This window comes from Bacteroides sp. CACC 737, from assembly GCF_013874375.1.
In the GTDB taxonomy this organism is placed as follows: domain Bacteria; phylum Bacteroidota; class Bacteroidia; order Bacteroidales; family Bacteroidaceae; genus Bacteroides; species Bacteroides uniformis.
Window position 1 is genome coordinate 3,630,689 of record NZ_CP059408.1, and the last position, 115,343, is coordinate 3,746,031.

At 48.4% G+C, this 115,343-nt stretch carries 90 protein-coding genes, 1 tRNA gene and 2 pseudogenes (2 of these 93 running past the window's edge); 32 read left to right on the plus strand and 61 right to left on the minus strand.

The annotated features are described in order from the left end of the window. The 9 genes from epsC to H1A11_RS15310 all read left to right on the plus strand — a co-directional run. Positions 1-289, plus strand: the 3' portion of a protein-coding gene (gene epsC / locus H1A11_RS15270; RefSeq protein WP_117601067.1) for a serine O-acetyltransferase EpsC. Its footprint begins 611 nt before the window's first position; the window shows 289 of its 900 coding nt (coding positions 612-900); the start codon falls outside the window, past its left edge; the stop codon is at positions 287-289. A 188-nt stretch (positions 290-477) separates the two neighbouring features. Then, positions 478-1,977, plus strand: coding sequence for a THUMP domain-containing protein (locus H1A11_RS15275; protein WP_117601066.1), 1,500 nt, complete (start codon positions 478-480; stop codon positions 1,975-1,977). 20 nt (positions 1,978-1,997) lie between these two features. After that, on the plus strand, positions 1,998-4,223 hold the full coding sequence (locus H1A11_RS15280; protein ID WP_138346102.1) for a DPP IV N-terminal domain-containing protein: 2,226 nt from the start codon (positions 1,998-2,000) through the stop codon (positions 4,221-4,223). Between the two features lie 121 nt (positions 4,224-4,344). After that, on the plus strand, positions 4,345-5,619 hold the full coding sequence (gene purD, locus H1A11_RS15285) for a phosphoribosylamine--glycine ligase (RefSeq protein ID WP_181757395.1): 1,275 nt from the start codon (positions 4,345-4,347) through the stop codon (positions 5,617-5,619). Beyond that, complete coding sequence (locus H1A11_RS15290; RefSeq protein ID WP_181757396.1) at positions 5,620-6,615, plus strand: hypothetical protein; 996 nt, start codon at positions 5,620-5,622, stop codon at positions 6,613-6,615. Continuing rightward, a complete protein-coding gene (locus tag H1A11_RS15295; RefSeq protein WP_181757397.1) occupies positions 6,600-7,079 on the plus strand; it encodes a YqaA family protein in 480 nt (159 codons plus the stop codon). Before H1A11_RS15290 ends, H1A11_RS15295 begins: the two co-directional genes overlap by 16 nt. Before the next feature lie 162 nt (positions 7,080-7,241). Beyond that, positions 7,242-7,928, plus strand: a complete 687-nt coding sequence (mnmD, locus tag H1A11_RS15300; protein WP_181757398.1) for a tRNA (5-methylaminomethyl-2-thiouridine)(34)-methyltransferase MnmD — start codon at positions 7,242-7,244, stop codon at positions 7,926-7,928. A 70-nt stretch (positions 7,929-7,998) separates the two neighbouring features. Continuing rightward, entirely contained in the window at positions 7,999-8,901 is a 903-nt protein-coding gene (locus tag H1A11_RS15305) for a metal ABC transporter solute-binding protein, Zn/Mn family (protein ID WP_117964994.1), read from the plus strand. A gap of 34 nt (positions 8,902-8,935) precedes the next feature. After that, positions 8,936-9,745, plus strand: a complete 810-nt coding sequence (locus H1A11_RS15310; RefSeq protein WP_117964995.1) for a metal ABC transporter ATP-binding protein — start codon at positions 8,936-8,938, stop codon at positions 9,743-9,745. 82 nt (positions 9,746-9,827) lie between these two features. Here the strand turns inward: H1A11_RS15310 and H1A11_RS15315 are convergent, their stop codons facing one another. From H1A11_RS15315 to H1A11_RS15340, 6 genes are all read right to left on the minus strand, one after another. Next, complete coding sequence (locus H1A11_RS15315; protein ID WP_181757399.1) at positions 9,828-11,717, minus strand: hypothetical protein; 1,890 nt, start codon at positions 11,715-11,717, stop codon at positions 9,828-9,830. After that, positions 11,707-14,235, minus strand: a complete 2,529-nt coding sequence (locus tag H1A11_RS15320; RefSeq protein ID WP_181757400.1) for a glycoside hydrolase family 9 protein — start codon at positions 14,233-14,235, stop codon at positions 11,707-11,709. The genes H1A11_RS15315 and H1A11_RS15320 overlap by 11 nt, the downstream gene beginning before the upstream one ends. A 5-nt stretch (positions 14,236-14,240) precedes the next feature. Then, positions 14,241-15,485 (minus strand): AGE family epimerase/isomerase, encoded by a 1,245-nt coding sequence (locus H1A11_RS15325; RefSeq protein ID WP_181757401.1) that lies wholly within the window; start codon positions 15,483-15,485, stop codon positions 14,241-14,243. A 202-nt stretch (positions 15,486-15,687) separates the two neighbouring features. Next, on the minus strand, positions 15,688-17,367 hold the full coding sequence (locus H1A11_RS15330; RefSeq protein ID WP_008662437.1) for a RagB/SusD family nutrient uptake outer membrane protein: 1,680 nt from the start codon (positions 17,365-17,367) through the stop codon (positions 15,688-15,690). 24 nt (positions 17,368-17,391) lie between these two features. Further along, positions 17,392-20,565, minus strand: a complete 3,174-nt coding sequence (locus tag H1A11_RS15335) for a TonB-dependent receptor (protein WP_255461461.1) — start codon at positions 20,563-20,565, stop codon at positions 17,392-17,394. 211 nt (positions 20,566-20,776) lie between these two features. After that, a complete protein-coding gene (locus tag H1A11_RS15340; protein ID WP_181757403.1) occupies positions 20,777-23,152 on the minus strand; it encodes a TIM-barrel domain-containing protein in 2,376 nt (791 codons plus the stop codon). A 256-nt stretch (positions 23,153-23,408) separates the two neighbouring features. On the opposite strand from H1A11_RS15340, the gene H1A11_RS15345 reads away from it, so the two are divergent. After that, entirely contained in the window at positions 23,409-27,320 is a 3,912-nt protein-coding gene (locus H1A11_RS15345) for a two-component regulator propeller domain-containing protein (protein ID WP_181757404.1), read from the plus strand. Positions 27,321-27,325: 5 nt separating this feature from the next. Here the strand turns inward: H1A11_RS15345 and H1A11_RS15350 are convergent, their stop codons facing one another. The 3 genes from H1A11_RS15350 to H1A11_RS15360 are packed head-to-tail and all read right to left on the minus strand — an operon-like array spanning position 27,326 to position 32,251. Continuing rightward, on the minus strand, positions 27,326-29,056 hold the full coding sequence (locus tag H1A11_RS15350) for a glycoside hydrolase family 9 protein (protein ID WP_181757405.1): 1,731 nt from the start codon (positions 29,054-29,056) through the stop codon (positions 27,326-27,328). Between the two features lie 43 nt (positions 29,057-29,099). After that, a complete protein-coding gene (locus H1A11_RS15355; RefSeq protein ID WP_255461462.1) occupies positions 29,100-30,974 on the minus strand; it encodes a hypothetical protein in 1,875 nt (624 codons plus the stop codon). Positions 30,975-30,997: 23 nt separating this feature from the next. Beyond that, positions 30,998-32,251, minus strand: coding sequence for an AGE family epimerase/isomerase (locus tag H1A11_RS15360; RefSeq protein ID WP_181757407.1), 1,254 nt, complete (start codon positions 32,249-32,251; stop codon positions 30,998-31,000). A gap of 371 nt (positions 32,252-32,622) precedes the next feature. Between H1A11_RS15360 and H1A11_RS15365 the strand changes: the two genes are divergently transcribed. Then, complete coding sequence (locus H1A11_RS15365) at positions 32,623-35,157, plus strand: glycoside hydrolase family 9 protein (RefSeq protein ID WP_174646576.1); 2,535 nt, start codon at positions 32,623-32,625, stop codon at positions 35,155-35,157. A 154-nt stretch (positions 35,158-35,311) separates the two neighbouring features. Here H1A11_RS15365 and H1A11_RS15370 read toward each other — a convergent pair whose 3' ends face one another. Further along, entirely contained in the window at positions 35,312-36,733 is a 1,422-nt protein-coding gene (locus H1A11_RS15370) for a sialate O-acetylesterase (RefSeq protein ID WP_181757408.1), read from the minus strand. A gap of 126 nt (positions 36,734-36,859) precedes the next feature. Next, a complete protein-coding gene (locus H1A11_RS15375; RefSeq protein ID WP_117601093.1) occupies positions 36,860-37,180 on the minus strand; it encodes a multidrug efflux SMR transporter in 321 nt (106 codons plus the stop codon). Between the two features lie 146 nt (positions 37,181-37,326). Here H1A11_RS15375 and H1A11_RS15380 point away from each other — a divergent pair, with 146 nt between their 5' ends. Then, entirely contained in the window at positions 37,327-37,902 is a 576-nt protein-coding gene (locus H1A11_RS15380; RefSeq protein WP_117601050.1) for a Crp/Fnr family transcriptional regulator, read from the plus strand. A gap of 372 nt (positions 37,903-38,274) precedes the next feature. Here the strand turns inward: H1A11_RS15380 and H1A11_RS15385 are convergent, their stop codons facing one another. Continuing rightward, the gene (locus H1A11_RS15385; RefSeq protein WP_370528674.1) at positions 38,275-39,495 is read right to left on the minus strand and encodes an IS256 family transposase; all 1,221 of its coding nucleotides are present in this window, start codon (positions 39,493-39,495) and stop codon (positions 38,275-38,277) included. A gap of 89 nt (positions 39,496-39,584) precedes the next feature. On the opposite strand from H1A11_RS15385, the gene H1A11_RS15390 reads away from it, so the two are divergent. Next, entirely contained in the window at positions 39,585-39,998 is a 414-nt protein-coding gene (locus tag H1A11_RS15390; protein WP_226791266.1) for a DUF1349 domain-containing protein, read from the plus strand. A gap of 303 nt (positions 39,999-40,301) precedes the next feature. On the opposite strand, the gene H1A11_RS15395 is transcribed toward H1A11_RS15390, so the two are convergent. After that, positions 40,302-41,579 (minus strand): ATP-binding protein, encoded by a 1,278-nt coding sequence (locus H1A11_RS15395; RefSeq protein ID WP_181757410.1) that lies wholly within the window; start codon positions 41,577-41,579, stop codon positions 40,302-40,304. Positions 41,580-41,998: 419 nt separating this feature from the next. Here H1A11_RS15395 and H1A11_RS15400 point away from each other — a divergent pair, with 419 nt between their 5' ends. Next, entirely contained in the window at positions 41,999-45,343 is a 3,345-nt protein-coding gene (locus H1A11_RS15400; protein ID WP_181757411.1) for a DUF2723 domain-containing protein, read from the plus strand. Between the two features lie 147 nt (positions 45,344-45,490). Beyond that, the gene (locus H1A11_RS15405) at positions 45,491-46,147 is read left to right on the plus strand and encodes a polysaccharide deacetylase family protein (protein WP_178284698.1); all 657 of its coding nucleotides are present in this window, start codon (positions 45,491-45,493) and stop codon (positions 46,145-46,147) included. Between the two features lie 143 nt (positions 46,148-46,290). Here the strand turns inward: H1A11_RS15405 and H1A11_RS15410 are convergent, their stop codons facing one another. Next, on the minus strand, positions 46,291-47,187 hold the full coding sequence (locus H1A11_RS15410; protein WP_181757412.1) for a DUF4595 domain-containing protein: 897 nt from the start codon (positions 47,185-47,187) through the stop codon (positions 46,291-46,293). Between the two features lie 322 nt (positions 47,188-47,509). Here H1A11_RS15410 and H1A11_RS15415 point away from each other — a divergent pair, with 322 nt between their 5' ends. Further along, on the plus strand, positions 47,510-49,399 hold the full coding sequence (locus tag H1A11_RS15415) for an ATP-binding protein (protein WP_117601046.1): 1,890 nt from the start codon (positions 47,510-47,512) through the stop codon (positions 49,397-49,399). Next, a complete protein-coding gene (locus H1A11_RS15420; RefSeq protein WP_098032031.1) occupies positions 49,396-50,028 on the plus strand; it encodes a response regulator transcription factor in 633 nt (210 codons plus the stop codon). The genes H1A11_RS15415 and H1A11_RS15420 overlap by 4 nt, the downstream gene beginning before the upstream one ends. A 78-nt stretch (positions 50,029-50,106) precedes the next feature. Here the strand turns inward: H1A11_RS15420 and H1A11_RS15425 are convergent, their stop codons facing one another. From H1A11_RS15425 to H1A11_RS15480, 12 genes and pseudogenes are all read right to left on the minus strand, one after another. Next, positions 50,107-51,339, minus strand: a complete 1,233-nt coding sequence (locus H1A11_RS15425) for a DUF4861 domain-containing protein (protein WP_181757413.1) — start codon at positions 51,337-51,339, stop codon at positions 50,107-50,109. Between the two features lie 166 nt (positions 51,340-51,505). Continuing rightward, positions 51,506-52,309 (minus strand): gluconate 5-dehydrogenase, encoded by an 804-nt coding sequence (locus H1A11_RS15430; protein WP_117601044.1) that lies wholly within the window; start codon positions 52,307-52,309, stop codon positions 51,506-51,508. Between the two features lie 56 nt (positions 52,310-52,365). After that, positions 52,366-52,500: pseudogene (locus H1A11_RS15435) on the minus strand (5-keto-4-deoxyuronate isomerase); the annotation flags it as partial. 253 nt (positions 52,501-52,753) lie between these two features. Continuing rightward, a tRNA-Gln gene (locus H1A11_RS15440) sits at positions 52,754-52,824 on the minus strand. Positions 52,825-52,948: 124 nt separating this feature from the next. After that, on the minus strand, positions 52,949-54,241 hold the full coding sequence (gene tyrS / locus H1A11_RS15445; protein ID WP_005834072.1) for a tyrosine--tRNA ligase: 1,293 nt from the start codon (positions 54,239-54,241) through the stop codon (positions 52,949-52,951). A gap of 107 nt (positions 54,242-54,348) precedes the next feature. Next, complete coding sequence (locus H1A11_RS15450; protein ID WP_181757414.1) at positions 54,349-55,014, minus strand: TatD family hydrolase; 666 nt, start codon at positions 55,012-55,014, stop codon at positions 54,349-54,351. Further along, the gene (gene yidD / locus H1A11_RS15455; RefSeq protein WP_005831056.1) at positions 55,011-55,232 is read right to left on the minus strand and encodes a membrane protein insertion efficiency factor YidD; all 222 of its coding nucleotides are present in this window, start codon (positions 55,230-55,232) and stop codon (positions 55,011-55,013) included. Before yidD ends, H1A11_RS15450 begins: the two co-directional genes overlap by 4 nt. Beyond that, positions 55,229-55,645, minus strand: coding sequence for a ribonuclease P protein component (gene rnpA, locus H1A11_RS15460; protein ID WP_022400586.1), 417 nt, complete (start codon positions 55,643-55,645; stop codon positions 55,229-55,231). The genes yidD and rnpA overlap by 4 nt, the downstream gene beginning before the upstream one ends. Positions 55,646-55,775: 130 nt before the next feature. Then, positions 55,776-56,528 (minus strand): uroporphyrinogen-III synthase, encoded by a 753-nt coding sequence (locus H1A11_RS15465; RefSeq protein WP_005834069.1) that lies wholly within the window; start codon positions 56,526-56,528, stop codon positions 55,776-55,778. A 4-nt stretch (positions 56,529-56,532) separates the two neighbouring features. Further along, positions 56,533-57,264 (minus strand): DUF4271 domain-containing protein, encoded by a 732-nt coding sequence (locus H1A11_RS15470; protein WP_022400587.1) that lies wholly within the window; start codon positions 57,262-57,264, stop codon positions 56,533-56,535. Then, complete coding sequence (locus H1A11_RS15475; protein ID WP_117601092.1) at positions 57,261-57,848, minus strand: TIGR00730 family Rossman fold protein; 588 nt, start codon at positions 57,846-57,848, stop codon at positions 57,261-57,263. Before H1A11_RS15475 ends, H1A11_RS15470 begins: the two co-directional genes overlap by 4 nt. Positions 57,849-57,921: 73 nt before the next feature. Beyond that, positions 57,922-58,110, minus strand: a complete 189-nt coding sequence (locus H1A11_RS15480; RefSeq protein ID WP_009037546.1) for a hypothetical protein — start codon at positions 58,108-58,110, stop codon at positions 57,922-57,924. A gap of 148 nt (positions 58,111-58,258) precedes the next feature. Between H1A11_RS15480 and H1A11_RS15485 the strand changes: the two genes are divergently transcribed. After that, positions 58,259-58,657 (plus strand): DUF2809 domain-containing protein, encoded by a 399-nt coding sequence (locus H1A11_RS15485; RefSeq protein ID WP_117601091.1) that lies wholly within the window; start codon positions 58,259-58,261, stop codon positions 58,655-58,657. 327 nt (positions 58,658-58,984) lie between these two features. On the opposite strand, the gene H1A11_RS15490 is transcribed toward H1A11_RS15485, so the two are convergent. The 15 genes and pseudogenes from H1A11_RS15490 to H1A11_RS15555 all read right to left on the minus strand — a co-directional run bounded on the left by H1A11_RS15490 (position 58,985) and on the right by H1A11_RS15555 (position 76,274). Continuing rightward, positions 58,985-59,257, minus strand: a complete 273-nt coding sequence (locus H1A11_RS15490; RefSeq protein ID WP_009037544.1) for a hypothetical protein — start codon at positions 59,255-59,257, stop codon at positions 58,985-58,987. Positions 59,258-59,260: 3 nt separating this feature from the next. Next, positions 59,261-59,548, minus strand: a complete 288-nt coding sequence (locus tag H1A11_RS19235; protein ID WP_226791268.1) for a hypothetical protein — start codon at positions 59,546-59,548, stop codon at positions 59,261-59,263. 278 nt (positions 59,549-59,826) lie between these two features. Beyond that, a pseudogene (locus H1A11_RS19240) lies at positions 59,827-61,152 on the minus strand (RHS repeat-associated core domain-containing protein); the annotation flags it as partial. Positions 61,153-61,422: 270 nt separating this feature from the next. Further along, on the minus strand, positions 61,423-61,830 hold the full coding sequence (locus tag H1A11_RS15500; protein WP_051642902.1) for an NTF2 fold immunity protein: 408 nt from the start codon (positions 61,828-61,830) through the stop codon (positions 61,423-61,425). 12 nt (positions 61,831-61,842) lie between these two features. Then, complete coding sequence (locus tag H1A11_RS15505) at positions 61,843-63,708, minus strand: RHS repeat-associated core domain-containing protein (protein ID WP_156737503.1); 1,866 nt, start codon at positions 63,706-63,708, stop codon at positions 61,843-61,845. Positions 63,709-63,796: 88 nt separating this feature from the next. Next, on the minus strand, positions 63,797-64,249 hold the full coding sequence (locus H1A11_RS15510) for a hypothetical protein (RefSeq protein WP_035447390.1): 453 nt from the start codon (positions 64,247-64,249) through the stop codon (positions 63,797-63,799). A 1-nt stretch (position 64,250) separates the two neighbouring features. Next, entirely contained in the window at positions 64,251-66,365 is a 2,115-nt protein-coding gene (locus tag H1A11_RS15515; protein WP_370528675.1) for an RHS repeat domain-containing protein, read from the minus strand. Between the two features lie 251 nt (positions 66,366-66,616). After that, positions 66,617-66,826, minus strand: coding sequence for a hypothetical protein (locus H1A11_RS15520; RefSeq protein WP_035447395.1), 210 nt, complete (start codon positions 66,824-66,826; stop codon positions 66,617-66,619). After that, positions 66,807-73,307: an RHS repeat domain-containing protein gene (locus H1A11_RS19250; RefSeq protein ID WP_255461463.1), complete on the minus strand. Its 6,501-nt coding sequence runs from the start codon at positions 73,305-73,307 to the stop codon at positions 66,807-66,809. The genes H1A11_RS15520 and H1A11_RS19250 overlap by 20 nt, the downstream gene beginning before the upstream one ends. A 91-nt stretch (positions 73,308-73,398) precedes the next feature. Next, positions 73,399-73,500, minus strand: coding sequence for a smalltalk protein (locus tag H1A11_RS15530; protein ID WP_005825315.1), 102 nt, complete (start codon positions 73,498-73,500; stop codon positions 73,399-73,401). A 26-nt stretch (positions 73,501-73,526) separates the two neighbouring features. Further along, entirely contained in the window at positions 73,527-73,967 is a 441-nt protein-coding gene (locus tag H1A11_RS15535) for an N-acetylmuramoyl-L-alanine amidase (protein ID WP_057256718.1), read from the minus strand. A gap of 155 nt (positions 73,968-74,122) precedes the next feature. Continuing rightward, positions 74,123-74,617: an HU family DNA-binding protein gene (locus H1A11_RS15540; RefSeq protein ID WP_117588936.1), complete on the minus strand. Its 495-nt coding sequence runs from the start codon at positions 74,615-74,617 to the stop codon at positions 74,123-74,125. A gap of 186 nt (positions 74,618-74,803) precedes the next feature. Next, on the minus strand, positions 74,804-75,667 hold the full coding sequence (locus tag H1A11_RS15545) for a DUF4373 domain-containing protein (RefSeq protein WP_005834029.1): 864 nt from the start codon (positions 75,665-75,667) through the stop codon (positions 74,804-74,806). Between the two features lie 47 nt (positions 75,668-75,714). Beyond that, complete coding sequence (locus tag H1A11_RS15550; protein ID WP_008662326.1) at positions 75,715-76,029, minus strand: hypothetical protein; 315 nt, start codon at positions 76,027-76,029, stop codon at positions 75,715-75,717. Between the two features lie 101 nt (positions 76,030-76,130). After that, on the minus strand, positions 76,131-76,274 hold the full coding sequence (locus tag H1A11_RS15555; RefSeq protein ID WP_005834025.1) for a hypothetical protein: 144 nt from the start codon (positions 76,272-76,274) through the stop codon (positions 76,131-76,133). 180 nt (positions 76,275-76,454) lie between these two features. On the opposite strand from H1A11_RS15555, the gene H1A11_RS15560 reads away from it, so the two are divergent. Both H1A11_RS15560 and H1A11_RS15565 read left to right on the plus strand, forming a co-directional pair. Beyond that, positions 76,455-77,177: a helix-turn-helix domain-containing protein gene (locus H1A11_RS15560; RefSeq protein WP_005825301.1), complete on the plus strand. Its 723-nt coding sequence runs from the start codon at positions 76,455-76,457 to the stop codon at positions 77,175-77,177. Between the two features lie 159 nt (positions 77,178-77,336). Further along, positions 77,337-79,283, plus strand: a complete 1,947-nt coding sequence (locus H1A11_RS15565; protein ID WP_181757415.1) for an ATP-binding protein — start codon at positions 77,337-77,339, stop codon at positions 79,281-79,283. Between the two features lie 104 nt (positions 79,284-79,387). On the opposite strand, the gene metK is transcribed toward H1A11_RS15565, so the two are convergent. From metK to H1A11_RS15605, 8 genes are all read right to left on the minus strand, one after another. After that, a complete protein-coding gene (metK, locus tag H1A11_RS15570) occupies positions 79,388-80,680 on the minus strand; it encodes a methionine adenosyltransferase (protein ID WP_025834620.1) in 1,293 nt (430 codons plus the stop codon). A 300-nt stretch (positions 80,681-80,980) separates the two neighbouring features. Continuing rightward, on the minus strand, positions 80,981-81,457 hold the full coding sequence (gene folK, locus H1A11_RS15575) for a 2-amino-4-hydroxy-6-hydroxymethyldihydropteridine diphosphokinase (RefSeq protein ID WP_181757416.1): 477 nt from the start codon (positions 81,455-81,457) through the stop codon (positions 80,981-80,983). Positions 81,458-81,459: 2 nt separating this feature from the next. Next, entirely contained in the window at positions 81,460-82,518 is a 1,059-nt protein-coding gene (gene queA / locus H1A11_RS15580; RefSeq protein ID WP_057089643.1) for a tRNA preQ1(34) S-adenosylmethionine ribosyltransferase-isomerase QueA, read from the minus strand. A gap of 116 nt (positions 82,519-82,634) precedes the next feature. After that, positions 82,635-83,342, minus strand: coding sequence for a tRNA pseudouridine(55) synthase TruB (gene truB, locus H1A11_RS15585; RefSeq protein ID WP_005825294.1), 708 nt, complete (start codon positions 83,340-83,342; stop codon positions 82,635-82,637). Between the two features lie 116 nt (positions 83,343-83,458). Then, positions 83,459-84,250 carry an undecaprenyl-diphosphate phosphatase gene (locus H1A11_RS15590; RefSeq protein WP_005825291.1) on the minus strand — a complete coding sequence of 264 codons (792 nt, stop codon included), beginning with the start codon at positions 84,248-84,250 and terminating at the stop codon, positions 83,459-83,461. A 46-nt stretch (positions 84,251-84,296) separates the two neighbouring features. Continuing rightward, positions 84,297-84,539: a DUF3098 domain-containing protein gene (locus H1A11_RS15595; RefSeq protein ID WP_117599949.1), complete on the minus strand. Its 243-nt coding sequence runs from the start codon at positions 84,537-84,539 to the stop codon at positions 84,297-84,299. 84 nt (positions 84,540-84,623) lie between these two features. Further along, positions 84,624-85,499: an ABC transporter permease gene (locus H1A11_RS15600; protein WP_117965045.1), complete on the minus strand. Its 876-nt coding sequence runs from the start codon at positions 85,497-85,499 to the stop codon at positions 84,624-84,626. Positions 85,500-85,581: 82 nt separating this feature from the next. Beyond that, entirely contained in the window at positions 85,582-86,481 is a 900-nt protein-coding gene (locus H1A11_RS15605; RefSeq protein WP_005833996.1) for a bifunctional 2-polyprenyl-6-hydroxyphenol methylase/3-demethylubiquinol 3-O-methyltransferase UbiG, read from the minus strand. A gap of 372 nt (positions 86,482-86,853) precedes the next feature. Here H1A11_RS15605 and H1A11_RS15610 point away from each other — a divergent pair, with 372 nt between their 5' ends. After that, positions 86,854-87,357 carry a DUF3836 domain-containing protein gene (locus tag H1A11_RS15610; RefSeq protein ID WP_016272226.1) on the plus strand — a complete coding sequence of 168 codons (504 nt, stop codon included), beginning with the start codon at positions 86,854-86,856 and terminating at the stop codon, positions 87,355-87,357. A gap of 102 nt (positions 87,358-87,459) precedes the next feature. On the opposite strand, the gene miaB is transcribed toward H1A11_RS15610, so the two are convergent. Continuing rightward, positions 87,460-88,833: a tRNA (N6-isopentenyl adenosine(37)-C2)-methylthiotransferase MiaB gene (gene miaB / locus H1A11_RS15615; protein WP_181757417.1), complete on the minus strand. Its 1,374-nt coding sequence runs from the start codon at positions 88,831-88,833 to the stop codon at positions 87,460-87,462. A 393-nt stretch (positions 88,834-89,226) separates the two neighbouring features. Here miaB and H1A11_RS15620 point away from each other — a divergent pair, with 393 nt between their 5' ends. Then, positions 89,227-89,607 carry a hypothetical protein gene (locus tag H1A11_RS15620; protein WP_174646560.1) on the plus strand — a complete coding sequence of 127 codons (381 nt, stop codon included), beginning with the start codon at positions 89,227-89,229 and terminating at the stop codon, positions 89,605-89,607. Positions 89,608-89,692: 85 nt separating this feature from the next. Then, the gene (locus H1A11_RS15625; protein ID WP_117599946.1) at positions 89,693-91,189 is read left to right on the plus strand and encodes an acetyl-CoA hydrolase/transferase family protein; all 1,497 of its coding nucleotides are present in this window, start codon (positions 89,693-89,695) and stop codon (positions 91,187-91,189) included. A 430-nt stretch (positions 91,190-91,619) separates the two neighbouring features. Here the strand turns inward: H1A11_RS15625 and H1A11_RS15630 are convergent, their stop codons facing one another. The 3 genes from H1A11_RS15630 to H1A11_RS15640 are packed head-to-tail and all read right to left on the minus strand — an operon-like array spanning position 91,620 to position 97,379. Then, positions 91,620-93,026: a TolC family protein gene (locus tag H1A11_RS15630; RefSeq protein ID WP_181757418.1), complete on the minus strand. Its 1,407-nt coding sequence runs from the start codon at positions 93,024-93,026 to the stop codon at positions 91,620-91,622. A 29-nt stretch (positions 93,027-93,055) separates the two neighbouring features. Further along, a complete protein-coding gene (locus H1A11_RS15635; RefSeq protein WP_181757419.1) occupies positions 93,056-96,235 on the minus strand; it encodes an efflux RND transporter permease subunit in 3,180 nt (1,059 codons plus the stop codon). A gap of 37 nt (positions 96,236-96,272) precedes the next feature. Beyond that, positions 96,273-97,379 carry an efflux RND transporter periplasmic adaptor subunit gene (locus H1A11_RS15640; RefSeq protein WP_117599972.1) on the minus strand — a complete coding sequence of 369 codons (1,107 nt, stop codon included), beginning with the start codon at positions 97,377-97,379 and terminating at the stop codon, positions 96,273-96,275. Positions 97,380-97,601: 222 nt separating this feature from the next. Between H1A11_RS15640 and H1A11_RS15645 the strand changes: the two genes are divergently transcribed. After that, a complete protein-coding gene (locus H1A11_RS15645) occupies positions 97,602-98,513 on the plus strand; it encodes an AraC family transcriptional regulator (protein WP_119962191.1) in 912 nt (303 codons plus the stop codon). Between the two features lie 97 nt (positions 98,514-98,610). Here H1A11_RS15645 and dacB read toward each other — a convergent pair whose 3' ends face one another. Beyond that, a complete protein-coding gene (gene dacB / locus H1A11_RS15650; RefSeq protein WP_181757420.1) occupies positions 98,611-100,050 on the minus strand; it encodes a D-alanyl-D-alanine carboxypeptidase/D-alanyl-D-alanine-endopeptidase in 1,440 nt (479 codons plus the stop codon). A gap of 167 nt (positions 100,051-100,217) precedes the next feature. Here dacB and H1A11_RS15655 point away from each other — a divergent pair, with 167 nt between their 5' ends. Beyond that, entirely contained in the window at positions 100,218-101,489 is a 1,272-nt protein-coding gene (locus tag H1A11_RS15655; RefSeq protein ID WP_119962190.1) for a M1 family aminopeptidase, read from the plus strand. Between the two features lie 8 nt (positions 101,490-101,497). Here H1A11_RS15655 and H1A11_RS15660 read toward each other — a convergent pair whose 3' ends face one another. Both H1A11_RS15660 and lpdA read right to left on the minus strand, forming a co-directional pair. Further along, entirely contained in the window at positions 101,498-101,920 is a 423-nt protein-coding gene (locus H1A11_RS15660; protein WP_181757422.1) for a DUF2007 domain-containing protein, read from the minus strand. A gap of 34 nt (positions 101,921-101,954) precedes the next feature. Next, positions 101,955-103,313: a dihydrolipoyl dehydrogenase gene (gene lpdA, locus H1A11_RS15665; RefSeq protein ID WP_181757424.1), complete on the minus strand. Its 1,359-nt coding sequence runs from the start codon at positions 103,311-103,313 to the stop codon at positions 101,955-101,957. A gap of 190 nt (positions 103,314-103,503) precedes the next feature. Between lpdA and H1A11_RS15670 the strand changes: the two genes are divergently transcribed. Next, complete coding sequence (locus H1A11_RS15670) at positions 103,504-104,451, plus strand: hypothetical protein (RefSeq protein WP_117599971.1); 948 nt, start codon at positions 103,504-103,506, stop codon at positions 104,449-104,451. Here the strand turns inward: H1A11_RS15670 and H1A11_RS15675 are convergent. Beyond that, positions 104,448-104,780, minus strand: a complete 333-nt coding sequence (locus H1A11_RS15675) for a DUF4907 domain-containing protein (protein WP_181757426.1) — start codon at positions 104,778-104,780, stop codon at positions 104,448-104,450. The genes H1A11_RS15670 and H1A11_RS15675 overlap by 4 nt on opposite strands. Before the next feature lie 25 nt (positions 104,781-104,805). Continuing rightward, complete coding sequence (locus tag H1A11_RS15680) at positions 104,806-105,885, minus strand: kelch repeat-containing protein (protein WP_181757428.1); 1,080 nt, start codon at positions 105,883-105,885, stop codon at positions 104,806-104,808. Between the two features lie 283 nt (positions 105,886-106,168). On the opposite strand from H1A11_RS15680, the gene H1A11_RS15685 reads away from it, so the two are divergent. Together H1A11_RS15685 and H1A11_RS15690 are read left to right on the plus strand one after the other, a co-directional pair. Next, on the plus strand, positions 106,169-107,485 hold the full coding sequence (locus tag H1A11_RS15685) for a DUF4270 family protein (RefSeq protein WP_181757429.1): 1,317 nt from the start codon (positions 106,169-106,171) through the stop codon (positions 107,483-107,485). Next, complete coding sequence (locus H1A11_RS15690) at positions 107,482-108,693, plus strand: hypothetical protein (RefSeq protein WP_181757430.1); 1,212 nt, start codon at positions 107,482-107,484, stop codon at positions 108,691-108,693. Before H1A11_RS15685 ends, H1A11_RS15690 begins: the two co-directional genes overlap by 4 nt. Positions 108,694-108,846: 153 nt before the next feature. Here the strand turns inward: H1A11_RS15690 and H1A11_RS15695 are convergent, their stop codons facing one another. Continuing rightward, on the minus strand, positions 108,847-109,593 hold the full coding sequence (locus tag H1A11_RS15695) for a LytTR family DNA-binding domain-containing protein (RefSeq protein ID WP_117965065.1): 747 nt from the start codon (positions 109,591-109,593) through the stop codon (positions 108,847-108,849). Positions 109,594-109,797: 204 nt separating this feature from the next. On the opposite strand from H1A11_RS15695, the gene H1A11_RS15700 reads away from it, so the two are divergent. Continuing rightward, entirely contained in the window at positions 109,798-110,406 is a 609-nt protein-coding gene (locus tag H1A11_RS15700; RefSeq protein ID WP_119962198.1) for a hypothetical protein, read from the plus strand. Positions 110,407-110,439: 33 nt separating this feature from the next. On the opposite strand, the gene H1A11_RS15705 is transcribed toward H1A11_RS15700, so the two are convergent. Beyond that, complete coding sequence (locus tag H1A11_RS15705) at positions 110,440-110,832, minus strand: PH domain-containing protein (RefSeq protein ID WP_117599934.1); 393 nt, start codon at positions 110,830-110,832, stop codon at positions 110,440-110,442. A gap of 108 nt (positions 110,833-110,940) precedes the next feature. On the opposite strand from H1A11_RS15705, the gene nadB reads away from it, so the two are divergent. Next, positions 110,941-112,512, plus strand: a complete 1,572-nt coding sequence (nadB, locus tag H1A11_RS15710; RefSeq protein WP_016272212.1) for an L-aspartate oxidase — start codon at positions 110,941-110,943, stop codon at positions 112,510-112,512. 131 nt (positions 112,513-112,643) lie between these two features. Here nadB and rbr read toward each other — a convergent pair whose 3' ends face one another. Beyond that, complete coding sequence (rbr, locus tag H1A11_RS15715; RefSeq protein ID WP_005825226.1) at positions 112,644-113,222, minus strand: rubrerythrin; 579 nt, start codon at positions 113,220-113,222, stop codon at positions 112,644-112,646. 320 nt (positions 113,223-113,542) lie between these two features. On the opposite strand from rbr, the gene H1A11_RS15720 reads away from it, so the two are divergent. Together H1A11_RS15720 and H1A11_RS15725 are read left to right on the plus strand one after the other, a co-directional pair. Next, the gene (locus tag H1A11_RS15720; RefSeq protein WP_117599932.1) at positions 113,543-115,225 is read left to right on the plus strand and encodes a SulP family inorganic anion transporter; all 1,683 of its coding nucleotides are present in this window, start codon (positions 113,543-113,545) and stop codon (positions 115,223-115,225) included. A 7-nt stretch (positions 115,226-115,232) separates the two neighbouring features. After that, on the plus strand, positions 115,233-115,343 hold the start of the coding sequence (locus H1A11_RS15725; RefSeq protein WP_008662282.1) for a DNA/RNA non-specific endonuclease. Its footprint extends 729 nt past the window's final position; only the first 111 of its 840 coding nucleotides appear in the window; the start codon lies at positions 115,233-115,235; its stop codon lies beyond the right edge, outside the window.

Consider the following 115,343-nt stretch of genomic DNA (forward strand, 5'->3'; position numbering starts at 1 on the left):
CCATGGTACGGGTGTGGTAATCGGCGAGACCTGCATCATCGGCAACAACGTAAAGCTGTACCAGGGTGTGACCCTCGGTGCCAAGAGCTTCCCGCTGGACGAAGACGGCAAGCCCATCAAGGGTATTCCCCGCCATCCCATTCTGGAAGACAATGTGATAGTCTATTCCAACGCCACCATATTGGGACGCATCACCATCGGACAAGGAGCCACTGTGGGCGGCAATATCTGGGTGACGGAGGATGTTCCGGCAGGAGCGAGAATTGTACAGACAAAGGCGAAGAAATGAGAAGCCTCAAACCTCGTTTAAAAGGCAATATTGCTGCATTTGTCAGGCACTTGTGTCTGTCACGTCAGACACAAGTGTCCAACACAACAAACACCGGTGTCTGAGCCAACAGACGCCAGTGCCTAACAAACGGGAGGCAAATTACTGATAAACAATAGAATAAAAACAGTAAAATAGTAAATAAATAGATGAGCGAACAATCTTTTGAAATGATTGCCAAAACCTTCCAAGGACTGGAAGAGGTACTGGCACAAGAGCTGACTGCACTGGGCGCCAACGAAATAGAAATAGGCCGCCGCATGGTATCTTTCAGTGGTGATAAGGAAATGATGTACAAAGCCAACTTCTGCCTGCGTACAGCCATCCGGATACTGAAACCCATCAAACACTTCACAGCCAAGGATGCCGACGAGGTTTACGAACAGATTAAAGCCATCCGATGGGAAGACTATCTGGATACGGACAAGACCTTTGCCGTGGACGCGGTTGTATTCAGTGAAGAGTTCCGTCATTCCAAGTTCGTTTCCTACAAGGTGAAGGATGCCATCGTAGACTATTTCCGCGAGAAGACCGGCGAACGTCCCGGCGTGCGTGTCAACAAACCGGACGTGCTGCTGAACATACACATTGCCGAAACCAAATGTACGCTGTCTCTCGACTCCAGCGGCGAATCGCTGCACCGCCGCGGTTATCGCCAGGAAGCAGTAGAGGCCCCGCTGAACGAGGTGCTGGCCGCCGGCATGATATTGATGACTGGCTGGCGTGGCGAATGCGACATGATAGACCCGATGTGTGGTTCGGGAACCATTCCCATCGAAGCGGCGCTGATTGCACGCAACATCGCTCCGGGCGTATTCCGCAAGGAGTTCGCTTTCGAGAAGTGGGTGGATTTTGACCAAGAGCTGTTCGACACGATATACAATGACGACAGTCAGGAACGCGAATTCACACATAAGATTTACGGTTACGACAACAGCCCGAAGGCAAACGAAATTGCCACACACAATATAAAGGCTGCCGGCGTAAGCAAGGATGTAGTATTGAAGCTGCAACCCTTCCAGCAATTCGAGCAACCTGCGGAGAAATCCATCATCATCACCAACCCACCCTACGGGGAGCGTATCTCTACCAACGACCTGCTGGGACTTTACTCCATGATTGGCGAGCGTCTGAAACACGCCTTTACGGGCAACACTGCATGGGTTCTATCTTACCGCGAAGAGTGCTTCGACCAAATCGGGCTAAAAGCCACCTCCAAGATACCTTTATTCAACGGTGCACTGGAATGTGAATTCCGCCAGTACGAAATCTTCGACGGAAAGTACAAGGAATTCCGTGCCGAAGGCGAGGAGTTGAGCAAGGAGCGCAAAGAATTTCGTCCGGCTTCAGGAGAAAGGAAAGAGTTCAAACCCGGAGAAAGACGCGAATTCCGTCCCCGATTCAGTGGAGAGAGACGTGAATTCAGTGGCGAAAGACGCGAATTCAACGGTGAACGCAGAACAAGAGAATTCAAGGACGGCGAAAAGCGAGAATTCCGTCCGCGTGAAAGAAGAGAGTTCAAAGACGGGGAAAAACGGGAATTCAGACCGAGGGAAAGACGCGAATTCGGTGGAGAACGCAGAACAAAGTCGGGTGAGTCTTACCCGGAAAGAAAAAGAAGAGAGGCGGGAAAGAAGGAAGAAGAATAACACGAACAATGACAAGGAGAATGAATGCAAAGAAAATAAGTAAGAGCATTCTTGCACTGCTAATGGCAGTGCCTGCTCTGTTTACAACAAACGTCATGGCACAAGAACTGAAAAAGCCGACCCTGGAAGACCTTATTCCCGGAGGTGAAACCTACCATACTGCCGAAAACAAGTGGTACCAGTGGTGGGGCGATGCCGCTTGTCTGGAACTTGGCATCGACAATATAGAAGGTACATGGGCTGTCAAAGGATTAGGTGCCAAGCCCGGAGAGAAATTCACTGCCATCACATTGGAAGAAGCCAACGCGCTGCTGGAAGAAAAAGGACTTGGAAAACTGCGTCACTTTCATGCTGCAAAGGCTGTCAACGTACCCCGAGGCGTCAATCAGGGTATTCAAGTCCAAATAGACCCACTCCTGCTGCTGAACACCGGCAAGTACCGTGCCCTCGTCGACTGGAAGAAGAAAAAAGTCATCTGGAGCCAGCCTTGCCCCGCCCAAGCCGCAAATGAGGATTGGAACGAGGTAAGCCGCCATTTGGCTTATACTATCGGCAATAATCTCTATGTGATGACCAGTGACGGGCAAACCCTGAAAGTCACCAACGAACCGGAAGGTATCGTCTGCGGACAAAGTGTGCACCGCAATGAATTCGGCATTTCAAAAGGCACTTTCTGGAATCCTGCCGGGGACCTGCTGGCCTTTTATCGAATGAACGAAAGCATGGTCACCCCCTATCCATTGGTTGACATCACGACAAGAATAGCACTGGTGGATAAAATACGCTACCCCATGGCCGGCATGCTCAGCCATCAGGTAAAGGTAGGTATCTACAATCCGGCTACTCAAAAGACCATCTACCTGGACATGGGCGACCCAAAAGACCGCTACTTCACCAACATCACCTGGGCACCGGATGGCAAAAGCCTCTATCTGATAGAGCTAAACCGAGACCAGAACCACTCCAAACTGTGCCAGTACGATGCTGAAAGCGGAAAGCTGCAACAAGTGCTCATCGAAGAGAGACATCCCAAATATGTGGAGCCGCAATCTCCCATTCTATTCCTGCCATGGGACAGCTACAAGTTCATCTATCAAAGCCAGCGTGACGGCTTCAACCATCTGTACCTATACAATACGGAAGGGGAACTGTTGAAGCAACTCACCTCCGGCCCCTGGCTTGTACAAGACATCGTAGGTTTTAACCGGAACACGAAAGAGCTCATCATCAAGAGTACGGAAATCTCTCCTTTGCAGAGCAACCTTTACGCTGTCAACCTGAAGAATGGCAAACGCAGCCTGATAGGAGACCCAACCGGCGTGCACTCGGCACAAATCTCCGGTTTCATGGGAACTTACCTCATCGACAATGCCTCTTCGCCCACTTGCCCCCGTATCATAAAACTGATGTCCACCAACCCGAAGAAACAACGGGAACACACACTGCTGACAGCCAAGAACCCCTACGAAGGCTTTGAAATGCCCAGCATAGAAGTAGGCACCATCAAAGCCGCAGACGGCAAGACAGACTTGTACTACCGCCTGATAAAGCCTGCCGACTTCGACCCGGCAAAGAAGTATCCCGCCATCGTCTACGTATACGGCGGCCCGCACGCCCAGATGATAACGAACGGCTGGATGAACGATGCCCGCGGCTGGGACATCTACATGGCAAACAAAGGCTACATCATTTTCAGCCTCGACAACCGTGGCAGCAGCAACCGTGGACTGGAGTTTGAAAACGCCACCTTCCGCCAGCTGGGCATCGAAGAGGGCAAAGACCAGGTGAAGGGCGTAGAATTCCTGAAAAGCCAGCCTTATGTGGACGGAGAGCGTATCGGCGTGCACGGCTGGAGCTTCGGAGGACACATGACTACGGCGCTGATGCTGCGCTATCCCGAAATTTTCAAGGTAGGTGTTGCCGGCGGACCCGTCATCGACTGGGCATACTATGAGATAATGTACGGTGAACGTTATATGGACACTCCGCAGACGAACCCGGAAGGCTACAAGCAGACGAACCTGAAAAACCTTGCCGGTAACTTGAAAGGACATCTGCTCATCATACACGACGACCACGACGACACCTGCGTGCCGCAGCACACCCTTTCATTCATGAAGGCGTGCGTGGATGCCCGTACCTATCCCGATTTGTTTATCTATCCCACGCACAAGCACAACGTCCTGGGACGCGACCGTGTGCATCTGCACGAGAAGATAACCAGGTACTTTGAAGATTATTTATAGAAAGGATTAGGGATTAAGGATTTGCACATCATGCTATACGACGGGAAACATTAAGAGTTCACTAACCGCCAATCCCTAAGCACTAATCACTTATAACTTATAACTCATAATTTATAACTCCATGAAAATATTATTATTAGGCTCCGGTGGCCGCGAACACGCTCTGGCATGGAAGATTGCCCAAAGCCCGAAAGTAGAGAAACTATATATTGCTCCCGGCAATGCAGGTACAAGCGAAGCAGGCGAGAATGTGAACTTGAAGGCGACAGACTTTCCCGCACTCAAGGCTTTTGCCCTTGAGAAAGAAATCGACATGATTGTTGTGGGCCCCGAAGACCCGCTGGTACAAGGCATCTTCGACAGTTTCAAGGAAGACCCTGCCACCTGCCATATCGACATCATCGGCCCCACCGCCAAAGGTGCCACACTGGAAGGTAGCAAGGAATTTGCCAAAGGTTTCATGATGCGCCACAACATCCCCACTGCCCGCTACAAGAGCATCACCGCCGACAACTTACAAGAAGGACTCGATTTCCTCGCAACCCTCGAAGCGCCTTACGTACTGAAGGCCGATGGACTGTGTGCAGGCAAGGGCGTGCTGATTCTCCCCACACTGGAAGAAGCTCAGAAAGAGCTGAAGGAAATGCTGGGCGGCATGTTCGGCGATGCCAGCGCCACGGTAGTCATTGAAGAGTTCCTCAGCGGCATCGAGTGTTCCGTATTCGTGATGACAGACGGCCGCCACTATAAGGTATTGCCCGTAGCCAAAGATTACAAGCGTATCGGCGAAGGCGACAAAGGCCTCAACACCGGCGGTATGGGCAGTGTTACTCCCGTACCTTTTGCCGACGAAACATTTATGGAAAAAGTACGCACCCGCATCATCGAACCTACCGTAAACGGTCTGCTGGAAGAAGAAATCGGCTATCAAGGCTTCATCTTCCTGGGACTTATCAACGTGAAAGGCGAACCGATGGTCATTGAATACAACGTCCGCATGGGCGACCCCGAAACCGAAAGTGTGATGCTGCGCATCAAGAGCGACCTGGTAGACCTGCTCGAAGGCGTTGCCCAGGGCGACCTCGACCAGCGTACGCTGGAATTCGACCCTCGCACAGCCGCTTGCGTCATGCTGGTGAGCGGAGGATATCCGGAAGTCTACGAAAAGGGCAAGGTGATGACCGGATTCGAGAAGGCTGCCGAAACAGACAGCATCCTCTTCCATGCCGGAACAGCCACCAAAGACGGACAGACCGTAACCGCCGGTGGCCGTGTCATCGCCGTCTGCTCCTATGGTGAAACGAAGGAAGAAGCCTTGCAGAAAAGCTACCGCGTGGCCGACATGATAGACTTCGAGAAGAAATATTTCAGAAGAGATATAGGATTTGATTTATAAATGAGAACGAAGAGATTCCAGAACCGGATAACGGCAGGGCGGTTCACACTACCCGCCGCTATCTTGATTTCAGTATCCTGCTGGATACTGACTGCCGTTCTGTTGCCCGAGACGGAGACACAGCAAAGCGGATATTCCCTTTGGGAAACATTCTGCGACTTCTGCATCCCCACCTGGGCAAACCGTCTCTTCAGCTTTATTCTGTATGCCGTCATCGGGTATTTCCTGATACAGCTCAACAATACGTTCGCCATCATCCGGATGCGGGCATCGGTACAGACTTCTGTCTACTTCCTGCTGATATCCGTCTGTCCCAGCCTGCACATGCTGTATGCGGGAGACTTGGCATCCGCCTCCTTCCTGGTGGCACTGTTTTTCCTCTTCAGGAGCTACCAGCAGGCACGGCCCACAGGCAGTCTCTTCCACGCCTTTGTCTTCATCGGACTGGGCAGCCTGCTTTTTCCGCAGCTCATGCTGTTTGTCCCCATCTTCTGGATAGGTGCCTACAACTTCCAGTCTCTCCAACCCAAAAGTTTCTTCGCTTCCTTGGTAGGATGGAGCGTACCCTACTGGCTGTTGCTGGGACACGCCCTCTACTACGGGCAAATGGAACTCTTCTGCCAACCCTTCCGCGAGCTGGTGACCTTCGCTCCCACCCGGTTCGACTATCAGCCGTGGGAACTCGCCACCCTCGGGTATCTCCTTGTTCTGTTCATCGTCAGCGCGGCACACTGTCTCATTGCCGGCTATGAAGACAAGATACGCACCCGGAGCTATCTACACTTCCTCATCCTGCTGAATTTCTGCATCTTTGTCTATATCGGACTGCAACCGGCATTGAGTGTCCACCTGATGTCCTTCCTGCTCATCGGTGTCAGCATCCTGGCGGGACACTTGTTTGTACTGACAAATAGCCGCAGTTCCAATATATTCTTCATTTGTGCATTTATCGGATTATTCATTCTATTAGGATTCAATATATGGACGCTTTTGTAGATACACTCGTACAGCTGCTGATTGACTGGGGATATGTCGGTCTGTTCATCTCTGCCCTATTGGCAGGAAGCATCATTCCGTTCAGTTCCGAGATAGTGATGGTAGCACTGGTCAAGGTCGGTCTGAGCCCGGCACTGTGCGTACTCTCCGCCACCTTGGGAAATACGCTGGGAGGCATGACGTGCTACTACATGGGACGTCTGGGACGTATAGACTGGATTGAGAAATATTTCAAGGTAAAAAGGGAAAAGATAGAACGGATGCAGCATTTCCTCCAAGGGAAAGGGGCACTGATGGCTTTCTTCGCCTTTCTGCCTTTTGTGGGAGAGGCCATAGCCATTGCACTGGGCTTCATGCGCAGTAATCTGATGCTGACCACCACGTCCATGTTTGCAGGGAAACTGGTGCGCTACATAGCTATGCTGTGGGCACTGCAAGGAACCATTTCGATGATGAATTATTGACATGTAGTGAGTTTGAGCAATAGATGTATAGATACAACGCATTGGATGTATAGATGCAACGTGCTGGATGTATAGATGCAGTACGCTGGATATATAGATGCAACAACACGATGAACTACAGAGAATTAAATCAAATAAAAACATTCAACAAAAGCAGAAGTGATGCAACGAATCATAGAGAAGACGGAAGACGGAAGTGCGACACTGTTTGTACCGGAACTGAATGAACATTATCATTCGGTAAAGGGGGCACGTACAGAGTCACAGCACATCTTTATCGACATGGGAGTGAAAGCATCCGCTACTGCCCGCCCGCATATCCTTGAAATCGGTTTCGGCACCGGACTGAATGCCCTGCTTACACTGGAAACTGCCGAAAAGGAAAAGAGACCTGTGCACTATACCGGTATCGAACTCTATCCGCTTGCATGGCCGGAGGTGGATGCGCTAAAATATAGCGACAATCCTCTGTTCGAGGAACTGCATCGGGCTGCGTGGGAAGAAGAAGTTGCCATAACTCCTTATTTCACACTGAGAAAAGTGCAGGCAGATGTCGAAACAATAAGCATCGACAGTTTGTTAATGATTAATAAATCTCCGTTCGACGTTGTCTACTTCGATGCCTTTGCACCCGAAAAGCAACCGGGAATGTGGGAGGAAAAAGTCTTCCGGAATATCCATGCCGCCATGAGCACCGATGGCGTGCTGACCACCTACTGCGCCAAAGGAGTAGTACGCCGCATGCTGCAAGCCGTAGGATTCAAGGTAGAGCGTCTTCCAGGCCCCCCCGGAGGGAAACGGGAGATACTGAGGGGAAGGAAAGAGGAAGTGATAATGGATAAGGAATAGTTGATAATGGATAGTTGATGCCCCCTGCCACAGCGCAGCCAAATTGTAAATTGTAAATAGTAAATTGTAAATGAAAAAGTTTTGTTTTTTACTCCTCATAGCCACCTTGCTCTTCTCGTGCAAGCAAGGAGGCCAACAGAACAAGAAGAATGACGATAAACCCGTGATTACCGTCACCATCGAGCCGCTGCGGTATTTCACCGAAGCCATTGCCGGCGATGAATTCACCGTCGTCAGCATGGTGCCCAAAGGTTCAAGTCCGGAAACCTACGACCCCACGCCCCAGCAGCTCGTCGACCTCGCGCAAAGTAAGGCCTATTTCCGCATCGGCTACATCGGTTTCGAACAGACATGGACGGAAAAACTGACGGACAATGCTCCCCACCTGCAATTCTTCGACATGTCCGAGAATGTGGAACTTATTCTGGACGAGACCCATGCGCATCACCATAAAGACGGACATGTACACGAAGGCCATACGCACGCCGGTGGTGTGGAACCCCACATCTGGAACTCCACCATCAACGCCCAAATCATTGCCGGGAACATTCTGAATGCACTCTGCACCATAGACAAAGCCAATGAAAACGCCTACATGGAACGTTACAACGCACTCATCCGGCGGATAGAGCATACGGACAGCCTCATCTGCCAGATGCTTTCCAGTCCGAATGCCGACCGTGCCTTCATGATTTATCATCCGGCACTTTCCTACTTTGCCCGCGACTACAACCTGCACCAGATTCCTATCGAAGCCGGTGGAAAGGAACCCTCTCCCACCCATCTGAAGAACCTGATAAACTCCTGCAAGAAGGAGAAGGTACGCATCATCTTTGTACAGCCGGAATTCGACCGCCGCAATGCCGACCTTATCGCCCAGCAGACCGGAACCCGGGTGGTGGCTATCAATCCCCTCTCATACGACTGGGAGGAGGAGATGATGAATACCGCCAGAGCGCTTGTAAAAGAGTAAACGATGATTCTGTCCATTTAACGAAGAAGAAGCTATGCCTGCATCCCCCATTATAGAGATAAAGAACCTCAGCGCCGGATACGATAACCGGACCGTACTGCATGATATAAACCTGATTATCTACGAACGTGATTTTCTGGGCATCATCGGTCCCAACGGTGGTGGAAAGACTACCCTTATCAAATGTATACTGGGACTGCTGAAACCCACCGCCGGGGAAATTCTATATCACTCCTGCCCCCCATCCCCCTCCGAAATTGCCAATTGTCAATCATCAACTGTCAATTGTCAATTATCTATGGGTTACTTGCCCCAGTACAGCAGCATCGACCGGAAATTTCCCATCACCGTAGAGGAGGTCATCCTTTCAGGACTCAGCAGCAAGAAGCCGCTGGCTTCACGCTTCACCGCCCGGCACCGCGAGAAAGCCTCTGCCGTGATAGCCCGCATGGGGCTGGAAGGCATGGAGCAGCGTGCCATCGGCGCTTTGAGCGGCGGACAGTTGCAACGTGCCCTCCTGGGCCGTGCCATCATCTCCGACCCGCAGGTGGTGATTCTCGACGAACCCAGCACATACATCGACAAGCGTTTCGAAGCCCGCCTCTACGAACTGCTGGCAGAGATAAACAAGGATTGCGCCATTATTCTCGTCAGCCACGACATCGGCACGGTGTTGCAGCAAGTCAAGTCCATTGCCTGCGTCAACGAAACCCTGGACTACCATCCCGATACCGGCGTTACGGAAGAATGGCTGGAACGCAACTTCAACTGCCCGATAGAGTTGCTGGGGCACGGGACACTGCCGCACAGGATATTGAAAGAACACAAGCATTCTCACGGATGACTGGAAGCAAAGGAGGCCGGCCCATTGTAGAACCGACCTCCCGTTACCCTTCCGAATAACTATCCGACAATCTTCTTACCCGTCATTTATATTGGAAAGCCTTATACGAATGGGGCAGTAATGACAAACGGAAAGAGTTCTTTGGTGTCACCGGACGCCTGCTCTGTACGGGTTCGGCAGGAAGGGGAGCCAGAATATCCCCATTCTCCAGATTTTCCAACCTCGTCACCTCATCATCGGTAACAATACGCACTTCCACCGGTTCATCATTGAAGTTCTCCACCACCAGTGTTTTATTGTCATACACAAACAATCCGACTTTGGAGGGAGCCTCCAGATAGACATCCATATCCTTACTCATAATGCGGCGAATCTCATTCAAGGCTTTTGCCGGGAAATCATATAAATTTCCCATATCATCGGGAATGGTCAATACATATAGATTGCCGGCGGCATAGGGAGCTCTCAACAAAATAGGATACCCCGATACTCCTCCCGTCAACGGACGGCCCGCACTGACTACTTCCCAAGCATCATTCGTATAATACTGAACCTGCGGTATCAATAAATCGCGTCCGGCTTGTCCGTATCGGCCAAAATCATTGACAAGAGCTTTCAAATCGGTACAACGCAACTCTACTATTTCGGCAATTTTTTCAGGAATGGCTTTCAGCAAGCCGCTTGTAATCACCACATCCCGTCCGCTTTGCAATTGCTTCCTAATGTCGGTCATGAGCTCCGGAGCTTGAGCCGCCTGGGCAGTCAGCAGCACCACTTGTTGGTCTTTCGGAAAAACGGGACGTATATCCATCGGCAAACCTATCATGCCCAGATAATTCTGCAAGAAATCATCACCCGCCACATGAAAAGGCTTGTAGGACTTGATGCCAATGGGGTTACCCAACTTACCTATCAGTTTATCAGTCTGTTTCAATACAACATCCGCAATGCGTGCCATGGTGGTAGGCTCTATGGAAGTTCCGTCCTTCTGCCGGATAGGGGCAGTCATCTCATCATAATTAAAGCTGGTGCCCATGCCCTGCCAAGGGGTACGGAACCTGGGAGACAACTTCACGCCCAGAAGCTGGTTATAGGCAAAGAGAATGATTTCGGGAGCCTTGGCAAGCATGGTCAGATGCAGCTGCTCAGCATAGCGGTCCATGCCTAGATTCAGTCCACCGGAGTCCACCCATCCTCCACCGTTGTAGCCCGGACGCAGATTATCGAAATAGCGGATAATATTATAGCTTAGATAATTCTGCAGATGCTGGTTGCCGGCAGGGTCCCTTGTTTCGGTACCCGTCCAGACACCGTCAAAGAGTTGGGGACCTTCCTCCAGATTAAAGCCCAAACCTTGGAAATGGTCGTACCAGTTGGGATACTTGATGATTACCTTTACACGAGGATTCACCTTCTTGGCAGGTTTCAGCACAAGGTCGCGCCCGGCTTCAGTCATCAGCTTCAAACGGTATTCCGTCCAGCTCTGCGCACCTTTGGCTTTTATCTCTATGTCCGACTTGCAACTGGTGAAGAAAAAGTCATCCAGAATAAACTCGTCAAAGTGCTTTGCCGTATGTTCTGCAATCTTTCGCACCATCTCACGATGCTCGGGATTGGAATAGCAGAACGTCTCGAAACTGTTTGCCTCGTTGATGGTGTAGGTAATTCCTCCGGCAGTCTCTATTCCCCGGTCATGGAAAAATTTCTTAGCTTGCTCCAGGGTGGCGTCATCCACAATCAGTAAATCACGATGTGTTTCCAGATAAATCTTGTCCACTTCCAACTGTTGTGAAATCACATTCCAAGTCGAATCCAGCCAATGGATGTCCTTCATCTTGTCTACCTCGTAGGCACGTACATAGACCGATACCTTAAAATTGTCATAAGCTTTTGCCTGCATGACCATAGTGCAGACCATGCAGAGCAGAAAAGCTACAATTACAAACTTATCTACCTTTATTTTACTGTTCATTACCATTCAATATTTTCTGAGATGCCAATACCATATACATAAACCACGTAGCATGTCCGCCCAAACAGTACTCACCCTCCTGCCATAAGAACGGGAAATGAAGTAATTCGGGCAAGTCAGGACGAATCAGATTTGTACCCGGAGACACTCCACCCGGAATATAAGACCAGTCGGCACGGTTGACACCATAGGCAGCTTTCATCGTTTCGGCACCGACTCCCGTTACAAACGCTGCCTGATTACGTCCCGGATGCATACCGAGCAGGTATTGGACAGCATTGAAAATATAGTCCGGTGCAAACAAGTCAGGATAGGCAGCATGCAGGTAACAGTAATTGTAGCCCAGATGCTGGGGTTCCCATGAACCGGAAGAACGGTTACCTCTGTCATGCGGCACTCCATACGGAGTTTTACTGCTATACTCCTGATACATAGCCTGCAACTCCGGCAGTGCTTTGCGAACAGCCTTGCTGAAACGTGCATTTCCCACAGCCTTGTCGAAACGTCCGATGAACCAACCCGTCTGACGGATATTCTTGCAGATGAAATCCTGCTGCTGCAAAACGAAATCACGGTATTCCACTTCCTTTGTCGCCAGATAAAGTTCTACGGCAGCATGTACCTTGGCTGTCAGCACCCGGTTGTTGTCGCAGCGGGTAATCCTGAACAATTCACGGGCTATCTCCAGACAATCCGCTCCCAATGCATCGTTATGTCCCTTCAAGACACGTGAAATACCTGCCAGCCAGGCAGCCACTTGAAGTTCCCTACCAGGGTTGTCCTCCGTAAACACCCAGCGGTCGTCGGCAGTCCCACTGACATGGTCTGTATGAGCCGACGCATCACCCAAGTGTGCATACTGGCGTACGGTAGGACACAGAATCCCTCTGTAAAGACGCCCCAGAGCCTTCCAACCCGCCACTATCGTCAAAGCACCGTTTTCCACCTGCTGCAACAAGTCATTCTTTCCATCCGGCTGGTGAATCTCGACTATCTTCTTTTCAAAATCTATGGAAGTCTCGTCCCAATAGGCACCAAAGTTCTCACAAGCCATGGCAAGTATATAGGCCTCGCCTGCCTGGGATTCCACACGCAAGTCATAGTCCCCCGCATCGTGCCATCCACCCACATTCAGCCCTGGAACCAAATCACCCGGCTGATACTTACAAAGAGTAGAGGTTCCTTGAGTATATCCGTCTATATGGTTGATATCGGTTTTGGCCATACGTGCATCGTCATGATGACAGAAGTCATGCCATACACGGTATTTTTCGTTCACACGCATGTGGCACATCTGTACCGGCAAGAAGTATTCCACCTCTGCCTGCCAGATACCCTTGTCCCACACATCTTTGGCAATGCGGAACACCGGAGAAGCAGCATCGCCGTACATCACCTGATAGAGCCCTTCTTCCGTCACTTCCGTGAAGTCGAACTGCAGATAGTGGTAACGTTGGAAATCTCCCCAATCCTTGGCAGCCTGCTGCTTTACCAGTTTCCTGCCATCGGCAACAATGCGATAAAGGGCAGGTTGCTTGAAGTCTGTATCCCGTTTGTCCAACTCTATGACAGCTACTTTCTTCTGTCCAGGATGGTAACCTACTTGAGAGGCTTGCACCACCGGTGCATAACGCCAGTCTTTAGTGACTGTCGGACGGATTATCCATTTCACCGCACCTTCCTTTGTCCCTACCGGGAACTCCGAACGGAGCACAAACCAACCGTTGTTATGATTTATCCTTCCATCATACAGCAGCAAGTCTCCTTTCTCACTTTCAATCGTAATCTTTGCCAAATCATCCTGAGGATTGAGTACAAACTTTTTCCCCTCGGCAAAAGGAGCAGAGACGATATCATCGGCAATCATCGGGTTATAAGTCTTTCTATCCAACAGCAACTGGTCCAAATCAGCTTTCCCGCCAGGGTTGAAATCTCCGATATGCTCCATGTTGGAAGACTGTTTCATGGTGGGCCCCATCGCCTGGTGGGGAAAGACTCCCGTCCGGTTGTCCATAATCCACGGCTTGCCCAGCAAAGTGGAAGGTACCAATTCCAGATTAAAACCCAACTTGCCGGCAAACCGCTCGGGCACCGGTTGGTCCAAATCAACGGTCAATACCAGATAATCCTTCTCGCCTTTGACCTTAATGGTATAGCCAAAAACAAAATCCGGATAAAGCATCGGATTAAAGCCTGCCATGTGTTTGGCCGAATCCGGATAACTCAATGTGACACGGATTTCATTGTCAGCCTCATCCACCACCCGGCTTCTCATCTTGGGCAATCCCTGCCACTGCCCTTGCGAGATTTCAAAGCGCACATCTCCATTGGCAGCCCTGCGGTCTCCATTCAAAACAAGGGTCAGTCCTCCCTGGTGTCCTTCAGGGTAGACGTCACTGAACACCATCACATTGGCCCCGCCATTCTCAAAATATCCCGATGGATTGATTTTGAAATCCTGGGCGTGCAGCCCCATACAAAGCATCAGTGATGCTGCACCTGCTATAAATTTCTTCATAAATACTATTTTAAACGATTATGTATTTCCACTCCCAAGCGTACCGTATGATACGGGCAACGCCACATACTCACTTTGGGAGTATCCTTCTTGGGTTCTCCATCAAAACAATCACTATACCATTCACCATATTCCCGGTCTATCATACAGTCCTTTACGAAAGTCCAAACCGTATCGGCCGATTGCAGATAAACGTCATTCCCGCTGATTTGCCAGGCATTGACACAAGCTATCATCGTTTCAATCTGGCCCCACCATGAGGCATGGCCGGTTGTTCTTCCGCCCTTCTTTTCATACATCATATACCCTTTGTCACTCAGTCCTTCCGCCAAGCAAGCATCCGTCACATCCAGCGCAAGCCGATTCGCCCTATCCATCAGTTGCCGGTCTTCTAATACACGGGCAGCCTCACAAAGCAGCCATCCCGCCTCTACATCATGTCCATAAGAGTCCATCTCAACCAGACTGTTCCATGCATTATCAAAGAACAAATTAAAATGTCTCTTTGAAGAGTCATAAATGCGGTCCATAAACAACTCGGTGCAGAATTCGAGTCTTTTCCTCAGCCCGTCGTCTTTCCAGCACTGATATAAAAGGGTATAAGCCTCCAGCACGTGCAAATGCGCATTCATAGTCTTGGGTGCATTGTTATCATAATTATCCAGTTGTTTCCAATCTTCAGTAAAAGATTCCACATAACCGTCATATTGCGGTTCGCGGCCTTTCTCCTCCAAGGTATGATATAAACCGACAGCCATATCCAGACTCTCGCTGTTACCTGTTGCCAGATAGTGTTCAGCCAGCCCATAGATGGCGTAGGTCATGGCATACGTATATTTGGAAGCATTCAGCACCTCACCGTCAGGATTGACCAGCCAATATACCCCACCATGTTCCTTGTCTATAAATGTATCAATGAAGTAGCGTTGCGATTTATCCGCAAGCTTCAGATAAGCCTCATCCTTAAACGTACGGTATGCGGCAGAAAAACTCCACAGAATCCGGGCATTCAGAACCCCTCCTCTCGGAGCATCCACTACCGGAGTACCATTCCGCAATACAGTTCCATAAAAACTGCCGTCGGGAGCCACTGCATAATCCATCCAAAACGGCAACACGCTGTCTCTGACATTCGTGACAATCTCTGTACGCATGCGTGTCTGCATATCTGTCTCCCCTGAATGCGACCGGCAGCCTGCCAGACAATATGCAACCAGCAGTGCTATCCAATAAAACATCTTCCTTTCCATAATTATTCTCTAAAACCATCAAACTTTTCCTTGTATAATTCCCCGTTTATCAGAGACTGGTGTTCGTCGTCTCAAGTACTGGTGTTTGTCATATCAGACACCGGCTTTCATCACGACAGACGCTGACGTCTATCACAACAACTACTGGTGCCTGACATTTCACTCACAAATATTTTATTATTAAGTGTTTATCTATAATTTATCAATATCCCGGATTCTGGTCAGCCTGATTGATGAGCGGGTTGGTCAGAATCTCATTCGTCGGAATCGGGAAGATTTCCTGATAAGCCTCGTGCTCAAAGAAACGGAATGAGTCACCAGTCTGCAGACAAGCCTCTTGTGAAGAGTTGGCTGCTGTCTTCGGATATTCGGCGGCAAACCACTCTTTGCACATACCCATACGGCACAAATCATGGTAAAGCGAAAACTCGGCATTGAATTCATGGCGACGCTCTATAATCAACGCCACCTTCCATACCGGAGAAGTATAGCCTTTGGCTGCTTTATAGCTTGTATAATAGGTCTCTGCATCCGGCACTTCCACCGTCTGGGTATTCAACATGTCGGCGGGTAGGTCAATCATCGTCGCTCCCATCTCCAAATTACCCCAAGCACGGTTACGTATCTGACGTATCATGTTCCATCCGGTAGCGTTGTCACCTGTCTCGAAACAACATTCTGCATAGTCGAGCATGATGCCTGCATAACGCTTCAGAGTCAATGAAATAGGATTGAATACTTTGTTGTTCTCACCTGGCTTGCATCTCCAGTATTTCAAGGAATAAACAGTAGGCATATTTTCGGAACCTTGGAAAAGACCGTCAAAACCACTTGTCACCCCTACAGTCTGCCCGGTAATAGGATGCGTATCCCCTTTGGCAACAGCAGAGTACTGGCGGCGTTTGTCACCCGGTTCAAAGGAACGTACAAACTCCCAAGAAAGACAGAGAGAACCCCAGCCTCCCCATTCGGGTGCCGCGCACATATATCCGTACCACATCATGGCATCTGAAGACGAATCGGCTCCCCAGCCCATATATCCTTGTTCATGATACATCACCTCAAATACAGATTCTTTGGTCCAATGTGTATCCCAGGCATGCAGGTTACCGAAGCAGGGCTCCAATGAATAGGTTCCACTGTCCACTATATCCTTCAGTTCCGTCTTGGCTTTCGTAAAGTCTTTCTTCAACATATACAGCTCGGCCAAATAAGCTTTGCAGAACCCCTTGGTTATACGTCCGTATTCACCATTCATGGGTAACCAGTCCAGATGGTCGCGTCCAAAAGACAAATCTTCCTCGATAGCCGCATAAGTCTCATCCACGGATTCCGGACGTGCCTTTCCTACCGAAGTAGTATAGGTTTCACCGGTAAGCAACATCGGTACCCTTCCGAAAAGTTTCGTCAAGTAAAGGTAGTTATAACCGCGGATGGCACGTGCTTGCGCTTCATAAACGGTCTTGGAATTGCTGTCCGCAAATATAGAGGCATCCGCCGTCTCCAGGCCAGCTAGGAAACGGTTTGCACGGTCCACTGCACGATAACTCATCCGCCATGCAGTCTCCAGGGAACCCTTATCGGGTTTCCAGGCATGACGCTGCCATTCCGCATCCCAACCGGAAGCCTGACAGTCCATCGTAGAATGGTTGGCAGCAAATACCTGAGGCTTGAATCCCCATGTTTCGTCATCACCGGAACCGTGCTGGTCCGTATAAAAGGTATCATAAAGTCCGTTCAATCCGGAAAGGACATTCTCCTCCGTTTTAAACATGAAATCTGCCGGAAGAATATCGTAATGATCCACTTCCAAATAATCGTCACAAGACGTTACGGTGCTTAAGGCCAGCACACCGATCAACAGTTTATATAAGTTTTTCATAATCATATTTTTTATCCGTTAGTATTAGAATTGTACACTCAGACCGAAAGTAACCGACATCGGGAACGGATAACGTCCTCCGTCAAATCCCGAATACAATACATTGGAGTCACCGACTTCCGGATCGCCGAACTTATTGTACGAAGAGATGGTACATACATTGTCGACACTGACAAATACGCGTGCATTTTCCATTTTCACCGGTTTCAGCACATTCTTCGGGAATGTATATCCTATCTGAATATTTGAAATCTTCAGATAATCCCCCTTCTGGATGTAGGCGTCGGACACACGCATGTTCTTATTATAGTCTGTCTTGGTGATACGCGGATATTTGGCGCCGGTATTCGAAGATGACCATGCATTATTGATATATTCCTTCAGTACATTCTGATAACCGCCGTCGGGTGCATAGACTGAGGTCAAGCGGGCCGAAGAATAAGAAAGGATATCCATACCGGCTACACCGTACAAGTTCATCGAGAAATCAAAGTTTTTCCAGGAAGCGGTAAGGTTCATTCCGTAAGTGAACTTGGGATATCCATTGCCTATAACAGTACGGTCGGCATCGGTAATCTGCCCATCACCATTCAAATCAACAAACTTATAGTCGCCGGGCTGGGTAGTCTTGTCCTGATATACACCACTTTCAACTCCCTTTTCAACCGCCAGCCTATTCATTTCATCAATTTCGGCCTGGGTTCTGAAAATGCCTTCTACCTTCCAGCCATAGTAGGAACCTACAGGATAGCCGTTCTGTGTAATGGAGTGGTTGTCCCAGTTGTCGCCATCTTGTGCTGAACCTGACTTGCTGAATATCGGATCGCCGACTTCAATAGCCTCGTTCTTCAGAGTAGACCCATTCAGCCTTATGCCGATATTCCAATCGCTGAAGCTCTTGTTCCACGCAGCAGTAAACTCGAAACCTGAGTTACGGATATGTCCCGCGTTAGTATAGACATTGGAGAAACCGGTAGAAGGACGAATCTGGCGATACAGAAGCAGATCCTTTGCGTCACGGATAAAGTAATCGGCAGAGAAAGAAAGCTCATTGTTCATAAAGGCAAAATCAATACCGATATTTGTCTGCTCATTGGTTTCCCATTTCAGGTTGGTATCAATTTCTTTCTGCTGGGCAATACCGGCACCGTTAATCACACTCGAACCATTAAAGAACCAGTACATTGCATTTGCCGAAGACAACTGTGCTATGGACAAGTTGGTACCATTGCCCGCATTACCGGTCTGTCCCCATCCGGCACGCAACTTCAAGTTACTGAACAGTTCTAAATCCTTAATGAACTTTTCCTCGGAAAGACGCCAAGCTACAGAAGCGGAAGGGAATGTACCATAACGATTGCCGGCACCAAAGTTCGAAGAACCGTCGCGGCGTACCGTTGCAGTCACAATATAGCGGTCGTTCAAAGTATAAGTCAGACGGCCGAAGTAAGAAAGGAATCTTGTCTTCAAATCCAGCCCACCATCCGTTTGCTTAGACGATGGGTCATTGGTCAATGAAATTTTGCGGATGTTGTCTGCCGGAAAATCGTTGGCACTGGAATTCAGCCAGGCACCGTTCGTATCGCTGGTAGAGAAACCGGCCATTGCACTTACGCGGTGATGCTCATTGGACCAGTCATAGTTCAAGAACGCTTCCAGACCGAGTGAAGTGGACTGGCTCTGGTTCAGCGAGAACGAGTCCTTACGGTCTTGAGTTCCAAAGGTTCTATCATTATAGGCTGTATAGCCATTATAACCTTTTGTATAATAATTATAACTGGCAATAGTCTTGAAAGTCAACCCTTTGTACAAATCGAGTTGTAGGAAAGCACTAGCAAGCATACGGTCCCATTTATTAATACTGTCAGCAGTCTTGGCAGCAGCAACCAGATTGTCAGCTCCCTTGTTCACGTCTCCATTGCCTTCTTTCTTGTAATGTCCCCAAGTACCGTCGGGCAACACAATAGGCATGGAATAGAAAACACCGTCCTCTACATAATCCATGGTTGGAATGGCTTGTGCATAGTTTCTCAGGTTGCCTCCTCCCATCTTTTCCGAATGTGCATAGTTCAAGTTCAAGCCTACATGCAGGAAGTCTTTCACTTTGTGAGTGATATTAGCGCGTGCCGTCAAGCGTTTAAAATTCGACTCAATCACGATACCCTGGTTGTTCAAATAACCCAGAGATAAATTGGCTTGGGTATTTTCGCTGCCTCCCGAAGCAGAAAGATTATAGTTCTGCTGTAATGCCGTGCGTGACATTTCGTCCTGCCAGTCAATGCTATTCAGTCTGCCTATGTAATCCTCGCCATACGCCAGATTGGTCATGGCAATACCGTCATTCTTGACAGCGGAACGTACAGCACTTGCAAACAAGTCCGCATCAGCCACATCAATCTTATTCGAATTGAACTGAAGGGCATAGTTGGCCGAGAAGTTTACCTTTGCCTTACCCTTACCGCCGTTCTTGGTAGTAATCATAATGACGCCATTGGCACCGCGAGTACCATAGATTGCCGTAGCCGAAGCATCCTTCAGAATTTCGATGGACTCTACATCATTAGGATTCAAGAAATCGATAGAAGTTCCTACCTGCACACCGTCCACTACATAGAGTGGGTCGGCAGAACCATTCACGGTTGCCACACCGCGGATACGGATGGAGAAACCTCCTTCCGGGTCACCGGAAGAACGGATGACAGATACACCTGCCGCAGCTCCCTGCAAACCTTGTCCCAAGTTCACCGGATTCCGCTTCATCATTTCCTCCGCATTCACGGAAGCCACAGAACCGGTGAGGTCGGATTTCTTCATCGTACCGTAGCCCACAACAACTACCTCATCCAAGGTTTCGGTATCCTCCTTTAAAGTAATTTTCAGAGCATTCATATTCCCGGTTACTTTGACCGTTCGCGCTAGATAACCGATGTAACTAGTCTTCAGCGTAGAACCTACGGGACACTGCAAGGAGAAGTTACCGTCCAAATCGGTAATCATACCGTTTGTCGTACCTTCCACAATGACATTGGCACCGATGATGGGCTCGCCTTTCTCATCCACCACTTGGCCCTTCACAGTAACTACACTCTGCTGTACGACAGTGACACCTGCAAACGGCTGTACGCTTGTTGCAAAGAGAGGTCCGGCACATGCCAGCGATACTGACATGATACCCAAATACTTCATCACATTTCTCATAAATACTAAATACTTAGGTTTAACAAATACCCCGGTCATAAGCACATCGGGAAAAAGATATGCGACACAATTTTGTGCCACTATAGAGGCACTGCCGTGCCATTGGGAAGGCACATCTGTGCCACCATAGTAACACAGATTTCGGTAACTATATCCCTTTCTCTTCCATACCGGCAGGGGTGAATTCAATATAGATTTTCAAAGATTAAGTTCAGAAACTCAGGGAAGTGCCTTCAACCTGGTTCAACAGTTGCGGTTTGGCCTTTCCACAATCCACTTTCACAACCTGAATACGGTTGTCGGCAGGTAGACAAACCAATCCTTCCGCCTGCTTCTTGTCAGCACTGTATACCTTCAGGTTCATTTTGCTCCAATCCATCTCAACAGTGGACTGCGCCAACTTCAGATGAGGAAGTACCGAACCGTCACGTACCAGCATGATTATCGGCAGACTGCCTGCTTCAATTTGGTGCCATCCACCTTCGTAGACTTTCTCTGTCTGGTAGTCTATCCATTTTCCTTCGGGAAGGTAAACTGTGCGGCCCGTCATACCGGATTCAAGCAAGGGGGCAACCAGAATCTGCGAACCGAAGAGATACTCGTCATCCACTTTCCATGCTCCCGGATCATCGGGAAATTCTACAAACAAGGCTCTTAGCATCGGTAAGCCCTTTTCTGTACATTCCTTAGCCTGAGCATACACATAAGGCATCAGACGGTACTTCATCTCCGCACTCTTGCGGAAGACATCCTGCACACGCTTGCTGTCGTACAACCACGGCTCTGTCGGAGGTGCCCCATGCGCGCGGGTATGGGAAGTAAGAAAACCGAACGGTATCCAGCGGCAATACAAGTCCTCCGGAGTGGATTTTACAAAGCCGCCCATATCATGGCTCCAGAAGGAGAAACCGGACAAGCCGAAGGACAAGCCTGCACGAAGCGTACCCAGCAGTCCCGTGTTCGTAGTTGCAGCATCACCGCCCCAATGCAATGGATAACGCTGGGAACCGGCCCATGCGGCACGTGCCCACATTATATTCTCGTTGTGCAACTTCTTGGTTATCTCGGACACTGCCATATCATAACGCACCGGATAGAGGTTATGCTCATACCATCCGCTCTTGCCGGAAGCGTAAATACCGTTCAGTGGAGCAGCCTCGCCGAAGTCTACTTTAATGGCACTGACACCGATATTCAGCAATCCCGCCAGTTTGTCCTGATACCACTTTACGGTTTCCGGATTGGAAAAATCGAGCACCACATCTTCGTAGGGAAGTTCACCATTTCCATTTTTCACATACATGTCTTTCTCTATCAGTTCAGAGAAATAACGATTTTTAGGAGTGAAATAAGGCAACTGCCACAAACATACATGGAAACCTTGTGACCTCAAATCCTTCAACATCTGCTGTGGATTCTGGAAACGGTTCTCGGAGAATTTATAGTCACACTGCCAGTCCACATCAAACCAGCCGGTATCGAAATGGATAACATCGCACGGATACTTGTTCTTACGGATATTGGCCGCTACATCATAACCTTCCTTTTCACTGAAATAGGTAATACGGCTCATCCACGTACCGAAAGACCACAAGGGGGGCATGCCCGGCTTTCCTACCAAATCGGTGTACTCGTCCAGAATATCTTTCGGCTCGCCGAAGAAAACGAACAAATCCAGGTTCTCGTCACCCATGAACATTTTGTTCAGCCCAATATAGGTAGCACCAAAATCACAAGTCACGGGAGCGGATGTATGCATAAACATGCCATATCCCCGGTTACTCATAAAGAAAGGAATCGGTTTGTACATCTGGTCCGTCTCAGGCCCTTGTGGGTCTGTAACAAACAAGTTCACCTTCTGTCCGGCCTTGTTCAGCCCAGTGGCAGACTCTCCGCAACCAAAAATCATTTCATCCGCAGTCAAGGTAAATACCGGATTGATGCGGCGGGCATTGTCACTTCCCCGCTTCACAAAACAGAACGGTGTATATTTTACCTGCGTAGAGTCCGCATCACTCAAAGCGGCAGTCTGGCTCAAGATACGTCCGGCTTTATCCTTCAAGACGATTCTCCAGGGATTCTTGTTAATCTGAATGGTTCCATAGTCACTGGAATAGACAATCTTGTCATTCGTCTCGGCAACTTTCCAGCTTCCATCCCTGCCCGGTTCCTTTGCCAACATGATGGAAGCGGCAGGTTTAGGTTCCACCGGGGTCGTTAGCATACGGATACGTACCGTACGCGGAGTTACAAAGTCAATCTTGAATTTGAGGTTGGGGTCATTTTCATAGGCAGTGAAAGGAAAATCAAGCATTCTCATTTTACGGGGCTGTGCACCGTTGGTATTGAAGGCTTGACGGGGCATCAGATGCCCGCGTTTCCAGTTCACCAGCCCTTCACCCGACTTGGCATCGAATGACTCCAGGTGATCTGCAAAAAACAAAGTATTACTCAAGTCACGGAAATCGGTACTCATGTCCAGAGGTTGGTTCATCAGATACGAAGTACCGTCATTGACATGTGGCTGTGCCAACAGATTGCCGCCGGCAAACAACAGCATCGCCACTGCTAAAAGTTCTTTCTTCATACTATTAGGATTTAAATGATCTTGCCTGCAAATGTATTTTTCTTAAAGGAAACACAGATGCCTTAAAAATGTCTTTTAATATCCGGTTTTGTTTCATAGAACCCATATAGGGTCATTGGAAACAAAATGCATACTATTTTTCACCAAACGGAGGATATCATCCCACGCGAATACGCAAATCTTCCCTTGCTCGTTCGGAGGATTATATTTAAGTTTGCAGTTACAATATTGTTAATCCTTCTAATAAAGAAAATACATGAAACAACTGCTCCTATTCCTTATATGCAACCTGACCTTTCTCCTTACTGTTCAAAGTAACTCAACGGAAATCCCGCCGGCTGTCATGTTCAAGCAGCTCTCTACAACAGAAGGACTCTCCAACAACAGTATCCGAAGCATCTACAGAGACAATAGGGGATTCCTCTGGGTGGGGACAGAATCAGGACTCAACAAATACGACGGCTACTCCTTCCAGCAGTATTACCAGAACGACTCCAACCTGCCGGACGATGCCATCAGCGAAATTTTCGAAGGACCGGACGACAATGTATGGATAAGGACTTCCAGCGGCTACAGTATCTATAATTATAAGACCGGTAAATTCGACAATGACTATAAACCCATACTCGATGGGCTGCAAATCCCCAGTAAAAACATTCTGAGGATGGGAAAAACCTCCAAGAATGAATTTTGGGCCTACGACTATTCCAAACTTTACATACGAAGCATGGACAACAGCTCCATCAAAGCCTATCCACTGGCAGTTGAAAAGATTTCAAGCCTCTATATAGGTGTCCAGTTCATTTATATAATGTACTCCAACGGTATCCTATACAGTATCAGCAAGCAGACTTCCGAAGTCAAGGAAATAGCCATTCCCGCCATCTATAGACCTTTGCTGGAGAATCATGAGCCACACATTTACATAGACCAAAACGAAAACCTATGGGTATACACCTTCCAAAACAGCCTGCTTTTGCACAAGAACAGTTTTACACAGCAATGGGAGAACATCAGCCTGAACAATAACACTCACATACAGTACAATCGCGTGCAACGCATCCTCGACCTGGGAGACGGCAACGTATGGATACTTACCAGCCATATGGGGTTGTTCGTTTACAACGCCCTGACCAAATCTCTTACCAACTTGGTGCACAATCCATTGAAACCGCACACCATTGCCAGCAACAATCTGAATACCATTTACCGGGACAAAGACGGAACCATATACATAGGGAATTTCAAACACGGTATTTCCTATTATAGCCCCATGTCTCAAATCATACTATGCAACAAATCCCTGGAATATGATGATATCCTAACCTTCTGCGAAGACACAAGCCAGGAATCCATTTACTACGGAACAGACGGTACGGGACTAATCCGACGTTCACTGGTGACCGATTCATACGAAAAGATAGCAACTCCCGCCAATATTGTAGTCGACTTATCCATCGACTCCAAAAACCGCCTATGGATAGGCACCTTCCAGAAAGGACTGCTATGCTACTCGAAAGGGCAAATCAAACAATACACGGTAAGCAACAGCCAGCTTCTCGAAAACAATGTGTATACAGTAGAGGTGGACAAACACGGATACATCTGGATAGGTACCATGAAAGGATATATACAGAGGTTAAATCCGGAAACCGGGCAGTTTGACATCATCTTGTACCGTCCGGGAGAATTCTTTGTCCGTGATATGTACTATGACAAAGACAGCACCCTTTACGTAGCAACCAGAGGAGGACTCATTATTATCGATACGGAAACCCAAGCCTATAATATATACGCCGAAGCCAGCCGTTTCAAGGAGAACAATATGCTCACTGTCTATAAGGACAGCCGGGACCTTCTTTGGATAGGACATCCACACGGACTGAGCATATGGAACCAGAAGAACGACTCCATCTACTTCCTTGACCAGAAAAACGGGCTTGCCGCCAATCTCGTCAGAGCCATCACGGAAGACAACAACAACCAAATGTGGATTGGCACCGGCAACGGCATCTCACGAATCAAAATAACAAACGATACATACACCATCGTGAACTACTCCGTAAGCGACGGACTGATATGCAACGATACCAATGTCCACGCCATCCTCAAACTGCAGAACGGCAATATACTGATAGGTACTCCTCAAGGTTACCAGACTATCATTCCACAAGACATCCTGACCACAAGTTATGATGCCAACATTTACCTTACCGGTATTGAGTTCAAATCCGGAATGCCCCATCCGGACATCCTGAACGGCAGCTCACTTGAATGTGCACAACACCTTTCCTTCACTGAAAAGGAAAATTCATTCACTCTGTCCTTCTCCGCTCTCGACCTGGTGGAAACGGATAAGATAAAATATGCCTATAAGATTCATTCCAACTGGATTTATGCCGAAAACAACAAAGTAAACCTATCCATGCTGACTGCCGGAAACTATACTTTATCCGTCAAGGCATGCAACTCACAAGGCATATGGAGCCCCAACATCAAGGAACTGAAAATAAAGATACTCCCTCCTTGGTGGCGCACCTGGTGGGCCTATACCATATATACCGGTATCATTTTGTGTATCCTTCTGTCCATTATCCGCAATCTGCGCTTACGCCAAAAGCAGAAACAAATCATGCAAGCCATCGAGATGGAAAATGAAAGGCAGCAGAAAATCAACAATATGAAACTACAGTTCTTTGCCAACATAAGCCACGAACTGCGGACTCCCTTGTCACTTATCATCAATCCGCTTGAAGAGTTTTTCGTAGACCATCCCGAATATCGTAAAGGTATTCTGGATATGGTCAAACAAAATGCCGACTATCTGCTGGAACTGATTAACCAACTGCTGGATTTCAGAAAGCTGGATGCCAAGGCTGAAACCCTGAAATGCAAACATGACAACATCCTTATCATTCTGAGTGAAATATTCCACTCTTTCGATCCGATAGCACAGAAACGGAACATCAGCTATAGCCTTACCGCTCCACAACATTCTGTATTCATGGATTTCGACTATGACAAGATACGCAAGATATGCACAAATATCCTGTCAAATGCATTCAAGTTCACTCCCAATAAAGGAAGCATCTCACTGGATATTGCCGTAAGAGGCACAAATCTTGAGCTGACCTTTACCGACACCGGTTGCGGCATAGAAGATAAATCCAAGGAGAAAATATTCCAAAGATTCTATCAGTCGAGCAAAAACCAGTCGAGCAACGGAGGCAGCGGCATTGGACTGCACATTGTTTCCGAATACGTAAAGATGCATCAGGGTACTGTCTGTGTCAGGGATAACCAGCCTTGTGGTTCTGTATTCCTGATTACCCTACCCCTGCACCAGAACAGTAATGAAACCAAAAACGGAGAACCGGTCGAAGAACCGGAAATAAAGGAAGAATCCCATCCATTCACCATACTACTCGTAGATGACAACTACGACTTCTTGAAATTTCTCTCTGAAAGTCTTGCCAGGCAGTATCATGTATTAAAAGCCACAAACGGAAAACATGCACTAAATGTACTGGAAAAGGAAGATATTGATTTAGTGGTCAGTGACATCATGATGCCCGAAATGGATGGTCTGGAACTATGTTCAACCATCAAGAATGACATACGCTACTCCCATATCCCCATTATCCTCCTGACAGCTAAGGCAAGTGAAGAACACCAATTGGAAGGGCTTAGCGTTGGTGCAGACGACTATATCACCAAGCCTTTCAATATGGAAGTCCTCAAGCTGCGCATCAACAAGATTATCGAGATGAACGTCAAACGTCAGGAAATATTCAATCAGGACATTAAAATCGAGCCAAGCCGTATCACCATCACTCCCCTTGACCGGCAGCTGGTGGAAAAAGCCATCCAGATTGTAGAGGACAATATCAGCGAAACCGAGTTTTCCGTCGAGGAGCTGGCCAGCAGCCTGAATATATCACGCAGCTATTTCTACAAGAAAATGATTAAGATAACGGGAAAGAAACCCATCGAATTCATCAGGACCATCCGTATGAAACGTGCACAACAACTCTTGACAGAAAGCCAGATGCAAGTTTCGGAAATTGCATATACCTTGGGGTATAACTCCCCCAAGGTATTCTCCAAACATTTTAAAGAAGAGTTCAACATCAGCCCATCCGAATTTATAAGGCAGCAGGCTGAATAGCAACATTATTTTGACATCAAAGCATCCAACGAAGACACCAACGCCACCAAAGCGGCACTCCAATTAATGGCTATCTCATTGGAAGCATACGAACCCTCCACATCTGCATAAGACTCATCCGGCAGGTTGGAAGCATAAGCAATGCCATCCTGCTGCCCAGGATTGGGACCGCCAACCAGGAAACCGGGAAGAGGTGCCTCTATATCATCCGATGTAGAAAGACGATGGTGCGGATACAGAGGACTCTTCATCCCGAAACCGGTAACATAACAATATCCCGTAGCATTCTTTCCTAAAATGTAGTCCATATTGCGGTAGGCGTTCGTCAGGTACGACTTCTCGCCCGTAAGCAAATAGGCGCAAACCAGTGAAGTGGCTTGGTTAGCACACCCTTCGGCAAGGCATCCCCAGAAGAAATCTTTGGCATCGTTGCCGTAAGGAGCATGGAAAGGAGAGCGGTCAGCACCCCGCACAGCCTCGACAGCATAGTCCAGTAACAGGTCTTTCATGGCATTTGCCAATTCCACGTCTTCACCCTGATATTCCCTGCCCGGTTGCAGCCAGGCAAACACGCCCAACGCAGTGGTATTGCCCCAAGAAGGAGTCTTATATGCAGTCGGCAGATGCTTCTTCACTTGTTCCCGGTAAACGGGCTTTCCCGTAGCAAGATAGAGCTCGGAAGCCGCCCAGAAGAATTCGTCATCGGCACTACGATCACCGTAAGCTCCCGTAACCACGGCAGGTTGATATTGCTTGTTGAGGAGGTCCTGATGATAGAGCGCTTGCGGATGCGCTTCTGCCCAGGCGTAAGCACGTTCGGCAGCCTGTAAAGCCACTGTCGAAAAGCCCGGATAATCCTCTTCGTAAGGAGTAAACAAGGCAGAAGCCTGCGCCAAAGCCGCAGCATAGTCCAATGCCGCCGTTACTGATTTCTGAACCACATAACGAGGCTGCTTACACTCCGTAGGCTTGATGAATCCCTCGAACGAAGGGGTAGTCAGCTTGTGGTAGACTCCTCCGTCGGCAGGGTCTTGCATAGTCAGCATCCATCTCAGGTTATAGTACATCTCGTCCAGCAAATCGGGCGTGTGGTTTCCGCTCTCCGGGATGTTCACCTGTTGACGGATAAAATAATCAGGAAAGCGGGCATAAATCGCCTGCATCAGTCCAATGGAATAGGCGGAGTTCACAATATACTTGTTATAGTCTCCGGCATCATACCATCCTCCCGGAGAAGAAATCACCGTTCCCGCCTTACGTTCCGGCCCGGCAGCATTGGGATGTATCAGTACCTTGTCATCGGGATGGCCTGCCGGACGGCTCCACCGACCCGCATAAGTCGCTTCGATGGGCATGCCCGTACGTTGGTAATAGAAAGATTTCAAAGCAGCATCGGCCAAAGGGGACAGTACTCTTTCTTTTATTTCGAATGCCACTGAATCTCCGTTAACCATCAGAAAATAGTTTCCCGGTGCCGTGATGTCACTGAAATCCAATATCGTCCTGCTCTTATCCGACCAAGCAGATGAAGCAATATATCCGGGCTTACCGGAAAATACCCGATTACCCGTGGCTGCATCTACTATGGTAAATTCACGGACCTCACCGGTATTCACCACAGCTACTTTTTCCTGCTGGGGATAGTACCCTAACTGATTCAAACGTATAGTTTCTGAAGGATGCCCTAAAGTGACCATCCCTCCCAGAACTGTAAACAGACATGTAGTTATATTCATATCACTATTCTTTAGTAATCATTTATATTATTCTATTTCAAAACTATTTATCAGACAATAAGGTAATGAAACTGATGGCCGGCAAGTGTACCCGTACCTGCCCATTCTCCACTTTCACTGCAGTTTCCTTCATGCAGTCTTTTGTATTGGTCACATAGACTTTCAGTTCCTTCACTTCTGCAGGGATACCGGAGATGACCGCCTCGCAATCTGCCCCATTATTGACCATATGGACGGCATATTCCCCACGCACCATATTTCCGAAAGCCGCACAGTTTACGTTTTTCTTGCTGCTACTGACCGGAATGGCCAAGGCATCGGCCGGAGTGGAGGCCAGTTGCTTGATATTCCAGAAACGTTGCGTAGGACGCAAAGGACCTTTGGAACCATAAATGCCGTCTCCCCACAACAACGAATAGTCTGAAGTAAGCTGCCACTGCAAGATGGACAATGGCTGGCAAATGGCACAAATACGCGTATACAGATTGATTTCATAAAGTGCAAACGTCGACTCATTGAATATCTCGGCATAACCATGAGCAGCGGCATCCGTACTACCCTCACCAACCAAGAGTGGTACATTAATCGCTTTGGCAGCATCCGCCCACTTCTTTAACGTAACATCATCACAACCACGCCATGAATGGAAAGATACTGCACCAATATACTTATGAGTCTCAGGATTGTTCAAAGCAGGAAGGATAAAATCGAAAGTCGTGGCATCCGAATTGTCGCCAAGCAGCATGCGGGTAGGAAGATTCAACCCTGCCAGATAAGCACCGAACTCCTTAATGAAATCTGCATGTTCTTGCGGAGTGTGGAGGACATCAATACCCAAATCCGATTCATTGAACGAGAACATGGAGAACTCAATACCATAATGCTGTTTGGCATACAACAGATAATCTGCCATGGATTTATAAATCTTCTCCTTTTTCCGGTTATCCAGACGATAAGCAATGACACCGCCTTGACGAGCATAACTTGCAGGACCTCCGTCAATGGCCCATGCAGGCGGAAACCAGCAGCTTAGTATTACCGGCATTCCCATCGCCTTCAAGCGCTTTGCCATGAGGAGACTTTCCTCCACCCGCTTGTTCAGTCCCCCATTCTGTGCGGTGGCAATAGGGTCGGCTTCCTCTTCCGGTTGCCACAATCTCCACGGAAATTCCACACGTCCATAGGCTACACGCAAATTTTCCAGACAGTAATCTATCACTTTAGGGTCGGCAGCAGGATTCTGCAGGCGGAAATTCCCTCCAAAGCCTGTAAACAGACTTCCCGGATTCTGCATATCCAATATAATTTCCGCGTCACTATGATCTATCACTCCGGAAGCATGCAGTGCCATGGACAATGCAGTTCTCCCAGCCTTTTTCAGAGTCGGCATCAGCGAGATATAAACTACGGTACCGGTGGATTCTTTTTCAACCGTGGCCTTTACAGATTTATTGAACTTGAATTCCAACTTCCTATTGGCCGAAGTAGCGGTCAGCTTCCTGCCACTTGTTCTTACTTTGACATCAGTATAGTTTTCCGGACTTAGGGCGATACAGTAATAGGCTGACTGGTTCAGAGTAGTGTCCGACAGCGCATCAATAGAAATCTCCACCAGACCTTTTCCCTTGTCCGTCACTTTCTGATGGAACTTTATACCTCGCAGAGTAGTCGTCACTTCCTGCATGTCCCCTTCACGATGGAAAACGGGACGGACCTGCTTCTCCTTTCCAGTAATCTCCATATCTCCTTTCAAGGTTCCGACACGCAGGGACGACTCAAAGTCTATCAATTCACCGTCTACACGGACACCCGTGATATTGCTCCATGCCATCACTTCCGTCTGGGCAGAAAGCGGCTGAGACAATATGCCACACAGCAATGCAGCCATTCCCAACTGGAAAATTCGTAAATTCTTCATTATATCAAATATATAAAAGGTTGTCATTTCAGTCTTGTATCAATCTCAAACCCCATACGGCTGTTATGATAGGGACAGTTCCACATACTTGCTTTAGGTTCCTTGTAGCGGGGAGTCCCATCTTCCAGCACGGTTCTGAACCATTCGCCATACTCCTTGTCTATCATCCGGGACTTGATGAAATTCCAGGTACGGACGGCACTGCCCAGATAAGATTGTTCACCGGTCAGCTGCCAGGCATTGATGCATCCTACCACAGTTTCCGCCTGGCACCACCAGGAAGCATCCTTCCTGATTTTGTCCTTATGCCGTTCGTACATCATGGCGCCCATTGGGTTGATGCCCTCTTTCAAGGAGGCGTCTGCAAGTTCCAAAGCCACTTTCCTGCATTTCCCGATGACCTCCGGGTCACCCAGAGCTTCTGCAGCTTCCGTCAGCAGCCAGGAAGTTTCGATGTCATGCCCGTAAGAGTCGATGTCATCCAGATTGTTCCAGTTTGAATCACAGTATAATATCAGGTGATGTGTTTGTGAGTTATACAGTTTGGTTGTTATCAAGTTTATCACTTTTGCAAGGCGCTCGCGAAGGCCGTCATCTTTCCATACTTTATATAACGCTGTGTATGCCTCCAATACATGGATATGGGTATTCATTGTTTTGGTGGCAACACCATCTCCATCATATCCCAACTTTTGGGGAGTTCCCCATTCGCGGGTAAAGGATTCTATATAACCGTCGTTTACGGGATCTTTGATTTTGCTCTCCACGGTCCGGTAAAGCTCTATGGCTTTTTGCAGGCTTTCATTGTTGCCTGTTGCTCTGAAATGTTCGGACAAACCGTAGATGGCATAAGAGCAGCCGTAAGTCTGCTTGTCCGTATCCAGTGGAGTACCGTCTGCTTTTATCAGCCAATATACGCCTCCATACTGCGGGTCGATGAAGTGGTCTATGAAATAGCGTTGCGCCCTGTCAGCCAGTTTGCGGTAGGCAGCATCGCCATACATCCGATAAGCGGTTGAAAAAGTCCAGAGGATGCGGGCATTCAGTACGCCTCCTTTGGGAGCATCCGCTATCGGGGCACCGTCACGTCCCAATGAACCGTAAAAACCTCCGGAAGGGTCTACACTGTATTTTTCCCAAAAAGAGAGGATATTCTCTTTCAAGTCTGAGGTTATCTCATCTTTTAAAATCTTATCCGCGTGTGATTGCGCTTTTAGGAAAGGTGCAATCAGCAGCCCTACTACAATCAGCAGAAAAACGGGAAATAGGTGTCTCATAATGTAGCGATTTAAGAAATTGGCCATAGTTACACTGCAAATTTACAAAAAAACAAGTTGTCATTACTCATTGCCATCCTTTTTCAAGGGATACAATTGGTTCCGATAAAGGTCATTTTTGGGTACTGAATCCTTGTTTTGTCAAACACTGGCCTTTGTCGGCTCAAACACTGGCGTCTGTCGGCTCAAAGTCCAGTGTCTGTCAGCTCAAACACCAGTGTTCGTCAAGTGCTACAATATCTGCCCCAGAAACATAGGCAAACACCGGAAAAAGATACATTTTATAACGTTATTGGCTACAAACAAAAACCATCCGTTTCCTTTTTAGTCCGTATATTAGTGGAGAATTCTGTAACTCAAAAATAGATACTATGAGAAAGAGACATTTTCTATTCGCATCCGCCCTGGCACTGCTCTGCAGTAGCGGTGCACTGCATGCACAAGATTTCAAGCTGACATCTTCCGGTTATTTCAAGAACCAGGGAGTAGACGTCATGGCTTTTGATGACATCTATCCCGAGGGACACCAAGGAGGAGTATGTATCATCATGAATGGACACCGCGTAGCAACGAATGGAGACATCCGACTGGAAGCCACCCCCGGACAATGGCAGCCCGTACCGAAACAACTCGACCGGAAGCTCAGCGACAACAGCATCACCGCTACGCTCTGCTATCCCGACTCCTCACGCCACCTCACCGGATTCAACCCGATGATTTACCCGGATCTCCACCTTATATATACGGTACAAGTGGAAAGCAAAGGTAAACACATAGAGGTGACCGTAGACCTGGACCGCCCCATTCCCCAGGAATTCATCGGAAAAGTGGGCTTCAACCTTGAATTCTTCCCGGGTTCCCTCTTCGGCAAGCCCTGGATTATGGACGGTCAGAGCGGCATCTTCCCGCAACAACCCAACTCCCCCCTGATGACAACCCAACCCAACTATCTGCATACGGGAAACTATCATGACGGCAAGCAATCGCTGGCAGACATGGACAAACTGATAGGAAAAGGTTACAGCCCGATTGTGGCCGACGACATCATCAGCGAACCTTATGCCAAAGGCCGTAAGTTTACCTCCCGCCCCGACGACCCTTACAACAAAGTAACCATCGAATCATTGAGTGGTGACCTACAACTGTTTGACGGGCGTATGAACCACAATAACGGCTGGTTCGTACTGCGCAGCAACATAAAACCGGGTGTCACCAAAGGGGCCGTCAAATGGATTATCACTCCGAACGTAGTGGCCGACTGGATGTATCAGCCGGTTATCCAGACTTCACAGATAGGTTATCATCCCGCCCAGGACAAGGAAGCCGTCATCGAAATGGATATACGTGACAATAGAAAGGAAACGGCACAAATCATCCGCATTGACGCAGACGGCGAGAAAGTGGTCAAGAACGTCACTCCTGCCAATTGGGGCAAGTTCCTAAGATACAACTATCTGAAGGTGGACTTCACGGATGTGAAGGAACCGGGACTCTACAAGATTAAATACGATACCTCCGTATCTCCTATCTTCCGCATCGACAATGACGTATATGCCCGTGGCGTATGGCAACCCGTACTGGAATACTTCCTTCCCGTACAGATGTGCCACATGCGCGTCAACGAGAAATACCGCGTATGGCACGACTGCTGCCACATGGACGATGCCCGGATGGCACCGGCACACAATCATATCGACGGCTACGACCAGAAAGAGGGCCTGTCCAAATTCAAACCGGGTGAAGTGGTTCCCGGAGTGAACATAGGCGGCTGGCACGATGCCGGAGACTTTGACCTCCGCATCGAATCCCAAGCCGGAGAATCCTATATCCTGGCACTGGCCTACGAAGCTTTCCGCCCGAATCTCGACGTGACTTCCATCGACCAGATAAACCGTGTGACGGAAATCCACCAGCCCGACGGTAAGAATGACCTGCTGCAACAAGTAGAGAACGGCGCCCTTACGGTAGTCAACGGCTACCTGGCACTGGGACGTCTCTACCGGGGAATCATCTGCAACGACCTTCGCCAATACGTACTTCTGGGTGATGCCGCCGCCATGACGGACGGAAAAATCGGTAATGAAGACGACCGTTGGATATTTACAGAGGACAACCCCGGACGAGAACTGTCGACAGCCGCCCAACTTGCTGCCGTATCACGCGTATTGAAAGGCTTCAATGATACATTGAGTGTACATTGTCTCGACATTGCCCGCAAAGTATATGCTTCTACCGAAAGCGGCAACAACAGAGCCTTGTTCCCCAAAGTGCAGGCAGCCGTAGAGTTGTACCTCACCACGGGCGAACAACCCTATATGGACTTCATCCTGGACAACCAGGAGCTCATCATCAAGCAGATAGGCCGAATCGGCTGGTACACGGCACGCGTAGAACAACAGTTTGCACAGATGAAGAACAAGAAAGCCAAAGCCTTCTCTACCGCTTTCCGCAAAGCTCTGGCCGGATACAAACAAGAACTGGACAAGCAAGTGCATGAAACTCCTTATGGCGTTCCCTACCGTCCGAATATCTGGGGTGCAGGCTGGGATATACAGCGTTTCGGCTTCCAGCACTACTTCCTGACAACCGCCTATCCGGAAATATTCCCGAAAGCACCGGTATTCAATGCCCTCAACTTCATTCTCGGATGCCACCCGGGCTCCAACCAGGCTTCCTTCGCCTCGGGTGTTGGCGCACAATCAGCCACTGTAGGCTACGGACTGAACCGCGCAGACTGGTCGTACATTCCCGGTGGAGTCATTTCCGGTACAGCGCTTATCCGTCCCGACTTCCCGGAACTCCTGACGTTCCCGTTCCTCTGGCAACAGACTGAGTATGTGTTGGGAGGAGGTTCGTCCCACTATATGTTCCTGGTACTTGCAGCAGAACAGTTGCTGAAACAATAAGAAAGACAGAGGGGGGAACAAAACCCTCTGGATATTTTCTTTTAGGCGCGGATTACACGGATTTCACGGATTTAGTTTACTGCATCCGTGGATTCCGCGTAACCCGCGCCCAATATTATAGTATAATGAAAGTGTTTATATACTTTTCACTCTTTCACCAATTATCCGTACGGAACGGAATGGTAGGCAATTCATTCCCACCGATCATCGTACCAATCTGGAAATCATGGAAACAATAGCGCACGCTGACGGGATGGGATACCTTTTCTGAAGAGATTACCACTTCATTCGTCTGCCAGTGCAGCCATACTTTGTCGGCAGGATGGAACACACGGTCCTCACCCGCCACTTCGAAACCGCGAAGGTCATAGTTGCGACAGATACCCATTTCCAAATGGTCGAAGGAAACCCATGCTTCACTGCCTTTAGCAGTCCATGACTTATATTGTGGGCCGAAACAGTGTATCTGCTTCAATCCATAGGTAAGGTTCAATGCCAGATAGCTCAAGCGTTGACCTACCTTTGTCTTGTTGCGGGGATGGATATTGTATATCTCATAAGGCTCTACAAGGTCGTTGGTAGAAATCATGGCACTGTTCGGAATCTGGCTTTGGGCACGGAATTGCGCTTCGCGCAGGTAGGCAGCTTTCTCTTGCTGGGTACCTCCGTAGGCGTACGGTGCTATTTCGGCAAAGTAGAAAGGCAGTTCGCCCAATCCCCACTCCTTGCGCCACAGTTGCACCATGTCGGCCAGACGCTCGGCGTATGTTTCATGACGGCCTACGTTAGACTCGCCTTGATACCAGATGAATCCCTTTATGGTATAGTTCTGAAGCGGCTTCAGCATGGCATTGTACATCAGCATGGGGCGGTGCATGGGGTGCAGGCGTTTGATGGAATCGGGGTTGAGGGAAATGTCCGGATAGTTTTCCAGCAATTCCCGGCTTATCCAACCTTCCACAGTGGCTCCACCGTAGGCACTGCTGATGATACCCACGGGAATACGGAGGGCACGACTCAGTGAAGTTGCGAAATAGTAAGCTGTTGCACTGAAATCGGGTGCGGTCTCGATGGAGGAGAGGTTCCAACTACCTTCGCAGTCTGTTTGCGGTTCATACGTCTGATGCTTGGGAACGGTGAACATGCGCACACCCTTATTTTCGGCAGAAGCTATGATATCATCCACCCCATTCATGATGCAACAGCCGGCAAAACCTTTCAAGGGCATTTCCATATTACTCTGACCGGAAGCAAGCCATACTTCACCGATTAGGACATTCGTCAACGTAGTTTTTTCTCCATCATCAAAAGTTATCTCATAAGGCGTGTATCCTGCTGCCGGAGTTTTCACGGCAAGCAGCCAACGTCCGTCTTTATCGGCACGGCAAGTGGAGGTTTGTCCGTTCCACGAGGGGGTTACACGTACTTCTGCCTTCGGCGTTGCCGTTCCCCACAGTTTTACTTCCGTCTGTTGCTGAAGAACCATATTGTCACTTACCAGTGCAGGCAGTTTTACCTTGGCGCCCAATGAAGCGGCGTAGCATAATAGAATCAATGCAAGAGTTTTACTTTTCATGGCATATTTGTGTTTACTACTTATTCAGAATTCAATAACGTGAGCAAAAATAGGGCTTTTTTGCTCACGTTCATCCTTTTTCAAGTCAAAAGTTTACATCGCATTGTTCCGCAGCAATCGTAGGAATCAAGTCATCTTTAAACCTACAATAGAAGCTATCAACGTAGTAATAAAGAACAAACGGATGAAGGAAACCGACTCATCAAAGAATACAATCCCCAATATTACCGTACTTACCGCACCTATCCCCGTCCACACGGGATAGGCCGTCCCGATAGGTAACGTATGCACCGCCTTGGCAAGCAGCAACATACTGATGGCCAGACAGACAAGAAAGCCTGCACCCCAAAGATAATATTCCGTACCCGTAACGCCTTTCATCTTTCCCAGACAAAAGGCAAAGCCTGACTCAAACAGTCCGGCTACAACCAAAATAATCCAGTTCATACTCAATTCTTCTGTTTCATTATACATTTAAAGAGGGAGCAAAGATAACCTTTCCCGTACTCCTGCCACTTTACATTTGATAAGAAGCACCGGATAAGGTCGAAAATCGTATCTTTGCCACACTAAGAACCAATACTTGCCTGATAATGAACAAATACGATATTATCCATACCATATATCCAATGCCAAAGGCATCTGTCGACAAGCTGGTGGAGAACATCACGGAAGTGGCTTACCCCAAAAGTTCCCTCATACTGGAAGCCGGAAAGACGGAGAGAAACATTTTCTTCGTCGGAAAAGGTATTGTCCGCGCCTACGTGGAAGCGAAAGGTAAAGAAATCACCTTTTGGATTGGTGCCGAGGGAGCCACAGTCGTTTCACTGAAAAGCTACATCGCCAACGCACCCGGTTATGAAACCGTGGAATGCATGGAGGACGTCATTCTTTACGTCTTGAAACAGAGTGTCCTGGCAAGATTGTTCCAAGAAGACATCCACATCGCCAATTGGGGACGCAAGTTTGCAGAGACAGAATTCCTGCAGACTGAAGAGAAATTCATCCCCTTGCTGTTTACTTCCGCAGCCGAACGGTACGAAGTACTGCTGAAGAATAACCCGGAACTGCTGCAAAGAATCCCGCTGGAATGCCTTGCTACGTATTTGGGGATTACTCCGGTGAGTTTGAGCAGAATTAGGGCGGGGATTGGAAAACGACAAGGCTAAATAGAAATAAAAGAAAAGAAATTATACATGAATATATAATCTGTATATTTGTCATTAAATCAAGAACAAGCAGCCCATAAAATCACCTTTTCAATACGGCACATTGGTCGATAAAGGGGAGCAGTACATATTCTCCAACCCGGTATTTGAGTTGTGGTTCAAAGAGGGAGTATTACTGAAAGACTCTAAATTCACTAACTTTGCAACATAAACAAAAAACAATTACACAATAAATAAACATTTATATTTTGGATTGCTTATGAGCATCTTAATGACCGGTTGCGCCGAGAGTAAACCGGATGCGGCAGTAGAGAAAGGGTACTGTCCAAAATTTTGTGTAAATGGAAACAGGATTCAGTTGTAAGTTTGTTCTTATATCTGGATTCTGTTTTCAAATATAAGCATAAACTGGTTCATAATCAATCCCCAGTTTGAAATAGGCATTGTCCATTTCTTTTCAATCTCCATAAGTGAAAGATACACGGTCTTTTTTACGGCATCGTCCGACGGGAATGAAAGCTTTGATTTGGTGTACTTTCTGATTTTTCCGTTCAGATTCTCAATAAGATTTGTGGTATAGATTATTTTCCTGATTTCCAATGGGAACTGGAAGAAAACAGTCAGATCATCCCAGTTGTTTCTCCATGAAAGTATGGCGTATGGATACTTTCCTCCCCATTTCTTTTCCAGATTGTCAAGTTCTGCGGCAGCAACTTCCTTATTAGGTGCATTGTAGACATTCTTCATATCCGCCGTAAACTCTTTCTTATCCTTATAAACGACATATTTACAGGAGTTCCTGATCTGATGTTCCACACAGATCTGAGTGGATGACTGGGGGAATACGGTACGGATGGTATCTGTAAATCCATTCAGATTGTCAGTACAGGTAATCAGTATATCCTGCACTCCACGAGCCTTCAAGTCGGTCAGGACACCCATCCAGAAAGAGGAACTTTCCGATTTGCCGACCCACATGCCAAGGACTTCCTTCAGGCCGTTCTGTTTCAGACCGACACAAAGATAGACGGTCTTGTTTATAATCTTGCCGTTATCCCGTACCTTGAAGACGATACCATCCATCCAGACTATCAGATAGACCGGATCCAGAGGACGGTTCTGCCATTCCTGCGCAGCCTGGCTTACCTTGTTTGTAATAATGGAAATGGCTGATGTAGAGAGCTCTATTTCATAAATCTCACGCATCTCCTCCTCTATATCGGAAACACTCATTCCTTTGGCATACAGGGAGATAACAAGCTTCTCTATAGAAAGTCCCCGGCTTTCATGCTTGGGGACTGCTATCGGTTCAAACTGCCCGTTGCGGTCACGCGGAATGGAGATGACAGACTCTCCATGTCCGGTCTGAATTTTCTTCGGATAACTGCCATTCCGGGAGTTGCCGGTGTTGTTCCCTGCCACGGAATTCTTCTCATACCCCAAATGGGCATCCATCTCACCTTCAAGCATCTTTTCCAATACCTGCGCATGCAACTGATTCAGAAACCTGCTCACATCCGCTTCTGTCTTGAACTGGCTAAGGAACTCCTTGCTTAATACCTCATCAGGCACTACTTGATTCTTTTCTTTCATAATCTTTTTCATTTGGTAAATGTATAAAATAAAAAATACGGAACTCGATTTTGAATCCCGTATTTTCCATTTACACAAAATATTTTATAGTGCCAGAGAAAGAAACACTTTCATCCTGCAACGTCAAACTCAGTAACATACAATTTACCCAAGCCAAGAACGGGGCGGAGAACAATGTCACCGTATTCAACGACACACTGAAGTTTGTTGCCGGTCCGCAGACAGACTATTTCCGTTCGCCGGATGGAACTGCCATCAACAACTCACCTGTTATCTTTACAGAGATAGACAACACGAAGCCGTTCACCTTTACAGCCAAAGTGGAACCGCAGTTCACCCTGACGGGAACATACTCAGCCGGCGTACTTTATGTCTATGAGAACGATACCCACAACCAGAAACTATGCTTTGAGCAAGATGAAAACGGAGCACACCGCGTGGTGAGTGTCCGCACCATCGGAACTTCCGAAGTGGCAAGCTTGATAACGAATGAAGTAACGTAACGTCGATATAACTCAACACATTGTAGAATGCCCATCATTAATGTTATTCACATCAATGGTGGGTATTCTACTTTTACCATTCTGACACTTTGTATTTTCTATCGTATGAGGATCCCCCGTATTTCCATCTCTCTGTCTATACGAAAGGAAATTCGAGAACAAAAACATATAAAATACAGATTATAAGGAATATATCAAAACATTCCTCCTCCTAATAAATTGAAAATATATCTCCGAAAGCCTTGATACGCCGAGAAAGCAAAGACAAAAGCAATGCTTTTTGTCACATTTACAGAAATATCCCTATCTTTCAAGCAATCCACCCAGTTCCCACGCCCGCACATGCCGTATTCCTTCATTGGACGGCAGGCAGAAGTCATCAAGCGAGACAACCAGTTTCTCATAATTATCTTGTATCGCCTCCAACGAAGCATACTCACGGCGCACCGTCTGTTCATCTACCAGCATGTAGGTGGATTGCAGATATATCGTACGGTCACCTTTCCGAGCGATGAAGTCCACCTCTTTTTCTTTAGCACATCCGGTATAGACATCATAGCCCGCCCGAAGCAACTCCAGATAGACAAGAGTCTCCAGTTTATAACCCACACCATAGGCTGTTCCGGGATAGAGGAAATTCTTAAAGGCAAGGTCGTTGATGTAATATTTCGCCGTACCGGACAGTATTTCCTTTCCGCGCAAGTCAAAGCGTTCACAACGATACGCCAAGAACGAGTCTTCGATATAGCCTATGTAGGCAGCCACGGCATCATAGCTCGTCTTCCGGCCCTGGCTCTTGAAATAGTTCACGATGTTGCCGATGGACACTAAATTAGAGGCATTGCCTACAAGAAACGCAAAAAGGTCCTCAAGCAGTCGGGGGTCACGTATGCTGTAGCGTTGGATGATGTCCTTCAGCAAGATGGTGTCCTTCAAGGCAGACAAGTAATTGCGCTGCACCTCCTGCTTTTCGGGCAAGACAAAAAGTTCCGGGATTCCGCCCGTATTCATATAGCCCATATAGCTCTCACGGTTCTGTTCCAGATGCCTTATCTCTGTATACTCCTGATAGCTGAAGGGATATATCGGAAATTGGACGTATCGCCCCGAAAGCAGCGTGGCAAGCTCACCGGACAGCATCCGTGAGTTGGAGCCGCTGATAAAGAGCTCGTACTCCTCGGTATAGTCCTGCGAATAAGAATTGACCGACTTTTCCCATTCTTGGATGAGCTGCACTTCGTCGATGAAAATATATATCCTCCCCTGAGGGTGCAGTTCGCTTTTATAAAGCGTCACCAACTCTTCCAAATCCTTGTGAGTCTTCAAAAAAGCAAAGTCGCTCAGTTCCCGGTTGATGAACAAAGTGTTCTGCGGAGGGACACCGTTTCTTATCAGTTCCCTTGCTATCTGTCTCAACACATAACTTTTCCCAGCACGCCGCTGGCCGATGAGCACCTTTACAAGACGATTGCCTACGTAGTCCATGATTCTGCCGGTATAAGCTACCCGCATGAAACCGAAGTCAAAATCTCCTTCTGTCCAGAGATTGTACTTCCTAAGTATATCCATTCTTTCGTCCATAACCTAAACTTTAGCTGCAAAGATAACAATTTTCGGTTATAAACGAATATTTCTATCAACTCTTTCGTTCATAACCTAAAAAGTTTGCGAAAAAGGCTAGATTTTCGGTTATAAACGAAAGATTCATTTAGACAAGCAAGGAGGATACTTCCTTTCCGCATCCCCCTTTATCGGCCGGATATTCCCTCTATAGAATCATCATTGTTGCATCTATATATCCACCGCGTTGCATCTATACTTCCACCGTGCTGCATCTATAGATGCAGCAAATCCCTTAACCTATCCTAATAATGCTGCTTATTGTCACCTATTTAGAAGCGAAATCATTATATTTGCGCCCATATATGCCAATACGTTGACTAAGCGATGGCAAAACAGCTTGTAAAAAACAAAACTGAATAATAACGAATTTCATCTGAATGAAACAGTACAAAACCGTAAACAACCTTGTAGGCTGGATTACCTTCCTCATTGCAGCGACGGTCTACTGCATGACCATCGAACCTACTGCAAGCTTTTGGGACTGCCCGGAGTTCATCACCACCGGCTATAAGCTGGAAGTAGGACACCCGCCCGGCGCACCGTTCTTCATGCTGGTAGCCAACCTATTCTCACAATTTGCTTCCGATGCCTCCACCGTTGCCAAGATGGTGAACTACATGAGCGCGCTGATGAGCGGCGCATGTATCCTGTTCCTTTTCTGGAGCATCACGCACCTGGTACGCAAACTTGTGGTGACAGACGAAAACAATATCACACGCGGACAGATGGTCACCATCATGGGTAGCGGTCTGGTGGGCGCACTTGCCTACACGTTCAGCGATACCTTCTGGTTCAGCGCTGTGGAAGGCGAGGTGTATGCCTTCTCCTCACTGTTCACTGCCGTCGTATTCTGGCTCATACTGAAGTGGGAAGACGTCGCCAACGAGCCTCACAGTGACCGCTGGCTGATTCTCATCGCCTACCTGACCGGTCTGAGTATCGGCGTGCACTTGCTGAACCTGCTCTGCCTGCCCGCCATCGTACTGGTGTATTACTACAAGAAGGTGCCCAATGCCAATGCAAAAGGTTCCCTGCTGGCATTGCTCGCTTCGGGCATACTGGTAGCAGCCGTACTTTACGGCATCGTGCCGGGTATCGTGAAAGTGGGCGGCTGGTTCGAACTGCTCTTCGTCAACACGCTGGGCATGTCCTTCAACACGGGTGTCATCGTATATATCATCCTGCTGGCAACCTGCCTCATCTGGGGTATCTACGAAAGCTACACCGAACGCAACAAGGCACGTATGGCACTCTCGTTCATACTCACCATCGCCATGCTGGGTATCCCGTTCTACGGACACGGCACCAGCTCGGTGGTTATCGGTATCATCGTCATTGCCGCATTGTGGCTCTACCTCCGTCCGAAGACGCAGGCAGCCGTCAAAGAGAAATTCCGCGTATCGGCACGCACGCTGAACACCTCGCTGCTCTGCACCATGATGATTGTCATCGGATATTCCTCGTATGCACTTATCGTCATCCGCTCCACCGCCAACACGCCGATGGACCAGAACTCTCCGGAGGACATCTTCACACTGGGCGAATACCTGGGACGCGAGCAGTATGGCACACGCCCGCTGTTCTATGGTCCTGCCTTCTCCTCGCAAGTGGCGCTGGACGTGAAAGACGGTTATTGCGAGCCGCGCATCAAGTACAACGGCACGAAGTTCATCCGCAAGGAGAAAGCCACGCCCGACGAGAAGGATTCGTACATCGAAATCCCCGGACGCATCGAGTACGAATACGCCCAGAACATGCTGTTCCCGCGTATGTACAGCAGTGCCCATACACAACAATACCATGCCTGGCAGGACATCAAGGGTTACGACGTGCCCTATGACAAATGCGGCAACATGATTATGGTAAACATGCCCACACAGTGGGAAAACATCAAGTTCTTCTTCTCCTACCAGCTCAACTGGATGTACTGGCGCTACTTCATGTGGAACTTCGCCGGACGCCAGAACGACATACAGGGCAGCGGAGAAATCGAACACGGCAACTGGATTACCGGCATCCCGTTCATCGACAACTGGCTGGTGGGCGACCAGAGCCTCTTGCCTCAGGAACTGAAAGACAACAAGGGACACAACGTATTCTACTGCCTGCCGCTGTTGTTGGGTATCATCGGCCTGCTGTGGCAAGCCTACCGTGGGCAGAAAGGCATCCAGCAATTCTGGGTGGTCTTCTTCCTCTTCTTCATGACCGGTATTGCCATCGTGCTCTACCTGAACCAGACTCCGAGCCAACCGCGCGAACGTGACTATGCCTACGCCGGTTCGTTCTACGCCTTCGCCATCTGGATTGGTATGGGTGTGGCAGGACTCATCCGTCTGCTTCAAGACTATGCCAAGATGAAGGAACTGCCTGCTGCCGCCATCGTTTCCGTAGCCTGCCTCTTTGTCCCCGTGCAGATGGCAAGCCAGACTTGGGACGACCACGACCGCAGCGACCGCTACATGGCACGCGACTTCGGCCAGAACTACCTGATGTCCCTGCAAGAAAGCGGCAATCCGATTATCTATACCAACGGTGACAACGATACCTTCCCCCTCTGGTACAACCAGGAGACCGAAGGTTTCCGTACCGACGCCCGCACCTGCAACCTCTCGTACCTGCAGACCGATTGGTACATCGACCAGATGAAGCGCCCCGCCTACGACAGTCCTTCTCTCCCCATCACGTGGGACCGAATGGAGTACGTAGAAGGCACCAACGAATACGTCCCCATCCAGCCTGAGTACAAGAAAAGCATCGACCAGCTCTATGCCGAAGCCGAGAAGCAGGCACTGGACGGTAATCCCGAAGCACTGGTCAATGTAAAGAAAGAATTCGGTGACAACCCGTATGAGCTAAAGAATATCCTCAAGAACTGGGTGCGCAACAAGAATCAGGACTTGAAGGTGATTCCTACCGACAGCATTGTCATCAAGGTAGACAAGGAAGCCGTGCGCCGCAGCGGCATGATGATACCGGGCGACTCAATCCCCGACTACATGCACATTTCGCTGAAAGGCAAACGCGCCCTCTACAAGAGCGAGTTGATGATGCTCGAAATGCTGAGCGAGGCCAACTGGGAACGCCCCATCTATATCGCTGTCAGCGTAGGCAGGGAGAACCAGCTGAATATGGAAAACCACTTCGTTCAGGAAGGTCTTGCCTATCGTTTCACTCCGTTCGACACCAGTAAGACGGGCGTGACAATAGACTCCGAAAAGATGTACGACAACCTGATGAACAAGTTCAAGTTCGGTGGCATCGACAAGCCGGGCATCTATATCGACGAGAACGCCATGCGCATGTGTCACTCTCACCGTCGCATCTTCTCCCAACTCGTGCAGCAGCTGATGCGTGAGGGCAAGAAAGACAAGGCAAAAGCCGCCCTGGACTATGCCGAAAAGATGATTCCCGCCTACAACGTGCCTTACGACTGGCAGAACGGTGCCGTACAGATGGCGGAAGCCTACTACCAACTGGGCGAAACCGCCAAGGCGGACGAGATGATGAAAGCCCTTGCTGACAAGGCTGTAGAGTACCTGACCTGGTATCTGAGCCTGGACGACAACCGCTTCATGATTTCTACCCGTGAATTTGAATACCACTGGGCTGTACTCGATGCCGAGGTGAAGGCCATGAAGAAGTACAACTCCAAGCTCGCCGAAATCTACGAGCCGAAGGTGGAAGAACTGTATAATATGTATGTGGACAGAATGAAGGAGTGAGAATAAGGATTAGGGATTAAGGATTAAAGGATTAGGGATTAACCTGTGCAGTTCATCACTAATCATTAATAACTAATCCTTAACCCCTAATCCTTAATCATTAACCCCTAATCCTTAATCCCTCCTAATCCCTTAATCCTTAATCACGTGTTTATAGAACAACCTCCTGAGTTTTTTCGCAAACTATATCCCGGTGCAGTCTGGAGGATGGACCCCAATGAAAAAGCCGTTTATCTGACTTTCGACGATGGCCCTATCCCCGAAGTAACTCCTTGGGTACTCGGCCTGCTGGATAAGCACAACATCAAAGCCACCTTCTTCATGGTAGGTGACAACATACGGAAGCATCCGGACGAGTTCCGGATGGTCGTTGAGCGTGGGCACCGCATCGGTAACCATACCTTTAACCATATCCGCGGATTTGAATACACAGCCAAGAATTATCTGGGAAATACCGAGCAGGCGAAGATTTTCATGGAAATGGGCGGAGACATCAATTGCAATGTGGAGAAGGTTCTCTACCCGCTCCTGTTCCGTCCTCCCCACGGCCATATGTTCGCCAACCAGTATCTCACGCTGAAACGTACCTACAAGATTGTGATGTGGGATCTCGTGACCCGTGACTACAGCAAGAAGCTGCGCGGTCCGCAAGTGCTAGCCAACGTGATGCGCTACGCCCGCAACGGCTCCATCATCACCTTCCACGATTCCCTGAAATCCTGGTGCAACGGAAACCTGCAGTACGCATTGCCGCGCGCCATTGACTTCCTAAAAGAAGAGGGATATGAATTCAAAGTATTATAAACTTGAAACAGCAGAAAGTTACCAACATCTGCTGTCACAATAAATTCCACATAAAATAAGAAGGGGTTGTCTCGGCAAAAGGCAACCCCTTACATTTTATAGGCTCATGTCCTGTTCCACAAGAATAAACAGATGTTTTATAATTACCAAGTAAATGTACATCTGTATTCATCCCACTGGTCTTTTACAACCAGTTCCGTAGGATAACTGTCGGAATTCAATGTCCATGTAAAATACATATCGGACACAGAGTCCTCGCCATTGTATGTATAATGCCCTACAAGCGGCAGATGTTTCGTAGCCTTACCAAGCATGCCTCCATAATAGGCATATATCATCTCGTCCATATCCACATCCAGTATTTCATCAAACAACATCAGGCAGCCCTTATTCTCGATAGGAGCTGTTATATTATCCGTCGTATAGTCTATGGCAGCACTATACTCCCACTCGTCATTGCTGTCGATAATTCCGTCACCATTGAGATCCCCACTAGCTACATAACGTGTGGAAGCCTTCACCACATCTCCATCCTTATAGGTGATGTTCGTTATTTCACCATCGCTTTCAGAGCGTTTCATTACAACCAGATGGCCTTCAGTGTCGTATTCCATCTCCCAAGTAAACTCATCGGCATCGGGAGTACCAGCGTGGTCTATTGAGTTGCAAAATTCCACATAACCATCGCTGTTGAGCTGCAAGTTCAGTTCTGTAACATCGCCCTCTTCATCCGTCACGGTGATTCTTGCTCGGTCCTTTGCAACATCTGCCTTTGTAGTAGCGGGAAAGTACTCAAAGACGGCTTTATCCCCATCCTCAGTTGTAATGTTCGTCACCAGCCCTTCTTCATTGTGAGAAATCGCCATGCCCGAAACCGACTTCGGAAGCCCTCCCGTAAACACTTGCGAAGGATTGACCACAGTGGCGGTGTTTTCGCCACCCTCACCATTCTCATGTTCGTCATCGTCACTGCAAGCAGTGAATCCCAGACACAACGCCACACCCAACATGGAGGCAGCCATCATTTTAAACATTTTCATAAGTTACAAATCTTGTTTTATCCCCATCCCTCTAAGGAAAATCCATAATAACAAAAGTATAAGGAATGCCGTCCGTATCTCACGGCAACGTGATTCTGCCATTTAAACCCGGACAGATACTTTTGGCCATTTATCATTCCCAGACAAAGCTTGATATTTTTTTGCAAAGTAATAAACTTTTCCTTTCACCCCTTGTCACTGAAAAAGGTGATTTTTCAGCCACATACAGAAAAAATTCAGTATCTCCGATAAAAAGCAAAATGAATAAGACGTATATTTGCAACAACTAAGCACAGATTGAATTCCACTAAAATATACCGATATGAGGGTACGCCATACTAAGCTATTATCACTCCTCTTTTCTTTAACCACTATCCTGCTTCACGCCGGAGAAATACCAACAGACACTCTGTTGGCACACTTCTACAACCGGGCAGCCAATCTCATGGAAGAAGGACACTACGATGAAGCGCAACGTAGCTTCGACAGCGCCTTTGCCACCCGGAACGTAAAGCACTCCTTCATGTATCCCATCTTGCTGAACGAACAAGCCACACTACTGATCTATGTGGGAAAGACAGAAGAAGCCTTTGCCATGAAAAAAAATATGCTCCCCTACCTGCCGCAGATAGATGATTTGGAAAAGCACATCAGCGTATACAACGATTTGGGCCTCCTCTACCGTCAGCACCAAATGAATGACTCTACACTCTACTATTACAATAAAGCACTGGACAGTGCCTTGCAATATGGTGACGAAAGCTGGATAGCCCACATCTGCAACAATGTGTCCATCCTATACTTCAATATCAGGCAGCTGGACGAAGCAGAAAAGTATACCGACATGGCCACCGAACATGCCGCCAGAACCGAAGACCCATTCGTAGCTTTCACCACCTGGCAAATCAGAGCAACCATAAAGGCTGAACTGAACAAGCTGGATGATGCTGAAAAATCCAATCTCAAAGCCTGGAACATTGCCTGCCACGGAGAGGGAAACGAAGACTTATGGAAGATACGCTGCCTGCCCGGCATGCTGAGACTCTTTGAACGAAAAGAACAACCCGATTCCATAGACCACTACTTGAAATTGGGGAACAAACTAGTACAACGGGTACCATCCAACTCCATCGCTGCCATAGGATTCATACAATCGAGGGCAGCCACCGAAACAAACCGCAAAAACTATGCCCGCGCCTTGAAGGACTTCCACTGGCTGCGTAACCGGAAAACCGGTACCGAGCCCAAAACATTATTTACACAAATGGCACGATGCTACGATGCCTTGGGAAACCCCAAACTGGCCTACACCTATATGGATAGTGCCCGCATGTGGACTGATACGCTGGCACAGCACAATCTGACGCAACAAATGGCAGAATTCAACGTGAAATATCACACGCAAGAAAAGGAATTGGAGATAGCCCACCTGCAACAAGAACAACTGGAACACCAAGCCTTCCTGCTCAAAGCCTCCATTGCTGTAGCCCTTCTGTCTGGCCTTGCTCTAATTACTTTGTTGACGCTCCGCCACAAGAAACGAATGGCCGAAAAGAAGATTGAACTGCTAAAGCAAGAAAACGAACTGAACTCGGCACGCCGCTACATTGAAGGGTTGGAAGAGGAATGCAAATATTTTGCCAAGGAACTGCATGACGGTATAGCCAACGACCTGCTGGGGCTTCAAATGAAGATAGAAACTTCTGCCGGCAAAGGGAATGAGCAGGAACTGGCCTCACTCGTCAGCAAACTGAGAAACAACGTGCGGAATATCTCACACGAACTGATGCCTCCCGAATTCGAGCATCTCAGTCTAGACCAGATACTCGACCGTTATGCTGCCAAACTGGCCGAGAACACCGGCATAGAGGTCAGCTATCATCCAACGGAGAACAACGCATCACGCCATCTTCCCAATGAAACCGCTTATGAGCTGTACCGCATCGTACAAGAACTCACCATGAACATCGTGAAACATGCCTCAGCCAGTCATATAGTCATCAGTCTCCGTGCCGACAACGAAAATAAATATACCCTGCAAATTACAGACAACGGTAAGAATGCAAACAAGCAACAAACAGCAACAAACAACAATGACGGCATAGGATTGCGTACCGTAAACGACCGTATCAGAGCCATCAACGCTACCGCCAATGTATGCTCGTCAACAGAAAACAACGTTTTCACCCTACTGCTTAACATAAACGAATGAAACCAAACAAAGAAACATACAGAATACTGGTAATAGATGACCACCCGATTGTTGCTGAAGGTATCATCGCATTGGCCTCGCAACTCGAAGGAGTGGCGTGCAAAGGAGCCACTTGTGCAAAAGACGTGGAACAACTGACCCTCAAAGAGAGATTCGACCTTTGCATCATCGATCTGGAACTACCGGATATGAATGGATTCCAGCTCATATCCCACCTTCACAGCCGGATACCCGAATGCGGCATTTTAATCTATACCATGCATGAAGAACCTTGGATCATAGCCAAATTATCCACCCTAAACATCAACGGAGCTGTTTCAAAAAATGCCAGCACCAGCGAATTGAGAGACGCCATCAGTACACTGAAAAACGGAACCAGATACTTCAGCAATGTTTTCAGCGAACTGGACAAGGAAAAACAAAACACCCTACCACATGCACTTCCCGAATTGTCGAGACGTGAAAAAGAAGTGCTCGCCTATCTCTCGCAAGGACTGAGCACCTCTGAAATATCCCAATTACTATTTCTCAGCATCAATACAATACAGACTTACCGGAAGCGCCTAATGGAAAAACTGGAGGCCAAAAACGTTGCAGAACTTGTCTACAAGGGGAAGAGCTTATTCTGAGAACACTTGTCATTCGCCCGGACAGTTACAAGCCTCCAGCTTCTCAAGCTTCGCCTTCGGAAAAGGAGGAAAATCAACTTAGCGGATACTCACCGTCATCGGATTGCGTACCTTCTGTGCAAATGCCGCCATATAGCTATTCCAGGCTTCAGCCGTCTTGATGTCCGCACGGTCCCAGGCAAAACCCCAGTAATACACGTAGTCGGCACCCGGCTCATAGTCGCTGACAGCCAGTACGTGGCCGTCTGCATTGTTACGCATCTTCTTCTCCTCTACGGGGAAAAGCACGGTTTTGGCTTCCTTCACAACGGCAGGGAAAGCGGCCCCCATAAATATCTTGCCATTATCCGGTCCGGTAGTGGGATCTACATACGTCATATAGCCACCGGCGGCATCAGCCACCACAGCACCGTCCGGTTCGTGCAGCACAATACCGGTAACAATGGGCAAGGATTCCTTTAGATTGCTATACGAAACGGCAGTACGGTTCAGATGAGAACCGGCATCCAGCGTAATCAGACGCGTTTCCACCACCGCAGTATCCCCTTTCACAGCCAACGGATTGAACTCCAGCTTCACGGTGAAGCGCAACGGACCGTTGTCCAGCACCTCCTGCGTCTTGTAGCACCACGGATAGATAATGGTATCATTCACCATCAATGCAGACACTCCAGCTCCCAATGTTGGACCTACTGCATAGCAGTCCATGCCATAACCGTGGTCTATATGATAGGAGAATGTGCGTACCAGCTCATCGGCTGCCTTCGGGTCTGTCTTGCGCAATTCATTAACCTGCTTCCAGGAGTCTGCATCCAGTTCCTTGGCATACATGTCTTCCAATACCGGTGCAGCAGTGCCTCGCTTCGTGAACAAGTCGTAGCCGAAACCGCGTTCACCCCTTGCCTGCAATGCAGGACCGTAGGCACGGAAGCCTACCAAGTCGTTCTCCCAGGCCATGTCGTCCAGACGTTCGGGATACTGCCGCCCACAAGCCCTTACCTCCACATCGACGGGAGTACCGGCCTGGACGGTATATGCAGCCGATGCATTGGCGGCTACCGTAGCAGGGAAGATTAATTTGTCATCGTAGGTCACTTGGTAGGGAACCTGTTCCCCTTCGACATTCAGAACCACAATCTGTGCGGTGTCTGCCAAATTCAGGCGGTTTGAGATTTCGGTCATGGACACCTCTACCATCTCATCGGAACGGTCCATCGCCAACGGATTGGTTACCGTAACAGTCACTGTCTTGCTATCGTTGCAAGCAAGACAGCAGAAGGCCGCCATACATAATAAAAGAAAGTTTCTCATATAATCATTGCTTTTTCCTAATCAGTTGTATAACTTTCTTTTAGGCGCGGATTATACGGATTTTCCTTATCCTTTCCGCGAAATCCGCGTAATCCGCGCCCAAAAGAAAAAGGTGACAAGTGACATTATCCTGCCACTTTATCACCTTCTCAATTATCCTTCAAATTTATTTCGGTTGCTTTCCGATGTAAGCCAAGATACCGCCGTCTACATAGAGGATGTGACCGTTTACAGCATTAGAAGCTTCCGATGCCAGGAACACTGCCGGACCGGTAAGTTCTTCCGGGTCCAGCCAGCGGCCTGCCGGAGTCTTGGCGCAGATGAACGAGTCGAACGGGTGACGGCTACCGTCGGCCTGCTTTTCACGCAACGGAGCAGTCTGCGGGGTAGCGATGTAACCCGGGCCTATACCGTTACATTGGATGTTATATTCACCATATTCAGAGCAGATGTTGCGGGTCAGCATCTTCAAGCCACCCTTGGCAGCAGCATAGGCCGATACAGTCTCACGACCAAGTTCGGACATCATAGAGCAGATATTGATAATTTTACCGTGACCCTTCTTCATCATGGCAGGCAGAACAGCCTTTGATACAATGAACGGAGCATTGAGGTCGATATCGATTACACGGCGGAAGTCAGCAGCCTCCATCTCGTGCATAGGAACACGGCGGATGATGCCGGCATTGTTTACGAGGATATCAACGGAGCCTACTTCTTTTTCAATCTGGGCTACCATAGCCTGAACAGCAGGTTCATTAGTCACGTCGCATACATAACCGTGTACTTTGATACCCTTTGCAGCATATGCAGCCAGTCCTTTGTCTACCAACTCCTGGTTGATATCGTTGAAACAGATAGTTGCGCCTTGCTCTGCAAAAGCTGAAGCGATAGCAAAACCGATACCATAAGAAGCACCTGTAACAAGGGCTACTTTACCTTCCAAAGAAAAATTCAAATACGGATTCATAACGTTAAATTATTAAGTTTAAATAAGTGATATTCTATTTATGTACGATTTGCAAGTAGTTTATACTCAATGGAAACTTTATTTTGGGAGAATGCCTTCCCTATAAGGAAATCGCAGCGAATGCTTTTCGTATCGTAGCTTTTCACATCATCGGGATGCTCAGCATAGCGAATTTCATAGTTCGTTTTCATGATTGCACTACATTTAATAGGTTATAACTTCAGCCATCAAATACACATCGTTTGCGTACACGATGCAAATGTAACAAAAGAAAATGGAGAAACCGTATAAATTTGTGTCAATTATATAGCAATATCGTTCAAAGATTCGTAAAAAGAAAAAAACTATACCTATAGCGCCAACAAGAGAGGAAAAGAATAACAAAAAAACCCACTAAAACTTGCGATTTTAGTGGGTTTTTAGCTGCAATTAGCTATATCGTAGTTGGACTACCAGGATTCGAACCTGGACAAACAGAACCAAAACCTGTTGTGCTACCATTACACCATAGTCCAAACATAGGGCTTTCTGTTAAAAAGCGGTGCAAAGATAAAAGGAAGCCCCGAAATATCCAAATATTTCGGGGCTATTTTTACTGCCGAAGCATTATTTCCTTAATTACTTCTCTTTAGGATACCGCTATTTGGCGATAATCAGATAGTAATTCTTCTTGCCGCGCTGTACCAGCAGGTATTTTTCGTCCAGCAGGTCGGCTGTCGTAATCACCTGGTCGAAAGCAGCCAGTTTCTCCTTATTCAGAGAAACGCCACCGCCTTGCACCAGCTTACGCATCTCGCCCTTGGAAGCGAATACAGCAGCATTATCCACGAACAAATCCACCGCCTTCACACCGGCAGCCAGTGCATCACGGGATATTTCGAACTGGGGAACACCCTCGAACACAGCCAGCAGCGTATCTTCGTCCAACTTCTTCAGTGCATCAGAAGTTGCATTGCCAAACAAGATGTTGGATGCATCCACAGCAGCATTATAGTCCTCTTCGGAGTGAACCATGATAGTCACTTCCTTGGCCAGACACTTCTGAAGGACGCGCAAATGGGGAGCAGCCTCGTGCTCGGCCGTCAGAGCGTCAATCTCCTCCTTGGACAGTGCAGTGAATATCTTTATGTAGCGTTTGGCATCCTCGTCGCTCACGTTCAGCCAGAACTGGTAGAACTTATATGGAGAAGTGTAGCGCGGGTCGAGCCAGATGTTTCCGGACTCTGTCTTGCCGAACTTGCCACCGTCGGCCTTCGTAATCAGCGGGCTGGTCAGTGCAAACACCTCCCCGCCGTTCGTACGGCGAATCAGCTCGGCACCGGTAGTGATGTTACCCCACTGGTCGCTGCCACCCATCTGGAGCTTGCAGCCTTTGGTTTCATACAGATGAAGGAAGTCGTATCCCTGCAACAGTTGGTAGGTGAATTCCGTGAAGGAAAGACCGTCACGTGCCTCACCGTTCAGGCGCTTCTTTACAGAATCTTTCGCCATCATATAGTTCACGGTGATGTGCTTACCCACTTCACGGGCAAAATCGAGGAAAGTGAAGTTCTTCATCCAATCGTAGTTGTTCACCAACTCGGCACGGTTGGGGGCATCCGAATCAAAATCCAGGAACTTGGAGAGCTGGGCCTTCATACCGGCCAGATTGCGCTGCAACGTCTCTTCCGTAAGCAGATTGCGTTCTGCAGACTTTCCGGAAGGGTCACCAATCATACCCGTAGCACCGCCAATCAGTGCCAACGGCTTGTGTCCGCAACGCTGGAAGTGACGCAAAATCATCACACTGCAAAGGTGCCCGATGTGCAAAGAGTCCGCAGTAGGGTCGAAACCAATGTATGCAGTCACTTGTTCCTTAGCCAGAAGTTCTTCCGTACCCGGCATCATATCGTGGAGCATGCCACGCCATCTTAATTCTTCTACAAAATTCATCGAATGATTAAGTTATCTGATTAATTATTTAAGTGATTATCTATGAATTGTTTGATTCCTATTTTAATCTGCGCAAAAATACGACTCTTTATTCGAAGAAACAACTCTTAGGGTTTAAAAAAGACTTTGCAGACATTTCTCCGGAGTGTTTCTCCAAGCTCCTCGGGAGAGATGCCGCGCACTTCGGCAGCGCGTGCATACAATTCCCCGATGGAAACTTCACTTTCATCCGTTTCGATGAACAGCCGGTCGGCAGGTACCCGGCACAAGGCTGCTTCCTGGTATTTCTCCCCGAATGAAAGATAAAAGCCATGTTTCAGATATTCCTCCGCCAGCGCCGCCTTGCCACGGAAACCATGTATTATCCACGGATTCGACGGGCGCAAGTCCCGCTTCACCTTCAGCAGTTCATCAACCGCCTTCACCAGATGAATCACCAGCGGCTTTCCCACTTCCTCTGCCAAACATGCCTGGCGTCTGAACACTTCCACCTGCAAATCCATCGGAGCATCTGCCAGCTTGTCCAGCCCGACTTCGCCCACGGCAAGTACTTGGGGATGGCGCACTAACTCCTCCAGGCCGCACACCCTGCTAGCCACAGCACCTTCAACTCCTGAGTGTTCACCTCCACTCCGACCTATATGCCAGGGATGTATCCCCACCGAATACCATCCGCCGCTCTGTGGAGAGAACGTTTCGGGATAGCAATTTGCAATGGCAGTTCCGGGTACTTGCGGAAACCGGTGTGTATGTATGTCTACTGGAATATTCATGGAACGGGATCATATCCGGAACCTCCCCAGGGATGGCAGCGCAGAATGCGCCTTACTGCCAGACAAAACCCCTTGAAAGGTCCGTGTTTCTTGATGGCCTCCACCGCATATTGCGAACAAGTGGGGGTAAAACGGCATGAAGGCCCTATCATGGGCGATATGCACTTCTGATAGAAATAGATGGGAAGCAGCAGCAGATATGAAAGCAGACGCTTCATGACACCTGCGGAGTTTGCTCGGCTTCAGCATTTGCCGCTACCTTCTCGGCAATGCGTGCCAAAGCTGTCTTCATACGGTCCTCAATGACAGAAGAGTCTACCAACTGGTCCGAAAGATAGATAAAGGCCACGGCCAGACGGCACTTTTTTTCCGTCAGCACGGCCAGCAGTCCGTGTTTGTTCATGCGGTAGGCTTCACGTATCTGGCGTTTCACGCGGTTGCGCTTCACCGCCCGCTTGAAACGGCGTTTCGAAACACTTACAAGAATGGAAACGGGTGCCTCCAGCTCCTCCACCGGCAGATACACCACACGCAAAGGGAAAACCGAAAACGAGCGTGAGCCGCCCGCAAACATCTTCTCTATCACTTTCTTCTTGTCCAACCGTTCGGACTTACGCAAGGTATTTGGCATGAGAAACAAGGATTAGGGATTAGGGATTAGAGATAAAGGATTAGGGATAAAGAATAAAGGAGGTGGAGGTGAATAGGTTCTTTCATCCTTAATCCTTTATCCTTAATCCCTAATCCTTATTTCTCTCTTTTTACTTTCCTTTATTATTCTCCTTGATAAACATGTCAAGCGCCGCCGTCATTGAGGGTGCCTGCACGCTGGGAGCTTCCAGGTCAAGACGAAGTCCGGCATCACGGACTGCCTGGGCAGTGGTAGAGCCGAATGTTCCGATCTTGATTTCCTTCTGGTCAAAATCAGGGAAATTCTTCTTCAAGGCACTGATGCCTGCCGGACTGAAGAACACCAGCATGTCATAATCAAAAGCCTCATCTGCAGCAAAGTCATTGCTGACAGTACGGTACATGACAGCTTCCGTGTGCTGAATCTTATTCTTATCCAGCAGATTCTTCACGTCATCATTGTGTACATCCGACATTGGTACCAAGTACTTTTCAGTCTTATGCTTAACAATGGAAGGTATCAAATCGTCAATCTTCCCGGTGTTTCCGAAGAAAATCTTACGCTTACGATACTGCACATACTTTTGGATATACAGAGCAACGGCCTCCGTCACGCAGAAATACTTCATTGTTTCGGGAATTGTCACACGCAATTCTGTACACAAGTGGAAGAAATGATCAATAGCATGACGCGAAGTAAAAATAACGGCAGTATGATCCAAGACCGAAATTTTCTGTTGTCTGAACTCTTTCGCTGAAAGGCTCTCCACTTTGATAAATGGGCGAAAATCTATTTTCACACCATACTTCTCGGCGATGTCGTAGTAAGGAGATTTCTCTGATGCCGGTTTCGGCTGCGACACAAGTACTTTCTTAATTTTCAACGTCCTAAAATTTTATTATCAAATAACTGTTTAGCTGCATCACACCTTGATATAACACAAAACAAGGCATGATTTCAAGGGCACAAAAGTACACAATTAAAAGCAAACCGCCATATAAATTGTTACAAAAAAGCTTTAACCACTTGTATAACATCAATATTTTAGCAAAAAAGGCTAAAATCAATCCGATTATTATCGTCAGCTGCAAACTCAAATCAAAATAGACTACGAACAGGGCAAACGGGAAAAGGGCGAATCCCAAGTAATAAAGTAGCGTAGAATAGGACTCAAGCCATAGCGTTGTAACACTTTCGTCAAAAAAAATCCAACCCAGAAAAGAGTAGAGCATCCACTTCAAGCACAAATAGAAGAGACACACACCGATGTAAATCCCCAGCAGAAGCCCCGGCGACACATGACGTACCAGTTCCGGCTGTATATCATTGAAGTAGCTGAAGATACAGACACCCGCAAGGATGCAAGTCTGCAGGATGAGCAGCAGCAGATAGCGCATATCGGCGGCTGTGGAAGTGGCAAATATGCTGGTACGTTCGCGATGAAGCAGGAAATCCTTCACCAGTTGCAGCAGGAACTTGCGGCTGCGTGACAAGACATAGGCCGACAGAAAGAAACAGCACAAAAGGACCACGGTGATGCCATCGTCCATTCTCGGAGAATATGGAATAGGAATCCCCTCCGTCCCCACTACTGCCCAAGCCATCAACAGCCCTATCATATTGCAGCGAATTTACGGATGGAGGCGTCCCACAAGGGAGTGGTATATATCAGTTCCACGGCTTCCTGCGGTGTCTGCGCCACATGCCAGATGGCACCGTGCTGCACGCGCATGAAGTTTTCGTCCACCGCCTGCCGGAGCATATCGAGCAGAGGGTCGAAATAGTTCTTGACATTCAGTATCACAATCGGGTTCAGATACAGTCCGAGTTGCTTCCAAGTGATGATTTCCAGCAGTTCTTCCAGGGTGCCGCAACCACCGGGCAGGGCGATGACGGCATCGCTCAAGTCGGCCATTGTCTTTTTCCGTTCGTGCATGCTTTCCACTTCCACGAGTTGGGTAAGTCCGGTGTGATGCCATCCCTGCTCCACCATGAAGCGGGGAATGACGCCCGTCACCTCTCCCCCTGCCCGGAGTGCCGCATCGGACACAGCGGACATCAGTCCCATATTTCCCGCACCATTAATCAAGCGAATTTGCCGCTGCCCCAGCAGAGTGCCCAACTCACGGGCTGCATCGAAATAAACGGAATCTATCTTTGTGCTCGAAGCACAATATACGCATACGGAATTTATCTTGTTCATCATCTTGCCACACCCTTTTTTAGGTATCGCCACAAAGGTACATGATTTCGGGGAGATTTGAAACAAGAGAGTCTTATTTCCAAAGTTCTTCCGGATTTGTGGTGCGGACGCTGTTCTCGAACAGCCATTGGGTGCCACCGCTCCGAACGGTAAATCCGACGGGAATAGGTGCAAGTCTCCGGTCACCCGGCAAGGGGTCGCCTGTTTCATCGTCCATGCGGCTCAGTTCATGCATGCTGTACCAATAGTTATTTTTGGCCATATACGTGTCATAGTATTGCCCTTCATTTGCTTTTCTGTTTATAGCCTTACACAGACCGTTCGATAGGAAAAAATACGAAAAAGCTCTTCCTTCTCACTCATATCTGTCAATTTTCCATAAATTTGCAATGGACCTAAAACATCATGATGTGAAATACAAACGTTGGATTTACTTAACCGTCACTTTCGTCATCATATTGGCAGGACTTGCTTCCCGGAAATATGGCAATGCATTGCCTAAATTTATTGCAGAGTATATTGGCGATACACTTTGGGCAGCTATGGTCTATTGGGGATTACGCTTTCTCTTCCCTTCGGCATCCATACTCAAAGTGGCCGCAATCTCCTTACTGTTTTCTTATTGCATAGAAATCAGCCAATTATACCAGGTCGATTGGGCGAATGCCATACGAAACACCACGCTCGGAGCATTGGTCTTCGGGCATGGATTTTTATGGTCGGATATGATATGTTATACTGTCGGGGTAATGTTATCTGCCACCGTAGATTCTTGCGCTTCCTTTTCTTCTTCGGATGAAGCAGTATAAAAACAAGACGCGGACAAAGGAACACAGATTCTATGCAAGCCGCTATTATCCCCGCCAAAAGCATTCGTAGGACACATTTCACGAGGCTACACCTTTTACTCCGGATGGCTACACCCTTTCTATGCGATGGTATAGCCATCTGCAAAAAAGGGTGTAGCCCGGCACGGAGGATAGTTACAACATTAGAAATGGTATGACTGTTATATGACAAAAAAATATCCTAACATGCAAGATATGGGATATCTGATGTTAGGATAACGATAAAAATAGTCAATTCATATCAAGGCAAGACGGCCTAATTATCAATACAAAAGAGACTGCGTTTGTTTATGATAAACTGCATTTTTCTTTTGAAGATTTACGGCTATTGACAAGAGAAGCTACTAAATAAAAGATATTAATGATTACATAGCATAGAAAAAACTTCCACACTTTAATCGTTTCTTTTAGCCACTCCTCAACCCATAAGATATCAATCTTATCCCCACATCGATTTTCAATCTCATATTTATAACTAATTTCACAATTAATAATTGCGTATATAATTAATAATGAAAGAATTATTGATGTGGCAACAAACACAATTCTAAGCCATTTCATAATCTATCTTGTTTTATAAACTACACCTCCTGGTTTGGATATTCTCACTAAATGATTCTGCATTGATATTGGAAGAACAAATCTGTTGACAATAGGAATAGTAGTCCATGTTCCCAAATTACTTGTTTGTTGTAGCCTTGTCCCTTTCAGAGCATTTGACCCACTTTTATTCAACACGTCAGATACCATTGTTGTACAATTATTACTTGTCAGCTTATATTCATCAATAATACGAGCAGAAGAACTGTTATAATAATCACTTTTAGGATTATCTGGCATTGTAGTTGACATATTAATTAAACTTTTCGTCTAAAATATTAGCAACTTTTTCATCTGCCACATCTGTTACTACAAATACAGACATTCCACCAGCTGCTTTTTTTGTCATTGTAAGCTTTTGCTTCATCCCCCATTAACTTTAAAAGAACACCGGAACCATTTCCTAAAGAATTAGAGCTTCTATCTGGCCCTTTATTAGTTCCATTGTATCGTCCGTAGCTATAAACAGTCATATTAGATCCTTCACCAACACTAATCCATGTGTGACCAAAGGACTGAGTTTCAGTGCAAATTCTAATACTATCTCCATTCACATCAATATTAACAACCGGACTATTCGCCCCGTACTGATACGGAGACATCGAATAATACTTCTCGGCAAATCTGTCATTAGTCGTAAACCTTCCTAACGCCGTATCATAATGTCTCGCCCCATAATCATACCAATTCAAACCCTTCTTCGTATCAAACTCCTTACCGTTATACTTGTAAGGCTGGGTATTGCCTGCAGTGGCAAATACACCACCGAAAGGGTAGTAATGGTTAGTTTCCTCCACAGTGCCAGACTGGTTGATCACTACACGGTTGTTACCCTAATAGTCCTTCAGATAGTAATGATACTGCTGGGTACCGGCCAGGTTGATGTAACCCTCTTCTGTGAGTAACAACTTCTGAGTACCGTTTTCATAGATCACATTACCGCAATAGTCAGTCGTTGTGGTTGTACTGCCTATCTTATGGACTGTTCTCAGTTTCGTGCCGTCAGCACCATAAGTATAGGTAATCGTGCTACCATCACTGAACGATACCGTACTGGGCAAATTTAATACATTATATTGAATATCGGCAATTCCCTTATTCAAATCTTTCGTTAAATTACCATTGACATCGTAGGCATACTCCCCTGCGGCGCTTGCACCGTTCACAAAGGCAGTGTTTGTACCGTATGCAGCGGTACTCACCGCATCCTCCACACAGCTCAACTGATTACCGGTCAATGTGTAAGTCAGGTTATCAAGCAGGCCGTAGGCACTGGCACCAGTCTGGCCATAACGTTGCAAACTCTTGATGTTACCGTTCTTGTCATAACCCGTAACGTTCTCCGAGAAGCGGTTCGCATTCGTGCTGATACTTGCTGTCTCGCCATAGGTAGCGTTCAGCATCCGGTCAAGACCGTCATAAGTGAATTTGTAACCACGGACTGTACTTTCGTTCCCGGACTTCCAGGTCATGCTGCTGATGCTGCCGTTGTACTTCGCAGTACCCACACCCGTGTTGTAGTACAGGTTCTGCGTGAAGCGTGTGCCGCTGATTCCCGTCAGCCAGCTACGCAGGTTGTAGGTATAAGTCAGCTTGTTGGTGCTCGTACCGTGATACTGCTTGGTCAGTAAACGACCGAAGTTGTCATAAGTCGCATCGTACAGAGTAATCGCAGTGCTGCCAAGACTATGCTGCACTTTGCTTATTCTGTCCGCATGGTCGTAGGTATAGGTATATACTTCCGTGCGCGTGGTCTTTCCGCTGGCAGTATGTGTATGTGTCACACCAGACGGCTTGTTGGAGAAAGTATAAACCGTACTTGTGATGTCGTAGCCACTGAGCAAGTTGTTCTGCACAAGCACGGTAGGACTGGAAGAAGGATTCCCCCCTGCAGGGTCAGCCGTCCCAGACTGTCGTACAAATAATACATATAGGAAATGTTATCCAGATAGGAAGTGCCCGTGCTGTTAAGCATCCGGAGAGTACGGATGTAGTCCTGCATGACCTACATCATTTGATAGACCTAAAAAACTATCCTAACATACAAGATATAGCATATCTGATGTTAGGATAGTAATTAAATAAATCTCATTGAAAAAAGGCAACTTATATTAGAGTAATATTTTTTATTTAGTATGCAAAAGCTTTATAATCTCACCATTACTTTTTCTTATTTCCACATAAGATTGTCCACAGAAAGTCAGCGCACTATCATTTCCATTAGGAATATGCCCTTCTATTACCCATATTCCATTTACCAAGTTAACAGAAAAAGGTTTTTCTTTCTCTATACTTTCCTTTCCATAAATTTCCAATAGTACGCATTCCGCTATCTTTACTGCAATATCCGCTGTAGGTATAAATCCCTCTGCAGGAACATAGCTTTTCATATCAGTATAAAAATCTGTTGAGAGACTATCATTCATTACATACTCAATCTGTTGAGATGATTGTTGATCTTCTCCGACCTTCGATGTACTGTTTGTACATGACATCGCAAATAGCATTAAAGCAAAAAAATAAGTCCTATACATATTGCTATCTTTTTAAAATACCCAATGAATATGTTCTCTCTGGCTAACAGGAATGTTTAAATCTGGCTTTTGTAGCAATTCTTTCATTCTTTGTTTACCCTTTTCAGCAGGAATATCTTTCGGATTAATATTATTCTTTCGTTTAGGATCTTTGGGATCACTAGGAAGATCACTAGTCACTATTGATGTTTTCTTACTATAAGGATTATATTCTAACAAATCGCCACTCGGCGTAGCCAAATAACCATTTTCTTTTGTTTTCTCAATATATTTTATATCAGCTTTTGAGAATTTATTATTTATATGCTCTGCGTCCGCGTCTCCATGCGAATGAATCGATCCTACAAATCTCTCACCGTTAGGAGGTAAGCTTATAGATACGCTGTGCTCTCCTTCATTGGCTGCACTATAAGAATATCCCTTTAGCTTTCCCTTTTGCTTAACTTCATAAATAGAAGAGCCCATTTCACGTTTACGTATAATAGATGCACCATTATAATACATACCCCAATCTTTAGCTGCTGCTCTTTTAGTCTTAAACAGATCACCAGGAGCATATTCCATACCATTTGGGTCTATGAACTTTACCGGATTATCGGCACAATAAGTATACGGACTCATCGAATAATATTTCTCTGCCAACGGGTCATTCGTCGTAAACCGTCCCAACGCAGCATCATAATGTCTCGCCCCATAATCATACCAATTCAAACCCTTCTTCGTGTCAAACTCCTTACCGTTATACTTGTAAGGCTGGGTATTGCCTGTAGTGCCAAACACACCACCGAAAGGGTAGTAATGGTTCGTTTCCTCCACAGTACCAGACTGGTTGATCACTACACGGTTGTTACCCTGATGATCTTTCAAGTAGTAATGATACTGCTGGGTACCGGTCAGGTTGATGTAACCCTCTTCTGTGAGTAACAACTTCTGAGTACCGTTTTCATAGATCACATTACCGCAATAGTCAGTCGTTGTGGTTGTACTACCTATCTTATGGACTGTTCTCAGTTTCGTGCCGTCAGCACCATAAGTATAGGTAATCGTGCTACCATCACTGAACGATACCGTACTCGGCAAATTTAATACATTATATTGAATATCGGTAATTCCCTTATTCAAATCTTTCGTTAAATTACCATTGACATCGTAGGCATACTCCCCTGCAGCGCTTGCACCGTTCACAAAGGCAGTGTTTGTACCGTATGCCGCGGTACTCACGGCATCCTCCACACGGCTCAACTGATTGCCGTTCAGGGTGAAAGTCAGATTATCAAGCAGGCCGTAGGCACTGGCACCAGTCTGGCCATAACGCTGCAATCCCTTGATATTGCCGTTCTTGTCATACCCCGTAACGTTCTCCGAAAAGCGGTTGGCGTTCGTGCTGATGCCTGCTGTCTCGCCATAAGTAGCATTCAGCAGACGGTCCAGTCCGTCATAAGTGGACTTGTAGCCGCGGACGGTGCTTGCCGTTCCTGCCTTCCACGTCATGCTGCTGATGCTGCCGTTATACTTGGCAGGTCCGTTGCCGGTGTTATAATACAGATTCTGCGTGAACTTCGTTCCGCTGACACCCGTCAGCCAGCCGCGTACATTATAGGCGTAAGCCTGCCTGTCCGCGTCGGAGCCGTGCAGCGACTTCGATTGCAGACGACCAAGGTTATCATAAGCATAGGCAGCAAGCGTCACCTTCGCCCCTCCCAATGTATGCTCCACCTTCAAGAGCCTGTCCGCATGGTCATAGCTGTAAGTGTATGCTTCCGTCCGGCTGTCCTTCCCGCTTGCCGTGTGCGTATGCGTCACCGTCAGCGGCTTGTCCGTAAAGGTATAGGCCGTGGATGTCACGTCGTACCGGTAACGGAAAGCGTACCGCTCCAAGTCAGCATGCTCCTATATGAAATTCCCTGCTTACATCCAACATAAGCAGGGAATTGTTTAGATTATAGAATCAGAGATTCTTAATATATCAATATTCGAGCCAAAAATAATCAGGTGTACGTAAAGTATCCCACAACAAAATACCACCGTTGGAGCTACATGAAATTACAATATTGGGAATATTATCAATCCGGTATCGGAACGTACTATCTATGACCCTTTTTCCACAATATAATACCGTATCCAGAGATGTGACACGTATCTTTATTTTTAAACTATCATATCCGCTTTTATCGAAACGGGTGATTTCCATTCCAAGCCAATCTTCATGGTAGTCCAATATTTGGTCATCCGTCTTGTTCACATACAGTCCATTAAAAACAAGGCTGTCATTCACCCAACATTGGATATAATCTTTACCGGTACGCTCCTTAAAACCAGTACCTACTCGAATCATGAAATCATTCTCTGAGTCCAAATGACCAATGCACGCCACCAGCATGGCAAGTATGATTATAAAAATAAATATACGTGTCTTCATATTACTGCCTTCTTTTAAGTTTTTGCCTCCAGTTAGGAATATGCCTATTCAACTTGTTATGGATATAATTATCTCGGACTGTTTGTATCTGAGAACGGTTTAACTGAGTTGCTTTAAGATAATCTCCATCAAAATCTTGAATAACTTTTTTCTGTGTCATCAAGTTTTCCACATTCATTGTATGCCCCAATCCTCCTGAATGACCAAGTTCGTGAGCAAAAGTCCGGTTATCATCATTGTTCAACATATTAGAAACCGCTTTCGTTCCTATTTTCACATCCAGACTATTTTTATAAGTCTCAGCCATAACTACACTTTTATCCGTTTTTGTCAACATATCTTGATCAACAATCTGCAAAACGTGTTCAGTGTCCTTTATATCATCCACCGAGTTGACAGTTCTCAATTGCATATCCATAGTCGAAACAAAGTCATCACCTGAAATCGTATATGCGGCATTCACTTGCTCTACTATTTGTCCAGCCAAAGTCTTTATATCAAGCTCCTTATTATTAGAATTATTTATCAAAGCCGCTCTTACCGTAATTTTATATTCTATCTTATCCGTTTCACGATTATAATGGGTTTGCACGCGCCAATCATTTCCATCCGGATCAATGCGACCGACAGGCTCATTTCCACAATAGACATAAGGAGATACTTTAAAATGTTTGTCATATAAAGCATCAACCGTTATAAACCTTCCCAACACCGCATCATAATGCCTCGCCCCATAATCATACCAATTCAAACCCTTCTTCGTATCAAGCTCCTTACCGTTGTACTTGTAAGGCTGAACATTGCCTGCACTTGCAAATACCCCGCCGAAAGGATAGTAATGGCTCGTCTCTTCTACCGTGCCGCTCTGGCTGATGACTACCCGGTTATTCCCCTGATGGTCTTTCAAGTAGTAGTGATACTTGCTGTCGCTCAAAGTAATATAACCCTCTTCGGTAAGAAGCAGCTTCTGGACTCCGTTTTCATAGATCACATTGCCGCAATAGTCAGTCGTTGTGGTTGTACTGCCTATCTTATGGACTGTTCTCAGCTTTGTGCCGTCGGCTCCATAAGTATAGGTGATGGTACTTCCGTCACTGAACGTTACTGCATTCGGCAAATTTAAGAAATTATATGTAATGCCGCTAATACCTTTGTTTAAATCTTTAGTTAAATTGCCGTTGGCATCATAAGAGTACTCATCGGCGGCATTGGCACCGTTTTTGAACTCGAAGCCGCCATTGTAGGTGGAAGCCGCTACCGCATCATCCACGCGGTTCAACTGATTGCCGTTCAAGGTGAGAGTCAGGTTGTCTATCATGCCGTAGGCGGTTGAAGAGAGTTGCCCGTAACGCTGCAATCCCTTGATGTTACCGTTTTTGTCGTAGCCCGTCACGTTCTCACTGAAACGGTTCGCGTTCGTGCTGATACCTGCTGTTTCGCCATAGGTGGCATTCAGCATCCGGTCCAGTCCGTCGTAGGTGAACTTGTAGCCGCGGACGGTGCTTTCATTCCCGGACTTCCAGGTCATGCTGCTGATGTTACCGTTGTAGCGGGCGGTACCCACACCCGTATTGTAGTACAGGTTCTGGGTGAAGCGCGTACTTGTGATGCCCGTCAGCCAGCTGCGGAGGTTATAGGCATACGTCAGCTTGTTCGCCGCAGAGCCGTGCAGGGACTTGGTACTCAGACGGCCGAAACTATCGTACGTATAGTCTGCCAGAGTTATTTTGGTTCCTCCCAAAGTATGCTCCACCTTGCTTACACGGTCTGCATGGTCATAGCTATAGGTATAGACTTCCGTACGTGTGGACTTGCCGCTTGCGGTATGGCTATGCGTCACCGTGGCGGGCTGTCCCGTAAAGGTATAGACCGTATTAGTCACGTCATAACCGCCCAAAAGATTGTTCTGTACGACTTTAGTTACACGCCCCTTGACGTCATAGTAATAGCCTTTGTAAATTTTAGTACTGCTGCCGGATACAGTCACCGCGCTTCCTGTCAGGGAGCCTTTACTGTAGCCCGAAGTGTCGTTCGTGAACTGGCTCGTCGGGAAACCCGTACCGCCCAGTTCTGCACATGCACCACCTGATCGGAAGAAACCGTCTTGTTCGTGCACTCCCCCTGTTGCGTCAGCCGTCCACCGTTGTCATACACATACTCCGCGAGCTGCGCATCCGGAAGCTTCTTCCAAGTGCAGAGATTACGGTGGTCGTCATACACACAATAGGTATCCTACGTCTCGCTGATAGAATAACAAAAACTATCCTAACATACAAGATATGGAATATCTGATGTTAGGATAGTAATTAGATAGATTGGTTTTTAATCAACCTATATCAGAGGAAGACAGTAGTTCGTTACGACGAATTAACCTAAAGCATCAGGCTCTAATAAATCTGGATGTAGTATTACTGATTTATCTAATGCTCTAACAAAATGAGATTTATGGGAATATAATACTTGATACTCCTCACTCTTCTCATTTGCCCAAACTTTCAAAACTACAGCCGCTTCTAAGGGTAAACTCTTCCCGCAGAAACAGCAAACAACCATTTCTTTATTTAATATTCCATCCATAATTTTTCGCTATTCTATTAATAGATTTTTGAGACCAATTTCCCATTGTTGTTATTATACCTTTCCTCCCTTCTACAACAGCATTAAATCTACCGGGAGTAATTTCATGAAGATAAACTGTAGCTCCATCAGCCTGAGTAAAAGCCTTTCCTACAGACTTTGTTACTCTTACTTCATTCACAGAAAGTACCCCTCCTCTCGTTGCCGTTGTTCCAGCAATCCGTTGCACTCCGTGAGCAGTTGATTGTATTGCATTTTGAGTACCTCTTCCTGCCACCTTTCCTACAGCCCATCCTATTGCCTTCCCCAACAACATACCGCCAAACTCTCCGGCACCAAAGCCAAAGGCAGCTTCGCCTATAGGTCGCGCAATAGCATCTATAGAACGACTGTTCAGAGAATTGAAAAGGGCAGACTTAGAGTCTTCAGATAAAGGACTGGTTTTACCTAAGAACTGATTCTGAAGTTTACCGCTGGAAGCTATCAAGTCAAAAGCATTAACAGCCTGATTGGCTAAGATACCTCCATTCTGATAGAAGTTCAGATAGTTGTCATTACCTAACGCAATAGAGGCAGATGAACCGATATTAGTATAGCCTTTTAAGGCTTCACTGCCTTCCTGCCAACGTAAATTCCCTTGTTTATCTTCATACCAGTCAGCTCCTGTTGGGTCTATTCTGCTGATAGGGCTGTTACCACAATAAGCATAGAGACTTGTTTTGAAGTAGTTTTCAGCAGAAGGGTCCACCGTCTCAAACCTCCCCAACGCCGCATCATAATGCCGTGCCCCGTAGTCATACCAGTTCAGCCCTTTCTTCGAGTCATACTCCTTGCCGTTGTACTTGTAAGGCTGAACATTACCTGCACTTGCAAATGTACCGCCGAAAGGATAGTAATGGCTCGTCTCTTCTACCGTGCCGCTCTGGCTGATGACTACCCGGTTATTCCCCTGATGGTCTTTCAAGTAGTAGTGATACTTGCTGTCGCTCAAAGTAATATAACCCTCTTCGGTAAGAAGCAGCTTCTGGACTCCGTTTTCATAGATCACATTGCCGCAATAGTCAGTCGTTGTGGTTGTACTGCCTATCTTATGGACTGTTCTCAGCTTTGTGCCGTCGGCTCCATAAGTATAGGTGATGGTACTTCCGTCACTGAACGTTACTGCATTCGGCAAATTTAAGAAATTATATGTAATGCCGCTAATACCTTTGTTTAAATCTTTAGTTAAATTGCCGTTGGCATCATAAGAGTACTCATCGGCAGCATTGGCACCGTTTTTGAACTCGAAGCCGCCATTGTAGGTGGAAGCCGCTACCGCATCATCCACGCGGTTCAACTGATTGCCGTTCAAGGTGAGAGTCAGGTTGTCTATCATGCCGTAGGCGGCTGAAGAGAGTTGCCCGTAACGCTGCAATCCCTTGATGTTACCGTTCTTGTCATACCCCGTCACGTTCTCACTGAAACGGTTCGCGTTCGTGCTGATACCTGCTGTCTCGCCGTAGGTGGCATTCAGCATGCGGTCCAGTCCGTCGTAGGTGAACTTGTAACCGCGGACGGTGCTTTCATTCCCGGACTTCCAGGTCATGCTGCTGATGCTGCCGTTGTACTTCGCAGTACCCACACCCGTGTTGTAGTACAGGTTCTGTGTGAAGCGTGTACCACTGATTCCAGTCAGCCAGCTGCGCAGGTTGTAAGCGTACGTCAGTTTGTTGGTGCTCGTTCCGTGATACTGCTTGGTCAGCAAACGACCGAAGTTGTCATAAGTCGCATCGTACAGAGTGATTGAAGTGCTACCAAGACTATGCTGCACTTTACTTATTCTGTCCGCATGGTCGTAGGTATAGGTATATACTTCCGTGCGCGTACTCTTGCCGCTGGCACTATGTGTATGGGTCACAGTCTTCGGTTTGCCGGTAAAAGTATAAACAGTGTTCGTCGTATCATAACCCTCCAGCAAATTGCCTTGAACCGTTTTTGTGATGCGTCCCTCAAAGTCATAATAATTAGCCGAATAAAGTTTTGTACTGCTGCCAAGAACAGTGATCACACTACCGGTGACATATCCTTTGGCATCGATTGTTGCCGCAGGAAAGCCGGCATTATCGAAACCGGTCAGACTACGGAAGGCATAGTCGTCATAATAGTTTACTCTATGGACTTCGGGCGACACCAAGGCAAAGCTTGATGTATATCCACTGTTACCCAAACCGCTGTTGCTATTCACCCGTGTACATGATACAATAACATTCGAAACTGCAGCCGTATTCGTATTGGAACAAACGCCCTGCACTGCCAGACGATGGAACTTATCATACAGATAGAAACTCCACTGCTTAGAGGCATACTGCTTGCCATCCTGGGAAAAGATCATATTGTCTGCCTCATCGTACACATAGCTCACGGCAGAAGCACCTGGAAGCTTTTTCCAATTACAACGGTTACGGTTGTCATATTTGTACTGGAAAGCATATTGATCCAGGTTTGACACACTCTGATACATCGGTTGTAATACGAAGCAAAGGTTATCCAAATCGTTATACACATAATAAGTATCATGCTGCTCGCTACCCTGCATCTGGCGTTCCAGCAATATATGGCCTTGTTTGTCTGTGAAAGTATAAGAAACATGTTGGTCTTCGTCAATACGTTTCACCACGCGCAACTGTCCGGCTGCATAAGTACCGTTGTTGACAAGTGCCCCAGACGAACTTACCGAATAGTTAATGCAATTCACATCGGAAGAATTAGCCAGATAATCCATAGTTACAGGTTTTGATGCCCATGCCGCTCCCGGAGAGTATCGCTTCAGAATGCGGTCTAATGGGGAAACACTGTAAACAGGCTTGCTGTAGGGACGGGAATCACTTGAATAGTTGCCCGGAGCCGCACTTTTGATAGCCGAAGGAGACATATAAACAGAGGAGGAAACAATTGGGAGCCAACTCTCCGAACGACGTCCTGCGCCATCATATTCTTGTAACGATATCAAATTACTTCCGGCAGGAGTAATTCCCTTTTGTACCTTCTGGAAGAGACGCCCCAAGCCGTCATAATAATCATAACTTGCCATATACTTGCTACCTGCTGCTGCAGTCATAGCATGAGTGCGAACGTAATTCTGCGAAGTGCCGTCAGGAGACCACTGATAGAAGTACGAGGCAATAGGATTTTGGTTATGATCCTGCACATCAGATAAACCACCCAAAGCATTATAGAGATAGAAATCCTTAAAACCAGTTGCTTTTCTTATCTCCTTCAGCCCATAAGAAGGATTGTGAAGCCAGGTTGTGACCTCGCATTCCGGGAAGGACGTTTTCAGTGCATAGAGGGCCGTCGTATTGGGTGAACCGGCAGAACACAAAGCATCCAAACCTGTTGTTCCGAGCCGAGACACTACTTCCGCATAAGTGATACCTTTGAGACGGGCAATCGGCAAAGAATATTTATAGCCCCACAAATAGACCACAGACATGTTGTCGGGAGTAGTAACTTCCACCGGATTCCATTTACTATCATACCTATAAGAAACAGTTCTTTTCTCAGGATACAAACTACTATATTCTTCACTGGACTGCAAGGTGAATTTAGAAAAGACGTCCCCATACGTATTATTCAGATACAGCGTCGCTCCTCCCGATGTTCGTTGGTAGTTCTGTACAGCATCAAGCACGTTATTAGCCTTGAATTCATCTTTGTAGGAAGAAACATCCGCTGCATAAGCATAGCTTTCCATTACATAGCCCGAACGGCTGGTACTTGTGCGGCAAGTAGCTATCTGGTTACGACTGTTGTAGGTATACAGTTTTTCCTGCGTCACCGGTACACCATGGGCATATTCCGTCGAAACTTCCCGTTTTAACCGTATATCATAGGTAAGATGCGGATATAAAGTTATCTCAAAACGTCCGTGATAAGCCAATGGATTTCTAAAGCTCACCGTCTGTCCTCCGATGTTTTCATTATAGGTGATACTGCCGGAATAGCAATTAACCGGACCCACATAGTTGTCCCTTACACGGATGTTGGTCAATTCTTGCCACTTGTTTGCAATCTCATATTCATAGGTGTCTTCCCATACCAAGATATTACCGGCATCATAGATACTCTTTTTCAGTAGTCGCCCATTATAGTTGGCAGGCATATAAGCCAAGGTAGCATCATAATCCTGGCCGGCTATGTTACTGAATACGAGTTCCTCTCTCCCCGCATCCAGAAAATCGCGCTGCTTGACGACACGGCTGTAACCTACAGGATTGGCATTGGGCGCAGAAGCTGGTGGAGTTTGCGCCTGAGCATAAAAACGGCGGAAAGTGTGGTAACTGGTAGAAGGGCGTATCACTCCTTCAGGAGTTGTGGTATAGCTTCCGCGCCGGACATTAAAATCATCATAGAACTTGACTGAGAACATCAGAATGCCAGAGGTCTTGTGATTCTCGCTTTCATACAAGTAACCGGTACGTTCCAACACTTCACCTGTATTATTCTTTTTAGTAATGGTCTTGATTCTCACTCCTCCGCCAACTTTCTGCAATGTGTCTTTGTTTACTGCAGTTCCACCGCCTCTATAGGTCAAAGTAGCAGAACTGGCATTGCGGGTAGAATAACCTTGATTGGTAACTGCAGAACTCAATGTACTTGTCAGGACATAATCTCCCGCTTCCAATGTGAACGACTCGTTGACATGATACACATGCCCACTGGTATTTTGTGAAGTCACTTTGTACGATTTAATGACACTTCCTCCGGCACCGAGTTTCCGCAAAGTGGTTCCGGAGCCGATGACTTGATTGACTTCATAATCGGGAAAATTGACTTGAGCATCCACCGTCACTACCTGCGTGGTGGGCAGAGTGAAAGTAGCGGAAGGCGTCACTATCAGGTCGTTGTTGTTGACAGTATTGACACCTTTGACTTGTGCGTCATACTTATTCAAATCCTCTGCAGAAATGAAACGATTGTCTCCTACAAAAGTGTGAGGTTCAAACTCAAACTCCACACTGCCGCCCGTAGGATATGTGATTTTCTTCAGCATATTGGCCGTAATATACTCCCGGCTACAATTTCTGACAGCGGTAGAACCGGATAAAGGAACATTCGTCAAACCTTCCAGGGAGGGAATCAATGTATGAACACGGTTTGTAAGCGTGGAAGTATTCTGCTGTCCATTGTAATATCCCCAATAGTCTATGGCAAAAGAAGTCTTATAAGGCAAGTTCACAGCTTCATTATAAGTGAATGTATGCTTTTCACCCTGCGAAGTGCCATTTTTTCGAAGTACAGAAAGCAGTTTCAGACGTTTACGAAGTACGCTGGTGGGTATGGTAGACGACGACCCATAATCGTCCGATGACAAGTAATTACCGCCGACTGATTGTTCGGGACAAATGAAGTAATCATAATTGAACTGGTAAGAATACACATCCTTCCCGTCCAACTTACTCTTTATTTTCATGTTTGTCAGTTTTCCGGTAGTTCCCGGATAGCGGTCTTCACGACTTCCCATCTCGAAAATCACTTCTTCCGTATCGGTTTCTATCTTGCTTAAATAGCAAGTCTGTGAAATGCCGGCAGTAAAGTTCCGTTTTATATAGTCATTGTCCGGAGGAGTACCTACGGTATAATACTCCGACATAACAGGCACCGAATAGCAACTGGCGGTAACATAGGTTAGAGTGATAGTATGTCCCGTCACATCCGTCATACTTGTCAGCATATAAGTCAAGGGAGCATTGGAAGTTACAAATGCATAAGGCCTGAAGGCATAAGATGTGCCTGCTTCATCTGTAATGATCACTTTTTCAGCACTATGCCACACTTTGCAATTCATCCTGGAACCGATAATGACAGGAGTCTGATTTTTGGGGTGCAAGAAGTATTTGAATGATCTTCCTCCGGGCAATGCAACTTCAAATATATCTCTTTCACCTTGCCCTATAAGGCCTTCATTAATAATTCCATTGGTCGTATTACTCGTATTGGGGTCGAACATTAAATTTCCCCACAAATTCATCAGTTCCTCGGTACCCGAACGGTAGTTCAACGTATCAGCACTCTGTACTTTCCAGTGATATTTTATTTTCTCCCATTCAGCCCAAGTAGCAAATGTACCGGAGGTCGCGTCTACCTTGCCCACAGCATTAAGGTTGACGCACCCTCCTGCCAAAAGATTCCAACCAAGACCTACCCACGTAGCTTCTTGAGCCACCTTGACTCCGCTCGCATGATAAGACAACGTAATGGGTAGTTCTATACGCCCACATTTAAGGGTATATAGCGGTATAGAGATATCAGGTGTTCCTGTGTATTCACTTACAGGAATGTTTCCATACAATTGCATACCTGCCGCTTCGGGAATAGCAGGTACATAATCATTTATCCGCAGAAGATGATTATTCATATCTCCACCGTCCTGTGCACGTACCGACTGCGTTGTACCACATAACATAAGAAGAGCTAACAATACTTTTATTCTATTTTTCATATTCAATGAAATTTATATATTTCTTAAATAAGTGCGCCTGAAGTAGGTATTTCGGCTTCCGGCACACTTTTTTAGTTTTGTAATACTGTTTTTACAGTGGCATCGCCTGCACGCCCAGCACACTGGCTATGGTGGCAATGATGGTACCCACAATTTTCAAGATATCTTTCCAGGTTTCTTTGCTTATTTTCATAATTCCATGTTTTAAAGATGATTGTTCTAAAATTCTTTACTTACCTCGAAGCACGGACACTGCTTCACCCACTCCCACGGCTCCACCTTCCCGTCACCGTCCAAATCGGGACTGAGGTCGCGGTGGCCGCATACACGGGCGTTCCGGAACTGTTGTAGCAGCTGGTGCACCAGCAGGTGCAGGGCCGAACGCTGCTCCGGCGTACGGGTATCCTTCGGATTTCCCCGGGCATCCAGTCCGCCTTCGTAGCAGATGCCTATCGAATACTTGTTGTGACCGCGACAATGCGCACCGGGCAGTTCCAGGGAACGGGTTCCGAGCACGGTACCGTCTCTCCGGATATAGTAGTGGTAGCCCGTCGTGCGGAAGCCGCGACGGCGGTGCTCTGTCTCCAGAGCTTCGGGAGTGAGCGCATGGCCCTCTCGCGTGGCGCTGCAATGCACCACGATGTAGTTAATTTTTCGCATGAATAAGTAGTGAGTAGTTAGTAGTTAGTAGTTAGTAGTGATTTACGATTTGACGATTTACAATTGAGATTACTCTTCGTATCACAAATGCCTGCATAGGTACGATTATTCAGCAGTACGAATTTCAATCGTAAATCGTCTAATCGTAAATTCCCTTATCCCAGCGGATTATTTCCCTGGTCTCCGTCGCTGCCGCCATCACTGCCACCGTCGTCGTTGCCGCCCGAACCTGCCGTGTCCTGAAGGTCGAAGCGCACGCACTTCACCCCGGTCACCAGCGAACGGGTAGACACCGTATGGTCCAGATTACGCTTGGAGGTGGGCAGAAAACGCACTCGTAGCGTGGACTGGGTAGCCGACACCTTCAGAGGGTCTTCCACACCGTTCATGGTGGACTTCATCGTAAGGCGGAAAGTACCCAGACCGTCCAGCGTCACGCTCTCGGAAGACTGCAGGTGGCGAGTCATCACGGTCACCAGGTTGTCGATGACATTCTTCGAGTCACCCGTAGAGAGGGAAGACAACTCCGCAATCTCCTTAGCCACCTGCTCGGTGTCCACATTCCCCGTCAGCACCACGCGGGGATAGAAAAGCTTCTTGCCCTCTTTGTTGGCAAGAACCGACTGAAATGATTTGTAAATTACTGGCATAGTAGTTTTGTTTTAAAAATTAATAGTTTGTCTTGAAATTCAAGGATTCGTTTTTTTCAAATGAAACAACATTGTTTTATTTTCGTGTATTAAGCTTAACCACATTGCAAAGATAACGCTATCCGGAAAAGTGTGCAAATTAAAAAAACCGTTTTTCTTCATGAATTTATTCACAAATCGAAAACTTTACTTACAGCACAGGCTCAGCAGGTATCGCCCCGGTTGCCGTATCTTGCCATGACTCTCGCGCAAGGCATAGAAGCCCTTCCACAAAGGGTGGCCGATAGCACCGAAATTACTTTTGAGGATAATGGCATACTGCTCTTGCGGAGGAATATGGAACTGCTTCAGATTGAAAAGCAACCCGTCCAGGTTGCGGTCCGTGCCATCCTGCGGCGGTTGCAGTTGCTCTATTTTCCGAAGATATTCCCCCTCCGCGGATGGCACATCCGCGCCCTCAGTGCCCCCAGTTCCGGGGGAACTATGGAGGAGGGGATTTTCTTTGCTGTGTTGTGATGTGCTATGCTCTGCTGTGCTATATGTACCCGATGTCGCATTTTCGGGCTTAAATGCTGCACTTTCGGCAGCGGACGGCACGCTTCCATTGGCAGACGGCACTCTCCCGGCGGCAGTCGGCGCGGCCTCGTCATCGCTCTGAGAATCATCCACCAGACAATAACGTGTGTCTATGGCGGAAGATTTCCGGCGCTTGGTACTGAACAGATACTGCCGCTGTATCTCGGCAGAAGTCAGGATGGCGTATTTGCCGAAAAGGGCGGCATTGAAAATGCCGTACTCCACAGCCAGGGCAAGAATGCGCTTCACGTCGGCAGCCGTCTTTTCATAGAGGCAGGCGGAAAGGTCTTCGTAGAAAAGCTCGTCGGCACACACGTAATAGCCTTCATCGGCATAAATACAGGAGAGGGCGCCCAGCAGAATGGCAAAGGAGCCGTCACCCTCACGCTTCATGATGCGGCGCACCAGACGGTCGTGCATGAAGTCTGTGTTCAAGGGGAAATAGTCAAGTCCCCGTTTTTTGATTCTGGACATGGTTTGATGATTAGGGGTTAGTGATTAGGGGGAGAGAGCGGCTTGTATCATTCTATATCACCTGCTTCGCATAGGCGTTTCCGCTTGCGGAGCACGCTTTCGCGCACTACCTTCAAAGCATTCAGAATAAGATACATACGAAGAGTACAGTCCGAAATTTCAGTGATGACCGGATAACGGAGGGGATTGCTTGCAGGAAGTGAGCGACGGTAGCGGGCGTTGCTCATCGCCCTACGGCATTCCTTGCAATAATTGTCGGGGGCAAGCGTACGCTTGTCTACATAAAAAGAATCAACGGGCAGTTCTCTGTGGCAACATCCACAGAAACGAACATTTTTTTCAATAATCTGTTCCATAACCATTTTTTGTTAAGAATTAGTACAATAATATTTTTTTCGGCACGCCCCTGCCAAAGATGCTTGTAGGGGCTGTTTGCTGGAAGTATATATCCAGCGTATTCTATCTATACATCCAGCGCGTTGTATCTATACTTCCAACGCACCTCATCTATACATCCGGCAAGGCGGATGCCCATTTTTTCAAATTCGTAAGTATTTTTGCTAAATTCGGATGCTTCCGGATAAAAGACCAGATGTGTATTTTCCATAAATCCCTCCCTTTTATTTGCATTTATAAAACATGATATGTATTTTTGTCCCAACAAAGATAATATTGTTTTCATTTATAAAATAAACAAATCGGGAATTAAATTCTTAAATAAGACGTAAGACAGTATAAATGAGGAGATAATAGTTTCTGAATAATTTACACGTAAAAACTGAAGAATATGGCGAATGACAAAGACCCGGTATTTTGTGCGGCAGACATCATAAAACGTGCCAAACTGGCGAAAGAATTCAAGACAGACAGCGAACTTGCCGCCTTTCTGGGTATATCACGCTCCACACTGAGCAACTGGAACGCCCGCAACAGCATCGACTTCCCCCTGCTGCTGGGCAGCCTGGACGACGTGGACTACAACTGGCTGCTGACGGGAAAGGGCTCGCCTGCACATCATTCAAAATTCTGTGACAATGACTTGGTACAAGGTGAAGTGGAAATACTTCACACACCGAAAACAGCCGACCCTATGGACGACCGTAGCGTGACCCTCTATGACATCTCTGCCGCCGCCAACCTGAAGACACTGCTGGCTGACCGCCCGCAGTACGCCTTGGGGCGGATTGTAATTCCCAATATCCCTGTGTGCGACGGTGCCGTCTACGTCTCGGGCGACTCGATGTATCCCATCCTCAAGTCCGGTGACATCGTAGGCTTTAAGTCCATCCGCGACTTCACCGACGTCATCTACGGTGAAATGTATCTCGTCTCCTTCGAACGGGGCGGCGACGAATACCTGGCAGTGAAATACGTCAACCACTCGGAACGGCCGGACTGCATCCGTCTGGTGAGCTACAACAACCACCACGACCCCATGGACCTGCCGCTGGCGGCAGTCAATGCAATGGCCATCGTGAAGTTCTCGATAAGGAAGAATATGATGATGTAGAGGGCGGCATTATCACCGGAAATTTCGTAAGAAAGCTCCTGGCAAGGAGCATTCAACAAGCAAACAGAGAAATTATACAAATAAAAAGCTTGTAATTTATTCTTTTTCATCTTATTTTTGCGATGCCATAGGCATAATAATAAGTATCCGGAAAAAAACATGCTTATTCCATCCAATAGAACAAAGAGGAAGTGCATTCTTTCAAGGTTATGTTTTTTAGTGCTTTCAGTATGGGTGTCCCTACCTTCCGCAGCACAGAACAATCCCTACAAGATAGACGATGCACTCTACCCCATCTACCAGCGGGCCGCCAAGCAGGCACGCCAGCAAGAGGGGTTGCTGGTGGCCGACACCTTGTATCAACAAGCCCTGAAACTCGGTGACAAAAAAGCACAATGCCTGGCATACACTATCCCCTTGCAGTTCTATATGTCCCAAAAAGACGACAGCAAAATAGAAAAGGCATCCACTGACCTGAAAGAGATTTCACGCGCCAATAACTATCTGCAATATTATTATTACGCCTGGAGCAGCGAAATCATCTACTTCCTGAACCAACAACGCTCATTGCTCGCCTTGCAGAAAGCGGAAAAAATGAAAAAGCAAGCTTTTGCCGACAGATACCCTTACGGCATCTTCAGCTGTATCCGAACCATGGGGCATATCTACAAATCACGCGGAAACTTCGACCTCTCCGCCCAATACTATCAGGAAGCCTTGGACTATATGCTGAAGAATATGCCCGACCAGGATCCCAGCCAATTATACTCAAACCTTGCCGAATATTACCGTAACACCCAAAAAGATTACGCCACCGCACTGGACTATTGCGAAAAAGCCTTGAAGAGCGCCAAAACAGAACGGAACATAGCCCATGCCATGATAGAGAAATGCCTGATACTATTCCGGCAGGGGCGTATAGATGAATTCAACGACTGCTATAAAGAAGCCGTACAAATGGCAGACCGTTGCAAGCTCTCTGCCAACGTTTCCCTACTGATAGCCCACATCAGCAAGAACATACTGGACAAACAGTATGAGCAGGCCCATGCCCACGCTGACCAATTGTCCGAGGAAGGCTTGCAACAACATGCTTACATTTACGAATACGCCAAAGACTATCCCAATGCCATCAAATATCTGAAAAAATACCACCAGCAGTTGGATTCGACGAACAATCTCCTGCAACTGTCGGACATCGCCGAACTGAACACCCAGATAGGCGCCGAACGTCTGAAAATGGAAAACATACAGGCCACCTCGCGCTACCGCATCACTCTTTTCAGCATTGTCACCGGCTTTTTGCTGTTATCCCTGCTTTTCCTGATGCTCTACCTCCACCGCAAACGTAAAGTCAACCTCGAACTATGCCACAAGAACGAGGAACTTTCCGAAGCACGCGACCAAGCCGAAGCAGCCAACAAGGCAAAGAGCATCTTCCTGCAGAACATGAGTCACGAAATACGGACACCGCTCAACTCTATCGTGGGCTTCTCACAACTCATCACTTCCCCCGACGCGAACCTTTCCCAAGAGGAAAGGCAGGATTTCTGCCATCTCATACAGCACAATTCCGACCTCCTCCTTACACTGGTGGGGGACATCCTCAGCGCAGCCGAGTTGGAAAGCAACAGATACACCATGAAGATAGCGCCGCACAGTTGCAACAAACTCTGCCGGGAAGCCATAACCACCGTTGAACACCGCACGCCCGAAGGCGTGAAGCTCTACTACACCTCCGAAGTGGACGACTGCTACGAACTGAGCACCGACGGGCAACGTGTGTGCCAGATACTCATCAACTTCCTTACCAATGCCGAGAAACACACCACACAAGGCGAAATCCGCCTGCACTGCTCCCTCACAGAGCATCCCGGATACGTCACCTTCTCCGTCACCGATACCGGTACCGGCATTCCCCCGGAATACTCGGAAACCATCTTCGAACGCTTTGAAAAGGCCGACAACTTCGGGCAAGGCACCGGCCTGGGACTCAATATCTGCCGCCTCATCGCCGAACGACTGAAAGGGAAAGTGCTGCTGGACAAGGAGTACAAGGAGGGGGCAAGGTTCGTGTTTATCCTGCCGATGAAAAAATCCATTTGAAGAGCAAGACCAAAACAACAAAGGCTGCCTCTTCTGCATCCTCCGAAACACCGGTATCTGCAGAAGGGCAGCCTTCTATATAAATAGCCGTAAAGCTATGCTGATTATAAACCGAATGCGGCTTTCACCTTGTCCACATAGTCCAACTTCTCCCAGGTGAAGAGTTCCACTTCAATGTCCTTGTTGCCTTCGTAGCGGCTCTTGAAATGCTTGACGATGGTCTGCGGCTCGCGGCCCATGTGTCCGTAGGCGGCAGTCTCCTGATAGATGGGGTTGCGCAGTTTCAGGCGGTCTTCTATTGCCTTGGGGCGAAGGTCGAACAGCTCGTCAATCTTACGGGCAATCTCACCGTCGCTCATATTGACGTGGCTGCGGCCATAAGTATCTACGAAAATATTGATGGGGCGTGCCACACCGATGGCGTAACTTACCTGCACCAGCATTTCGTCGGCAACGCCGGCAGCTACCAGATTCTTGGCAATGTGGCGGGCTGCATAAGCTGCGCTGCGGTCTACCTTAGAGGGGTCCTTTCCGGAGAAAGCGCCGCCGCCATGGGCACCCTTGCCGCCGTAGGTATCTACGATAATCTTGCGTCCCGTCAACCCGGTGTCACCGTGAGGACCACCGATTACGAACTTGCCCGTGGGGTTGACGTGGTATGTGATATGGTCGTTGAACAGTGCCAGCACCTTTTCATGATGGATGGAAGCAATGACACGCGGCATCAGAATCTCGATTACATCCCGGCGGATTTGGGCGAGCATTTCCTCGTCGGCCTTCAGCTGGGCGGCATCACTGTCGTCGGCAGGCTGGACGAAGTCGTCGTGCTGGGTGGAGACTACGATGGTGTCGATGCGTACCGGCGTGCCGTTGTCATCATATTCGATGGTCACCTGGCTCTTGGCGTCGGGACGGAGGTAGGTCATCACCTTGCCCTCGCGACGGACATCTGCCAGCACTTGCAGGATGCGGTGTGCAAGGTCCAGTGAAAGCGGCATGTAATTCTCCGTTTCGTTGGTGGCGTAACCGAACATCATTCCCTGGTCTCCGGCACCTTGTTCCATGGGGTCCTGTCGCTCCACGCCGCGGTTGATGTCGGGGCTCTGCTCGTGGATGGCGCTCAGCACGCCGCACGAATTGCTCTCGAACATATACTCGCCTTTGGTATAGCCGATTTTCTTGATTACTTCGCGTGCGATGAGAGGCATGTCAACGTACGCTTTGGTTTTCACTTCTCCAGCCAGCACTACCTGACCGGTAGTAACCAGAGTTTCGCAAGCTACTTTCGAACTGGGGTCGTAGGCCAACAGTTTGTCAAGCACAGCGTCCGATATTTGGTCGGCCACTTTGTCGGGGTGTCCTTCAGACACCGATTCGGATGTGAATAAATATCCCATTTCAGTTGAGAATTGATAGTTGATAATTGATAATTCAACGAATGGCGGAAGGAGGTGTGTGGAGTAGATGCATCCGGCACACAAACGTGCCGTCAGAAAAGGATGTGTTTTAGCATTTTTTTCTGTGGTTGCAAGCTACTCAAATCTCTCCACATATCGTTTTCAGGCGCAAAGATAGTGCAAACCGAACGCAGAACAAAATGAACTTGTTCATTTTTTATGCTGAGGTGCAGCCTATCTTCGCCTTTCGGGGGCAAAGATAAAAAAGAAATCTTGTATCTGCGCTACAGATAGCAGAGATTAACACTGATTTTGCAACAATTCCCCGATTGTCTTTCCCAATACCGGATGCACCACGCCTGAAGCAATCTCCACCAACGGCTCCATCACGAAACGGCGTTCCTGCATCAGCGGATGAGGAAGTTTCAGTTCGGGAGTATCCAGCAAAACGGGAGTACCGTCATCGGCAAAATAAAGCAGCAGGTCGATGTCTATCACACGGTCGCTATACACTGCATTGACAGACTTATGCGTACGCCCCATCTCCCGCTCGATTTCCTGCGTCGTTTGCAACACCTCCAAAGGTGCCAAAGCAGTGTCTACGCAGAGTGCGGCATTCAGAAAAGTATTATCGGAAGAAAAGCCCCACGGGGCAGTAGCATAAAAAGCAGATAGGGAAATCACTTCCCCTATCTGCTTTCTTATCTTTTGGACGGCCATGCGGAGGTTCTGCTCCTTATCGCCGAGATTGGTACCAAGACTGAAATAAACAACCATAATTACCGGTCTGTAATCAGCATCGCATCTCCATACGTACCAAAGCGGTACTCTTCCTTCAATGCCACATTGTATGCCTCCATCACCTGCTCGTAACCGCCGAAAGCGGCAACAATCATCAGCAGGGTACTGAGCGGCATGTGGAAGTTGGATATCATGGCATTGGCCACGGTAAAGTCGTACGGCGGGAAGATGAACTTGTTGGTCCAACCCGCGTATTCCTTCAAATGTCCGTCGGTGCTGACGGTGCTCTCGATGGCACGCATCACGGTGGTACCTACGGCACAGACTTGGCGGTTCAGGTCTTTGGCATGGTTCACAATCCGTACGGCTTCCTCGTTCACAATCATCTGCTCGGAGTCTGTCTTGTGCTTAGTGAGGTCTTCCACATCAATGTCGCGGAAGTTACCCAAGCCGGCATGCAGGGTGATGTAGGCAAAGTCAATACCCTTGATTTCCATACGCTTCATCAGCTCGCGGCTGAAGTGCAGGCTGGCGGTAGGCGCCGTAACAGCTCCTTCGTTGCGTGCAAAAATAGACTGGAAACGTTCGGCATCGTCCGGCTCTACGGGGCGGTTGATGATGCTGTGGGGCAGCGGCGTTTCGCCCAGCGCATAGAGCGCCTTCTTGAACTCATCGTGCGGACCGTCGTAAAGGAAACGAAGCGTACGCCCACGCGAAGTGGTGTTGTCGATAACCTCAGCCACCATAGAGTCGTCGTCACCGAAGTAGAGCTTATTGCCGATACGTATTTTACGGGCAGGATCCACCAGTACATCCCACAACCGGAGCTCTTCGTTCAACTCACGCAACAAGAACACTTCAATACGCGCACCGGTCTTTTCCTTGTTACCGTACAAGCGGGCAGGGAAAACCTTGGTGTCGTTGAAGATAAACACATCTTTGTCATCAAAATAGTCCAGAACATCCTTGAACATCTTGTGCTCAATCTCACCCGTCTTACGGTGCAACACCAACAGACGTGACTCGTCTCTGTACTTCGTGGGGTGCAAAGCTATCTTCTCTTCGGGAAGCTTGAATTTGAATTGCGACAGTTTCATAATTAGTTATGAGTTATAAGTTATTTATTATTTATATCAGTCTGTTTTAGTCATAAGAGGGTATGAGTTATCCGGCAGTATGCTACACTTCATAGCAAATAACTCATAACTTATAACTAAATATCTATCTCCTGCGCCTCTATCCACTCTTTAAAATCGAGGGGATTGAGGCAGTCTGCCAGCCGGACGTCGCCTACGCGGGTACGCTCCAGGGCGGTGAGGTGAGCGCCGCTCTGCAGGGCTTCGCCGATGTCACGTGCCAGGGCGCGGATATAGGTTCCTTTGCTGCATACTACGCGTACCTTTATCCACGGTTCGGCAATATCCAGCCCGTCGTCCAGCAGCTCTATCTCGTCGATGACGAGCAACTTGGGTTTCAGCTCTACCTCCTCTCCCTTGCGGGCAAGGTCGTAGGCACGTTTCCCGTTCACCATACATGCCGAGAAGGCGGGAGGCACTTGCTGTATCTCGCCGATGAACTTCTTCAGCGTCTCCTCCACCAGTCCGCGGGTGATGTGCTCCGTGGGATAGGTGGCATCTATCTCATGTTCCAGGTCGTAAGAGGGAGTGGTGGCACCCAACCGGATGGTGGCAACGTACTCCTTCGTGTGATACTGGAATTCCTCAATCCGTTTCGTGGCCTTGCCCGTACAGACTATCATCACCCCCGTAGCAAGCGGGTCGAGGGTACCGGCATGGCCTACTTTCAACTTCTTCTCCTTTATCCGCCGGCAGATGTGGTAACGCGCATGTCCCACAACCTTGAACGATGTCCATCCCAGCGGTTTATTGAAATAGAGGACTTCTCCTTCTTTAAAATTCATTGGCCTCTCCCCTAACCCCTCCCCGGTAGGGAGGGGGATAAAATGGTACAACTTAATATTTTTCTCTTATTGATTTCCGGAGTAATCAGTCTTTCCCCCCACACAAGGAGGGGACTTTAGCTTAATATGAGCGTTATGACACCGGCTATCGCGCAATAGATGGCAAAATAAATCAGCTTGCCCTTCTTCACAATATTTATCATCCACTTGCAGGCCAGGCAGCCCGAAACAAAAGCAGCCAGGAAACCTACCACCAGCGAAAGTGTCGGAATATCCCCTGCAACCGCCTCACCTTTCATCATCTTCATTCCATCCAGCAGTGCCTCGCCCAGGATGGGAGGCATCACCATCAGGAAAGAGAACTGTGCCAGCTTCGCCTTGTTGTCGCCCAGCAACAGACCGGTTGCAATGGTGCTGCCCGAACGGGAAAGCCCCGGAAGCACCGCGCATGCTTGTGCCAGACCGATGATAAAGGCATCCTTCATGCTGATGTTCTCCTTCTGCTTCGGCTTATAATAATAGGAGAAAGACAGCAGCAGAGCTGTCAGCAGCAGGCAGCAGCCCACAACGACCAGTCCCGAACCGAAAATGGCCTCTACTTCGTCCTTGAAAAATACCCCCACAATGCCGATAGGTATCATGGATACCAGTATATTGATGACGTAACGTGTCTCCTCGTTCATCTGCCACTTGAACAGTCCCTTGAAAATCCAGTCAATCTCTTTCCAGAGTATCACCAGCGTACTGAACACCGTAGCCACATGTACCACTATCGTAAAAGCAAGATTCTCCTCTCCCTCAATGCCGAACAATGCCGAACCGATGGCAAGATGTCCGCTACTGCTCACCGGCAGATATTCGGTCAGTCCTTGAATAAGCCCAAGGATAAGCGCTTCAAACCATTCCACTGTTATGAATTATAAGTTATAAGTTATTAGGGTGTAAGGGATTGGGTTACTGCTCCCCCGCGCCGCTGCCTTTAGGCTTGCGCAGCACGGCATATATCATGAACACAAACCCCAGCAGGCAAACCACCGGAGCCACCTTGATGCGTCTCACACTAAAAATGTCCGGCTCAAAGGTCGTCGGGGTAGACGCGGGACCGGTCATCAGAAGAAAACCAATGATAACCACCGCCATTCCGATGCCAAGCAGGATAAAATTGGTCTTATCAAAAGCGAATTTCTCTTTACTCATCTATACATTTACAATTTAACTATTTACAATTTACAATCTAACGTACCGTGCCAACAGTACTTTCTCTCTATGCACTTTAAGGCGTCAAATATAATACAGCGTGCTTGCCTTCATCCTCAGATATTTGTTGATGGAGAGTAAAGCGCACAGCCACGTAATAAGTATGCCGAACACCAGCACGGCACCCGACACCAGCACCATCACCTCGGGCGTAATCACCTTGACCAGCTCCGGTTCGTAGGACACCAGCCAATAGGCGGTTCCCCACAGAATACTGTCGGCTATGAAAGCGGCCAGCACACCTATCCAGAAATTGCGCCGCAGAAACGGACGACGGATGAATGCCCAGCTTGCCCCCACCAGCTTCATGGTGTGGATAAGGAAACGCTTGGAATATATAGCCAGACGGATGGTGTTGTTTATCAGCGCAAAGGAGATAAACGTCAGTATCACAGCCAGCCCCAGAAGCATCAGGCTGATGTTCCTTATATTATCGTTCACGGCATCTATCAAGTCTTTCTGGTAGAGCACTTCCTGGATGTTGGTATTCTTTTTAATCAGTTTCTCTATTTTGGCGATGCTGTCCGAATTGGCATAGTCGGAATGCAGCTTGATTTCGATGGAGGCAGTGAAAGGATTGTAGCCAAGGAACTCTTGCGGGTCCGTACCCATCGCCTCAGTCTGCTCGCGGAGTGCCTGCTTCTTGGAAATGTACTCCGTCTGCTTCACAAAAGCCTCCTTGTCCAGCCTCTTCTGCAGCTTCAGGATGTCGCTCTCCTTCATGTCGTCACTGACAAGCACGGAGAAACTGATGTTCTCCTTGACGTACACGGAAAGATTATGAGCCGCGAGCACAAAGAATACAACCAGCCCCAACAGCAGTAACACCAGCGTCGTACTGATGCTGGACGTAATGAACTGCATGTCAAAATAGGATACCGAGTTATTCTTTCCTTTCATTATATCAATTATAAGTTACGAGTTACAAGCTACAAGTTATGTAAATCAGTCGCTATTAATCATTAATCCCTAATCCCTTTTCTCACCCTTTCTTCCTGAACACGTAAATCATGGAACTGCTGCGTTCCTTCTTCACCAACGCGCTGAACCAGGCCAGTGTACCGGTCACCATTCCCCGCAGGAAAGTACACGAGTGCCTCATGTGCTTTTCCGTCAGCATGGACACGTAGAAAGCATCGAACGGCATGGGATGCCGCTCTGCCATGATGAAGCCATGCTTGGAACCGAATTGCTGGATGGTGCCCGGTGTGAAGTGCCACAAATGGCGGGGCACATCGTAGGCAGCCCAGTAAGCCCCGTATTTCTTTGCGTCGAAGGAGGAGCAGTTGGGCACAGCTACAATCAGCACCCCCTTTTCAGTCAGCAGGGAGTGCAGGGTTTCCCACGTTTCGTTAAGGGGTTCCAGATGTTCCATGACATGCCATAGGGTGATGACGTCGAAACTGCCCGGTGCAAAATCTTTCAATGCCGTATGGGGTTTCACATCCAGATTGAAGTGTTCTTTGGCAAAGGCACGCGCCTGCGCACTCTTTTCCACAGCTTCCACCTGCCAGCCGCGACGCTGCATGGCATCGGCAAAGTAACCGGTCCCCGTACCCAAATCCAGCAGACGGCCCTCCTTGCGATGTGCTTCACGGACCACAAGACGTGCCTTGCGTCCCAGCATATAGTTGCGCACCCAGTGGTACACGGAGTTCATCGCCCCCTTGCGGGTATCGGTATGTGAAATGTAATCAGGAGTTTCGTAGTAACGACCGATTTCAGCCTCCACGGGAAAGTCTTGCGTGAAAAGGAAACCGCAATCCCGGCAGCGGCACAAGTGGAACATTTCGCCCGAGGCATAATGGTCTACACATGTCAGGGCACGCTCCAAATGCGTTCCACCACATAACGGACAAGCTTTTATAGTGAGTTTATTCATCGAACGTTCTGCCAATAAGGAAGTGCAGCCCAAATGAAACAGACCACACTATACCTAAATTTGGTGCAAAATAACAAATAAAAAGTGATTTATAGGGCTTCCATTAAGGAGATTTAAGAAAACAAACGCTTACTCCGGCCAGCCGGCGGAACGAATGACCGACTGTTCGATATTAAGCGGACAACTGTCCGATAATGAACAGTTTTCGAAAGCATCTATTCATTGATTATCAACAACTTAAATATTTGGCATGGGAATTGACTATAATTAGGCGAAGGCGTTTGAGAAAAAGATTAGTTGGAATGCAACCTTTTAATCGGGAACAACGTCTAAAAGAAACAGAGTAAGTAACAACAATTAAAAATAAAGATTATGAAAACTACAAATTTATTCAAGGCAGTCGCATTCGTAGCAATGACTATCGTAAGCGTTATGAATACAGAAGTGAAAGCTCAGGAAAACAACTTCATCACCAATGAAGAAGTGAAAAACGAATTAGTAGTTGCCAAGACCATCTTTAAGCAAGACGGTGCACAACTTTACCGGCACATCCGTTATGAATACTCTTATGACGACCAGAAACGCCTGACCTGCAAGGAAGCCTCCAAGTGGGACGGTGTAAAAGACGAATGGGTACCTTACTTCAAGATGACATACCAATATGGCAATGATGAAATCACCATGTCCTACGCACGTTGGAACGAGTCTCACAAGGCTTATGACAAAGACATGAAGAAAAGTGTGTATGAATTGAACGATGAAAACATGCCGGTAGCTTACAAACTCTACAATCAGGACGCGCCAAAGTCCGAATTGACCCTGGTAAGCTACAACAGGACTGACTACGTAGCGAATATTCTGGCCATGGCAGAATAAAATTTAAAGTTTATAATATGAAAAGCACGGGCCGTGAGGCTCGTGCTTTTATTCTATATACCGGTGTCATCATACTGATGTCATCGAGACTTTTCTATCCCGTCAGCTGGCTACCTCTTCTCCTTTCAGCGTAGCCGAACTGGATTCGGTAACCTTCACCATCACAAAATCGCCCACACGGTGCGTGCCACGGTCAAACACCACCACACGGTTCTGTTCTGTACGGCCGAACAACTGGTCGCGGCTGCGTTTGGAAACACCTTCCACCAGCACCTCGTACGTCTTGCCCACGCAACGGGCATTCGCCTCGGCAGAGAGACGGTTTTGCAAGGCGATGATTTCATTCAAACGGCGAATCTTCACCTCCTCGGGCACATCGTCCGGCAGGTGCTTGGAAGCATGCGTACCGGGGCGTTCGCTGTACTTGAACATGAAGGCGGAATCGTATCCGCACTCCTCCATCAGCGAGAGGGAAAGCTGGTGGTCCTCCTCCGTCTCACTATGGAAACCGGAGAATATATCCGTAGACAAGCCACAATCGGGGATGATGCGGCGGATGGCTGCCACGCGGTCCATATACCACTCGCGGTCGTACTTGCGGTTCATCAGCTTCAGGATGCGGCTGCTCCCACTCTGCACCGGCAGGTGGATGTGCTTGCATACGTTGGGCATGTCGGCGATGACCTGGAGAGTTTCGTCGCTCATGTCTTTAGGGTGCGAGGTGGTGAAACGGATACGTACGCCCGGCGCTGCCTCTGCCACGGTGCGCAGCAGCATTGGGAAAGTAACCGTCTCTCCGTCCGGCTTCTCGAAGCGGTAGGAATTGACGTTCTGTCCCAGCAGGGTAACTTCCTTGTAACCCTTTGCCACGAGGTCGGCCACTTCATTGAGGATGCTTTCCACATCACGGCTGCGCTCGCGGCCACGGGTGTAGGGAACGATGCAGTAGGTACAGAAATTGTTGCAACCACGCATAATGGACACGAAGCCGGAGATGTGGTTTCCGCAGATGCGCGAGGGAATGACATCCCGATAGGTCTCTGTAGTGGAAAGCTCCACGTTGATGGCTTTCTCACCGGCCTCTACCGAGGCAATCAGTTCGGGCAGAGTAAGATAGGCATCCGGTCCCACCACCAAGTCCACATGATGGTTGGTGATTAAGTCGTCCTTCACACGCTCTGCCATACAGCCCAGCACACCCACTATCAAGCCGCGTTTCTTCTTCTTAAGCGAATGGAAGAATTCCAGACGGTTCAGAATCTTCTGCTCCGCATTGTCGCGGATAGAGCAGGTATTCATAAACACCGCATCGGCTTCCTCCAGGGTGTCGGCCACCGAATATCCCGCCATCTGCATGACGGATGCAATCACTTCACTGTCGGCCACATTCATCTGGCAGCCGTAAGTCTCGATAAACAACTTCTTGTTGTCATCAGCAGTTGCAGATTTAAAGTCTGCTCCCGTTACTTTTTCCATAATCAATTCGTTTAAAATCAGTTTATATCATAAGTTGGTATCTGTCATTCGGAGCGCAAAGATACTTCTTCCCTCCCAATAAACGGATGAAATGAAAGAAAAATGCCATTACAAGTTGTCAATCTGCGCCTTATCAGCTAATTAATGTTAAGAGAATAAACATTTTCCGAGTGTTAATTTGGCATAGAGCAAATTAATTCACAAATTTGTGGAATGAAAGAAACATTAGATTTTTTCATAGTTAAGGTTTAGGTTAAAAAAATTAAGGGGAGCTGTGAAGCTGCCCTTTTTTATTACCAATTCCTTGGCTGTAATCAGATTAAATAATAACTTTGCCCAAAAGCAAAGATAAGAGATAATTGCACTATCTTTGGGTGGAAAATCAAAAAGAATATGGAAGATGTCTTCAAGTTTCTGTTAGTTGCGGCTGTCATAGTAATCGGACTCGTCAAGCAGTTTAAGAAAGAAGCAGATAAAAACGCTGACAAGAGTCCCGACATACCTATGCCCGACGTCGACAACCCACTGCCCGAATACTGGGGCGGAGACACTTACGGAGGCTTTATTCCCGAAGGCCCCAAACCGACAGAAAAGCCCAAGCCGGTATCCAAACCGTCTGCCAAATCCAAGCACACTTCCATAAAGGCTTCCCCTCCCTCCCCGGCATCCCGTCCGCAGGAATCTGATGAAGCAATGTCCGAATACGGCATCCACTCGGCAGAAGAAGCGAGGAAAGCCATTATCTGGTCAGAAATACTTCAACGAAAATATTAAAGAACGGATAGTTTACAGTCGATAATTGCAGAACCAATTACGAGCCCCTTCAGAATCTTTACACGAAAAAATAACTATTTATATTATGGCACTCAATTACATTTCGGCAGCAGAAGCTGCGAGCCTCATCAAACATGGCTACAACATCGGCTTGAGCGGATTTACCCCCGCAGGAACAGCCAAAGCCGTTACGGCTGAATTAGCAAAAATCGCGGAAGCAGAACATGCAAAAGGAAACCCGTTCCAGATAGGTATCTTCACCGGTGCTTCTACCGGAGATTCCTGCGACGGTATCCTTTCACGCGCTAAAGCTATCCGCTACCGTGCTCCTTACACCACCAACGCCGATTTCCGCAAAGCCGTGAACAACGGTGAAATAGCCTACAACGACATCCACCTTTCACAGATGGCTCAGGAAGTCCGTTACGGTTTCATGGGAAAAGTGAATGTTGCCATCATCGAGGCATGCGAGGTTACTCCCGACGGTAAAATCTACCTGACGGCAGCCGGCGGTATCGCTCCGACTGTCTGCCGCCTGGCCGACCAGATTATCGTGGAACTGAATGCCGCCCACAGCAAGAGTGCCATGGGTCTGCACGACGTCTACGAACCCCTAGACCCTCCTTACCGCCGCGAAATCCCCATTTACAAGCCGAGCGACCGTATCGGCCTGCCCTACATCCAGGTAGACCCGAAAAAGATTGTCGGCGTAGTGGAGACCAACTGGCCGGACGAGGCACGTTCGTTTGCCGCCGCCGACCCGCTGACCGACAAAATCGGGCAGAACGTGGCCGACTTCCTTGCCGCCGACATGAAACGCGGAATCATTCCGCCTACCTTCCTGCCGTTGCAATCCGGTGTGGGCAACATTGCCAATGCCGTACTGGGCGCTTTGGGACGTGACAAGACCATCCCTGCTTTTGAAATGTACACAGAAGTTATCCAGAACTCCGTTATCGGACTTATCCGCGAAGGCCGCGTGAAATTCGGCAGCGCCTGCTCACTGACCGTAACGAACGACTGTCTGGAAGGTATCTACCAGGATATGGACTTCTTCCGCGACAAACTGGTGCTCCGTCCGTCGGAAATCTCTAACAGCCCGGAAGTGGTGCGCCGACTCGGTATCATCTCCATCAACACTGCCATCGAAGCCGACATCTACGGCAACGTGAACTCCACGCACATCGGCGGAACCAAGATGATGAACGGCATCGGCGGAAGCGGTGACTTCACCCGCAATGCCTATATCTCCATCTTCACTTGTCCGTCCGTTGCCAAGGAAGGTAAAATCTCGGCTATCGTGCCGATGGTTTCGCACATAGACCACACGGAACACGATGTCAATATCATCATCACCGAACAAGGTGTGGCCGACCTCCGCGGCAAGAGTCCGAAAGAGCGTGCACAAGCCATCATCGAAAACTGTGTCCATCCGGACTACAAGAACATACTGTGGGATTACCTGAAGCTGACCGACGGCAAATCACAAACTCCCCACGCTCTGCGCGCCGCACTGGCTATGCACGCTGAGCTGGCCAAAAGTGGAGACATGAAGAATGTAGACTGGGCACAGTATAAATAAACCGCTCCCTCAAAGGCGGAGAGAAACCGCCCGAAAGATATGCCGCGTTGCATGTATATTTCCGGTTTGCTGGATCTATATATGCAACGCGTTGCATATATAGATGGAACACGCTGCATCTATAGTTCCAACAACAAGCTATTTCAGTACCTACTACATCCCTGTATCAATTCCTGGCAAAACCTCCTTCTTACCGGTAAACTCACTATCTTTTGCTTCAGTTTCCTTTTCAGTTTCTTCAATCGATCTCTCACCGAGCCAACGCTTATCGTTCGCATTGAGTGAAAAACTGCAATAATTTGTCCAGAGAAATACTTGCCTCCATTTGATCCCTCCTATTCATTGAAAACGGGCTGCCTGGAATCACTTCCCGGACAGCCCTTCCTTCACATTTAAAGTGAAGATGCAGAGAGAGTAGTATGATGACACTCTATTCCTGACCTCCCCCTAACGCCTTGTAGAGGTTAATCAGGCTTTGTATTTCAGAAAATCGATTTGCCGTCTGTGCCAGTTGTGCGTTGAGCAATGTCTGCCGGGCGGTAAGCACCTCCAGATAGGTGGTGTTGCCATGCTCCATCAGCAGGGAAGTGCTGCGGGCAGCTGTCTGCAAGGAAGCTACCTGCTTGTCCAGCAGTTCGCTTTTGGATAGGCTTGTCTGCCAAGCAGTCAAGGCATCGTTCACCTCGCTGCCTGCATTCAGCAATGTCTGCTGGAAGGCAAGGGAAGCCTCCTCCTGCTGGGCACGGGCTATGCGGTACTGTGCAATGACCTGCCCGCGGGCAAAGAGCGGCTGCGTCAGCGAACCCACTGCCGAAGCCAGGAACTTGCCGGGATTCACAATCATTGAACCGGCGGAATTGGTCCAGCCCGCACTCCCACCCAGCGTAATGGAGGGATAGAAGGCGGAACGCGCCGCATTGGTACCGTAGAACGCCGCTTCCAGTGTCCGCTCGGCTGAGCGGACATCAGGACGGCAGGAAAGCAGCCGGACAGGAATCCCTATGGAAAAGTCCGCGGGGAACTGCTGCTCTGCCAGCACACCGCGCTCGTAATGACGGGGCGTCTCTGCCAGCAACAGCGCAAGGCTGTTCTCCACCTGGTTTATCTGTTCTTCCAAATCAAGCACGGAAGTCTGCACCTGATAGTATGTGGCCTCCATCTGCGACACGGCAGACTCATTAGCCATGCCCGCATTCATCAGGGCACGGGTGGAAGCAACGGTTTCCCGCCACGTCTCTTCGGTCTGCCTGGAGATGGCAAGCTGCTCGTCCAACATCAGTAAGGTATAGTAAGTATTGGCTATCCCGGCAATGAGTTGGGTGCGCACGGCCTGACGGTAGTCCCGGCTCTGCGCATAGAGTGCCTTCGACTGTTTCTTGGCATTACGCATACGACCGAAAATATCCAGTTCCCAACTGGCAGTGACGGGCAACGAATAGGTCTGCGTAGCCTTGTGAGTGTCAAAGCTGCTCACCGTGCCCTGCGGTGCAAGGGCAAAGGAGGGCAGAAAAGCAAACTTTGCGGACAGCAAGGTGGCTTCGGCTTCCTCCACACGGAGTTGTGCCAACTGGTAGTCGGTATTGTTCTGTAGCCCTTGCCCGATGAGTGCCTGCAGATGCGGGTCGGTGAAAAGCTCGTGCCAGTCCATGCCGCCCAGGCCAAGGTCCAGGCTGTCTTCGGGAGCCACCGGAGAACCGTCGGTGCTCTCCGTAAAAGTGGCTATTTCTTCCCCGTAGAGGCCGTCGGGGACCTCGGTAGCGGGTTTGTATTTGGTGTACACGCCGCAACTGCTGAACAGCAAACCGGCGACGGACAATAGGATGATATGTTTCTTCATTGTTCCAATCTGTTTTTATTTTATTTTCCTCAATCTTTCGCCCGTTCTGCCTCACTCTTCTGCTTTTCAAGCAATACCTGCATATCGGCTTCTTCCTCCATTGGCGGACGAACCTTCTCCTGCAAGTACTCAAAGATGATATAGAATACGGGAACCACAAATAGCAATGCCAATGTTCCTACAAGCATACCGCCTACTACACCCGTACCCAGCGAAGAGTTGCCGTTGGCACCCGCACCTCTCGAGAACATCAACGGAAGCATACCGAATATCATCGTCAGCACCGTCATCAGGATAGGACGCAGGCGGACCTGGGCGGCCGAGTAGGCCGATTCCACAATGCCCATTCCCTTGCGGCGCCGCTCGATGGCATACTCCGTAATCAGAATAGCTGTCTTGGCAAGCAGACCAATCAACATAATTACACCCGTCTGCAAATAGATGTTGTTCTCCAAGCCAAGGACTTTGGCAAAGAGGAACGAACCCATCAGCCCGAACGGTACGGAGAAGATGACCGCAAACGGCACCAGGAAGCTCTCGTAGAGACATGCCAGAATGAGATAGATAAGGAAGATACAGATGGCATAAATAAAGACAGTCTGCGCACCACCGGTATTGGCTTCCTCACGTGCCATACCTCCGTACTCGTAACCGTAGCCCAGCGGCAATGTCTGTTCCGCCACTTCCGCAATCACTTTCTGCACTTCACCGGACGAATATCCTTCTGCCGGATTCACGTTGGCAGAGATGGCGCTATACAGATTGAAGCGGTTGGCCGTCTCCGGACCAAGCACCCGATTCAATGTCACAAACTGGCTGACCGGAGCCATCTCCGTACCGTTGCGCACAAACATATTACCCAGTGCCTGTTCGTCCAGACGATATTCGGGCGATGCCTGCATCATGACGCGGTATACCTTACCGAACTGGTTGTAATTGGAGATATAAGCTCCACCGCAATAACTGCCCAACGCGTCGAGCACCACACTCGGCGAAATGCCCGCACGCTTACACTTGGCCGCATCTACATCTACCGATACCTGCGGGAAGTTCATAGCATAAGAGGTATACGCCATAGCCACCTCAGGACGCTGGTTCAGCGCACCCAGGAACTGTATCACTGCCTCGTAGAACGTTGCCATGTCACCGCCCGTTCTGTCCTGGAGGTTCAGCTCTAAGGAGTTACCCATACCGTAGCCCGGAATCATACCCGGCTGGAAGCTGAATATCTGCGCCTCCTTCACACCGTAGAACTGGGCATTGAGGCGTGCCACCACAGCATCGGACGTGTGTTCGCTCCCCTTCCGCTCGCCCCAGTCCTTCAAACGGATGATGATGGTACCGTAGGAAGTGCCCTGACCGGACATCAGTCCGTATCCTGCCACCTTGGAATAGTGTTCTATCTCGGGAGTGTTTTTCAGGATGTCCTCCAGCTTGTTCATCACCTTCGTGGTTTCTTCCAGCGTGCTTCCCGGAGACGTGCTGACGTTCACCATGATGACACCCTGGTCCTCCTGCGGCACAAGCCCCGTCTTGGTGGTACTCATCAGGTAAACCAGCAATACGACGGTAGCCGCCAATGAAGTCCACACCATCCAGCGGTGGTGGATGAAGAACATCACACCTTTCTTATATTTGCCCAGCACGGCGTTGAACGAGGCATTGTATGCCGCACGCACCCGTCCGTTGATGCTCTTCGCACTCTTCGTACCGTCCGACGGACGCATCATGATGGCGCACAAGGCGGGGCAAAGCGTCAATGCCGAAATCATGGAGATGCCCACTGCCGTTGCCATCGTAATGCCGAACTGCGTATAAAACACACCCGAAGTACCACCCATAAACGTCACGGGGATAAACACCGCCATGAACACGCAGGTACAAGAGATGATAGCCATCGTCACATCGCCCATCGCATCCTTCGTGGCAAGGTAGGGAGACTTATATCCGGCGTCGAACTTGGACTGCACAGCCTCCACCACCACTATGGCATCGTCCACCACCGTACCGATGGCAAGCACCAACGCAAACAGCGTCAGGATATTGAGACTGAACCCCGCAGCCACCAGGCAGGCAAACGTGCCGACCAGCGACACGATAATGGAAATGGAGGGTATAAGCGTACTCTTGAAGTCCTGCAGGAAGAAATACACCACCAGAATTACCAGTATAATGGCAATGACCAGTGTCTCCACCACATTGTGTATGGAAGCGAAGAGGAAGTCGTTGGAACTCATCATCGTCACAAATTCCGTCCCTTCGGGCAGGCTCTTCCTCATCTCGTCTATCTGTGCGGTAATCTGCTTGTTGACAGCGGTTGCGTTGGAGCCTGCCGTCTGGAACATCATGAAAAGTACCGCCGGCTTGCTGTCCATCTCACTGCGGAAACTATAGGTCAGCGTACCCAGCTCCACATCCGCCACATCTTTCAGACGAAGCACGGAACCGTCGCTCTGCGAGCGTACCACCGTGTTCTGGAATTCCTCCACACTCTTCAGGCGTCCGCGATACTTCATCGTAAACTGGAACACGTTCTTTGAATTCTCGCCCAGCGAACCGGTAGGCGCTTCGATGTTCTGCTCGCCCAATACGGCGGTCACATCCGAAGGAACCAGTCCATACTGCGCCATCCGTTCCGGTTTCAGCCAGATACGCATGCTGTATGTATCGCCCAGCTCCATTACATCACCCACACCTTCGATACGCTTAATCTGCGGAATCACGTTGATATCGAGGTAATTGGCTAGGAAAGTCTGGTCGTAGCGTCCGTCGGTGCTTACCAAAGCACCGATTTGCAGGAAGCTGGTCTGGCGCTTCTGGGTAGTCACACCGATTTTCGTCACTTCGGCAGGCAGCAGTCCCTGCGCCTTGGATACGCGGTTCTGTACGTTCACCGCAGCCATGTCGGGGTCCGTGCCCTGCTTGAAGTAGACCTGTATGGTGGCAGAACCGGCATTGGTGGCGGTAGAGCTGATGTACATCATGTTCTCCACACCGTTGATACTCTCTTCCAACGGCATGATGACACTGTTCAATACGGCTTCGGCGTCGGCACCGGTGTAGTTGGCGCTGACGTACACCGTGGGAGGTGCAATATCAGGATACTGTTCCACCGGCAGCGTAAAGAGCGAGATAAGCCCTATCACCAGAATCAGTACGGAGATGGAGATAGCCATCACCGGCCGCTTTATAAATATATTTCCTTTCATCTTAATGGGTCATTGATAGTTGATAAATAGCAGTTCATTATTTCACCTGTGTCCCTTCGCGCAGCAGTCCGGCACCGGTGGAAACAATCTCGTCGCCGACTTCCAGTCCGTCCAGCACTACGTATTCGCGTCCGTCATTTATTCCGGCCACGGTAATCAAGGCAGAAACGGCCTTGCCATCCACTACCTTATATACCACTGTCTTGTCCTGCAACTGCACGGTGGCCTCTTGCGGAATCACAATACAGTTCTTATAAGTGGTAGGCACCACCACCGTGCCCGACGCCCCACTGTGGAGCAGGCGCGATTCATTGGGAAATACCACACGTGCCACTACCGTACCCGTCTGACGGTCAATGACGCCACTGATGGACTCGATGGTTCCTTTCTTGTCATAGACGGAATTGTCGTTCAGTCTCAGTTCCGCTTGAGGCATGTTCTTCAACGCCTCGTCCATGCTTCCGTATTGGCGGGTCAGGGCAAGCAACTGGTTTTCGGTCATGGAAAAGTAAACGTACATGTCGCTGTTGTCACTGACCGTTGTCAACGGCTGCGGCAGGCTGGGGCTGACCAATGCTCCTGCACGGTAGGGCAATGCCCCCACCACCCCGTCGCTGGGACTCTTCACTTCCGTATAGGAGAGGTTGTTGCGCGCGCTTATCTCCTGGGCTTCGGCCTGCGAGAGCTGTGCCTTGGCGGTAAGATAGGCGTTCTCGGCAGTCTTCAGACTGAATTCCGAAACCACTTTCTGCGCATACAGTTCCTTGTTGCTATTGTAAGTCAGTGCAGCAGTAGCCAGTGCAGCGCGTGCAGCCTCCACATTGGCCACGGCCGTTTTGAGGGCAGCCTTGTAGGGCACTTGGTCGATAATGAAAAGCGACTGTCCGCGGCGCACCTTCTGCCCCTCAGTCACACAAAGCTTCTCAATGGTACCCGACACTTGCGGATAGATATCTATGTCCTGCCGTCCGCGTATCGTTGCCGAATACGAAGTGGAAAGCTCTTTGTCTGTCGCCTCCACTTTCATGGTAGCGTAAGAAGGTTTCATTCCGGAAGCATCCGTTGCCTGCTTGCAAGATGCCAAACACATTGTACAACCGACAATCCCTATCAGCCGTATCCATTTCCTGTTTAATGTAATCATACTCTTTCTCATTGTATTTTTGTTAAAACTGGTGGCAAAAGTAGGAGAAAGGAACAACGCCATAATGACCAATTACACTCCAAGGATGTCCCTTTTTCGACATTCATCTTTTTTAAGGCTAATGAATTGTCTATAAATGACATATAGAACAAGAAAGCCGCATAATGGAACATTCCATATTTCCCATTATTCACCAACTTTGCAAAACGAAAAAGGAAGAATATGGAGAAAGGGAACATAAAAATCGTAGAAATCGCGGACTTTAAGAACAGCGAACATGTCCTTGACTATGTAGACAATGACTTTGTCATAATCAACAGTCTGGAGGGAAGCCCCTACAATGAAGATACAATAAGATTAGGATGCTTCCTTATCGCTATCTGTCTAGAAGGCTGTATCCAGTTGGACGTCAACTACAAAACCTACCAACTGGAAGCAGGCGACTTACTGCTCGGCCTTCCCAATACCATTATCAGCCACGCGATGGTAAGCCCAAAGCACAAGATAAGGCTTGCCGCATTCTCCACACAGTTCCTACAACGCGTGGTCAAGATGGAGAAGGATACATGGAATACCGTTATGCATATCCACAACAATCCCATAAAATCTGTCGGGGAGGAAGGAGACAAGGAAATCTTCAAATTCTACCGGGAACTGCTTATGGCAAAGATAAACGACGAGCCTCATCCCTATCATAGGGAAGTGATGCAACACTTGTTTTCTGCCATTTTCTGTGAAATGTTGGGACACCTCAACAAAGAAGTGAACCCTTCAGCAATGACAGCCGATACAAAAGAAAGCATCAAACAGTCCGACTATATCCTGTGTAAATTTATAGAGATGTTGTCCAAAGACAACGGCATACACCGTTCTGTAGGATATTATGCCGATGCACTCTGCTATAGTCCCAAACACTTTTCGAAGGTCATCAAGCAGGCGTGCGGACGTACACCGCTGGACTTGATAAACGAGAATGCCATTGAACACATCAAGTACCGGCTGAAGCACTCGGACAAGTCCATCAAAGAGATTGCAGAGGAGTTCGATTTCCCCAACCAGTCTTTCTTCGGGAAGTACGTGAAGTCTTATCTGGGCATGTCTCCGGCACGTTACCGCAATACGAAAGAGGAGTGATTTCCCCTACTCTTGGGGCTCACTCCGTAAAGGTCTGCATTAGGAAGCCAAACCTTAACTTTACGACGCTAAAGGTCAACTTTACGATAACTAAACCTCAACGTATCACTTCATCACACACTGCATCCTGGAAAGCGCGTGCTTCTCTGCCCGACAGTGCATTCTGGTTCATGATGGCAAAGGCTATCTCGTGTCCGTTGCGGGCTTTAAGGTAGCCGGCCAGGCAGTTGATGGCGGTAAAGGAACCCGTCTTGGCATGTACATTTCTGTGGGAAAAGGTGCCTTTCTTCATGCGGAACTCCAGTGTACCGTCCACGCCGCCAATGGGCAAAGCCTTATAAAGTTTCTGGAAAACATCCGTACGCGAGTAGGCATATCGCAGGAAAGAAACCAAGAGTTCCGGTGAAATGTAGTTGTAATTGGAAAGGCCGCAACCATCTGCCAGATTATACCTATCGGGGTTATATCCCATCTCTTTTATCAGCATGCGGATGGCGGAAAGCCCGTCCTCGGCAGAGACACGCTTCTTTCCGCTGCTCTGCACACCCAACCGGCAGAGCATGGCTTCGGCATTGAGATTATCGCTCTCCTTCATTATCTGTTTCACCACATCCTGCACGGAAGTTTCATAGGAAGCCATCCGCACGGAAAGGCTGTCTTGCCGGAACTCACCGAAGAGGTAAGAGACTTCCGCTTCTGCCGCCGGAATGCACCGGATGCCTCGTGCCTGCAACCGTTCCATAAAGGTATGCATGAAGAAGTCCTGCGAAGAAAAGATATTGACCGTACCTGCACGGCGGGCATCGACGTTGCCCGTCACGGTGATGTTGTTCCCGTTCACCAGCCAGTCGCGCGACACACGGAAACGTCCGGCAGAAGGGGTACGGCTTCGGGTCTTGTTCGTCAGTGTATAATAGGAAGAGGCGGGAGTGCATTCAAGGCGTGCGCTGTCGCCCCGTTCGCCGGGTGTAGCGGTAACCTTTACCACTCCTTTATTCAGCATCAGCGGTGAGAGGTAGGGCTGGAAAGAATAAGGGGTGTCATCCCACAACCAACCGCTGCCCCAGTACAAGGAGTCTTTCATGGAGACATCTCCATACACCTTGCCTTTGATGACGGAGAAGGGGAAACGGGCCACGGCAGCCACCAGGGAATCCAACGCCTCTTCATCAAACTCCGGGTCGTAACCGCCTATCACGTACATATCTCCCTGCAAGGTATCGCGCTCAATGGTTCCCTGATACCACACTTCCGTACGGAACGGCTCGTCGGCTTCGGGACGAGAAAGGGCGGTAATGGTAGTCAGCAGCTTCATGGTAGAAGCGGGACGGGAAAGCTTATCCGCCTGATAGCCGTACAAGGGCTTTCCGGCAGTCAGGTCATAGACCGAAATGGCCACATTAGAGCCTGCGGGAAGTTTGTGTTCTATCAACGCATCAATCCGCGCAGAGAGCGGCTTCACCGGAGTTACCGTCTCTTGGGGCCATAATGGGAGCAGGCAGACGGATAAAATTAACAGCAACAATATCCTTTTCATAAATATATTTATCTTTAAAGGCAAAAGTACGACAATCTTACAAATGAACAACAACGAGGTAGTCTTTTCATAAATTATATCCAGCCAGCCATCTTATATTCCTTTAAAAATACTACTTTTACATAGGCAAAATCTCCCAGTTACTATCACTTTAAAATTGATGTATCATGAAACTACAACTTGCAATTGCCAGCTTTACAATATGCCTCCTTTTCTTCCCCATGCTTCGGGCACAAGAATCTCCGCGCATTGTCAGTTATGACTTAACCGTACAGATTGATGTACCGAACCGACAGGTCGAAGTAGGCGGTTCGTTTGAAATCGATTTCCAGGACAGTGACTCAATCTCGTTGGTACTATGGCGCCATGCCCGTATCGACACACTACGCCACAGCAACCGGGAAATAACCTACCGTTTCGATACGCTTGCCCCGGCACCTGCCCAATTCATTCCCGACGGACGGACCTTGACCCTCTACCGGCCGGCAGGAGCCGATGACCGCTGCCGCATAAATACCCGTTACACACTCTACATGCAGGAAGTGCAGGGCCCTGCAAAATCATTCAATGACCATTGGATTGAACTTGGTTACTATACGGGATGGTATCCTGTCTGCAACGGTAACCGGGCAGATTATTCGCACTTACGAATCGGCATCACTGACGGTTATACGGTGAGCGGCTCAGGTATTATTTCCCATACAGAAGAAGGGATGTGGGAAATGGAGCAACCTTGGGAGAATTTCGACAATGTTATCCTGGCTTCACCCATGCTGAAAAGCCGCCGCATCAATGATAACGGAACTACCATTGAACTTATCTATACAGACTTCCCGGATGCCGGTGCAGACTCGGCACTTCAATGTTGCCACAATGCCTTGAAATTCTTCCGACGCCTTTATAAAATTGCGGGAGATGAGGATATTTACATGAAATTCCTGCTTTCAGCTTCCGGCACCTCAGGAGGGTACAGCCGTAAAAATTTCATTATGCTCAGTTCCCGAACATTCAATGAATATGTACTCAAGAACACCGCCCACGAAATCGGCCACTTCTGGTGGAACAAGGCTCCGGTGGAATCTTGGCACGACTGGCTGAACGAATCTTTTGCCGAATTCAGTGCTTTGCAATACATACGCCACGCCCGCGGCGAAAAAGCCTATGCCGCTTACATCGACGCCTACCGTAAGGAAACACGCCATATCCGTCCTATCTGGGGTATTGACCGCAACGACCGCGAAGCGCATCTTGCCCTCTATAGGAAAGGGTCAGTACTACTCGCCGACCTACTTGTCCGGGTGGGTGAAGAACCTTTCTTCAACTTTCTGGCAGGTGTCATCCAAGCCCATATAACAGACACATCGGCTTTCCTGGATTTTGCGGAAAGCCGATTGGGACGTAAAAACCGGAACTGGATTAAAAAGCGGTTAAAAGAATAAACACCTGATTATTCTTCAACTGTTCCTTTCGACACCGGCTTCTCAAAATGAGTGCCGCACTTCCTGCATACATACTCCCAATGCTCAGTGCCCGGAGGTGCGGCCGACAATGCCGCAATAACAGCAGCCACCACAGCACGCACCCGATGGCTCTTCTTCAGCACAAACTTAATCTCATCCGAACCGCAATGGGGGCAGTACCTCAACTGTTCCGGAATCATCTGGTTCCGTTCAAGCAGACGGAGGGCATTGTCATATTCGTCCTCATAGACAAATATATCCACTCCCGTGACATCACGGACATATCCGCGCATCACGGAAGACATGTTTTCATTATGCAAAACAGACGCAATGCCCTCATTCTCCAAGGCACCCTGAATGACGTGTGCCTGGAAGGCATCGTCGCAGGTGATTAGCTTTACGGTTTTCATCTTTTATGTTTATATGAAACAATAGTCATGGGGTCTACAATGCCTCCTTGAATATCTCTCCCACCGTGGGGTGCGGAAAGACAATCTTCTTCCATTCATCGGCAGTAAGTTTCAGCTCGATGGCCATGCCTGCCAACGTTATGATTTCCGAAGCGGGATTGCCCAAGACATGTGCTCCCAATACGGTATCGTCACTGCCCAACAGTAACTTGCAGACACCGTTCACACCTTCGTTCTCGGCGACGAAACGGCCACTATAGGCCATCGGCAGCTTTACGGCACGATAGGCAATGCCTCTCTTCTGCAGGGATTCTTCTGTCTCGCCCACACCGGCTATTTCGGGATTGGTATACACCACGCCGGGGATGGCACGATAACTCATAGCGTCCTTCCGGCCAATGATGGAATGTATGGCTACTTCCGCCTCGCGGACGGCTGTATGCGCCAGCAAGGAATATCCCGTCAAGTCGCCGCAAGCATATACTCCGGGAACTGAAGTCTGCATCTGTCCGTTGACAAAGACATTTCCGCGCTCCGTTCTTTCCAAGCCCAGATTCTCCAATCCGAAGCCTTTCATTACCGGACGGCGCCCGACACTCATCAGAAGCCGTTCGGCAACGACGGAACCGGGACCATCGGCTGTTTCATAATTCACCTGGATAAGGGAAGAAGCTTCGGCAGTATCCGGCATGACAGACACTACTTTTGCACTCAGCATGAACTTGATTCCCCGCTTGGCGTACTCTGCACGGAGCATACCCGCCAGCTCTCGGTCCATACCGCCTCCCAGTATCTCGTCCAGCATCTCGACGACGGTTACCTGCACTCCCAGGCTGTTGAAGAAAGAAGCGAACTCCATACCGATGACACCGCCGCCGATGATGGCAAGCGAAGCGGGCAGTTCCTTGTTGTCCAGCGCGTCACGATGGGTCCAGTAAGGCACCTTGTCTATGCCGGGAATGGCAGGGACAAAGGTTTCGGAACCGGTGCAGAGCAGCAGGTTCTCGCATTCGTAGGTTTCTCCGCCGCACTCCACATGATTCTTGTCCGTCACTGTGGCCTCTCCGCTGACAATCGTCACACCATGGGCAGTCAGCTTTCCTTTGATTCCCAATACCAGCTTGCGTACTACCTTCTGCTTGCGGGCAATAATCTTGGGCAAATCAAACGATACTTCGGGCACACTGACCGCATACTTCGAAGCATGGCGGGCTCCGTCATAGGTCTTGGCCGAATACAACAAGGTCTTGGTAGGGATACACCCTTCATTCAGGCACACTCCACCGAGACTCTGCTTCTCAAATAGTACGACACTCAATCCTGCTTTTCCGGCAGCTTCGGCAGCAGTATATCCCGCAGGACCTCCACCGATAATGGCAACTTGGTATTTCATGGAATCAATGATTAATGGTTAGTGATTAGTGGTTAATTTGTGCGCAAGTTAATAAAACCCGTATTATCCGGCAAAAAAGAGTACTTCTTTCTTTCGGAGAATACAGCGTAAAGAGGAAATAATTATCTTTGTCGGGCAGCATTTACAAAGAATGCCACGTCCAATGGACATAAATCAAATAATAACCAACATGAAAACGACTGACTTATTCCAACCCATCCTTCTGTTCGCTCTTTTTCTTTGCGGCTTGACAGCTTGTAGCAACGACGATGACCTTCGCCTCTCGCCCATGCAGGAAACTACTCTGGATGGAGATGCCTCTACCCTGCAGATAGACCTGACACGTAGTGACTGGCGCATTGCCTCCATCACCACCCTTGGCGGAACCACAATGGTAGACACCAACAACCGCCCCTTACAGTTGGAAGGCTTGGGAAGCCTTCACTTCCGCTGGTTTGACCTCACCCGCGAGAACGAAACCCGGCTCACACTAAAGACTGAAGACAATTTCGACGGAGAAGAACGCGGGCTCGTCCTCAACCTGGAGATGAAGACGGGCTTCTACAAAGAACAAATCACCATACGGCAAGCGCCATGCGAGAATTTCTATCAGATAGAATCCATTGAATACAGCGTGGGAAATAATGACGGGGTGGAAGAAGCCGGGACGGAACCCGACAAGAGTACCTATAAAGATGAAACTATGGGCAACACAACCGGAAAGCATGACCATTATCCGTTCATCAACAAATGGACAGAATACGCATTCTTGCTCAACGACCACTCCAACGATGTCTTCAACTGGATAGACCCGAAGAAACGCAGCATCTACCTGCCCGACCGTATAGAAGACGGAAAGGTGGTGATGGGGCAACAACAGCTATTCTTCCTTGCCCAAGGCAAGTACTACAAAGAAGACGAATTGAGATATAAACATTTTGAAATGGATATAGTGGGCATGAAATGGAACATATACACTTCAACCATCTACTACAAACGGCTTCAAGTGACATTCACCGCCACTCTTTCACGTCCCGGTAGCGATACAAAGAAGGTACTCAAGGGTAAATTCATGCAGAGATACCCTTATGACTGCTCGGAAATACATCACGAAGTAAAGGATTCTTTAGAAGATTAGAGTCCGGTGTCTGTCAGACAAGACTCCACCTCCTCCCTGCTCAATGCCGGAGCTTGCCCATCGGCAAGCTTGCGGCATACCAACCGACCGGCCGCCAGCGCTTCCACCTTTGTTGCAAATGGCAGGCGACCGCTCAAAGCAGGTATAAAAGGTTGATATATCAGGGTATCGGCTCCATGCAGCACCACGTAGCCGTAACCGCCTTCCACCTCCATCACCCGACATTTCAACTCATTGTCGCCGCTGGCAACATGGCCCGAACAGCAAGAAAGGCATACCGCCATCACAGCCGGTACACCTATCTTTATCATCATAAACATCAGCTTCATAAGTTCCGTTCAGTTATGGGGCGAATCAGACTTCCTCTTCCTCATCGGGCAGAAGTTCGTACACATCATCAAAGTAGCTGGTACCGCTTGTTCCCGTCAGCACAAAACCACGTTCGCCGGTAGAGAAACCAACGGCAGCCCTGCGCGAAGAAGCGCCGGAAGGATAATTATGCACATCTGTAATGGGGGTAAAGTCGTCGTCGAAATCGCCGTACCATAAGTCTTTGTCAGGGTCGTACAGCCAGTAGTCGCTGCTCAGGGAAGTGCTGTTACGTATTCCCGTAGCCACAAACCCTCTGCCCCCAATGACGAAAGATACGGCTTCAGACCGTGTGATGGCGTAGTCATCGTCATAGTCGTTGTCGGAGTCCGTATTGGCAATGTCACGCAATTGGGTCCAGATGCTTCCGTCGAACTTCCAGAAATCCACCAGGTCGGTACTGTTGTTTCGCCCGCAACAGATGTAGGCCACCTCATCGATGACGAATGCCGTACCGAAGTAGCGCTTCTCGCCTCCATACCCGCTCACCGCTTCCCATTGCGAACCTTCGGCGCCATTGGGGTTGAAACGGTAGAAGTCCATCTTGTAGGCACTCTCGCTGCCGGTAGCGTCGCTGTTGCAGCCCGTACCGACATAGCCATATCCGCCTATACTGAAAGCCAGGGCACCGTCGCGCACCCCGCCTTTGAAGTCGTCTTTCCGTGTCCAGGCATCCGTGGCAGGGTCATACTCCCAGGTATCTGCCACACAGTAGGACGAGGAGCCGTCCTTCACGGAACCGGTCGTAATGTATCCCTTGCCATTCACGGCAAAGCCCACGGCAGCCTTGCGCCCGGCAACGGGCATGTCGGCACACTGCGTCCAGCTGTTCCGGCTCATGTCATACTCCCAAAGGTCGTTCAGGTAATCCTTGTTCGCTCCGTAGAAGCCACCACACAAATACCCATAATTGCCGATGGTGAAGCCGGAGGCATAAGCGCGGTACACACCGTTATAGCTGGCTTTCTTCATCCACTGCCCCTGAGTGTATTCATCCTCGTCCGTACAACTGCCGGCAATGCACACGATGGCCAGCAACATTATTCCTACCAATAGTCTGTTCATTGTTTATTGTTTTAAAGATTAATTTTTCATACCCCTCGTTCCCCTGAAGAGGAAGGAGAATAGTTTTAGTATCGGGATGCCGAAACTATTCCCCTCCTCTTTCAGAAGGGCGGAAGTTCTGCCCGCAAAAGTAAACCGCCGCAACCACACCGGCAAAAATAACCGACGAACAGTCCGAAATTCCCGTTAAACGCCTTTACCGATAAAAACCGTCCGAACGCCGATTTTTGTAGAAAGATATAAAAGTTTTGCCCTTCCTTTGCCGCCAACTAAAAGAACAGAAATGAAGAAATCATTGTACAGCTTATTCGCAGTCCTCGCTATCTTCTGCGCCTGCCAGGACGAGAACTCGCAGCTTGGAAAGAGCCTCGTGGAAAGCTCCTTCTATAATGTATACGCAGACACCTGCTCGGTAGACATCAGCACCATCCTGCTGGACTCCATAGAGACCCGGGGCGACAGCATCTGCCAGCTGGGACATTACCGGAGCAGCTCTTGGGGAGATGTATCCGCCACCTACTATGCCGAATACTCCACGTCCGACTTCACCCCCAACACAGACCACACCTATACCCTCGACTCCCTCGTACTGCAGATGATACCTTCGGGCCATTTCTGGGGAGATACCTTGACGCAACAGCGCATCTCCATCTACCGGCTGAAAAACCCCATCGTGCTGGACAACGACGAGGACCTTTACAACAGCACCGTACTCCCGACGGAAGATGCCCCACTCTTCAGCTTTACCTTCACCCCCCGCCCGGGGCGGAAGAAGGAAGTAAGCGTCCGCCTGCCCGACTCATGGGGACAACAACTGCTGAATGACCTCGTGGCTCAGGACGACTACTTCGATACCCAAGACAAGTTCAAGAAAAAATTCCCCGGACTGGTCTTTGTGCCCGAAAACGACGGGCAGTGTATCACCGGATTCATGGTGAACGACTCTGCCATGAGCATCAACCTCCACTACCAGGAAGTCTCCAACCAACGTACCGGACAAGTGCTGACTTTCAGCGTAAACACCGACTATGCCTATACCGGTATCCGGCACGACCCCACCGGCACCCACCTTGCCTCCCTGAAAAGCGGAATAGAGAACCTCGTCCACTCCGGCGACATGGGTTGCCTGGCCTATATGCAGGGATTGACGGGCTACTACAACCAACTGGAATTCCCCTACCTCAACAGCCTCGGAAGTGCCGGACAGATAGTCTCCATAGAGAGCGCCACACTCTACCTCTATCCTCTGGCCCGGAGCTACAACGAAGTGAGCCAGCTTCCCAATGACATCCGCCTTTATATCACGGACGAGAACAATGTGCTGGAGGACTACGTATACGGCAGTGACGGCGTAACCGTACAGACCGGCGACCTGACCATCGACGAGATGTACGGGAAAGAGACCTACTACTCCTTCGACCTCACCGAATTCATCCGCAACAACTACGGCACTTCGGGCATCAAGCGGCAGAAACTGCTGATGAGTCTGACAGACGAAGAAAGCACCACCACCTTCAACCAGGTCATCTTCACCAACGACCCCGAACAAGAAAACCAATGCAGATTAGACGTAAGATTCAAAATATACAACGAGCAATGAAACGCCATTACTGGATTCCCCTTCTGCTGTGCAGTCTGTGTACGGCAAGCCTCACCGCCGTGGCACAAAACACCACCAACCTGCCCACCTCCATGTACGGAGTGGGCGAACTGAGTGCCGGTGACGGCGGACGTTATGCCGGCATGGGCAACACGGGCATCGCCCTGAACCGTACCGGATTTCTGAACACGCTGAACCCCGCAGCCATCACCCGCATGGACACCGCCTGCTTCACGTTCGATGTGGGTGTATCTGCCTCATATGCCCGCTACTCCTTCCTGAGCGAACACAGCTCCAACTTCACCGGCAACCCCAACCGCATCAGCATGGGCTTCCGTGTCCTGCCGCGCTGGTATGCCCTTGTAGGTGCAGCACCATACAGCAGTGTGGGCTATGTCATCCAGACCGAAGAAGAGATAGAGGGAATGCCCGGCAACTACACCTACTCGCTCTTTGAGGGTACGGGCGGACTATACCGGTGCTACGTCACCAATGCCTTTGCACTGAGCAGGCAACTGTCGGTCGGCATCAACCTGGGGATGATAGTGGGCACAGTGACACAGAGCGAAACGCAGGAAAGCGCCGTCGTAAAGTACGAATCCTCCAAACGGGCCTTTTATGCGGACTTCGGCATACATTACGAATGGGGTGCGACCGGACAACGGAAGTGGGCAGCAGGGCTGGTATTTGCTCCCTCCCTTCCCATCAGCCACGACAATACACTGACCTACAGCAACTCATCTACCAGCGAGAACCTCAATAAAGGATACCACAGCCGTACACAATATCTGCCCATGCACCTCGGCACCGGCCTCAGCATGGCCACCGAACGCTGGGTGCTGACCGCCGACTACAACTACCTGGACTGGAGCCGCAACTCCTCTTCCTATACCTCCATGAAATACGAGAACCAGCACAAAGTGAACATAGGCGGCAGCTACATTACCAAGCCACGCCTGGCACGTTCCACCGAGCTGATGGGCGGAATAGGTTTCGGCAACTCCTATATCAATCTGAAAGGCGGGAAGATGCAGTATCTGGAAGCCAGCGTAGGGGCGAGCTTCCCCATCCGGTACTCCTATCTCTCGCTGGGCGCCACGTGGCGGAAACAACTGGACTCACGCAGCAATCTGATGCAGGAAAGCCGGTTCAGTCTGAATCTGAACTTGACGTTCGGGGAAAGAATTTCGAGAGCAAAACTAAAGTAATACAAGGTTCCGGTTCACCACAGATTACACGGATTTTACACCGAATGATTATCATTTGTTGGATCTATATATGCAACGCGTTGCATATATAGATGCAGCACGCTGGAACTATAGATCCAACAAACAAAGTATATAGTATCTGAAAACGGGGTATTACAACACTGCCAGCCTGGACACATACCCTTTTACCCTTTCGCGGTAAGCATCGCCAATGGGGACATCTTTCTGCTCGATGAGCAGTGTGCTGCGCCCGATGGCGCTGATGCAGTCCATGCGGACAATAAAAGAACGGTGCACGCGGATAAATTCGTCCGCCGGAAGTTTTTCCTCCATGTACTTCATACTGCATAGGCTCAAGACAGGTTTGGAGGCACCCTTGCAGAAAATCTTGACGTAATCCCCCAAACCCTCTATGTAGTTTATCCGCTCCAGATCGAGCCGCATGATGCGGTTGTCACACCGCATGTAAATCACCTTCGGAGCCTCTTCCAGACCTTGCCTGTGCTTGGAGTCGGACGTACCTGCATCTTGCAAAGAGAACCAGCGTGCCGCCTTGCTGACAGACTGGAAAAACGTGGAGAAATTGAGCCCGTCCATCAGATAGTCCAACGCATCCAGGCGGAAACACTCGGCAGCATACTTGTCGGTATCTGTAATGAAAATGACACGAGTGGACGAGGACAAGAGCCTGCAAAAATCCATTCCGTTGATTTCACCTTCTTCCACCGGATAGATGCCGACAAAATAAACTTCCACTTTTGTCTCATAATAATCCTTCAGCGCTTCAAGAGGATTGCCGTACTTTCCGTGCAAAGAGAGAAAAGGAACCTTGTCGATATACTCTTCCAACCTTCCGGCAATCTCCGGGTCTGCATGTAAAATGGCACAATTCAAATTCATGTTCGTTTCTTTTTTACATAATGGACGCTGCCATATCCGAAAAACTGCAAACAGAAGAGCTAAAATTAAGCTTTATTTATGATTCAAAGATTACCTGCATTTACAGAAAGACTAAATTATCAGGAAAATAAAGTGCTCACTATGAATAGTTTCAAAAAAATAAACTTATCTTTGTACGTACATCCTCACAAAAAAGTAAAGGCTATGAGACAACAGAAACTATTCCACCTCGTATTGTCCGCCATATTGATTGTCTGCACGACCGGCTGTTATGATAAAGACGAAATTAAAGATGCTGAAAAATATCTGTTCAAAGATATTCAATACTCTTTTGAAGAAGAAGGGGATGGATTCAGTACCTATGATGTAGAACTCCTGCCTTTCATCATGGAAAACAATTTGAACAGCAGTATTACCACCACAAACTCCCCCTTTGAAGACACATGGCAGGAAACCACCTTCCAAAGCAACGACCCCGGAGCATTTGCATGGATGGGGGAAGAAGACATATTCGTCAATGCCCCTTACATGTTTGGAGATGAACTATCGTTAAGCGGGACAACAATAAAATATGGCAGCGAAACAACAAAAGCCAAAGGTCCAAACAGCAGTACTTCCACCATCAGCATACCACCTCACTGTCGGCTCATCATAAAAGGAACACTACACTACAGCAAGCTTGTAGCTACCTATACGCTGACATTCGTAGGTGAATATACAAAAACGGAAAAACAGATAAAGGGAAAGTTCATACAAACAACTCCGGAAAGCTACACAGGAGACATTACCATGAAACCGATAACGGCAGATTAAAACGGAATCACATACGTGGGCACACCATATTGCTCATCCTCTCCGTTCCTCCATCAACCGGATGAATTCCTCCTCTTTGACCGGAAACAATACCTCGCACTTACCCGCTCCATACTTCACCAGTACGTAGCGCATTACTGCAAACCGTCCTATCTGCATGGAAGAGGCACGCTCCACGGAAATGACATCCTTCAGCAGAATCTCCTTGCTGCGCGAGAAGCGGCCGAAATACAATTTCAGCTTCCCGTCCGGAGTCACCGTATAGGTAGTATGAATCAGCTTCTCGATGACAACTATCAGCCAAAGCATGAAAAGCGCCGCAGGCAGCACGTATTTATCCCACAACATATAAATGGCAAGACCACTTATCAGAGCCAGAAACAAAAACTGCCCTACAGCAATACGGGCATGAAAGATTCTATTCATTCTATCGGATTTTTGCCGCTAAGGTAGGTCTTTTTACGAATAAATCCCTACGGAATGAACAAGGAATGTACTTATTTTGTAGTTTTGCAGCGATAAACACTAAATCCTATGGTAAGAAAGTTCGATTTCCTCGTTATCGGCTCCGGGCTTGCCGGTATGAGTTTTGCGCTGAAAGTGGCGCACAAGGGGACAGTAGCCCTTATCTGCAAGGCAGGTCTGGAAGAAGCAAATACCTATTTTGCACAAGGAGGTATCGCTTCCGTCACCAATCTGGCTGTGGACAACTTCGAGAAGCACATCGAGGACACCATGATTGCAGGCGACTGGATAAGCGACCGCGAAGCCGTAGAGAAGGTGGTGCGCAATGCTCCCGAACAAATCAAGGAGCTCATTAAATGGGGAGTGAACTTCGACAAAAAGGAAGACGGAGAGTTTGACCTGCACAAAGAAGGCGGCCACTCCGAATTCCGCATCCTCCACCATAAGGACAATACGGGTGCAGAGATACAGACCAGCCTCATCGAAGCTGTGAAGCAACACCCCAACATCACCGTACTGACCGACCATTACGCTGTGGAAATCATTACCCAGCATCACCAGGGAATCATCGTTACCCGCCATACCCCCGGCATCAAGTGCTACGGTGCCTACGTGCTGAACGAAGCGACGGGCGAGGTGGATACCTTCCTTTCCAAAGTCACCATCATGGCAACGGGCGGTTGCGAAGCCGTTTACCGCCATACCACCAACCCACTGGTAGCCACGGGAGACGGCATTGCCATGGTCTACCGTGCCAAGGGAGCAGTGAAAGACATGGAATTCATCCAGTTCCATCCCACAGCCCTTTTCCATCCGGGAGACCGCCCCTCGTTCCTCATCACCGAAGCCATGCGTGGTTATGGCGGCGTGCTGCGCACCAAAGACGGAAAAGAATTCATGCAGAAGTACGACCCGCGACTCTCACTGGCCCCGCGTGACATCGTGGCGCGTGCCATCGACAACGAAATGAAACAGCGCGGTGAAGACCATGTGTATCTGGACGTCACACACAAAGACCCCGAAGAAACCAAAAAGCATTTCCCGAACATATACAAGAAATGCCTCAGCATCGGTATAGACATTACAAAGGAATACATACCGGTAGCCCCCGCCGCCCATTATCTCTGCGGTGGTATCAAGGTGGACTTGGACGGACAGAGCAGCATCCGCCGTCTGTACGCCATCGGCGAATGTTCGTGCACTGGACTGCATGGCGGCAACCGTCTGGCAAGCAACTCACTGATTGAAGCCGTGGTTTATGCCGACGCGGCAGCCAAACACGCACTGAGCGTGCTGGAACGTTATGACTTCAACGAAGACATCCCCGAATGGAACGACGAAGGTACCATCTCCACCGAAGAACGTGTTCTCATCACACAAAGCATGAAGGAAGTAAACCAGATTATGGAGGCATACGTAGGTATTGTCCGCAGCAATACCCGGTTGACACGTGCCTGGAACCGACTGGACATACTTTACGAGGAGACAGAAGCACTCTTCAAGCGTAGCAAGGCTACCCGGGAGCTGTGCGAACTGCGCAACATGATAAACGTAGGATACCTGATAACCAAGCAAGCCATGGAACGCAAGGAAAGCCGCGGACTGCACTATACGATAGACTATCCGCACGTCGGGAAGTAACTAAAGTAAAACTCGCGCCACTATACTGGCACGGAAAACGAACATGGTCATTTAAACAAAGCGCCCGGATGCTCTGAAGAAAGCATCCGGGCGTTTCCCGTTATCCATACCTGCACAAGCAGGAGACATTATCAATAGTTTGACTTCTTTACTTCGAAGTAAGCCTGCGGATGCAAGCAAGCCGGACATACCTGAGGAGCTTCCTTACCGGTGTAGATGAAACCACAGTTGCGGCACTGCCATACCACTTCACCTTCCTTGGCAAATACGCTGGCAGTCTCTATATTCTGGATAAAAGCGCGATAACGTTCTTCGTGTCCCTTTTCGGCAATGGCGATGTTACGGTACATAAGAGCAATTTCGGGGAAACCTTCTTCGTCTGCAATATCAGCAAACTTAGGATAATCCAATGACCACTCTTCGTGTTCGCCGGCAGCAGCTTCCTGAAGATTTTCCAGGGTAGTGCCAATAACACCTGCAGGATAAGAAGCGGTGATTTCTACCATACCGCCTTCCAACCACTTGAACATACGTTTAGCGTGTTCCTTTTCCTGGTCAGCCGTTTCTGTGAAAATAGCGGCGATTTGTTCGTAACCTTCTTTCTTGGCTACACTTGCAAAATAAGTGTAACGCATTCTTGCTTGTGATTCACCAGCGAATGAAGTCAGCAGATTCTTCTCAGTCTGAGTTCCTTTAACACTTTTAGCCATAGTCTCTTTTTTTATTAGTTAATATAATTACGTATAAATGTCGTTCGTACTGTTCGTAAACAACACAAAATTACGAATTTAGTTTGAAATAACCACACTTCTGCCCCATCTGATTCATTTATCGTCTTATAGAAAGAATCTATCTTCACCGATAATCCGAAAAGGCATTTTAGCATAATTAATAGCACATATCTGATAAGGAAAACAAAATACATCACAGTTGTGTTCACTAATATCCATTATTTTATCTACTTTTGCAGGCAATTTGCAATATATACATTACATTCTGTATAAAAAAACGTATAAAAAAGTAGATTATAATGAAAGCGTTCGGATTCAGACCAAAGCTATACACGGCTTTAAAAAATTACTCTAAAGAACTGTTCATGGCAGACCTGATGGCAGGTATCATTGTAGGTATCGTTGCCCTCCCGCTTGCCATTGCATTCGGTATCGCCTCCGGCGTATCACCGGAGAAAGGTATCATTACGGCTATCATAGCCGGTTTCATCATCTCCCTGATGGGTGGGAGCAAGGTACAGATTGGAGGACCGACCGGTGCGTTCATCGTCATTATCTATGGCATCATCCAGCAATACGGTGAATCGGGGCTTATTGTCGCCACACTGATGGCAGGCGTACTGCTCATCCTGCTGGGAGTGTTCAAGCTGGGAGCTGTCATTAAGTTTATCCCCTATCCCATCATCGTAGGTTTTACAAGCGGTATTGCCGTCACCATCTTCACCACGCAGATTGCCGATATCTTCGGGCTGACGTTCGGAGGAGAGAAAGTTCCGGGAGACTTTGTAGGAAAATGGATGATTTATTTCCGACATTTCGATACCGTTAACTGGTGGAACACGATTGTAAGTATTGTCAGTATCTTCATCATTGCCATTACACCGCGGTTCTCGAAGAAGATACCGGGGTCACTTATTGCCATCATCGTGGTGACAGTGGCAGTCTGGCTGATGAAAGTATATGGAGGCATTGATTGTATCGATACCATCGGCGACCGTTTCAGCATCCGTGCCGAACTGCCGGATGCCGTGATGCCTGCCCTGGATTGGGAAGCGATAAAGAACTTGTTCCCCGTAGCCATTACAATCGCTGTACTGGGTGCCATCGAATCTTTGCTGTCTGCCACCGTAGCTGATGGTGTGATAGGCGACAAACACGATTCCAACACGGAACTGATAGCACAAGGTGTTGCCAACATGGCTACCCCGCTGTTTGGCGGTATCCCTGCCACCGGAGCCATCGCGCGTACCATGGCAAACATCAACAACGGAGGAAAAACTCCCGTAGCAGGTATGGTTCATGCAGTGGTGTTGCTGCTTATCCTACTGTTTCTCATGCCACTGGCACAGTATATACCAATGGCCTGCCTGGCGGGTGTACTGGTCATAGTATCCTATAACATGAGCGGTTGGCGTACGTTCAAGGCATTATTGAAGAATCCTAAATCGGATGTCACGGTACTGCTGATTACTTTCTTCCTGACCGTCATCTTCGACCTGACTATTGCCATTGAAGTAGGTCTGGTGATTGCCTGCGTGCTGTTTATGCGCCGCGTCATGGAGACTACCGAAATATCCGTCATCAAAGATGAAATAGACCCGAATGCAGAATCGGACATTGCAAGCAATGACGAGCACCTAATAATCCCCGAGGATGTGGAAGTATATGAAATAAACGGTCCTTACTTCTTCGGCATCGCCACCAAATTCGAAGAAATCATGGCGCGGCTGGGCGACCGCCCCAAAGTGCGCATCATCCGCATGCGTAAAGTTCCGTTCATCGATTCTACCGGTATCCACAACTTGACAAGCCTTTGTGAGATGTCCCAAAAGGAAAAAATAACCATTGTGCTCTCCGGTGTCAATGAAAAGGTACATAAGGTACTGGAAAAATCGGGCTTCTATGAGCTGTTGGGCGAAGAAAATATCTGTCCGAACATAAATGTGGCACTGGAAAGGGCCAAAATAATTATCCAACACTAATCCCGGCATGGCACGAAAAAAAAAGAAACAATCGCAAGGCGTCTATTATCTTATATTGTTTATATGTGCGGTCTGCCTTGCCTATGAACCCGTTGCAAAGATACTTTCGGATGCCAGG

Coding starts and splice junctions, on each gene's coding strand:
- H1A11_RS15275 (WP_117601066.1), top strand. CDS start 478: ATGAGCGAACAATCTTTTGAAATGATTGCCAAAACCTTCCAAGGACTG.
- H1A11_RS15280 (WP_138346102.1), top strand. CDS start 1,998: ATGAATGCAAAGAAAATAAGTAAGAGCATTCTTGCACTGCTAATGGCA.
- purD (WP_181757395.1), top strand. CDS start 4,345: ATGAAAATATTATTATTAGGCTCCGGTGGCCGCGAACACGCTCTGGCA.
- H1A11_RS15290 (WP_181757396.1), top strand. CDS start 5,620: ATGAGAACGAAGAGATTCCAGAACCGGATAACGGCAGGGCGGTTCACA.
- H1A11_RS15295 (WP_181757397.1), top strand. CDS start 6,600: ATGGACGCTTTTGTAGATACACTCGTACAGCTGCTGATTGACTGGGGA.
- mnmD (WP_181757398.1), top strand. CDS start 7,242: ATGCAACGAATCATAGAGAAGACGGAAGACGGAAGTGCGACACTGTTT.
- H1A11_RS15305 (WP_117964994.1), top strand. CDS start 7,999: ATGAAAAAGTTTTGTTTTTTACTCCTCATAGCCACCTTGCTCTTCTCG.
- H1A11_RS15310 (WP_117964995.1), top strand. CDS start 8,936: ATGCCTGCATCCCCCATTATAGAGATAAAGAACCTCAGCGCCGGATAC.
- H1A11_RS15315 (WP_181757399.1), bottom strand. CDS start 11,717: ATGAACAGTAAAATAAAGGTAGATAAGTTTGTAATTGTAGCTTTTCTG.
- H1A11_RS15320 (WP_181757400.1), bottom strand. CDS start 14,235: ATGAAGAAATTTATAGCAGGTGCAGCATCACTGATGCTTTGTATGGGG.
- H1A11_RS15325 (WP_181757401.1), bottom strand. CDS start 15,485: ATGGAAAGGAAGATGTTTTATTGGATAGCACTGCTGGTTGCATATTGT.
- H1A11_RS15330 (WP_008662437.1), bottom strand. CDS start 17,367: ATGAAAAACTTATATAAACTGTTGATCGGTGTGCTGGCCTTAAGCACC.
- H1A11_RS15335 (WP_255461461.1), bottom strand. CDS start 20,565: ATGAGAAATGTGATGAAGTATTTGGGTATCATGTCAGTATCGCTGGCA.
- H1A11_RS15340 (WP_181757403.1), bottom strand. CDS start 23,152: ATGAAGAAAGAACTTTTAGCAGTGGCGATGCTGTTGTTTGCCGGCGGC.
- H1A11_RS15345 (WP_181757404.1), top strand. CDS start 23,409: ATGAAACAACTGCTCCTATTCCTTATATGCAACCTGACCTTTCTCCTT.
- H1A11_RS15350 (WP_181757405.1), bottom strand. CDS start 29,056: ATGAATATAACTACATGTCTGTTTACAGTTCTGGGAGGGATGGTCACT.
- H1A11_RS15355 (WP_255461462.1), bottom strand. CDS start 30,974: ATGAAGAATTTACGAATTTTCCAGTTGGGAATGGCTGCATTGCTGTGT.
- H1A11_RS15360 (WP_181757407.1), bottom strand. CDS start 32,251: ATGAGACACCTATTTCCCGTTTTTCTGCTGATTGTAGTAGGGCTGCTG.
- H1A11_RS15365 (WP_174646576.1), top strand. CDS start 32,623: ATGAGAAAGAGACATTTTCTATTCGCATCCGCCCTGGCACTGCTCTGC.
- H1A11_RS15370 (WP_181757408.1), bottom strand. CDS start 36,733: ATGAAAAGTAAAACTCTTGCATTGATTCTATTATGCTACGCCGCTTCA.
- H1A11_RS15375 (WP_117601093.1), bottom strand. CDS start 37,180: ATGAACTGGATTATTTTGGTTGTAGCCGGACTGTTTGAGTCAGGCTTT.
- H1A11_RS15380 (WP_117601050.1), top strand. CDS start 37,327: ATGAACAAATACGATATTATCCATACCATATATCCAATGCCAAAGGCA.
- H1A11_RS15385 (WP_370528674.1), bottom strand. CDS start 39,495: ATGAAAGAAAAGAATCAAGTAGTGCCTGATGAGGTATTAAGCAAGGAG.
- H1A11_RS15395 (WP_181757410.1), bottom strand. CDS start 41,579: ATGGACGAAAGAATGGATATACTTAGGAAGTACAATCTCTGGACAGAA.
- H1A11_RS15400 (WP_181757411.1), top strand. CDS start 41,999: ATGAAACAGTACAAAACCGTAAACAACCTTGTAGGCTGGATTACCTTC.
- H1A11_RS15410 (WP_181757412.1), bottom strand. CDS start 47,187: ATGAAAATGTTTAAAATGATGGCTGCCTCCATGTTGGGTGTGGCGTTG.
- H1A11_RS15415 (WP_117601046.1), top strand. CDS start 47,510: ATGAGGGTACGCCATACTAAGCTATTATCACTCCTCTTTTCTTTAACC.
- H1A11_RS15420 (WP_098032031.1), top strand. CDS start 49,396: ATGAAACCAAACAAAGAAACATACAGAATACTGGTAATAGATGACCAC.
- H1A11_RS15425 (WP_181757413.1), bottom strand. CDS start 51,339: ATGAGAAACTTTCTTTTATTATGTATGGCGGCCTTCTGCTGTCTTGCT.
- H1A11_RS15430 (WP_117601044.1), bottom strand. CDS start 52,309: ATGAATCCGTATTTGAATTTTTCTTTGGAAGGTAAAGTAGCCCTTGTT.
- tyrS (WP_005834072.1), bottom strand. CDS start 54,241: ATGAATTTTGTAGAAGAATTAAGATGGCGTGGCATGCTCCACGATATG.
- H1A11_RS15450 (WP_181757414.1), bottom strand. CDS start 55,014: ATGAATATTCCAGTAGACATACATACACACCGGTTTCCGCAAGTACCC.
- yidD (WP_005831056.1), bottom strand. CDS start 55,232: ATGAAGCGTCTGCTTTCATATCTGCTGCTGCTTCCCATCTATTTCTAT.
- rnpA (WP_022400586.1), bottom strand. CDS start 55,645: ATGCCAAATACCTTGCGTAAGTCCGAACGGTTGGACAAGAAGAAAGTG.
- H1A11_RS15470 (WP_022400587.1), bottom strand. CDS start 57,264: ATGATAGGGCTGTTGATGGCTTGGGCAGTAGTGGGGACGGAGGGGATT.
- H1A11_RS15475 (WP_117601092.1), bottom strand. CDS start 57,848: ATGAACAAGATAAATTCCGTATGCGTATATTGTGCTTCGAGCACAAAG.
- H1A11_RS15480 (WP_009037546.1), bottom strand. CDS start 58,110: ATGGCCAAAAATAACTATTGGTACAGCATGCATGAACTGAGCCGCATG.
- H1A11_RS15490 (WP_009037544.1), bottom strand. CDS start 59,257: ATGAAATGGCTTAGAATTGTGTTTGTTGCCACATCAATAATTCTTTCA.
- H1A11_RS19235 (WP_226791268.1), bottom strand. CDS start 59,548: ATGTCAACTACAATGCCAGATAATCCTAAAAGTGATTATTATAACAGT.
- H1A11_RS15500 (WP_051642902.1), bottom strand. CDS start 61,830: ATGTATAGGACTTATTTTTTTGCTTTAATGCTATTTGCGATGTCATGT.
- H1A11_RS15510 (WP_035447390.1), bottom strand. CDS start 64,249: ATGAAGACACGTATATTTATTTTTATAATCATACTTGCCATGCTGGTG.
- H1A11_RS15520 (WP_035447395.1), bottom strand. CDS start 66,826: ATGGATGGAATATTAAATAAAGAAATGGTTGTTTGCTGTTTCTGCGGG.
- H1A11_RS19250 (WP_255461463.1), bottom strand. CDS start 73,307: ATGAAAAATAGAATAAAAGTATTGTTAGCTCTTCTTATGTTATGTGGT.
- H1A11_RS15530 (WP_005825315.1), bottom strand. CDS start 73,500: ATGAAAATAAGCAAAGAAACCTGGAAAGATATCTTGAAAATTGTGGGT.
- H1A11_RS15535 (WP_057256718.1), bottom strand. CDS start 73,967: ATGCGAAAAATTAACTACATCGTGGTGCATTGCAGCGCCACGCGAGAG.
- H1A11_RS15540 (WP_117588936.1), bottom strand. CDS start 74,617: ATGCCAGTAATTTACAAATCATTTCAGTCGGTTCTTGCCAACAAAGAG.
- H1A11_RS15545 (WP_005834029.1), bottom strand. CDS start 75,667: ATGTCCAGAATCAAAAAACGGGGACTTGACTATTTCCCCTTGAACACA.
- H1A11_RS15550 (WP_008662326.1), bottom strand. CDS start 76,029: ATGGTTATGGAACAGATTATTGAAAAAAATGTTCGTTTCTGTGGATGT.
- H1A11_RS15555 (WP_005834025.1), bottom strand. CDS start 76,274: ATGGAAAATACACATCTGGTCTTTTATCCGGAAGCATCCGAATTTAGC.
- H1A11_RS15560 (WP_005825301.1), top strand. CDS start 76,455: ATGGCGAATGACAAAGACCCGGTATTTTGTGCGGCAGACATCATAAAA.
- H1A11_RS15565 (WP_181757415.1), top strand. CDS start 77,337: ATGCTTATTCCATCCAATAGAACAAAGAGGAAGTGCATTCTTTCAAGG.
- metK (WP_025834620.1), bottom strand. CDS start 80,680: ATGGGATATTTATTCACATCCGAATCGGTGTCTGAAGGACACCCCGAC.
- folK (WP_181757416.1), bottom strand. CDS start 81,457: ATGGTTGTTTATTTCAGTCTTGGTACCAATCTCGGCGATAAGGAGCAG.
- queA (WP_057089643.1), bottom strand. CDS start 82,518: ATGAAACTGTCGCAATTCAAATTCAAGCTTCCCGAAGAGAAGATAGCT.
- truB (WP_005825294.1), bottom strand. CDS start 83,342: ATGAATTTTAAAGAAGGAGAAGTCCTCTATTTCAATAAACCGCTGGGA.
- H1A11_RS15595 (WP_117599949.1), bottom strand. CDS start 84,539: ATGAGTAAAGAGAAATTCGCTTTTGATAAGACCAATTTTATCCTGCTT.
- H1A11_RS15600 (WP_117965045.1), bottom strand. CDS start 85,499: ATGAAAGGAAAGAATAACTCGGTATCCTATTTTGACATGCAGTTCATT.
- H1A11_RS15605 (WP_005833996.1), bottom strand. CDS start 86,481: ATGAATAAACTCACTATAAAAGCTTGTCCGTTATGTGGTGGAACGCAT.
- H1A11_RS15610 (WP_016272226.1), top strand. CDS start 86,854: ATGAAAACTACAAATTTATTCAAGGCAGTCGCATTCGTAGCAATGACT.
- miaB (WP_181757417.1), bottom strand. CDS start 88,833: ATGGAAAAAGTAACGGGAGCAGACTTTAAATCTGCAACTGCTGATGAC.
- H1A11_RS15620 (WP_174646560.1), top strand. CDS start 89,227: ATGGAAGATGTCTTCAAGTTTCTGTTAGTTGCGGCTGTCATAGTAATC.
- H1A11_RS15625 (WP_117599946.1), top strand. CDS start 89,693: ATGGCACTCAATTACATTTCGGCAGCAGAAGCTGCGAGCCTCATCAAA.
- H1A11_RS15630 (WP_181757418.1), bottom strand. CDS start 93,026: ATGAAGAAACATATCATCCTATTGTCCGTCGCCGGTTTGCTGTTCAGC.
- H1A11_RS15635 (WP_181757419.1), bottom strand. CDS start 96,235: ATGAAAGGAAATATATTTATAAAGCGGCCGGTGATGGCTATCTCCATC.
- H1A11_RS15640 (WP_117599972.1), bottom strand. CDS start 97,379: ATGATTACATTAAACAGGAAATGGATACGGCTGATAGGGATTGTCGGT.
- H1A11_RS15645 (WP_119962191.1), top strand. CDS start 97,602: ATGGAGAAAGGGAACATAAAAATCGTAGAAATCGCGGACTTTAAGAAC.
- dacB (WP_181757420.1), bottom strand. CDS start 100,050: ATGAAAAGGATATTGTTGCTGTTAATTTTATCCGTCTGCCTGCTCCCA.
- H1A11_RS15655 (WP_119962190.1), top strand. CDS start 100,218: ATGAAACTACAACTTGCAATTGCCAGCTTTACAATATGCCTCCTTTTC.
- H1A11_RS15660 (WP_181757422.1), bottom strand. CDS start 101,920: ATGAAAACCGTAAAGCTAATCACCTGCGACGATGCCTTCCAGGCACAC.
- lpdA (WP_181757424.1), bottom strand. CDS start 103,313: ATGAAATACCAAGTTGCCATTATCGGTGGAGGTCCTGCGGGATATACT.
- H1A11_RS15670 (WP_117599971.1), top strand. CDS start 103,504: ATGAAAACGACTGACTTATTCCAACCCATCCTTCTGTTCGCTCTTTTT.
- H1A11_RS15675 (WP_181757426.1), bottom strand. CDS start 104,780: ATGAAGCTGATGTTTATGATGATAAAGATAGGTGTACCGGCTGTGATG.
- H1A11_RS15680 (WP_181757428.1), bottom strand. CDS start 105,885: ATGAACAGACTATTGGTAGGAATAATGTTGCTGGCCATCGTGTGCATT.
- H1A11_RS15685 (WP_181757429.1), top strand. CDS start 106,169: ATGAAGAAATCATTGTACAGCTTATTCGCAGTCCTCGCTATCTTCTGC.
- H1A11_RS15690 (WP_181757430.1), top strand. CDS start 107,482: ATGAAACGCCATTACTGGATTCCCCTTCTGCTGTGCAGTCTGTGTACG.
- H1A11_RS15695 (WP_117965065.1), bottom strand. CDS start 109,593: ATGAATTTGAATTGTGCCATTTTACATGCAGACCCGGAGATTGCCGGA.
- H1A11_RS15700 (WP_119962198.1), top strand. CDS start 109,798: ATGAGACAACAGAAACTATTCCACCTCGTATTGTCCGCCATATTGATT.
- H1A11_RS15705 (WP_117599934.1), bottom strand. CDS start 110,832: ATGAATAGAATCTTTCATGCCCGTATTGCTGTAGGGCAGTTTTTGTTT.
- nadB (WP_016272212.1), top strand. CDS start 110,941: ATGGTAAGAAAGTTCGATTTCCTCGTTATCGGCTCCGGGCTTGCCGGT.
- rbr (WP_005825226.1), bottom strand. CDS start 113,222: ATGGCTAAAAGTGTTAAAGGAACTCAGACTGAGAAGAATCTGCTGACT.
- H1A11_RS15720 (WP_117599932.1), top strand. CDS start 113,543: ATGAAAGCGTTCGGATTCAGACCAAAGCTATACACGGCTTTAAAAAAT.